The sequence below is a fragment of the Micromonospora sp. NPDC005237 genome (genome assembly GCF_040607775.1).
In the GTDB taxonomy this organism is placed as follows: Bacteria; Actinomycetota; Actinomycetes; order Mycobacteriales; family Micromonosporaceae; genus Micromonospora.
Genome location: NZ_JBEXHJ010000003.1, coordinates 114,044 through 228,871, shown reverse-complemented (window position 1 = coordinate 228,871; position 114,828 = coordinate 114,044). Strand labels below are relative to the sequence as shown.

At 72.0% G+C, this 114,828-nt stretch carries 102 protein-coding genes, 1 tRNA gene and 1 pseudogene (2 of these 104 only partly in view); 66 read left to right on the top strand and 38 right to left on the bottom strand.

The features are described from left to right. Positions 1-1,678, top strand: partial view of an AAA family ATPase gene (locus ABZT87_RS09915; protein WP_355134863.1) — the 3' portion only. Its footprint begins 65 nt before the window's first position; 1,678 of the gene's 1,743 nt are visible here — the last part of the coding sequence; its start codon lies beyond the left edge, outside the window; it ends in the stop codon at positions 1,676-1,678. 56 nt (positions 1,679-1,734) lie between these two features. Continuing rightward, the gene (locus ABZT87_RS09910) at positions 1,735-2,574 is read left to right on the top strand and encodes a DUF2567 domain-containing protein (RefSeq protein WP_355134861.1); all 840 of its coding nucleotides are present in this window, start codon (positions 1,735-1,737) and stop codon (positions 2,572-2,574) included. Here ABZT87_RS09910 and ABZT87_RS09905 read toward each other — a convergent pair. Beyond that, the gene (locus tag ABZT87_RS09905; protein ID WP_354856147.1) at positions 2,489-3,193 is read right to left on the bottom strand and encodes an LON peptidase substrate-binding domain-containing protein; all 705 of its coding nucleotides are present in this window, start codon (positions 3,191-3,193) and stop codon (positions 2,489-2,491) included. The genes ABZT87_RS09910 and ABZT87_RS09905 overlap by 86 nt on opposite strands. Positions 3,194-3,299: 106 nt before the next feature. Here ABZT87_RS09905 and hisD point away from each other — a divergent pair, with 106 nt between their 5' ends. The 12 genes from hisD to hisF all read left to right on the top strand — a co-directional run bounded on the left by hisD (position 3,300) and on the right by hisF (position 11,501). Then, positions 3,300-4,622: a histidinol dehydrogenase gene (hisD, locus tag ABZT87_RS09900; RefSeq protein WP_355134859.1), complete on the top strand. Its 1,323-nt coding sequence runs from the start codon at positions 3,300-3,302 to the stop codon at positions 4,620-4,622. Then, positions 4,619-5,707 (top strand): histidinol-phosphate transaminase, encoded by a 1,089-nt coding sequence (locus tag ABZT87_RS09895; RefSeq protein ID WP_355134857.1) that lies wholly within the window; start codon positions 4,619-4,621, stop codon positions 5,705-5,707. The genes hisD and ABZT87_RS09895 overlap by 4 nt, the downstream gene beginning before the upstream one ends. Before the next feature lie 37 nt (positions 5,708-5,744). Beyond that, positions 5,745-6,356: an imidazoleglycerol-phosphate dehydratase HisB gene (gene hisB / locus ABZT87_RS09890; protein ID WP_203175963.1), complete on the top strand. Its 612-nt coding sequence runs from the start codon at positions 5,745-5,747 to the stop codon at positions 6,354-6,356. Next, entirely contained in the window at positions 6,356-6,529 is a 174-nt protein-coding gene (locus ABZT87_RS09885) for a hypothetical protein (protein WP_354856150.1), read from the top strand. Before hisB ends, ABZT87_RS09885 begins: the two co-directional genes overlap by 1 nt. Next, positions 6,526-7,161: an imidazole glycerol phosphate synthase subunit HisH gene (gene hisH / locus ABZT87_RS09880; protein WP_354856151.1), complete on the top strand. Its 636-nt coding sequence runs from the start codon at positions 6,526-6,528 to the stop codon at positions 7,159-7,161. The genes ABZT87_RS09885 and hisH overlap by 4 nt, the downstream gene beginning before the upstream one ends. A gap of 39 nt (positions 7,162-7,200) precedes the next feature. Further along, positions 7,201-7,524, top strand: coding sequence for a hypothetical protein (locus ABZT87_RS09875; protein WP_354856152.1), 324 nt, complete (start codon positions 7,201-7,203; stop codon positions 7,522-7,524). A 14-nt stretch (positions 7,525-7,538) separates the two neighbouring features. Beyond that, positions 7,539-8,264 (top strand): bifunctional 1-(5-phosphoribosyl)-5-((5-phosphoribosylamino)methylideneamino)imidazole-4-carboxamide isomerase/phosphoribosylanthranilate isomerase PriA, encoded by a 726-nt coding sequence (gene priA, locus ABZT87_RS09870; RefSeq protein WP_234588027.1) that lies wholly within the window; start codon positions 7,539-7,541, stop codon positions 8,262-8,264. Next, a complete protein-coding gene (locus ABZT87_RS09865; protein ID WP_354856154.1) occupies positions 8,261-8,650 on the top strand; it encodes a RidA family protein in 390 nt (129 codons plus the stop codon). The genes priA and ABZT87_RS09865 overlap by 4 nt, the downstream gene beginning before the upstream one ends. Positions 8,651-8,728: 78 nt before the next feature. Then, entirely contained in the window at positions 8,729-9,175 is a 447-nt protein-coding gene (locus tag ABZT87_RS09860; RefSeq protein ID WP_355067215.1) for a MarR family transcriptional regulator, read from the top strand. A 5-nt stretch (positions 9,176-9,180) separates the two neighbouring features. Next, complete coding sequence (locus tag ABZT87_RS09855; RefSeq protein ID WP_355134855.1) at positions 9,181-9,612, top strand: organic hydroperoxide resistance protein; 432 nt, start codon at positions 9,181-9,183, stop codon at positions 9,610-9,612. A gap of 46 nt (positions 9,613-9,658) precedes the next feature. Next, on the top strand, positions 9,659-10,657 hold the full coding sequence (locus ABZT87_RS09850; protein ID WP_355134851.1) for an NADP-dependent oxidoreductase: 999 nt from the start codon (positions 9,659-9,661) through the stop codon (positions 10,655-10,657). A gap of 76 nt (positions 10,658-10,733) precedes the next feature. After that, positions 10,734-11,501, top strand: coding sequence for an imidazole glycerol phosphate synthase subunit HisF (gene hisF / locus ABZT87_RS09845; RefSeq protein WP_355134849.1), 768 nt, complete (start codon positions 10,734-10,736; stop codon positions 11,499-11,501). 184 nt (positions 11,502-11,685) lie between these two features. Here hisF and ABZT87_RS09840 read toward each other — a convergent pair whose 3' ends face one another. Continuing rightward, a complete protein-coding gene (locus tag ABZT87_RS09840; RefSeq protein WP_355067213.1) occupies positions 11,686-11,934 on the bottom strand; it encodes a hypothetical protein in 249 nt (82 codons plus the stop codon). A 175-nt stretch (positions 11,935-12,109) separates the two neighbouring features. Between ABZT87_RS09840 and ABZT87_RS09835 the strand changes: the two genes are divergently transcribed. Both ABZT87_RS09835 and ABZT87_RS09830 read left to right on the top strand, forming a co-directional pair. Beyond that, entirely contained in the window at positions 12,110-13,327 is a 1,218-nt protein-coding gene (locus ABZT87_RS09835; RefSeq protein ID WP_355134847.1) for a helix-turn-helix transcriptional regulator, read from the top strand. Between the two features lie 11 nt (positions 13,328-13,338). After that, on the top strand, positions 13,339-13,881 hold the full coding sequence (locus ABZT87_RS09830; protein ID WP_355134845.1) for a GNAT family N-acetyltransferase: 543 nt from the start codon (positions 13,339-13,341) through the stop codon (positions 13,879-13,881). Between the two features lie 101 nt (positions 13,882-13,982). Here the strand turns inward: ABZT87_RS09830 and ABZT87_RS09825 are convergent, their stop codons facing one another. After that, complete coding sequence (locus tag ABZT87_RS09825) at positions 13,983-14,444, bottom strand: hypothetical protein (protein WP_354856162.1); 462 nt, start codon at positions 14,442-14,444, stop codon at positions 13,983-13,985. A 101-nt stretch (positions 14,445-14,545) separates the two neighbouring features. Then, a complete protein-coding gene (locus ABZT87_RS09820; protein ID WP_355134843.1) occupies positions 14,546-15,229 on the bottom strand; it encodes a hypothetical protein in 684 nt (227 codons plus the stop codon). A 59-nt stretch (positions 15,230-15,288) separates the two neighbouring features. Here ABZT87_RS09820 and ABZT87_RS09815 point away from each other — a divergent pair, with 59 nt between their 5' ends. Continuing rightward, entirely contained in the window at positions 15,289-16,746 is a 1,458-nt protein-coding gene (locus ABZT87_RS09815) for a PLP-dependent aminotransferase family protein (protein ID WP_355134841.1), read from the top strand. A gap of 74 nt (positions 16,747-16,820) precedes the next feature. Here the strand turns inward: ABZT87_RS09815 and ABZT87_RS09810 are convergent, their stop codons facing one another. From ABZT87_RS09810 to ABZT87_RS09800, 3 genes are all read right to left on the bottom strand, one after another. After that, positions 16,821-18,647, bottom strand: coding sequence for a long-chain fatty acid--CoA ligase (locus tag ABZT87_RS09810; protein WP_354856165.1), 1,827 nt, complete (start codon positions 18,645-18,647; stop codon positions 16,821-16,823). A 139-nt stretch (positions 18,648-18,786) separates the two neighbouring features. After that, the gene (locus ABZT87_RS09805; RefSeq protein WP_355134839.1) at positions 18,787-19,737 is read right to left on the bottom strand and encodes a terpene synthase; all 951 of its coding nucleotides are present in this window, start codon (positions 19,735-19,737) and stop codon (positions 18,787-18,789) included. Between the two features lie 127 nt (positions 19,738-19,864). Beyond that, positions 19,865-20,494: a TIGR03085 family metal-binding protein gene (locus ABZT87_RS09800; protein WP_355134837.1), complete on the bottom strand. Its 630-nt coding sequence runs from the start codon at positions 20,492-20,494 to the stop codon at positions 19,865-19,867. 170 nt (positions 20,495-20,664) lie between these two features. Here ABZT87_RS09800 and ABZT87_RS09795 point away from each other — a divergent pair, with 170 nt between their 5' ends. From ABZT87_RS09795 to ABZT87_RS09785, 3 genes are all read left to right on the top strand, one after another. After that, the gene (locus tag ABZT87_RS09795) at positions 20,665-22,548 is read left to right on the top strand and encodes an ABC transporter ATP-binding protein (RefSeq protein ID WP_355134835.1); all 1,884 of its coding nucleotides are present in this window, start codon (positions 20,665-20,667) and stop codon (positions 22,546-22,548) included. A 67-nt stretch (positions 22,549-22,615) separates the two neighbouring features. Further along, positions 22,616-24,391: an ABC transporter ATP-binding protein gene (locus ABZT87_RS09790; protein ID WP_355135386.1), complete on the top strand. Its 1,776-nt coding sequence runs from the start codon at positions 22,616-22,618 to the stop codon at positions 24,389-24,391. A gap of 84 nt (positions 24,392-24,475) precedes the next feature. Next, the gene (locus tag ABZT87_RS09785) at positions 24,476-25,225 is read left to right on the top strand and encodes a DUF2470 domain-containing protein (RefSeq protein ID WP_355134833.1); all 750 of its coding nucleotides are present in this window, start codon (positions 24,476-24,478) and stop codon (positions 25,223-25,225) included. An 8-nt stretch (positions 25,226-25,233) separates the two neighbouring features. Here the strand turns inward: ABZT87_RS09785 and ABZT87_RS09780 are convergent, their stop codons facing one another. From ABZT87_RS09780 to ABZT87_RS09770, 3 genes are all read right to left on the bottom strand, one after another. Next, positions 25,234-25,830, bottom strand: a complete 597-nt coding sequence (locus ABZT87_RS09780; RefSeq protein ID WP_354856170.1) for a TetR family transcriptional regulator — start codon at positions 25,828-25,830, stop codon at positions 25,234-25,236. Positions 25,831-25,913: 83 nt separating this feature from the next. Further along, positions 25,914-26,669, bottom strand: a complete 756-nt coding sequence (locus ABZT87_RS09775) for an ABC transporter permease (protein ID WP_355134831.1) — start codon at positions 26,667-26,669, stop codon at positions 25,914-25,916. Beyond that, positions 26,666-27,406, bottom strand: coding sequence for an ABC transporter ATP-binding protein (locus ABZT87_RS09770; protein WP_355134829.1), 741 nt, complete (start codon positions 27,404-27,406; stop codon positions 26,666-26,668). Before ABZT87_RS09770 ends, ABZT87_RS09775 begins: the two co-directional genes overlap by 4 nt. A gap of 192 nt (positions 27,407-27,598) precedes the next feature. On the opposite strand from ABZT87_RS09770, the pseudogene ABZT87_RS09765 reads away from it, so the two are divergent. The 4 genes and pseudogenes from ABZT87_RS09765 to ABZT87_RS09750 all read left to right on the top strand — a co-directional run. After that, positions 27,599-28,285, top strand: a pseudogene (locus ABZT87_RS09765) (phosphoribosyl-AMP cyclohydrolase); the annotation flags it as partial. 180 nt (positions 28,286-28,465) lie between these two features. Continuing rightward, positions 28,466-28,894, top strand: coding sequence for a phosphoribosyl-AMP cyclohydrolase (gene hisI / locus ABZT87_RS09760; protein ID WP_355135384.1), 429 nt, complete (start codon positions 28,466-28,468; stop codon positions 28,892-28,894). Continuing rightward, positions 28,891-30,444: an anthranilate synthase component I gene (locus ABZT87_RS09755; protein WP_355067207.1), complete on the top strand. Its 1,554-nt coding sequence runs from the start codon at positions 28,891-28,893 to the stop codon at positions 30,442-30,444. The genes hisI and ABZT87_RS09755 overlap by 4 nt, the downstream gene beginning before the upstream one ends. Before the next feature lie 55 nt (positions 30,445-30,499). Continuing rightward, positions 30,500-31,075, top strand: coding sequence for a Trp biosynthesis-associated membrane protein (locus tag ABZT87_RS09750; protein WP_355134827.1), 576 nt, complete (start codon positions 30,500-30,502; stop codon positions 31,073-31,075). Here the strand turns inward: ABZT87_RS09750 and ABZT87_RS09745 are convergent, their stop codons facing one another. Continuing rightward, positions 31,076-31,345, bottom strand: a complete 270-nt coding sequence (locus ABZT87_RS09745) for a hypothetical protein (protein WP_355134825.1) — start codon at positions 31,343-31,345, stop codon at positions 31,076-31,078. It abuts the gene before it with no gap. A 487-nt stretch (positions 31,346-31,832) separates the two neighbouring features. Between ABZT87_RS09745 and trpC the strand changes: the two genes are divergently transcribed. Genes trpC through trpA form a run of 3 tightly spaced genes read left to right on the top strand, consistent with a single transcriptional unit; the run spans position 31,833 to position 34,717 of the window. Continuing rightward, complete coding sequence (gene trpC / locus ABZT87_RS09740) at positions 31,833-32,636, top strand: indole-3-glycerol phosphate synthase TrpC (protein WP_039906616.1); 804 nt, start codon at positions 31,833-31,835, stop codon at positions 32,634-32,636. Positions 32,637-32,673: 37 nt separating this feature from the next. Then, entirely contained in the window at positions 32,674-33,912 is a 1,239-nt protein-coding gene (gene trpB, locus ABZT87_RS09735) for a tryptophan synthase subunit beta (protein WP_355067205.1), read from the top strand. Position 33,913: 1 nt separating this feature from the next. Then, positions 33,914-34,717: a tryptophan synthase subunit alpha gene (trpA, locus tag ABZT87_RS09730; protein WP_354856177.1), complete on the top strand. Its 804-nt coding sequence runs from the start codon at positions 33,914-33,916 to the stop codon at positions 34,715-34,717. A 293-nt stretch (positions 34,718-35,010) separates the two neighbouring features. Here the strand turns inward: trpA and ABZT87_RS09725 are convergent, their stop codons facing one another. Further along, on the bottom strand, positions 35,011-35,619 hold the full coding sequence (locus tag ABZT87_RS09725) for an NUDIX hydrolase (protein ID WP_355134823.1): 609 nt from the start codon (positions 35,617-35,619) through the stop codon (positions 35,011-35,013). A gap of 101 nt (positions 35,620-35,720) precedes the next feature. Here ABZT87_RS09725 and lgt point away from each other — a divergent pair, with 101 nt between their 5' ends. Next, on the top strand, positions 35,721-36,911 hold the full coding sequence (gene lgt / locus ABZT87_RS09720; RefSeq protein WP_355134821.1) for a prolipoprotein diacylglyceryl transferase: 1,191 nt from the start codon (positions 35,721-35,723) through the stop codon (positions 36,909-36,911). 15 nt (positions 36,912-36,926) lie between these two features. Beyond that, positions 36,927-38,114 carry an FAD-dependent monooxygenase gene (locus ABZT87_RS09715; RefSeq protein ID WP_234587996.1) on the top strand — a complete coding sequence of 396 codons (1,188 nt, stop codon included), beginning with the start codon at positions 36,927-36,929 and terminating at the stop codon, positions 38,112-38,114. Positions 38,115-38,163: 49 nt separating this feature from the next. Here ABZT87_RS09715 and ABZT87_RS09710 read toward each other — a convergent pair whose 3' ends face one another. Then, on the bottom strand, positions 38,164-39,000 hold the full coding sequence (locus ABZT87_RS09710) for a GNAT family N-acetyltransferase (RefSeq protein WP_355135382.1): 837 nt from the start codon (positions 38,998-39,000) through the stop codon (positions 38,164-38,166). A 174-nt stretch (positions 39,001-39,174) separates the two neighbouring features. Between ABZT87_RS09710 and gltB the strand changes: the two genes are divergently transcribed. From gltB to ABZT87_RS09695, 3 genes are all read left to right on the top strand, one after another. Continuing rightward, positions 39,175-43,866, top strand: coding sequence for a glutamate synthase large subunit (gene gltB / locus ABZT87_RS09705; protein WP_355135380.1), 4,692 nt, complete (start codon positions 39,175-39,177; stop codon positions 43,864-43,866). Continuing rightward, a complete protein-coding gene (locus tag ABZT87_RS09700) occupies positions 43,859-45,394 on the top strand; it encodes a glutamate synthase subunit beta (protein ID WP_355134819.1) in 1,536 nt (511 codons plus the stop codon). The genes gltB and ABZT87_RS09700 overlap by 8 nt, the downstream gene beginning before the upstream one ends. Positions 45,395-45,530: 136 nt before the next feature. Further along, a complete protein-coding gene (locus tag ABZT87_RS09695) occupies positions 45,531-46,070 on the top strand; it encodes a hypothetical protein (protein WP_354863216.1) in 540 nt (179 codons plus the stop codon). A 266-nt stretch (positions 46,071-46,336) separates the two neighbouring features. Here the strand turns inward: ABZT87_RS09695 and ABZT87_RS09690 are convergent, their stop codons facing one another. Continuing rightward, complete coding sequence (locus ABZT87_RS09690; protein WP_355134817.1) at positions 46,337-47,869, bottom strand: M1 family metallopeptidase; 1,533 nt, start codon at positions 47,867-47,869, stop codon at positions 46,337-46,339. A 190-nt stretch (positions 47,870-48,059) separates the two neighbouring features. On the opposite strand from ABZT87_RS09690, the gene ABZT87_RS09685 reads away from it, so the two are divergent. From ABZT87_RS09685 to ABZT87_RS09655, 7 genes are all read left to right on the top strand, one after another. Beyond that, positions 48,060-50,639 carry an FtsK/SpoIIIE domain-containing protein gene (locus ABZT87_RS09685; RefSeq protein ID WP_355134815.1) on the top strand — a complete coding sequence of 860 codons (2,580 nt, stop codon included), beginning with the start codon at positions 48,060-48,062 and terminating at the stop codon, positions 50,637-50,639. A 2-nt stretch (positions 50,640-50,641) separates the two neighbouring features. Further along, a complete protein-coding gene (locus ABZT87_RS09680; RefSeq protein ID WP_355134813.1) occupies positions 50,642-51,589 on the top strand; it encodes a hypothetical protein in 948 nt (315 codons plus the stop codon). A 266-nt stretch (positions 51,590-51,855) separates the two neighbouring features. Beyond that, positions 51,856-53,034: a radical SAM protein gene (locus tag ABZT87_RS09675; RefSeq protein ID WP_355134811.1), complete on the top strand. Its 1,179-nt coding sequence runs from the start codon at positions 51,856-51,858 to the stop codon at positions 53,032-53,034. Positions 53,035-53,038: 4 nt separating this feature from the next. Further along, positions 53,039-53,290, top strand: a complete 252-nt coding sequence (locus ABZT87_RS09670) for a phosphopantetheine-binding protein (protein WP_354861041.1) — start codon at positions 53,039-53,041, stop codon at positions 53,288-53,290. A 1-nt stretch (position 53,291) separates the two neighbouring features. After that, positions 53,292-54,563, top strand: a complete 1,272-nt coding sequence (locus ABZT87_RS09665) for a hypothetical protein (protein ID WP_355134809.1) — start codon at positions 53,292-53,294, stop codon at positions 54,561-54,563. A gap of 21 nt (positions 54,564-54,584) precedes the next feature. Next, positions 54,585-55,670: a hypothetical protein gene (locus ABZT87_RS09660; protein WP_355134807.1), complete on the top strand. Its 1,086-nt coding sequence runs from the start codon at positions 54,585-54,587 to the stop codon at positions 55,668-55,670. Beyond that, positions 55,667-56,578, top strand: coding sequence for an NAD-dependent epimerase/dehydratase family protein (locus ABZT87_RS09655; protein WP_355134805.1), 912 nt, complete (start codon positions 55,667-55,669; stop codon positions 56,576-56,578). Before ABZT87_RS09660 ends, ABZT87_RS09655 begins: the two co-directional genes overlap by 4 nt. Before the next feature lie 33 nt (positions 56,579-56,611). Here the strand turns inward: ABZT87_RS09655 and ABZT87_RS09650 are convergent, their stop codons facing one another. Continuing rightward, complete coding sequence (locus tag ABZT87_RS09650; RefSeq protein WP_355134803.1) at positions 56,612-57,898, bottom strand: MFS transporter; 1,287 nt, start codon at positions 57,896-57,898, stop codon at positions 56,612-56,614. Continuing rightward, on the bottom strand, positions 57,895-59,160 hold the full coding sequence (locus tag ABZT87_RS09645) for a condensation domain-containing protein (protein ID WP_355134801.1): 1,266 nt from the start codon (positions 59,158-59,160) through the stop codon (positions 57,895-57,897). Before ABZT87_RS09645 ends, ABZT87_RS09650 begins: the two co-directional genes overlap by 4 nt. Before the next feature lie 604 nt (positions 59,161-59,764). On the opposite strand from ABZT87_RS09645, the gene ABZT87_RS09640 reads away from it, so the two are divergent. Next, entirely contained in the window at positions 59,765-61,048 is a 1,284-nt protein-coding gene (locus ABZT87_RS09640; RefSeq protein WP_355134799.1) for an FAD-dependent monooxygenase, read from the top strand. On the opposite strand, the gene ABZT87_RS09635 is transcribed toward ABZT87_RS09640, so the two are convergent. From ABZT87_RS09635 to ABZT87_RS09620, 4 genes are all read right to left on the bottom strand, one after another. Next, positions 60,936-61,985, bottom strand: coding sequence for an aminoglycoside phosphotransferase family protein (locus ABZT87_RS09635; protein WP_355134797.1), 1,050 nt, complete (start codon positions 61,983-61,985; stop codon positions 60,936-60,938). The genes ABZT87_RS09640 and ABZT87_RS09635 overlap by 113 nt on opposite strands. 126 nt (positions 61,986-62,111) lie before the next feature. Next, a complete protein-coding gene (locus ABZT87_RS09630) occupies positions 62,112-62,582 on the bottom strand; it encodes a hypothetical protein (protein ID WP_355134795.1) in 471 nt (156 codons plus the stop codon). Then, positions 62,579-63,355 (bottom strand): hypothetical protein, encoded by a 777-nt coding sequence (locus tag ABZT87_RS09625; protein WP_355134793.1) that lies wholly within the window; start codon positions 63,353-63,355, stop codon positions 62,579-62,581. The genes ABZT87_RS09630 and ABZT87_RS09625 overlap by 4 nt, the downstream gene beginning before the upstream one ends. A 16-nt stretch (positions 63,356-63,371) precedes the next feature. After that, positions 63,372-63,593, bottom strand: a complete 222-nt coding sequence (locus tag ABZT87_RS09620; protein ID WP_355134791.1) for a hypothetical protein — start codon at positions 63,591-63,593, stop codon at positions 63,372-63,374. A 303-nt stretch (positions 63,594-63,896) separates the two neighbouring features. Here ABZT87_RS09620 and ABZT87_RS09615 point away from each other — a divergent pair, with 303 nt between their 5' ends. The 3 genes from ABZT87_RS09615 (at position 63,897) to ABZT87_RS09605 (ending at position 65,336) form a co-directional block, all read left to right on the top strand. Further along, complete coding sequence (locus ABZT87_RS09615; protein ID WP_354861024.1) at positions 63,897-64,115, top strand: winged helix-turn-helix domain-containing protein; 219 nt, start codon at positions 63,897-63,899, stop codon at positions 64,113-64,115. A 201-nt stretch (positions 64,116-64,316) separates the two neighbouring features. Next, positions 64,317-64,580 carry a DUF6244 family protein gene (locus tag ABZT87_RS09610; RefSeq protein WP_354861022.1) on the top strand — a complete coding sequence of 88 codons (264 nt, stop codon included), beginning with the start codon at positions 64,317-64,319 and terminating at the stop codon, positions 64,578-64,580. Positions 64,581-64,886: 306 nt separating this feature from the next. After that, complete coding sequence (locus ABZT87_RS09605) at positions 64,887-65,336, top strand: hypothetical protein (protein WP_355134789.1); 450 nt, start codon at positions 64,887-64,889, stop codon at positions 65,334-65,336. Between the two features lie 106 nt (positions 65,337-65,442). Here the strand turns inward: ABZT87_RS09605 and ABZT87_RS09600 are convergent, their stop codons facing one another. Then, on the bottom strand, positions 65,443-66,024 hold the full coding sequence (locus ABZT87_RS09600) for a Fic family protein (RefSeq protein WP_355134787.1): 582 nt from the start codon (positions 66,022-66,024) through the stop codon (positions 65,443-65,445). Next, positions 66,017-66,607 carry a type II toxin-antitoxin system antitoxin SocA domain-containing protein gene (locus tag ABZT87_RS09595; protein ID WP_355134785.1) on the bottom strand — a complete coding sequence of 197 codons (591 nt, stop codon included), beginning with the start codon at positions 66,605-66,607 and terminating at the stop codon, positions 66,017-66,019. The genes ABZT87_RS09600 and ABZT87_RS09595 overlap by 8 nt, the downstream gene beginning before the upstream one ends. 242 nt (positions 66,608-66,849) lie before the next feature. On the opposite strand from ABZT87_RS09595, the gene ABZT87_RS09590 reads away from it, so the two are divergent. From ABZT87_RS09590 to ABZT87_RS09575, 4 genes are read left to right on the top strand one after another with little or no spacing between them, the layout of a single operon-like run. Further along, on the top strand, positions 66,850-70,341 hold the full coding sequence (locus tag ABZT87_RS09590; protein ID WP_355134783.1) for a DEAD/DEAH box helicase family protein: 3,492 nt from the start codon (positions 66,850-66,852) through the stop codon (positions 70,339-70,341). Further along, positions 70,338-71,741: a restriction endonuclease subunit S gene (locus tag ABZT87_RS09585; protein WP_355134781.1), complete on the top strand. Its 1,404-nt coding sequence runs from the start codon at positions 70,338-70,340 to the stop codon at positions 71,739-71,741. The genes ABZT87_RS09590 and ABZT87_RS09585 overlap by 4 nt, the downstream gene beginning before the upstream one ends. Further along, positions 71,738-73,237, top strand: coding sequence for a class I SAM-dependent DNA methyltransferase (locus tag ABZT87_RS09580; protein ID WP_355134779.1), 1,500 nt, complete (start codon positions 71,738-71,740; stop codon positions 73,235-73,237). The genes ABZT87_RS09585 and ABZT87_RS09580 overlap by 4 nt, the downstream gene beginning before the upstream one ends. A gap of 41 nt (positions 73,238-73,278) precedes the next feature. Beyond that, entirely contained in the window at positions 73,279-75,507 is a 2,229-nt protein-coding gene (locus ABZT87_RS09575) for a DUF262 domain-containing protein (RefSeq protein ID WP_355134777.1), read from the top strand. Between the two features lie 183 nt (positions 75,508-75,690). Here ABZT87_RS09575 and ABZT87_RS09570 read toward each other — a convergent pair whose 3' ends face one another. From ABZT87_RS09570 to ABZT87_RS09550, 5 genes are all read right to left on the bottom strand, one after another. Then, positions 75,691-76,098 carry a hypothetical protein gene (locus tag ABZT87_RS09570; RefSeq protein WP_355134775.1) on the bottom strand — a complete coding sequence of 136 codons (408 nt, stop codon included), beginning with the start codon at positions 76,096-76,098 and terminating at the stop codon, positions 75,691-75,693. A 67-nt stretch (positions 76,099-76,165) separates the two neighbouring features. Further along, positions 76,166-76,633: a nitroreductase family deazaflavin-dependent oxidoreductase gene (locus ABZT87_RS09565; protein WP_355134773.1), complete on the bottom strand. Its 468-nt coding sequence runs from the start codon at positions 76,631-76,633 to the stop codon at positions 76,166-76,168. A 112-nt stretch (positions 76,634-76,745) separates the two neighbouring features. Continuing rightward, positions 76,746-77,597: a hypothetical protein gene (locus tag ABZT87_RS09560; RefSeq protein ID WP_355134771.1), complete on the bottom strand. Its 852-nt coding sequence runs from the start codon at positions 77,595-77,597 to the stop codon at positions 76,746-76,748. Between the two features lie 81 nt (positions 77,598-77,678). Next, positions 77,679-78,656, bottom strand: coding sequence for an SEC-C domain-containing protein (locus ABZT87_RS09555; protein ID WP_355134769.1), 978 nt, complete (start codon positions 78,654-78,656; stop codon positions 77,679-77,681). 109 nt (positions 78,657-78,765) lie between these two features. After that, entirely contained in the window at positions 78,766-80,232 is a 1,467-nt protein-coding gene (locus ABZT87_RS09550; protein WP_355134767.1) for an MFS transporter, read from the bottom strand. Between the two features lie 216 nt (positions 80,233-80,448). Between ABZT87_RS09550 and ABZT87_RS09545 the strand changes: the two genes are divergently transcribed. Next, the gene (locus tag ABZT87_RS09545) at positions 80,449-81,024 is read left to right on the top strand and encodes a helix-turn-helix domain-containing protein (RefSeq protein WP_355134766.1); all 576 of its coding nucleotides are present in this window, start codon (positions 80,449-80,451) and stop codon (positions 81,022-81,024) included. Between the two features lie 115 nt (positions 81,025-81,139). On the opposite strand, the gene ABZT87_RS09540 is transcribed toward ABZT87_RS09545, so the two are convergent. Continuing rightward, positions 81,140-81,331: a hypothetical protein gene (locus tag ABZT87_RS09540; RefSeq protein ID WP_355134764.1), complete on the bottom strand. Its 192-nt coding sequence runs from the start codon at positions 81,329-81,331 to the stop codon at positions 81,140-81,142. Between the two features lie 268 nt (positions 81,332-81,599). On the opposite strand from ABZT87_RS09540, the gene ABZT87_RS09535 reads away from it, so the two are divergent. After that, positions 81,600-82,445 (top strand): alpha/beta fold hydrolase, encoded by an 846-nt coding sequence (locus ABZT87_RS09535; RefSeq protein ID WP_355134762.1) that lies wholly within the window; start codon positions 81,600-81,602, stop codon positions 82,443-82,445. Between the two features lie 73 nt (positions 82,446-82,518). Here the strand turns inward: ABZT87_RS09535 and ABZT87_RS09530 are convergent, their stop codons facing one another. Continuing rightward, positions 82,519-83,391, bottom strand: coding sequence for an aldo/keto reductase (locus ABZT87_RS09530; protein ID WP_354862534.1), 873 nt, complete (start codon positions 83,389-83,391; stop codon positions 82,519-82,521). Positions 83,392-83,604: 213 nt separating this feature from the next. On the opposite strand from ABZT87_RS09530, the gene ABZT87_RS09525 reads away from it, so the two are divergent. Then, on the top strand, positions 83,605-87,735 hold the full coding sequence (locus ABZT87_RS09525) for a CHAT domain-containing protein (RefSeq protein WP_355134760.1): 4,131 nt from the start codon (positions 83,605-83,607) through the stop codon (positions 87,733-87,735). 179 nt (positions 87,736-87,914) lie between these two features. Here ABZT87_RS09525 and ABZT87_RS09520 read toward each other — a convergent pair whose 3' ends face one another. Both ABZT87_RS09520 and ABZT87_RS09515 read right to left on the bottom strand, forming a co-directional pair. After that, a complete protein-coding gene (locus ABZT87_RS09520; protein ID WP_354862530.1) occupies positions 87,915-88,427 on the bottom strand; it encodes a hypothetical protein in 513 nt (170 codons plus the stop codon). Beyond that, complete coding sequence (locus ABZT87_RS09515; RefSeq protein WP_355068174.1) at positions 88,424-88,738, bottom strand: hypothetical protein; 315 nt, start codon at positions 88,736-88,738, stop codon at positions 88,424-88,426. The genes ABZT87_RS09520 and ABZT87_RS09515 overlap by 4 nt, the downstream gene beginning before the upstream one ends. 297 nt (positions 88,739-89,035) lie before the next feature. Here ABZT87_RS09515 and ABZT87_RS09510 point away from each other — a divergent pair, with 297 nt between their 5' ends. From ABZT87_RS09510 to ABZT87_RS09495, 4 genes are all read left to right on the top strand, one after another. Then, positions 89,036-89,401, top strand: a complete 366-nt coding sequence (locus ABZT87_RS09510) for a YciI family protein (RefSeq protein ID WP_355134758.1) — start codon at positions 89,036-89,038, stop codon at positions 89,399-89,401. A 131-nt stretch (positions 89,402-89,532) separates the two neighbouring features. Further along, positions 89,533-90,915, top strand: coding sequence for an FAD-binding protein (locus tag ABZT87_RS09505; RefSeq protein ID WP_355134756.1), 1,383 nt, complete (start codon positions 89,533-89,535; stop codon positions 90,913-90,915). Positions 90,916-91,114: 199 nt separating this feature from the next. After that, positions 91,115-92,563 carry a pyruvate kinase gene (gene pyk, locus ABZT87_RS09500; protein WP_354862523.1) on the top strand — a complete coding sequence of 483 codons (1,449 nt, stop codon included), beginning with the start codon at positions 91,115-91,117 and terminating at the stop codon, positions 92,561-92,563. Then, complete coding sequence (locus tag ABZT87_RS09495) at positions 92,560-93,444, top strand: acyl-CoA thioesterase II (protein ID WP_354862521.1); 885 nt, start codon at positions 92,560-92,562, stop codon at positions 93,442-93,444. The genes pyk and ABZT87_RS09495 overlap by 4 nt, the downstream gene beginning before the upstream one ends. A gap of 90 nt (positions 93,445-93,534) precedes the next feature. On the opposite strand, the gene ABZT87_RS09490 is transcribed toward ABZT87_RS09495, so the two are convergent. Further along, positions 93,535-94,197, bottom strand: a complete 663-nt coding sequence (locus ABZT87_RS09490; protein WP_354863371.1) for a YceI family protein — start codon at positions 94,195-94,197, stop codon at positions 93,535-93,537. A 234-nt stretch (positions 94,198-94,431) separates the two neighbouring features. On the opposite strand from ABZT87_RS09490, the gene ABZT87_RS09485 reads away from it, so the two are divergent. Both ABZT87_RS09485 and ABZT87_RS09480 read left to right on the top strand, forming a co-directional pair. Further along, positions 94,432-94,896 carry an Rrf2 family transcriptional regulator gene (locus ABZT87_RS09485; protein ID WP_007462839.1) on the top strand — a complete coding sequence of 155 codons (465 nt, stop codon included), beginning with the start codon at positions 94,432-94,434 and terminating at the stop codon, positions 94,894-94,896. Between the two features lie 463 nt (positions 94,897-95,359). After that, on the top strand, positions 95,360-96,367 hold the full coding sequence (locus ABZT87_RS09480) for a sulfite exporter TauE/SafE family protein (RefSeq protein WP_355068180.1): 1,008 nt from the start codon (positions 95,360-95,362) through the stop codon (positions 96,365-96,367). 15 nt (positions 96,368-96,382) lie between these two features. Here ABZT87_RS09480 and ABZT87_RS09475 read toward each other — a convergent pair whose 3' ends face one another. Further along, a complete protein-coding gene (locus ABZT87_RS09475; protein WP_355134754.1) occupies positions 96,383-97,822 on the bottom strand; it encodes a pyridoxal-dependent decarboxylase in 1,440 nt (479 codons plus the stop codon). A gap of 250 nt (positions 97,823-98,072) precedes the next feature. Between ABZT87_RS09475 and ABZT87_RS09470 the strand changes: the two genes are divergently transcribed. Next, complete coding sequence (locus tag ABZT87_RS09470) at positions 98,073-100,358, top strand: cellulose binding domain-containing protein (protein WP_355134752.1); 2,286 nt, start codon at positions 98,073-98,075, stop codon at positions 100,356-100,358. A 199-nt stretch (positions 100,359-100,557) separates the two neighbouring features. Here the strand turns inward: ABZT87_RS09470 and ABZT87_RS09465 are convergent, their stop codons facing one another. Beyond that, positions 100,558-101,580: an LLM class flavin-dependent oxidoreductase gene (locus tag ABZT87_RS09465; protein WP_355134750.1), complete on the bottom strand. Its 1,023-nt coding sequence runs from the start codon at positions 101,578-101,580 to the stop codon at positions 100,558-100,560. 33 nt (positions 101,581-101,613) lie between these two features. Beyond that, a complete protein-coding gene (locus tag ABZT87_RS09460) occupies positions 101,614-102,093 on the bottom strand; it encodes an Lrp/AsnC family transcriptional regulator (protein ID WP_354861434.1) in 480 nt (159 codons plus the stop codon). An 83-nt stretch (positions 102,094-102,176) separates the two neighbouring features. Between ABZT87_RS09460 and ABZT87_RS09455 the strand changes: the two genes are divergently transcribed. Continuing rightward, positions 102,177-103,355 carry an aminotransferase class I/II-fold pyridoxal phosphate-dependent enzyme gene (locus ABZT87_RS09455; RefSeq protein WP_355134748.1) on the top strand — a complete coding sequence of 393 codons (1,179 nt, stop codon included), beginning with the start codon at positions 102,177-102,179 and terminating at the stop codon, positions 103,353-103,355. Here ABZT87_RS09455 and ABZT87_RS09450 read toward each other — a convergent pair whose 3' ends face one another. The 3 genes from ABZT87_RS09450 to ABZT87_RS09440 form a co-directional block, all read right to left on the bottom strand. Continuing rightward, complete coding sequence (locus ABZT87_RS09450; protein ID WP_355134746.1) at positions 103,356-104,006, bottom strand: NAD-dependent epimerase/dehydratase family protein; 651 nt, start codon at positions 104,004-104,006, stop codon at positions 103,356-103,358. A gap of 76 nt (positions 104,007-104,082) precedes the next feature. Beyond that, on the bottom strand, positions 104,083-104,748 hold the full coding sequence (locus tag ABZT87_RS09445; RefSeq protein WP_355134744.1) for a transcriptional regulator: 666 nt from the start codon (positions 104,746-104,748) through the stop codon (positions 104,083-104,085). 117 nt (positions 104,749-104,865) lie between these two features. Beyond that, a tRNA-Leu gene (locus ABZT87_RS09440) sits at positions 104,866-104,942 on the bottom strand. A 105-nt stretch (positions 104,943-105,047) separates the two neighbouring features. Between ABZT87_RS09440 and ABZT87_RS09435 the strand changes: the two genes are divergently transcribed. The 8 genes from ABZT87_RS09435 to polA all read left to right on the top strand — a co-directional run. Beyond that, on the top strand, positions 105,048-105,671 hold the full coding sequence (locus tag ABZT87_RS09435; RefSeq protein ID WP_234584542.1) for a response regulator: 624 nt from the start codon (positions 105,048-105,050) through the stop codon (positions 105,669-105,671). 57 nt (positions 105,672-105,728) lie between these two features. Continuing rightward, positions 105,729-106,916 carry a hypothetical protein gene (locus ABZT87_RS09430; protein WP_355134742.1) on the top strand — a complete coding sequence of 396 codons (1,188 nt, stop codon included), beginning with the start codon at positions 105,729-105,731 and terminating at the stop codon, positions 106,914-106,916. A gap of 366 nt (positions 106,917-107,282) precedes the next feature. Further along, positions 107,283-108,434: a branched-chain amino acid ABC transporter substrate-binding protein gene (locus ABZT87_RS09425; RefSeq protein WP_355134740.1), complete on the top strand. Its 1,152-nt coding sequence runs from the start codon at positions 107,283-107,285 to the stop codon at positions 108,432-108,434. 66 nt (positions 108,435-108,500) lie between these two features. Next, positions 108,501-109,484, top strand: coding sequence for a branched-chain amino acid ABC transporter permease (locus ABZT87_RS09420; RefSeq protein WP_355134738.1), 984 nt, complete (start codon positions 108,501-108,503; stop codon positions 109,482-109,484). Continuing rightward, entirely contained in the window at positions 109,481-110,638 is a 1,158-nt protein-coding gene (locus ABZT87_RS09415; protein WP_355134736.1) for a branched-chain amino acid ABC transporter permease, read from the top strand. The genes ABZT87_RS09420 and ABZT87_RS09415 overlap by 4 nt, the downstream gene beginning before the upstream one ends. 28 nt (positions 110,639-110,666) lie before the next feature. Continuing rightward, positions 110,667-111,572: an ABC transporter ATP-binding protein gene (locus ABZT87_RS09410; protein ID WP_355135378.1), complete on the top strand. Its 906-nt coding sequence runs from the start codon at positions 110,667-110,669 to the stop codon at positions 111,570-111,572. Then, entirely contained in the window at positions 111,559-112,272 is a 714-nt protein-coding gene (locus ABZT87_RS09405) for an ABC transporter ATP-binding protein (protein ID WP_354861450.1), read from the top strand. Before ABZT87_RS09410 ends, ABZT87_RS09405 begins: the two co-directional genes overlap by 14 nt. Before the next feature lie 135 nt (positions 112,273-112,407). Beyond that, positions 112,408-114,828, top strand: partial view of a DNA polymerase I gene (gene polA, locus ABZT87_RS09400; RefSeq protein WP_355134734.1) — the 5' portion only. It continues 279 nt past the right edge of the window; only the first 2,421 of its 2,700 coding nucleotides appear in the window; the start codon lies at positions 112,408-112,410; its stop codon lies beyond the right edge, outside the window.

Here is a 114,828-nt window from a genome sequence, read left to right as displayed (position 1 = left end):
GGACCGCGCCCGGCTGGGCGGTCGGGCCGCTGAGCAGCCCGAGCCCGAGCGCCGGGCCGACGAGGCGCCGCCGGACCCACTGCCGCGGCGCGCGGCCCCCAACGGCTACGCGGGGCGGGCATCGGCCATCGGGCATCCGGCCGATCTGTCGTACGGCCAGGAGCCCGGTTACCGGGCCGAGGCGACCTACCGGGTCGATCCCGCCTACCGGGCCGAGCCGGGGTACCGGGCCGAGCCGGACTATCGGGCGGAGCCCGCGTACCGGGCCGAGCCGGACTATCGGGCGGAGCCCGCGTACCGGGCCGAGCCGGACTATCGGGCGGAGCCCGCGTACCGGGCCGAGCCGGACTACCGTGCCGAGCCTGCGTACCGGGCGGAGCCGGACTATCGGGCGGAGCCCGCGTACCGGGCCGAGCCGGACTACCGCGCCGAGCCGACGTACCGGGCTGACCCCGGTTACCGGGCCGAGCCGACGTACCGTGCCGACCCGGGCTACCGGGCCGAGCCGACGTACCGCGCCGACCCGGGCTACCAGGCCGAGCCCGAGCCGCCGCCGCGCCGGGCCGAGCCCGAGTCGCGCTACGCCCTCCTGGACAACGGCTACCGGCCGGGCAACCCGGCGGGGGAGTCCCGCTACGCGCTGCTGGAAACCGGTTACCAGCCGGAGACCGGCTATCCGAGCGCCGCGCCGCCGGTGACCCCGCCGGTCCCGGCGGTCGCGCCACCACCGGTCGCGCCGCCGCCCGCCCCACCGGTCGCGCCGCCGGTCACTCCGCCGCCCGCCGCGCCGGTCACCCCGCCGCCGGGCTCGGCCATCGCCGAGCGCGGCTACCCCGCCCGAATCGAGTGGCGGCCGCAGGGCGTCGACCAGGAGCTGGAACGCGCCACCGGCGTGCTCCGCCGCGATCTGGGCACACCCCGCGTGTTCGCGTTCGCCAACCCCAAGGGCGGGGTGCACAAGACCACCGCAACGGTGCTCGCCGCCGCCACCATCGGCAGCGTCCGGGGGCGGGGCGTGCTGGCCTGGGACGACAACGAGCTGCGCGGCACCCTGGGGCTACGCGCCGGCAGCGCCCGCCACGCGCGCACCATCCGGCACCTGATCGGTGACCTGGCCCAGATCGAGATCCTGGAGGGCGCGACCCTGCTGGAGCGGCTGGACGACTACCTGCGGCACGCCTCCGACGGCTCGTACGACGTGCTGGCCGGCGAGGAGAGCCCGCGCTTCGCCCAGCGGCTCGACCAGTTCACCGTCAAGCGGGTGCTCGAGCTGCTGCGGCGTACGCATGACGTGGTCTGCGTGGACACCGGCAACAACGTGGAGAGCGCCAACTGGCGCACCGTGATGCAGGCCGCCGACCAACTGGTGGTGACCACCGTGCCCCGTGAGGACGCGGCGTTCAGCGCCGACTGGATGCTCGACCTGCTGCACGAGGAGGGCATGGGCGAGCTGGCCGACAACGCGGTCACCCTCATCTCCTGCCCCACCCCTGGCCGCTCGCCCCTGCAGGACGACCTGGAGCGGCACTTCGCCACGCGTACCCGCGCGGTGGCCGTCGTGCCGTACGACCCGGCGTTGGAGACCGGCTCGTCGATCGAGTACCACCAGCTCCAGCCGGAGACCCGGCAGGCGTGGCTGCGCGCCGCCGCGGCCATGGCGGAGCCGTTCGCCCGGTGAGCGGGTTCGCCGCCACCGGCGCCCCGGCCCGTCTCGGGGCCTGAGAGGATCATCGGGTGAGCCCGGACAACCCCGACCCTGAGCGGCACGTCGACGACGCCGACCGGCCCGCCGCACCCCCACCGTCGGGTGCGGCGCCCACGGGAAGCGAGTCGGCCGTGCCGCCACCAGCCGTGCCGCCGCCCGGGTTCGGCCCCGGTGAGGGTCCCGCCTCGACGGCGTACCGGAGCGAGCTGGAGCTGACCCTCGACGAGCCGCGCCGGCCGCTGCGGACGGTGGCGACGGTGCTCGGCGTCGTGCTCGCCCTGGCCGTGCTGGGCGGGGGGCTCGGGCTGCTCTGGGCCGTGCTCGCGCCGGACACCCCGGTGCTCAAGACCGCCGAGGGCGCGATCTACGCCGAGCCCCAGCCGGAGCAGCCGATCGCCGCGGACGGCTGGTTCAGCCTGCTCGGGCTGGCCTTCGGGGTGCTCGCGGCGCTGGCCCTGTGGTTCCTGCTGCGCCGGCAGCGCGGCCCGGTCGGGCTGCTCGGCGTGGTGCTGGGCACGCTGGCCGCCGCCCCGGTGGCCTGGCAGGTGGGGCGTCGGGTCGGGCTGGCGACCTTCGACCGGCTGCTGGACACCGCCCCGGCCGGGCAGGCGTTCACCAAACCCGCCGACCTGCGCGCCGGCGGAATCGACTGGCTCTTCGGCGTGTTGCCGGTGCCGCACGGCAATTTGCTGCTGCCCGCGTTCGGCGCCGCCGTCACGTACACCCTGCTGGCCGGTTGGTCGCGCTGGCCGGGCCTGCGGCCGGAGCCGGACCCGACGGCCCTCAGTTGGGTGTCGGCGGGGACGCCAGCTCCGACAGCGGCACCGGAACCGCCCGCACCTGGCGCAGCAGAGCCGCCTCGCGGTTGAGCAGTCGCAGCTCGGCGCGGAGCCGGGCGGCGGTGTCGTCGATCGCGAGCAGCCGTTGCCGGTCGTCGACGGTCAGCGCGGCGGTGGCCGCCACCAGGTGGGAGAGCACCGTCGGATCCTCCGGCAGCTGCTCGGAGATCTCCTCCGGGTCGGGGCGGATCAGCCCCAGGTACTGCCGGAACACGGCGATCACCCGGGCGGCCAGCAGGTCGGCCACCTCGTCCGGCCCGGTGGCCTCGGGCAGCCATTCCACGGCAGCCGTCAGGTAGGGCGCGGACGTGTCGTCGACGTCGGCGATCCGGAAGCGACGGCGGCCGACCGTGACGATGTCGAAGCCGCCGTCGGCCAGCTCGGTGACCTGGCGCAGCTCGGCGGTACAGCCCACCTCGTGCAGGGTGACGTCGCCGACACCGGTGCTCGCGCGGGTGCCGGGCCCGGCGGGCGCGACCTCCCAGCCGGCCTGGATGGCCACCACCCCGAACTCGCGGGACGCGCCCTCGGGCAGGTCGACAAGGTGCCGGACCAGGGCCCGGTAGCGCTCCTCGAAGATGTGCAGCGGCAGCACCAACCCGGGAAAGAGCACCGTTGCGAGCGGGAACACCGGCAGCCGTGCGGTCACGTGGTCGAGCCTAACCAATCGCGTCCGCGGCGGCGTGGCCCGGCTCACCGTCCCGCCGAGCGGGCGACTGGGGTGAGCTCCGGGCGGGCCGCCTAGACTCGCAAGGGTGCTGAATCGGATCGACCTGCGCGACGGTCTCGTGGACCCGCGCCGCCTGCTGCCCCGTGCCCAGCTCGACGTGTCGGTGGCCGTCGAGCGGATCAAGCCGCTCGTCGAGGCGGTCCGGGAGCATGGGTACCCGGCGATCCGCGAGGCCAGTGAGCGGTTCGACGGCATCTCACCGGAGGTGCTGCGGGTGCCGGTGGAGGCGATCGCCGAGGCCGAGGGTGTGCTCGACCCGGCCGTGCGTGCCGCGCTGCTGGAGTCGATCGCCCGGGCCCGCAGGGTGCACGACGACCAGCGGCGCACCGACCACACGACCCGGGTGGTTTCCGGCGGCACGGTCACCGAGCGGTGGCTGCCCGTCGACCGGGTGGGCCTCTACGTCCCCGGCGGCCTGGCGATGTACCCGTCGACAGTGGTGATGAACGTGGTGCCGGCCCAGGCGGCCGGAGTGCGCTCCCTGGTGGTGGTCAGCCCGCCGCAGAAGGACAACGGCGGCCTGCCCGACCCCCGGGTGCTTGCCGCGTGCGCGCTGCTCGGCGTCGACGAGGTCTACGCCGTGGGCGGCGCCCAGGCGGTGGCGATGCTGGCGTACGGGTCCGCCGTCGACCCGGCGGGCGCGCTGCGGTGCGAGCCGGTCGACCTGGTCACCGGCCCGGGCAACATCTGGGTGACCGCCGCCAAGCGGCTGCTGCGGGGTGTCGTCGGCATCGACGCCGAGGCCGGCCCGACCGAGATCGCGATCCTGGCCGACGACAGCGCCGACCCGGCGCACGTCGCCGCCGACCTGATCAGTCAGGCCGAGCACGACCCGCTCGCGGCGAGCGTGCTGGTCACCCCGTCGGTGGCGCTCGTCGAGGCGGTCGAGCGGGAGCTGGCCCGGCAGGTGCCCGCCACCAAGCACGCCGAGCGGGTGACCACGGCGCTGACCGGCGAGCAGAGCGGCGTGGTCCTGGTCGACGACCTTGAGGCGGGGCTGCGGGTGGTCGACGCGTACGCGGCCGAGCACCTGGAGATCCAGACGGTCGACGCCCGGGAGTGGGCGCTGCGGGTGCGCAACGCCGGAGCGATCTTCGTGGGCGCCTGGTCGCCGGTGTCGCTCGGCGACTACTGCGCCGGCTCCAACCACGTGCTGCCCACCGGCGGCTGCGCCCGGCACTCGTCCGGGCTGTCGGTGCAGTCGTTCCTGCGCGGCGTGCACCTGATCGAGTACACCGAGGCCGCGCTGCGCGAGGTGGCCCCACACGTGGTCACCCTGGCCAACGTGGAGGACCTGCCGGCGCACGGCCAGGCCGTGCAGGCCCGCTTCCCGGGAGGGGTGGCGTGACCTCGCTCGATGATCTGCCGATCCGCGACGACCTGCGCGGGCTGTCGCCGTACGGGGCGCCGCAGCTCGACGTGGCGGTGCGGCTCAACACCAACGAGAACTCCTACCCGGTGCCGGAGCCGGTCGTCGACGCGATCGGCAAGGCGCTCGCGGCCGAGTTGCGCGACCTGAACCGCTATCCGGACCGGGACGCGGTGGCGCTGCGCGCCGACCTGGCCGAATATCTCGGGCACGGCCTGACCGTCGAGCACGTCTGGGCGGCCAACGGCTCGAACGAGATCCAGCAGCAGTTGTTGCAGGCGTTCGGTGGGCCGGGGCGCACCGCGATGGGTTTCGTGCCGGCGTACTCGATGCACCCGCTGCTGGCCCTCGGCACCGGCACCCGGTGGGTGCCCGCCGAGCGCGGCGTCGACTTCGGGCTGACGGCCGACGAGGCGGTGGCCCAGGTCCGCGAGCACCGGCCCGACGTGGTCTTCCTCTGCTCGCCGAACAACCCCACCGGCACCGCGCTGGACCCGGCGGTGGTCGCCGCGGTGCTCGACGTCGCGCCCGGCATGGTGGTCGTCGACGAGGCGTACGCCGAGTTCGCCCGGCCGGGCACGGTCAGCGCCCTCGCGGTGCTGCCCGGGCACCCGCGGCTCGTGGTCACCCGCACGATGAGCAAGGCGTTCGGCTTCGCCGGTGGCCGGCTGGGCTACCTGGCCGCCGACCCGGCGGTGGTGCGGGCGGTGCAGCTGGTCCGTCTGCCGTACCACCTGTCCGCGCTGACCCAGGCCGCCGCCCGCGCGGCGCTTGCCCACCGCGACGCCCTGCTGGGTACGGTGAGCGCGATCATGGTCCAGCGGGACCGGATCGTCGCGACGCTGCGCGAACGCGGCCTGCGGGTGGCCGACAGCGACGCCAACTTCGTGCTGTTCGAGTCCGGCGGCGACCAGGCCGCCGCCTGGCAGGCCCTGCTGGCGCAGGGTGTGCTGGTCCGCGACGTCGGCCTGCCCGGCTGGCTGCGGGTGACCGCCGGCACCCCCGCCGAGACCGACGCCTTCCTAGCTGCAATGGAGACTGTGCGATGGGAGCGCGAGGAGTGAGCTTGCGAGCCCCGCAGTCGCGACCGAAAGGTATGCAATGAGCCGGACCGCCCGGGTGGAGCGGATCACCAAGGAGACCAAGGTCCTCGTCGAGATCGACCTCGACGGCACCGGCGCCGCCGAGATCAGCACCGGCGTGGGCTTCTACGACCACATGCTGAACCAGATCGCCCGCCACGGCGGCTACGACCTGACCGTGCGCACCGTGGGCGACCTGGAGATCGACGCCCACCACACGATGGAGGACACCGCGCTCGCGCTGGGCGCCGCGTTCGACCAGGCGCTGGGCGACAAGGCCGGCATCCGGCGGTACGGCTCGGCGACCGTCCCGATGGACGAGGTGCTGGTCCGGGCCGCGGTGGACCTGTCCGGCCGGCCGTACGTGGTGCACGACGAGCCGGTGCTGGCCCCGTACATCGGGCCGGTGTATCCGACCAGCATGACCCGGCACATCTGGGAGTCGTTCGGCCAGGCGGCCCGGATCACCCTGCACGTCGACGTGCTGCGGGCAGCCCGTCCGGGTGGGCACCCGGACGCGCACCACGTGGTGGAGGCCCAGTTCAAGGCGGTCTCCCGGGCGCTGCGCGAGGCCACCGCGATCGACCCGCGGGCGGCGGGCGCGATCCCGAGCACGAAGGGGGCGCTCTAATGGGGGCCGCGTTGCCGACGTTGCTGCTGATCCTGGCCGGGGTGCTGGTGGGCGGCGCGTGGTCGCTGCACCGGCAGGGCGCGCCGAGGGGCGCCGTGGTGATCACCGCGCTGCTCGCGCTGCTCGCCACGGCCGCCGGGGTGCTCCGACTGATCCCGGAGTCGGGGTCGTGACCGCCGACGTGGTGGTGCTCGACTACGGCTCGGGCAACCTGCGCTCGGCGGAGCGGGCGCTGGCCGCGGCGGGCGCGTCCGTCCGGGTGACCGACGACCTCGCCGCGGCGGCCGCCGCGGACGGTCTGGTGGTGCCGGGTGTGGGCGCCTACGCGGCGTGCATGGCGGGTATCGAGGCGCTCGGCGCCGGGCCGGTGATCGCGGAGCGGGTGGCCGCGGGCCGCCCGGTGCTCGGCATCTGCGTGGGCATGCAGGTGCTCTTCGAGCACGGCGAGGAGCACGGGGTGGTGACGAAGGGCCTCGGGCTGCTGCCCGGCGGGGTGACCCGGTTGGCCGCGCACCGCCTGCCGCACATGGGCTGGAACACGGTCCGCGCGCCCCGCGGGTCGGTGCTGTTCGCCGGGTTGCCGACGCAGAGCCGGTTCTACTTCGTGCACTCGTACGCGATGGGTGACCCGGCGGCGTTGGCGGCCGCGGGGGCCGTGGTGACCACGGCCCACCACGACACCGACTTCGTGGCCGCGGTGGAGCGTGGGCCGCTGTCGGCGGCGCAGTTCCACCCGGAGAAGTCCGCCGACACCGGTGCCGCGTTGCTGCGCAACTGGCTCGCCACCCTGCCCGCCGGTGACTGAGCGCCGGCACCGCCCGGCGTCCGGCGGGCGGGCGTCGCGGTGAGCCGGGAGCGGGCTCGTCGGCGGGCCGAACGTGAGGCTGACCTGGCGCGGGAGCGGGCGGCCCGGCAGCGCCGGGTGGCGCGTCGGCAGCGCCGCCGCGCGGTCGTCCGCCGGTTGACGCCGCAGTTGCGCCGGGGCCGCACGGGCCGGCTGGCTCGGCACACGCGGGGTGAGCGGGCGGCGATCGTGCTGCTCACCGGGGCGGCGATGATTCTGATCTGGACGTTCGTCGACGATCTGGCGTTGCGTGTCGCGCTGATCGTGCTGTTGCTGCTCGTACTCCCGGCGATCGTGGTGATCGCTCTGGACCGTCGTACCTGATCGAGGAGAAGACGTTGAGTCTCACCCTGTTACCCGCCGTGGATGTCGCCGACGGCCGGGCTGTCCGGCTCGTGCAGGGCGCCGCCGGCAGCGAGAGCGTCTACGGCGACCCGTTGGACGCGGCGCTGGCGTGGCAGCGCGACGGCGCGGAGTGGATCCACCTGGTCGACCTGGACGCGGCGTTCGGCCGGGGCACCAACGCGCACCTGCTCGCCGAGGTGGTGCGGCAGTTGGACGTGCAGGTGGAGTTGTCCGGCGGCATCCGTGACGACGAGTCGCTGCGCGCGGCGCTGGGCACCGGGGCGAGCCGGGTGAACATCGGCACCGCCGCGCTGGAGGACCCGGTGTGGTGCGACCGGGTCGTCGGGGAGTACGGCGACCGGGTCGCCATCGGGCTGGACGTACGCGGTCAGACCCTGTCCGCGCGGGGTTGGACCCGTGACGGCGGTGACCTGTACGAGGTGCTGGAGCGCCTGGACAAGGCGGGCGCCACGCGGTACGTGGTCACCGACATCACCAAGGACGGCACCATGCGCGGCCCGAACCTGGATCTGCTGCGCGAGGTGTGCGCGCGTACCGACCGGCCGGTGATCGCCTCGGGTGGCGTGTCCACCCTGGACGACCTGCGGGCGCTGGCCACGCTGGAGCCGCTGGGCGTGGAGGGCGTGATCGCCGGCAAGGCGCTGTACGCGGGCGCGTTCACGGTGGCCGAGGCGCTGCGCACGTTGGCCGAGGCGTGACGGTCACCCGGCTGGGCTCGGGAGGGCCGTGGGAGCAGAGCTACGGCTATTCCCGGGTGGTCCGGGCCGGTGACCTGGCCTGGACGGCTGGCTGTACGGCCACGGTCGACGGTCGGGTGGCGCACGTCGGGGACGCCGCCGCGCAGACGGCGCAGGCGTTGCGGATCGGGTTGGCGGCGCTCGCCGAGGTGGGCGTGCAGCCGGGTGACGTCGTCCGGACCCGGATGTACGTGACCGACCGGCTGCACGCCGACGAGGTGGGCCGGGCGCACAACGCGGTCTTCGGGGCGGTCCGCCCGGTGGCGACGCTGGTGGTGGTGGCGGGTCTGCTCGACCCGGAGCATCTGGTCGAGGTGGAGTTGGAGGCGTACGTCGGCGACCGCTGAGTTGCCGGTGGCCCTCGTCACGGCCGCACTCCGGCCCGATAGGTTGTGCACAACTTAATTGCGGGCTACGGTTCACGGGTGACCGATGATCTGGTGCTGCGCCGGCAGGTGTGCTTCGCGCTCTACGCCGCGTCGCGCGCCCTCACCGACGTGTACCGGCCGATCCTCGACGAGTTCGGGCTCACCTATCCGCAGTACCTGGTGCTGCTGGTGCTCTGGGAACGCCCCGACGACGCGCCGACGGTGTCCGAGCTGGGCGCCGAGCTGCGGCTGGACTCCGGCACGCTCTCCCCGCTGCTCAAGCGGCTGGAGGGGGCGGGCCTGGTGGTGCGGCGGCGGTCGGCGCGCGACGAGCGGCGGGTCGAGGTGGGCCTCACCGAGCAGGGCCGGGCGCTGCGGGAGCAGCTCTGCGACGTCCCGCTGCGGATCGCGCAGGCCACCGGGCTGGGCATCGCCGAGCTTGTCGCGCTGCGCGACACCCTCACCCGGGTCACCGACACCATCCACCGACAGAAGGAGCAGTGACTCTCATGCAGGTTCTCTACACCGCGTCCGCGACCGCCACCGGCGATGGCCGGGACGGCCACGTCGAGACCTCCGACGGCACCCTCGCGTTCGACCTGGCGGTGCCGAAGGAGATGGGTGGCGCGGGTGGCGCCGCCAACCCCGAGCAGCTCTTCGCCGCCGGCTACGCGGCCTGCTTCCACAGCGCCCTGCGCGTGGTGGCCCGCCGCGCCAAGGCCGACGTGACCGGCTCCGTGGTCGCCGCCGAGGTCGGCATCGGCCCGAACGGCAGCGGTGGCTTCGGGCTCACCGTGCGGCTCGTCGTCGACCTGCCCGCCGTCGCCCGCGACGCCGCCGAGCAGCTCGTCGAGCAGGCCCACCAGGTCTGCCCGTACTCCAACGCGACCCGTGGCAACATCGAGGTCGCGTTGACTGTCCGCGAGACCCTGGCCGCCTGATTTCGCGGACCCGGACCCCACCCGCGGACGAGAGGACGACCACCCGATGACCAGCAACCGTGAGATCCACCTGGCCAGCCGCCCTGAGGGCTGGCCCACCGAGGACACCTTCCGGCTCGTCGAGACCGACGTCCCGAGGCCCGGACCGGGCCAGATCGTGGTCCGCAACCAGTTCATGTCCGTCGACCCGTACATGCGGGGACGGATGAACGACGTCAAGTCGTACGTGCCGCCGTTCGCCCTCGACGCCCCGCTCGACGGGGCCGCGATCGGCGAGGTGGTGGCCAGCGAGTCGGCCGACATCGCCGTCGGGGCGACCGTCCTGCACGGGCTCGGCTGGCGGGAGTACGCGCTGCTCGACGCCACCGCCGCGCGCCCGGTCGACCCGAGCGTCGCCCCGGCCAGCGCGTACCTGAGCGTGCTCGGCATGACCGGCCTGACCGCGTACGCCGGTCTGCTGGAGGTCGCCGCGATGAAGCCCGGCGAGACGGTCTTCGTCTCGGCCGCGGCCGGCTCGGTCGGCAGCCTGGTGGGCCAGATCGCCAAGCTCAAGGGCGCCGGCCGGGTCATCGGCAGCGCCGGCTCGGCCGCCAAGGTCGAGCGGCTGCGGGCGCTGGGCTTCGACGCCGCGTTCGACTACCACGACGGGCCGGTCCGCGACTCGCTGCGGGCGGCCGCCCCGGACGGCGTCGACGTCTACTTCGACAACGTCGGCGGAGACCACCTGGAGGCGGCGATCTCGGCCATGAACCTGCACGGCCGGGCCGCCATCTGCGGCATGATCGCCCAGTACAACGACACTGAGCCGCCCGCCGCGCCCCGCAACCTGTCGCTGGTCATCGGCAAGCGGCTGACGCTGCGCGGCTTCCTGGTCCGCGACCACAACCACCTGCGGGACGCGTTCGTCCGCGACGTCGCGGGCTGGCTGCGCGAGGGCAAACTCTCCTACGACGAGACGGTCGTCGACGGCATCGAGAACGCCCCGGCGGCGTTCCTCGGCCTGCTGCGCGGCGAGAACCTGGGCAAGATGCTCGTCCGGGTGTGAGCACCCGCACGTGGCGCACGGCGGTCGGCCCGGTCGGGTCGGCCGTCGTGCCATGCGCGGAGGATAGGCTGGCGGCATGACGGTGGCGGTGCGCGTGATCCCCTGTCTCGACGTGGACGCCGGGCGCGTGGTCAAGGGGGTCAACTTCCTCGACCTGCGGGACGCCGGCGACCCGGTGGAGTTGGCCGCCGCGTACGACCGGGCCGGCGCCGACGAGCTGACCTTCCTCGACGTCACCGCGTCGTCCAGCGACCGGGGCACCATGCTCGACGTGGTGCGCCGCACCGCCGAGTCGGTCTTCATCCCACTGACGGTCGGGGGTGGGGTCCGGCAGGTCGGCGACGTCGACACGCTGCTGCGCGCGGGCGCGGACAAGGTCGGTGTGAACACCGCCGCCATCGCGCGGCCGGAGCTGATCGCCGAGATCGCCGACCGGTTCGGCCGGCAGGTGCTCGTGCTCTCCCTCGACGTACGCCGTGCCCCGGCCGGGGTGACGCCCAGCGGGTTCGAGGTCACCACCCACGGTGGCCGGCGCGGCACCGGCCTCGACGCGGTGCGCTGGGCGCGGCAGGTGGCCGAGCTGGGCGCGGGGGAGATCCTGCTCAACTCGATGGACGCCGACGGCACCAAGGCGGGCTTCGACCTGGAGCTGATCGGCGCGGTGCGGGCCGTGGTGGACGTGCCGGTCGTGGCCAGCGGTGGGGCCGGCGAGGTGGCGCACTTCCCGCCGGCGATCGGGGCCGGCGCCGACGCGGTCCTCGCCGCCAGCGTCTTCCACTTCGGCGAGCTGACGGTGGGCGAGGTCAAGGACGCCCTGCGCCGCAGCGGGCACCCCGTGCGCTAGCCACGCCGGGCCGTCGTCCGCGCCGCGCCCAGGTGGTACGCGTCGTGCGCGATCAGATTCGCGAACGCTCCCGCCCATACCCAGCACCGGGCGCGGGTGCCGCAGATCGGGCATCGCCCGTGTCGCTGCTCATGCTCGGCCAGAACCCGCCACCATCTGGCCAGTTGCTCCGGGCTTGGCGCACTCACCGGGCTCCATCCAGGTTCGCGCGGATCGCAGCGACCGACACCTGCGCCTCGAAGCACCACCCGCCGGCGCAGTCCGGTACGGGGCCAGCACACGTGTGCCCCCGCATCCGCACCAGTCCGCCGACCGGCTGCTGGTCCACGACCACCGCCCACACCAGTTCGTCGCGGTTGGTCGGGTTCGGGCTGATCTCCCACGCCAGCAGGTGCAGCAGGGTGCCCGCAGGCACCTGAAGGCTGTCGGTCATGCTCGGCTCCGAGGGCAAAGGGTGGACATCACCGGGAACGGCAGCCACAGTTCCCGTCGATCCCGCCGGAAGCTGCTGTGCCAGATGGGCTGACACGTCGAGCGTGGCCGATAAGCTGGGCCTACGGCAGGCGTGAGCGGTGTGCACACGCTCCTGCACACGCTGGGGGTCGGGAATGGACACCTTCGGGCAGCTACTCAGACGGCATCGCGAGAGCGCCGGGCTGTCCCTGCGGCAGCTCGGTTCGCTCACCCACTTCCAGTACAGCCACATCGCCCAGGTGGAGCGTGGTGGACGCCGTGCCACCGATGCGCTGGCCACGGCCTGCGATCGGGCCTTGGGCGCTGACGGCGCGCTCGTCGAGGCGTACCGGACCGACCGTGCCGGCGCCACCGACATGCACAGACGCACCATGCTGCGCGCCATGACCGCCTTGGCTGCCGCCCCCGCCGTCGCGCCCCTGGCCGGGTTGGAAGCCCTCCGCCACGGCCTCGGCGACGCGGTGACGCCCGACCACGACGAGTGGGAGCAGATCGTGGCCGACTACGGCCACAGCTACTACCGGCAGGCCCGTCCCGCGCTGATGGCCCAACTGGGTGCCGACCTGACCGTGCTGCAACACCAACTCGCCGCCGACACTGGTACGCGCCGGCCTGGTCTTCTGCGAGCTGCCTCCCGCCTGTCCGTCATCGTCGCGTTGAGCCTTGTCGCGTCGGGGCAGACCGTGCTAGGTCGCCGCTGGTGGCGGACCGCCCATCGGGTTGCCGACGAATCCGGGGACACCGACACCCGGGTGTTGGTGCGGGCGTGGAATGTGGTGAACGGCTGCTACGACGGACGCCAACCGTCGGCGGTCGTCGCCCTGTCGGACGAGGCACTGCCTCTACTGGGGCGGCGGGCTACGTCGGCGGCGTGCGGGTTGCTCGCCGGCCGGTCCCAAGCCCTGTCGTTGGCCGGGCGGCATGCGGAGGCGGTGGCGACGGTGCGGCAACTCGCCGACCTTGCCCAGCAGCTACCAGCCGCGATCGTGGACGACGTGGAGTCGTTGTGGGGGTGGCCGGAGCATCGGCTTCACCACACCGAATCGTGGGTGTACACGCACGGTGGCCGTCTGGTCGACGCGGAGGCCGCGCAGGAGCGGGCCCTCGACCTGTACCCGGCGTCGCAGGCGCGGTTACGTGCGCAGGTGCAACTGCATCAGGCTGCCCGGCTGATCCGGGGCGGGCATGTTCCCGACGGGTTGCGGTACGCCGCCGACACCCTCGACGCGCTGCCGGTCGAGCTGCACAACCACCTGCTGCGGTCGGTGGCCGCCCAGGTCACGGCTGCCGTACCCACAGTGGAGCGGTCGCGGCCCGCGTTCGCAGATCTCGCCGACCGGGTTCGGGCCTAGGCTCATCCGCTATGCCGGTGACGTACACCGTGCACACCGCCGAGTCGGCCGCGGCCGTGTTTCCGGCGCTGGCCCGCCTGTACGCGGTCGTCTACGCCGAGCCGCCCTACGCCGAGGGGCCGGAGCAGGTTGCCGCGTTCGCCGACGGGTTGCCCGACGAGTCGCGACGCCCAGGATTCACCCTCGTGGTCGCCGAGGAGGTGGGTGTGCTGGTGGGTGCGGCGTACGGGTGGACGATGCCCGCCGGCCGTTGGTGGATGCGCGCCGACACCAAGCCTTTCGCCGACCTCCGGACCGCCGACAAGTTCGCGGTGATGGAGTGGGTCGTGCATCCCGACCGGCGCGGTGCGGGCATCGGTTCGGAGCTCATCCGCCGGCTCCTCGACGGGCGGCCCGAACGGTGGGCGACCCTGGCGTCCAACCCGGCCGCACCCGCCCGTGCCATCTACCAGCGCGCGGGTTGGCAGCAGGTCGGCGGATCGGCGATGCCCGACGGCACACCCATGCACCTGCTCGTCCTGCCGTTGCCCGCTGCGCCGGTCCGGCGTCGCTGACCCCCGGCCCGGGTCCATCGGCGCGACGTTTCGCCCGCTTGGCAATCTTGGACAGTTTCCGTTAGCAGGTAACGGAAACTGTCCAAGATCTGCAATGGGTGTCAGTGGCCGCCGGAGTGGCCCTCGGGTGACCGGCGGGGGGTGGGGATCGACCGGACCGCGTACTCCTGCACGGCCGCCGCGTGCTCGGCCTCGTCCAGGATCCAGTCGGCGCGGCCCGGCGCGTGCCGGCGGCTCAGCACGCCCTGCACGGTGTCCACCATCGTCGCTACCCCGGCGCGCGGCCGGGTGCGCCAGAGCTGCTCACCCTCCGTGGTGATGCGGAACCAGCCGTCGGCGACGGTGACCAGACCCGCGCCGACCAGCCGCTGCACCGCGGCCTCCACCTCGTGCCGCTGCGGAATCGCCTGGTTGAGGTGATCGGCGGTGGACAGCACGTCGGTCAGGCGTACGCCCTCCGGCCGACGACTCGTCGCGGACCGTCGGTGCCGCCCGGCCCCGCTCGCGATCACCAACGACACGAAGATCCAGGCGTCGCTCCAGCGCCAACCGTTCTCCCCCATGCAGAGATGATGACGGCGAGCGCCGCGGAAGGGAACACCCACCCTCCAACGAGCCCGTTTCGACCATCGTGCGTGCCGGCCCGTGGACGGTCGGTGAGCGCTCAGGCGGCCGGGGCGGGAGCGGCGCCCGGCGGGTCGCCCGCGGTGGCGCCCTGCGGGTCGCCGGCGGTCGCGTCCAGCGCGGGCACCGCGACGAGCGGGATGAAGAACTGCGCCAGTGGGCCGATGGCCAGCGCGTACGCGATGGTGCCCACGCCGACCGTGCCGCCGAGCAGCCAGCCCAGCGCGAGCACGGTGACCTCGATGACCGTGCGCACCAGGCGGATCGAGCGCCCGGGTCGGCGGGCGACGAAGCCGGTCATCAGCCCGTCGCGTGGACCCGGACCCAACTGGGCGCCGAGGTAGAGCGCGGTGGCCGCGCCGTTGGCGACGATCCCGGTGATCAGCAGAGCGATGCGGGCGCCGAGGGGGCCGCCGGTGGGCAGCAGGGCCAGGGTGGCGTCCACCACCAGGCCAATCACCACCACGTTGCTGACCGTGCCGAGGCCGGGCCGCTGGCGCAGCGGGATCCACAGCAGCAGCACCAGGGCGCCGACGCCGATGGTGACCGTGCCGAAGGAGAGCCCGGTCCGCTCGGACAACCCCTGGTGGAAGACGTCCCACGGGTCGAGGCCCAGGTCGGAGCGGATCATCAGGGCCATGCTGACCCCGTAGAGGACGAGCCCTGCGTAGAGCTGGGTGAGCCGTCGCACCGGCCGCTGCCGCAGATTGCCAATCAGTGCCATGCATGCCACCCTAGGTGCCAATCCTCCCGGAGGAAGAGGCCAATATCCGAGGAGTGGCCATGACAGCTCAGGTGCGAGGCGCCCAATTGGCCCGGTTGCTGGGGCAGTGGCACGCCCTGCCGGGCCGTCGTCGGAGTCCCGACTACGCCGCCCTGGCCGGCGCGGTGCGCGGCCTGCTCGCCGACGCCCGGCTCCCGCTGGGCGTGCGCCTCCCGGCGGAACGGGAGCTGGCCGAGGCGCTGCGGATCAGCCGCACCACGGTCACCGCCGCGTACCGGGAGCTGCGCGAGACCGGGCATCTGGCCAGCCGCCGGGGCGCCGGCAGCTGGACGATGCTTCCCGGCAACCACCGGGTCGCCAGCACCGGGCTGTGGACCCCGCTGGACGACCGGGAGATGATCGACCTCGGCGTCGCCGCGTTGGCGGCCCCGCCGCAGCTGCTCGCCGCCGCGCGGGCCGCCGCCGAGGATCTGCCCCGCTACCTGGGCGGGGCCGGCTACCACCCGACCGGGATCGGCGAGCTGCGCGCCGCGGTGGCCGCCGGCTACACCGCGCGGGGGTTGCCCACCTCGGCCGACCAGATCATGGTCACCAGTGGCACCCAGCACGCCCTGGACCTGGTGCTGCGCCTCGCCCTGGCGCCCGGCGGGAGCGTGCTCGTCGAATCCCCGACCTACCCCAACGCGCTCGCCGCGCTGGCCAGCCGGCGGGCCCGGATCACGACACACGGGCTGTCCTCCGACGCCGGTGGCTGGGAGCCCGACCTGCTGCTGGGCAGCCTGCGGCAGACCCGGCCCAAGCTGGCGTACCTGATTCCGGAGTTCCAGAACCCCACCGGGCACCTGATGCCGTCCGCGTTGCGCGAGCAGGTGGTCGCCGCCGCCCACGCCGTCGGCACCGACCTGATCGTCGACGAGTCCTTCGTGGACCTGCCGCTGGACGACACCGAGCTGCCCCCGCCCACGGCCACATTCGACCGGCACTCCCGGGTGGTGAGCATCGGAGGAATGAGCAAGCCGTACTGGGGTGGCCTGCGCATCGGCTGGGTACGCGCCTCCGCGCCACAGGTGCAGCGGCTGGCCGCCGTCCGGGTCGGTGTGGACATGTCCAGCCCGGTGCTCGACCAGTTGGTCGCGGTGCACCTGCTCAACGACGCGGCGGCCATCGTCGCCGCCCGCCGGGCCCAGCTCACCGCCCAGCGCGACGCGTTGCTGGCCGCGCTGGCGCACCGACTTCCGGACTGGCGGGTGACCGTGCCGCGCGGCGGCGTGACCCTCTGGGCCGAACTGGACGGCCCGGTCTCCAGCGCGCTCGCCCGCGCCGCCGAGGAGGTCGGCGTCCGGCTCGCGCCCGGCCCCCGGTTCGGTCTGGACGGCACCCTGGAACGCTTCCTGCGGCTGCCGTTCACCCTGCCGGCCGCCGACCTGGTGGAGGCCGTGGAGCGGATCGCCACGGTCCGCTACGACCTGGACCGGACCGGCCGGCAGCGATGGCGGGAGCCGTCCGTCATCGCCTGAGCCCGGCCGGCCCCCCGGTCGACGCGCCGGTGGCCCCACACCCGAGCGGGTGCGAGTCCACCGGCGGACCGTTTCTACAGCTCGGCGAGGGTGCCCGCGTACATCTTGTCGATCTCGGCGGCGAAGTTGCTCTCCACGCCACGTCGCTTGATCTTCAACGACGGGGTGATCTCGCCGTCCTCGATCGTCAGGTCGCGCGGCAGGATCGCCACCTTCTTGATCGTCTCCCAGCGGTTGAGCTTGGCGTTGAGCTGGGCGACGTACTCCTCGACCATCGCCTGCGCCTCCGGCGAGGCGACGATCTCGGCATAGTCGCGGCCCTCCAGCGGGCCGCCGGCCACCCAGCCCCGGATCGCGTCCGGGTCCAGCGTGACGAGCATCGTGCAGAAGTTGCGGGCCTGACCGACCACGACCGCCTGCGAGGTGTACGGGCAGATCGCCTTGAACATCCCCTCGATGTGCGACGGCGCGATGTACTTGCCGCCCGAGGTCTTGACCAGGTCCTTCTTGCGGTCGGTGATCCGCAGGTAGCCCTGCTCGTCCAGGCTGCCGATGTCACCGGTGCGGAAGAAGCCGTCCTCGGTGAACGCGGCAGCGGTCTCCTCCGGCAGGTTGTGGTAGCCGCGCATCACGGGCCGGCCACGGACCAGGATCTCGCCATCGGTGTCGATCCGGCACTCCAGGTCGCCCATCGCCTGCCCGACAGTGCCGATCCGCAGCCCGGAGGGCGGGTTCACGAAGTTGCCGGCGCTGGTCTCGGTGAGGCCGTAGCCCTCGGAGATCGGCAGGTTGGCGGCGGCGAAGAAGGTGGCGATCTCGGGGCTCAGCGGAGCGGCGCCGGAGACCAGCACCCGCATCCGGCCGCCCAGGCGGGCCTGGAGCTTGCTGAACACCAGCTTCTCGGCCAGCCCGTAGCGCAGCTTCAACCCGGCCGGCACCGGCTTGCCGGCCTGCTCCAGAGCGACCTTCTCCTTGCCGACCTGGACACCCCAGGCGAAGATCTTCGCCTTCGCGCCGCCGGCGCCCTGCGCGGTGGTCACCGCCCGGTTGTAGACCTTCTCGAAGACCCGGGGAGCGCCGCACATCAGGGTCGGCCGGATCACCGCGAGCAGGTCGACCAGCTTGTCCACCCGCCCGTCGACGTAGGTGGGCAGACCGACGTGGATCGCGCCGCAGAGCAACGTCTTGCCGAACGAGTGGGCCAGCGGCAGCCACAGGTACTGCAGGTCGTCGTCGCGCAGCAGCCCGACCTCGGCCTGCGCCACGGCCTCCCAGCACCAGCCGCCGTGCAGCAGCTCGACACCCTTGGGCTGGCCCGTGGTGCCGGAGGTGTAGATCAGCGTGGCCAGGTGGTCCGGGCCGATGCCGGCCACCAGCATGTCGATCAGATCGGGCTCGGCGGCCAGCGCGCGGGTGCCCTGCTCCTCCAGGTCGGCCAGGGTGAGCTGGGGAACCGCGGCGTTCGGGTCCGGGGTGCCGTCGAAGAGCACCACGTGGGTCAGCGCCGGCAGGGCCGCTCCGGCGATCTTGGCGGCCTGCGTCGGGTTCTCCGCGAAGAGCACCCGCGAGGCGGAGTCAGCGATGATGAATGTCGCGTCCGCCGGCTCGGTGGTCGGGTAGACGGTGGTGGTCGCCCCGCCGGCGCACATGATGCCGAGGTCGGCGACCACCCAGTCGAGCCGGGTGTTGGCGAGGATGGCGACAGGATTCTCCTGGCCGACGCCGAGCGCGTGCAGGCCGGCGGCGACGGCCTTGGCGCGTTGGCCGACCTGCTCCCAGGTCAGCCAGTCGGGGCCCGAGTCGTCGGGGGTCGGGGACGCGAACGCGTGGCGGTCGGGGGTGGCCGCCACACGCTTGAGGAACATGTCCGGGATGGAACGGTACGGTACATCGAGAGCCATCGCTGTAGCCGCCTTCGGGGGTGGTGGCGTGACGGTCGTCACGTCATAGTGGTTACCGAAGAGTATTGCCTGGCACCGGGCATCGGCTAGTGCTGGTGATCGGCTGGCTGCCCGGGCCCGCCGGCCGACACGCCCCGGATCAGGCGTAGCGGGCAGCCACTAGTGACCAGTCGTAGGTCGCCTGGACCCAGTTGCGCCGCGCGGCCAGCGGTGAGCGCAACGCCTCGACACCGCTGGCCAGCAGCCTCTCCTCCGCCGTCAGGTACGCCGCCAACCCCCGGTTGAAACGGTCGGCGGCCGTCCGCAACGCGTCCGCCTCGGCCAGGCCGCCCTCCTGGGCGATGACCGTCACCAGGTTGTGCGCGTCCGGGTCGGCCCGGCTCTCCTTGCCGTACGAGAAGAGGTCGTTGCACCAGCAGACCAGGTCCACCGCCAGCAGGTCCAGGGCGGCGAGCGCCGGTTCGGCACGCCGGGTCGGGCCGGGTGGCTGTTCCGACGCCAGGTCGGTCAGGGTGAGACAGGGGTGCACGCCGCCGATGTGCCGACGCAGTTGGACGTACTCCGTCAACCCCGGCACCCGCCGGCGTTCCCGGTTGGCGGCCTCCCAGAGCAGCGCCAGCAGATACTGGCGCACCTGGCTGACGAACCGCAGCAGCATCGGCGCCCGACCCTCGGCCCGGGTCCGGCGGCACAGATCGTGCAGCGCGGCACCCAGCGGGCCGGCGTTTGGCGGCAGTGGCGCGAGCGGGTCGCCGCACCGGTCCAGCACGTCGAGCAGCGCGGCGATGACCGGCGCCAGCCGGCCCGGGTCGGCCCCGAGGCCGTCCTCGTCGCAGGCGTCGTCCATGACGAAGAGCCAGGAGATCAGGTCGGCGAGGAGCCGCAGCCCCTGCGCCGGTCCTTCCGGGCAGGCCCGGCCGGCCAGGCCGGCGGCGTCCGCCAGTTGTAGTCGATGAACCTGATGACCGGAATTGACCAAACCGAGAGCGCGCGCCCACTCGACGCTCTCGCTGGCTACCCGATCCGTGGACTTGTGGCGCCCCGCCGTGAAGGAGGGTTCCCGTAGCGCCGAGATCGCGAAGCTCCGCATCGTGTGCCCCCACATCGTGCCGCCCCGGCGCGGAACGGCGCGGTGAAGCGTACGGGAGGAGGTATCGGCGCGCATCGCTAGGACTGCGGCAGTTGTCCGGCGCCTATGACCGATTAGGCGCAGAAAGTCACATGCCCAGGCTGGTGTTGCGGAGCTGCCGCGCGGACGTCGCCGAACCGTCCAGTTGAACCCGGGCCACCCGCTGCCGGCCGGAGAGGAACAGGGTCAACTCGGCCGGGGCGCCCACCAGTCGCAGCCGCTCGCCACCACGGCCGACGGAGACCTCGCCGTGACCGGGCGCCTGCACGTAGAGGTCCGCCGGGAAGCGGCGCAGCGTCAGCCGGGCGAGCGGGGCGACCCGCTTCCACAGGGTGGCCTGCAAACCGCGGGACAGCTCGCGCGGCTGCCACCCCGGGACGGCCCGCCGCACGTCCTCGTGGTGGATGAAGAACTCCACCGTGTTGACCAGCTCGTCGGTCAGCGGGTTGCTGATCGGGCTCCACACCGGCGGCCGGCGCACCTGCGCCACCAGCTCGGGGTAGGGCCCGGCGGCGAGCCGTCGGCGGACCCGTTCGGCGTGCCCCCGCAGCGGCGCCAGCAGGATCCCGCCGGCCGCGTCCGGACGGCGCTCGCGCAACACCAGGTGCGCGGCGAGGTCACGGGTCGCCCAGCCCTCGTTGATCGTCGGCGCGTCGGGCCCGAGGGCCAGGAAAAGATCGGCCAGCGCCTCGCGCTCGGCTCGGGCGTACCGCGACATGGCCCGATCGTAGGCCCGCGGACGCGCCACCGCGCGCCGGCGGACGCCCGGCCGCACCCCGAGCCCGTACGTCCGGTACGTGACGGTCGACATATCCCGTCCGGGTCGGCGGTGCCGGCCTGCAGCGGTAAGGATGAGGGAGATAATTGTGGCTTACGGCGGGGGAGAGCGTGGCGAGCAGGACAAGTCGGGACGTGCTCGGCAGGGGGCTGGGGGTTCTGCGGCAGGCGATCCGGGAGCAGCCGCGGATCTTCGCGGTTGCCGTGATCGGCAGTGTGCTGTTCGGCTCGATGGTCATCGTCAGCGCGTACGTGGTGGGCGCGGTGGTCGGTGACGTGGTGGTGCCGGCCATCGCGCGGGGCGAGGTGGGCGTCGGCACCCTGGCGCTGGCGGCGGTCGCCCTGTTCGGGATCAGCGTGCTGCGGGTGGTGGGCATCTTCGGCCGCCGGCTCGGCGCGGGCTACATGCAGTACCGGCTCCAGGCCGCCTACCGCCGCCGGGTCACCCGCCGCTACCTGGACCTGCCGCTGTCGTGGCACCACCGCAACGCCACCGGCACGCTGCTCTCCAACGCCAACTCCGACGTGGAGGCGGCCTGGTATCCGATCGCTCCGCTGCCCTTCGCGGTGGGCACGCTGGTGATGCTGGTCGGCGCGATCATCTCGCTGTTCGCCACCGACTGGGCCCTCGCCCTGGTCGGCCTCGCGGTCTTTCCCGCGCTGTTCGCGCTCAACGTGGTCTACTCGCGCCGGATGGCGCCCCGGCAGGCCCGGGCGCAGCGGTTGCGCGCCGAGGTCAGTGGCATCGCGCACGAGAGCTTCGACGGCGCGTTGGTGGTCAAGACGATGGGCCGCGAGGCGCAGGAGACGGCCCGGTTCGCCGGTCGCGCCGGCGAACTGCGCGACGCGTTGATCGCGGTCGGCCGGCTGCGGGGCGTCTTCGACCCGCTGCTGGAGACGCTGCCCAGCCTCGGCACCCTCGCGGTGCTGGTGGTCGGGGCGTTCCGCCTGCGCGAGGGCGCGATCAGCGTCACCGAGCTGGTCAGCGTCGCGTTCCTCTTCACCGTGCTGGCCTTCCCGGTGCGGGCCATCGGCTGGGTGCTGGCCGAGCTGCCGCGCAGCGTCGCCGGCTGGGACCGGGTGCGCCGGGTGCTCGACGCCACCGGCGAGATGCCGTACGGGCAGCACGTGCTCGACCCGGCCACCCCGGGGCCGGCCACGCTCACGTTCACCGACGTGCACTTCTCCTACCCGCCGGCCGAGGCGCACCAGCCCGGCGCGCAGGTGCTCGGCGAGGTCGGCTTCACCGTGCCGGCCGGCCGCACGGTCGCGCTGGTCGGGCCGACCGGCGCCGGCAAGTCCACCATCGCCTCGCTGGCCGTACGCCTGGTCGACCCGGACTCCGGCGTCGTCGAGCTGGACGGCGTGAATGTGCGCGACCTGACCGCCGCGTCGCTGGCCGGCACGGTCGCGCTGGTCGCGCAGGTGCCGTTCGTCTTCGACGACACCGTGCGGGCCAACGTCGCCCTGGACCGGGCGGGCATCGACGACGAGGACGTCTGGGCGGCGCTGCGCCTGGCCGAGGCGGACGGGTTCGTCGCCGCGCTGCCGGAGGGCCTGGACACGATGGTCGGCGAGCGGGGCACCTCGCTCTCCGGCGGCCAGCGGCAGCGGCTCACGCTGGCCCGCGCGCTGGCCGGGCGGCCACGCCTGCTGGTGCTCGACGACGCGACGAGCGCCGTGGATCCCCGTGTGGAGGCGGCCATCCTCGCCGGTCTGCGGGCGTCGGCGGGCGAGCCGGGAGTGCCGGCCGCGTCGATCCTGGTGGTGGCGTACCGCCGGGCGACCATCGCCCTCGCCGACGAGGTCGTCTACGTGGAGCAGGGCCGGGTGGTCGCCCGGGGCACGCACACCGAGCTGCTGGCCACCGTCGGAGGGTACGTGGACCTGGTCACCGCGTACGAGCAGGCGGAGGTCGACCGCGCGCAGGAGCGCGCGTACGACGACGAGGTGGCGCAGCTGCCGTCGGGCCTGGAGATCGAGGTGGACCGGTGAGCGCGAGGAGTGCAGCGCAGCGGAGCCCCGCAGTCGCGAACGAAAGGCAAGACCGGTGAGTACGACGGTGACGAATGACGAGCGGGACGCGCGGACGGAGACGACCTGGCAGACCCTGCGGCGGGGGTTGGCGCTCTCCCCGGAGCTGCGGACCGGCCTGGCCGCCACGCTGGGCCTGGCCCTGGTCTACATGGTGGGCCGGGTGGCCGTTCCGGTCGCGGTGCAGCAGGGCATCGACCGCGGCATCGTCGGCGGTCTGAACCTCGACGTGGTCTGGTCGGTGGTGGCGGTCACCGCGGCGATCCTCGTGGTCACCACGGCCTGCGGCTATCTGATGATGCGCCGGCTGTTCACGGTCAGCGAGACGGCGTTGGCGAATGTGCGGACGCGGGCGTTCCGGCACGTGCACGACCTGTCGATGTTGCACCAGCAGTCGGAGCGGCGTGGGTCGCTGGTCTCGCGGGTGACCAGCGACGTCGACCAGATCACCCAGTTCCTCCAGTGGGGTGGGGTGATCCTGCTGGTCAACCTGGGTCAGCTGGTGGTGACGACGGCCGTCATGCTGGCGTACTCCTGGCAGCTGACCCTGGTGGTGCTGGTGGCGTTCCTGCCGGCGGTGCTCGTCATCCGACAGTTGCAGCGTCGCCTCGGCGCGGCGTACGCGACGGTGCGTCAGCGCACCGGCACGCTGCTGGGCGCGGTCGGCGAGAGCGTCGTGGGCGCGCCGGTGATCCGGGCGTACGGCATCGCGGGGCGCACGGCCCGGCGGTTGGACGACGCCATCGACAATCAGCGCCTGGCGCAGCAGCGGGCGATCCGGATCAGCATCGTGGGCAGTTCGGTCGGCGAGCTCGCGGCCGGGTTGGCGCTGGCGGGCGTGGTGGTGCTCGGGGTGACGTTGGGGGTGGACGGCACGCTGTCGATCGGCCAGCTGACCGCCTTCCTCTTCCTGGTGACGCTGTTCATCCAGCCGGTGCAGATCGCCACCGAGGTGCTCAACGAGGCGCAGAACGCGATCGCGGGCTGGCGGCGGGTGCTGGACGTACTCGACGTGGCCCCGGATGTGGCGGACCCGGGGGAGCAGGGACGGGACCTGCCGGCTGGTCCGTTGGACATCCGGTTCGCCGGGGTGGGGTTCGCCTATCCGGGTGGCCCGCCGGTGCTGCACGACATCGACCTGGAGATCCCGGCGAAGAGCCGGGTGGCGGTGGTCGGCGAGACGGGCAGCGGCAAGACGACCTTCGCGAAGCTGCTCACCCGCCTGATGGACCCGTCGGCGGGAGCGGTGCTGCTGTCCGGGGTGCCGCTGGCGCAGGTGCGGTTCGACTCGCTGCGTTCCCGGGTGGTGATGGTGCCGCAGGACGGCTTCCTCTTCGACGCGACGGTGGGGGACAACGTCCGGTTCGCCCGGCCGGAGCTGACCGACGAGCAGCTCGGCGCCGCGTTCACGGAGTTGGGCCTGGCGGACTGGTTGGATGGTCTGCCCGCCGGCCTGGACACGCCCGTCGGGGAGCGTGGCGAGGCGTTGAGCGTCGGGGAGCGGCAGCTTGTCGCGCTGGCCCGGGCGTACGTGGCCGATCCGGACCTGCTGGTGCTGGACGAGGCGACCAGCGCGGTGGACCCGGCTACCGAGGTGCGGCTGCAACGCACCCTGGACGCCGTCACGCGGGGTCGCACGACGCTCGCCATCGCGCACCGGCTCTCCACCGCGCAGGCTGCCGACGAGGTGATCGTGGTGGACCGGGGTCGCATCGTGCAGCGCGGCCCGCACGATGAGCTGGTGCACGATGCCGACTCGGTCTACGGCCTGCTGTACGCCTCCTGGTTGGAGCAGACCCGGTAACGAAGTGCCAGGCTGCTGGACGCCGTGGAACGGGTGCTCTACGCTCCGGGTTAGGTAAGCCTAACCTCTTAAGGAGGTCGCGCCATGCGGCCCAGCCCCGCCGAGATCGTTCGTACCCTCGTCGCCGGTCGGCTGCCCGGTCTCGTCCACCTGGCCCGCCGGCCGGGCCCGCACCACGCCCGGCACGTGACCGATCCCGACGGCCGGGTGCTGCTGCTGGTGCCGGTGGCCAGCCACCTGGGCGCCGCGTTGCAGCCGGTGGCCGGGGGCGCCGACGTCGCAGTGGTTCTGGACGTCCTCGACCTGCCGCCCGCGGCCGGCGCTCCCGGGCTGGGGCGGGCCTGGGTCTCCGGCTGGGCCGCCGAACTGCGCGACGAGGAGGCACGCCGCGCGGCGCTCGACTTCGCCGCGGTCGAGCCGACCGGCGACCTGCTCGACGTGGGCGTCCGGTTCCGGCTGTTCCGCTTCGAGGTGGCCGAGGTGCGCTGGGAGCGGGCCGGCGTCGTGCACCGGATCGACCCGGGGGAGTACGCCGAGGCCGAGCCGGACCCGGTGCACCCGTTCGAGGCGCTGCTGCTGGCCGACCTCGCCGAGCGCGACGCCGACCAGGTGACCGACTACCTGCGCCGGCAGCTCGGGTTGACCGAGCAGACCCCGGACGGGCCGCCGCGCGTGGTGCGCATCGACCGTTACGGCCTGGTGGTCGCCCTCGGGCGCCCCGGCGCGCGGCGGCGCGTTCGGCTGGCGTTCCCGTGCCCGCTGGCCGAGCCCGACGAGCTGAGCCGCCTCCTGCCGCCGCTGCGTCGCCCGGCCAACGCCCGCCCGCCCCGCTGAATGGCGGTCTAGGTCGGCAACTGCCCGGTGAGGTAGCGCTGAATGGTCGGGCCGATCATGGCGACCAGCGTCTCCCGGTCCGCCGAGGCGACCGGCTCCAGCCGTACCACGTGCCGCATCATGGCCAGCCCGATCAGCTGGGTGGCGACCAGCGAACCGCGCAACGGCAGCTGGGCCGGATCGACGTCGAGCTGGTCGAGGACCCGACGCAGCACCTGCGTGGTGATGAACTCGCGCAGCAGGCGGGCCGTCCACTCGTTGCTCACAGCGGAACGCATCAGCGCCACACCCGCACTGCCGGCCGGGGAGTCCCAGATGCCGAGGAACGCCCGCACCAGTCGCTCGCCGATGCCGTTCCGGTCGCCGGCGAGCACCGTCGGTAGCACCTCGCCGGGATCGACCGGGAACTGCATCGCGGCCAGGAAGAGCTGGTCCTTGCTGCCGAAGTAGTGGTGCACCAGCGCCGGGTCCACCCCGGCGGTGGCGGCGATGCCGCGGATCGAGGCGGCGTCGAAGCCGCGCTCGGCGAACGCCGCCCGCGCCGCGTCGAGGATCGCCTCCCGGGTGTCCGGGTTGCCGGGTCGCCGGCCGGTCCGCCGCGTCATCGCCGCCCTTCGTTCGTCCGCTGACGCCGCCGGTCGCCCGACGGCTGGCGGCAACCCGCGGGGCGCGGGTCGCCGCCGGTCGGTCAGCCGGTGCGCCGGCGCAGGGTCGCCGCCGCGAGCACCAGCGCCAGCACCACCGCGCCGAGCACCACGCCCACGTCCAGCCACATCGTGCCGGTCGGCTCGGCGTTGGCGCCGACCTCCTGCAACGCCTCGATGGCGTACGACAGGGGGAAGGCGTCACTGAGCGCCTGGAGCCAGCCGGCCATCTGGTCGCGGGCCACGAACAGCCCACAGAGCAGCAGTTGGGGGACCACCACGACCGGCAGAAACTGTACTGCCTGGAACTCGGTGCGGGCGAAGGCGCTGCACAGCAGCCCGAGGGCGACACCGAGCACCGCGTCGAGCACCGCGATCCCGATCACCAGGCCGCTGCTTCCGACGGTCCGGAGATCGAAGATCCAGTACGCCACACCGGCGGCGACCGCGGCCTGTACGGCGGCGGCCAGCCCGAACGCGATGCCGTACCCGAAGAGCAGGTCGAGCTTGCCCAGCGGGGTGGTGAGCAGCCGTTCCAGGGTGCCGGAGGTGCGTTCCCGCAGCATCGCGATGCTGGTGACGAGGAACATGATCACGAAGGGGAAGATGCCCAGCATCACCAGGGCGATCCGGTCGAACGTCGACGGCTGCCCCGGCGGGGTCGGCTGGTCGACGTACATGAAGTAGACCAGGGTGAGCAGGACGGCCGGCACCAGCACGAGCAGCGCGATGGTGCGCCGGTCATGCCGGAGCTGACGCAGGATGCGGCCGGTGGTGGCCGCCAGGATCCGCGGGTTCACGATGCCTCCCGTCCGGCCGGCGCGTCCGTGACGCCGGCCTTGATCAGTCGCAGGAACGCCTCGTCGAGGTCGTCCACGCCGGCGGCGGCGCGGATCGCGGCCGGGCTGTCGTCGGCGATCAGCCGCCCCTGGCGGATCAGCAGCAGCCGGTCGCAGCGGGCCGCCTCGTCCATCACGTGACTGGACACCAGCAGGGTGGTGCCGGCGGCGGCCATGGCGTGGAACCGGGCCCACAGGTCGGCCCGCAGCACCGGGTCCTGACCGACGGTCGGCTCGTCGAGGATGACCAGCTCCGGGTCGCCGACCAGGGCGCAGGCCAGCGAGGCGCGGCTGCGCTGACCACCGGAGAGGGTGGCGACCAGTTGACCGGCCGCCTCGGCCAGACCGACCGCGCTGACCGCCTCGTCGGCCTCGGCACGACCACGGCCGTACAGGGCCGCGAAGTACCGGGCGTTCTCCCGGACGGTCAGGTCGGCGTAGACGCTCGGCGCCTGGGTGAGGTAGCCCACCCGGTTGCGCAGCTCCGGGGCGCCCGCCGGCTGGCCCAGCACGGTGACCGTCCCCGCGCTGACCAGCTGCACGCCGACCACCGCCCGCATGAACGTGGTCTTGCCGCTGCCGCTGGGGCCCAGCAGGCCGGTGACGGCGCCGCGCGGAACGGCGCAGCTGATGCCGTCCAGCACCCGCCGTCCGCCCCGGTCGACCACCAGGTCGCGGACGGTTATCGCGTCGTCCATCACGCACCTCCGAAAAACTCATCGTCTGTTGAACTCAACGCTAGATGAGATAACTCCGTCCGCGCAACAGCCCGCTTTCCCGACACCGCCCGCCGTCGCGCCCAGCATCACAACGGGCAGTAGGCTTCGGACCGGACAGCAGGTCCGGCAACGGGCATTGCCTACTGATCGGGCGTACGGCACGATGACGCCGTGGGTCACGCTCCGTTACCGCACAGCGGATTTCTTGAGGACTGGGCCGCGCGGTTGCGGGACGCCGCTGAGCGGCCGGTCGTCGGCATCCTGCTGCGCGGCAGTCACGCCCGACGGGCCGCCACCGCGCACAGCGACGTCGACCTCGACGTGCTGGTCGGCGGCTCCCCGTACGCCGCCCGCCGCGCGTACCTGGCCGAGACCGCCGGCCGGGTCACCCACGTCTCGGTGGCCGCCCGCGACGTCCGCTCCTGGGTGCACCGGCTCGGCGAACCGGCCGACTGGGCGTTCGGGCTGCCGGTCACCGCGCCGGCCCGGCTGCTCTGGGCCGACCCGCACTGGCGGCCCCGGATCGACCTGCCGGTGCTCTGCCAGCCCGCCGAGCCACCCCGGCTGGAGGAGCTGATCGCCATGCTCGGCAAGGCCGCCGCCGCCCGGGCCGCCGCCGACCGCCTCGGGGTCCGGCTCGCCGTGGCGGACCTCGCCCGGCTCTGCCCGTCGGTGCTGCGCCCGGCGAACCCGTCGGTACGGGTGTCCTCCCGGCGGGCGGCGTTCGCGGCGGCCCTGGAGCTGCCGGTCGCCCCCGCCGGCTACCGGGACGACATGCTGCTCTGCCTCGGGCTGCGTCCGGGCGGCACCGGGCAGCTCTGGGCCGCCGCCGTACGGCTGGTCGCCGGGATCCTGCCGTTGATCCGCCCGTACGCCGGGGAGATCGCCGACACGGCCGGCGCCGACCTGGCCGACGCCCTGGTCGACGGCCGGCTGGACCGCTACGTGGCCCAGCTCGCCCGGCCCGTGGGCCACCTGCCGAACCCTCGGCGGGAGTCGTCGGCGGTGCCCGCGCCGCGTGCAGGACAATGGGTAACTGTGCCCGTACCTGACGCGCCGGTGACCGGCGTCCCCAGCGATCCGAGCGGCCCGGCGGCGTCGACGCCGGCCCGTCCGTCCCGGCTCGACCCGGCCATCGCGGCCCGGCTGCGCCGCACCGCCGACGGTCTGGTCGCCGCCGTGGTGCGCGCCCACGACTCCGGCGAGGTGCTGATGGTCGCCTGGATGGACGACGAGGCGCTGCACCGCACCCTCACCACCGGCCGGGCCACCTACTGGTCGCGCAGCCGCCGGGAGTACTGGGTCAAGGGCGCCACCTCCGGCCACCACCAGTACGTGCGCTCCGTCGCGCTGGACTGCGACGGCGACGCGCTGCTGGTCAGCGTCGACCAGGTCGGCGCGGCCTGCCACACCGGGCACCGGACCTGCTTCTTCACCGAGCTGCCGGTGACGGGGGCCGGCACATGACCGACGGCGCGGTGAGCCCCGACCTGGCCACCTTCACCGACGTGGCTGCCCGCTGGCGCGTGGTGCCGGTCACCCGACGCCTGCTGGCCGACGCAGAGACCCCGGTGGGTGTCTACCGCAAGCTCGCCGGTGGGCCCGGCACGTTCCTGCTCGAGTCGGCCGAGCAGGGCGTCGGCTCGGCGGGCATGGCCTGGTCGCGGTACTCGTTCATCGGCGTGCGCAGCAGCGCGACCCTCATCGAGCGGGACGGGGTGGCGACCTGGCTCGGCCAGCCGCCCGCCGGGCTGCCCACCGACGGCGACCCGGTGCGCGTGCTGCGGGACACCGTCGTGGCGCTCGCCGGCCCGCTCGGGGACCCGTCCGACGGTCTGCCCCCGCTGACCGGGGGCATGGTCGGCTACCTCGGCTACGACCTCGTCCGCCGCTTCGAGCGGCTGCCCGAGCTGACCGAGAACGACCTGGGCGTGCCGGAGCTGGGCATGATGCTCGCCACCGACCTGGTGGTCCTCGACCACTACGACGGCTCGGCGATCCTGGTCGCCAACGCGGTGCTGCCGCCGCTGGACACCCCGGGCCGCGACGCGCAGGTCACCGCCGCGTACCACCACGCGGTGGGCCGCCTCGACGCGATGACCACGGCGCTGTCCCGACCCATCCCACCGATGATCTCCACGGTCGAGCGTCCACCGGCCGACGAGGTTCTCTGTCGTACGCCCGAGGGTGGCTACCTGAAGGCGGTGGAGGCCGCCAAGGAGGCGATCCGGGCGGGCGAGTGCTTCCAGATCGTGCTGTCCCAGCGCTTCGAGCGGGCGACGCACGCCGATCCGCTGGACGTCTACCGGGTGCTGCGCACCAGCAACCCCAGCCCGTACATGTACCTGCTGCGCTTCGACGGGTTCGACATTGTCGGCTCGTCGCCGGAGGCGCACCTGAAGGTCACCGCCGGTGCGGACGGGCGGCGCCGGGCGCTGCTGCATCCGATCGCGGGCACCCGGCCACGCGGTGCCACCGCGACGGCGGACGCCGGGCTCGCCGCCGAGCTGCTCGCCGACCCCAAGGAGCGCGCCGAGCACGTGATGCTCGTCGACCTGGGCCGCAACGACCTGGGCCGGGTCTGCGAGCCGGGCAGCGTCCAGGTGCCCGAGTTCGCGACCATCGAGCGGTACAGCCACGTGATGCACATCGTCTCCACCGTGACCGGCACTCTGCGTGACGACTGTTCCGCGTTCGACGCGCTCGCCGCGACCTTCCCGGCCGGGACGCTCTCCGGGGCGCCCAAGGTGCGGGCCATGGAGATCATCGAGGAGTTGGAGCCGGTCCGCCGCGGTCTCTACGGCGGCACGGTCGGCTACTTCGGCTTCGGTGGTGACCTGGACATGGCGATCGCCATCCGGACCGCGCTGATCCGTGCCGGCCGCGCCTACGTGCAGGCCGGCGCGGGGGTGGTCGCCGACTCGGATCCGGCCGCCGAGGAGCAGGAGACCCGCGACAAGGCCGCCGCCGTGCTGGCCGCGATCGCCGCGGCGGAAACGCTGAGGGCGGCCCGGTGAGCGCGAGGAGTGCAGCGCAGCGGAGCCCCGCAGTCGCGAACGAAAGGTCAGCCCGGTGAGCCCGGTGAGCGTGGGGGGTCGGCGTCAGTTGACGTACGCCATGCTGCTCTGCCTGGCGGGCGCGGGCCTGGCGCTGTGGGCGGCGACCCGGGGCTGGTCGGTCGAGGTGACCGCGCGGCCGGCGCCGCTGCCGCCGGTGCGCGAGGCCCGCAGCGGGGCCGCCCTGCTGCCGTGGCTGCCGGCGCTGGCGCTGGTCACGCTGGCCGGCGGTGGTGCGGTGCTGGCCACCCGGGGTTGGGTGCGGCGGCTGCTGGGCGTGCTGCTGGGCGTTCTGGGCCTGGCGGTGGCGGCCGGTGGTGGTTACGGGTTGGTCGCCGATCTCGACGGCGTGGTGAGCCGGCAGTGGCCGGCGCTGTGCCTGCTCGGCGGTCTGCTCGCCGCCGTGGGCGGCGGGTGGACGGCGCTGCGGGGCGGCGTGTGGCCGGCGATGGGCGCCCGGTACGAGCGGCCGACGCGAACCGTCACGGAGAGTGCGCCCACGACGGGCGCCCCACCGGGCCGGATGGCCGGGCGGCGGACCACCGAGGCGTGGGACGCGTTGGACCGGGGCGAGGACCCGACGGCCGGCTGATCAGCCGACCGGCTGACGCTCCCGCTGCGGGCGGGCGGAGACGGCGCGGGCGGCGGTCAGTTCGGCCACCAGGCGGTCCAGTTCGGCGCGTCGGTTGGCGCGGGCCCGGTCGGCGCAGACCGCCTCCCAGGCGTTGCCGCGCGCCGTGCGCATCCGGCCCTCGCCGACGACGGCCCGCTCCAGGGTGTGCACCACGCCGACGGCGAGTGACGCCACGGTCCGGGAGATGGTGGTCAGTCCGATGCTCGGGTTCGACTCGGCAATGCTCATTGGTCACCCCGCACGAGGAGTTGGCGACGGTCGGGCAGGCGCGTCATCGAGTCTGCCCGAGGACGATGCTGGCCGGCTGACGTTTCGCCGGGGTGACCGCCCGGTCAACTGTCCCGCCATGCCCGCGATCTGGCACCGGCCGTTCGGCCTTGAGCTTGCTCACAGCATCGACCGGTGTCGTTGTTGTCGGGCGGCGAGCCGGAAGCGGTGGCATGATCGATGGGTCGGCCCGGTTCGACCGGGGCCGCCGGGCCCCCGTCGCATGACGGCGGTCGATACCGGAGGTGGCGCTGCGTGACATCCCGTTCACGGCAAGTCGGCCATTATGCCGCAGCCCTTTTCGTGAGCAGCGCCATACCCCCGGCTCCCGGCGTCGGTCGGCTGCCCCTAGCATCGGCCCATGACACCCGGAGAGGGGAGTCCGTTGGTGACTGCTGAGCATGCGCACGCGGAGGGGGACGAGGCCGGTCAGGCAGCGTCCGTAAGCGTGCTCGACGAGATTCTGGCTGGCGTGCGCGAGGACGTCGCCCGACGCCAGGAACAGGTTCCGTTGGAACGGATCCGTGAGCTGGCCGCGGCGGCGCCGCCGCCGCTGGACGCCTACGCTGCGTTGCGTAAGCCCGGCGTGGCGGTCATCGCCGAGGTCAAGCGCTCCTCGCCGTCGAAGGGCCGGCTGGCCGAGATCGCCGATCCGGCCGATCTCGCCGTCGACTACGCGGCGGGCGGGGCGCGGGCGATCAGCGTGCTGACCGAGGGGCGCTGGTTCGGCGGGTCGCTGGACGACCTGGCCGCCGTCCGGGCCGCGGTCACCGTCCCCGTGCTGCGCAAGGACTTCGTGGTCTCCAGCTACCAGGTGCACGAGGCGCGCGCGCACGGCGCCGACCTGGTCCTGCTGATCGTGGCCGCCCTTGAGCAGAACGTGCTGATGGGCCTGCTGGAGCGGATCGAGTCGCTGGGCATGACCGCGCTGGTCGAGGTCCACGACGAGGAGGAGGCCGACCGGGCCCTGGAGGCCGGTGCCCAGGTGATCGGGGTCAACGCCCGTGACCTGCGTACCCTTCAGGTGGATCGGTCGGTGTTCGAGCGGATCGCGCCGGGCCTGCCGAGCAGCGTCGTCAAGATCGCCGAGTCCGGCGTCCGCGGACCGCACGACCTGATCCGGTACGCCTCCGCGGGCGCGGACGCGGTTCTCGTCGGCGAGGGCCTGGTCACCCAGAAGAGCCCACGCGAGGCGGTGGCCGAACTGGTCAACGCCGGCAACCACCCGGCGACGCCCCGGCCGGTGCGCTGACCCGCGCCGGTGTGACGCCCCACCGAGAGGATTTCCGATGAGCGCCGATGCGCTGGCCCCGGCGGCCGGCTCGCAGCCCGACTCCGCCGGCCACTTCGGCCGCTTCGGCGGTCGGTTCGTGCCCGAGGCCCTGGTGGCCGCGCTGGACGAGCTCGACGGGGCGTGGCGTACGGCGATCGCGGACGAGTCGTTCCGGGCCGAGTTCGGGGCGCTGCTGCGCGACTACGCGGGCACGCCGTCGCTGCTCTACGAGGCCCGGCGGTTCTCCGCGAAGGTCGGCGCGCGGGTGCTGCTCAAGCGTGAGGACCTCAACCACACCGGCGCCCACAAGGTCCGCAACGTGCTCGGCCAGGCACTGCTCACCAAGCGCATGGGCAAGACCCGGGTGATCGCCGAGACCGGGGCGGGCCAGCACGGCGTCGCCACCGCGACCGCCGCCGCCCTGTTCGACCTGGAGTGCGTGGTCTACATGGGCGAGGTCGACACCGAGCGGCAGGCGCTCAACGTGGCCCGGATGCGGATGCTCGGCGCCACCGTCGTCCCGGTCACCACCGGCTCGCGCACGCTCAAGGACGCGATGAACGAGGCGATGCGCGACTGGGTGGCGAACGTTGACGAGACCCACTACCTGATCGGCACCGCCGCCGGGCCGCACCCGTTCCCGGCGATGGTCCGTGACTTCGTCCGGGGCATCGGTGACGAGGCCCGCCAGCAGTGCCTCGACCTGACCGGCGCGCTGCCGGACGCCGTCACCGCCTGCGTCGGCGGCGGCTCCAACGCGCTGGGCATCTTCCACGCCTTCGTTCCCGACGAGGACGTGCGGCTCTACGGCTTCGAGGCCGGCGGCGACGGGGTGACCACCAGTCGGCACGCCGCGAGCATCACCGGCGGGTCGGCGGGCGTGCTGCACGGCGCCCGCACGTACGTGCTGCAGGACGCCGACGGGCAGACGCTGGAGTCGCACTCGATCTCCGCGGGCCTGGACTACCCGGGCGTCGGGCCCGAGCACGCCTGGCTGCACGACACCGGCCGGGCCAGCTACCTGCCGGTCACCGACGCCGAGGCGATGGCCGCGTTCGAGCTGCTCTGCCGCACCGAGGGGATCATCCCGGCGATCGAGAGCGCGCACGCCCTCGCCGGCACCGTCACGCTGGCTCCGAAGCTGGCCGCCGAGCTGGGCCGGGAGCCCACCATCGTGGTCAACCTCTCCGGCCGGGGCGACAAGGACGTGCACACCGCCGGGGACTACTTCGGCATCCTCGACAAGGAGCACTGAGATGAGCCGCATCGGGGTGGCCTTCGACAAGGCCCGGGCCGACGGGCGGGCCGTGCTGGTCGGCTGTATGCCGGCCGGGTTCCCGACCGTCGAGGGCAGCATCGCGGCCATGACGGCGATGGTCGAGGCCGGCGTCGACGTCATCGAGGTGGAGATTCCGTACTCGGATCCGGTGATGGACGGCCCGGTCATCCAGAAGGCCAGTGACATCGCGCTGGCCGGCGGCGTCCGGACCTCCGACACGCTGCGCATCATCGAGGCGGTCGCGGCGACCGGCGCGCCAGTCGTCACGATGACCTACTGGAACCCCATCGAGCGGTACGGCGTGGACGTGTTCGCCCGCGACCTCGCCGCCGCCGGCGGCACCGGCCTGATCACGCCGGACCTCATCCCCGACGAGGCTGCCGAGTGGCTGGCCGCCTCGGACGCGCACGGCCTGGACCGCACCTTCCTGGTGTCGCCGTCGTCCACCGACGCCCGGGTGGCGATGACCGTGGACAACTGCCGGGGCTTCGTCTACGCCACCGCCGTGATGGGGGTGACCGGCGCTCGGGCGCGGACGTCCGACGCCGCCCCCACGTTGGTCTCGCGGGTTCGCGCGGTCACCGACCTGCCGGTCGGTGTCGGCCTGGGCGTGGGCACCGGAGCGCAGGCCAGCACCGTCGCCGGGTACGCCGACGGGGTGATCGTCGGCAGCGCGCTCGTCCGCTGCGTGCTCGACGCCTCCTCGGAGGCCGAGGGGCTGGCCGCGCTGCGCACCCTCAGCGCCGAACTCGCCGAGGGCGTCCGCAACCCCGCGCGCTGACCTCGGCCCCCGGGCCCGGACGCCGGCCCTTCGGGCCGCTGGGCGCTGCACCGCTGGTCCCGTTCGGCTGGCCGGTGGTTTCGTTCGGCCGGCCGGTGCGACGGACGGCATGAGCGCCGGGCCTGCCTTTCGCTGAACAGCCGTATACCTGTGAGTCATTCTTATGACTCACAGGTATACGGCTCTGCGGCGCGTGTGCTCCCCGTGGCGCAGGCATCAACGACCCGCGACCCCCGCTGGCCCGGGCCGGGGCGAGCGCGGCGTCAGGCAGTGGGATTACCGGCAGTGCGGAGTCAGGGCAGAAGGGACGGGTCCACTGCCGGCTCGCCGCGTTGCTCCGGCGGCTGACCGGCCCCCGATCGCTCATCGCGATCCGCGATCGGCCCGGCCGGCGCGGCAGGTTGGCCCTCCCCCGTGGGGCGGCCCGGCGGCGTGGGGGTGACGGTGTCGAGCGCCCAGGAGACGCGGCGCAGGACGCCGGAGCGGCCGGCGAGCCCGTCGGTGACGGCCGCCCGGGTGAGCGGGGTGACGGCCTCGGGTAGCACCCCGGGGGCGTGCCAGGACGGCCGGCAGCCCGGCGGTGGGTCGGCGCTCGGCCGGGCCTCGACGACACGCGCGCGGAACACGTGCACCAGGATGTCCGGCAGCGGGCCGGCCCGCCCGGCTCGCGTGTGCGTCGTCGGGCCGTCGACGTGGTAGACGCCCACCAGGTCGACCAGGTCGATCTCCCAGCCGGTCTCGGCACGGATGTCGCGCAGCGCCGCCCGCACCGGGCTCTCCGCCGGGCGCAGCCGGCCGCCGGGCAACGCGTACCGGCGCTGGCCCCGGCCCTGGCGGCAGAGCAGCACCCGGCCGGCGGCGTCGGTGACGACCGCGGCGACCGCCCAGGTGAGCGCGCTCATGGACAAAGAGCGTACGGCGGCGCAAACCAGAAGTCATCGGGATCCGCGCACGGCGGCCCGGGGTGCCGCTGCGGGGGTGCGCAGCGGTAGCGTGTGCACCCGTGACCATCGCCTCGCTGTCCCCCCAGGCGGCCCTGCCCAGTCCCAGCACCGCGGTATGGCAGCTCGGGCCGGTCCCGATCCGGGCGTACGCGCTGTGCATCATCGCCGGCATCGTGCTGGCCTGCTGGGTGACCGAACGCCGTCTGCGTCAGCGCGGCGTCGCGCCCGGCGCGGTGCTCGACATCGCCGTCTGGGCCGTGCCGACCGGCATCATCGGTGCCCGGATCTACCACGTGATCACCTCTCCGGAGAAGTACTTCGGCGCCGGTGGCGAGCCGATGAAGGCGTTCGCCATCTGGGAGGGCGGTCTCGGCATCTGGGGCGCCGTCGCCGGTGGGGCGATCGGCGTGTGGATCGCCGCCCGCCAGCTGGGCATCCCGTTCAGCGTGGTGGCCGACGCGCTCGCGCCCGGGCTGCCGCTGGCCCAGGCCGTCGGGCGGCTCGGCAACTGGTTCAACAACGAGCTGTTCGGTGGCCGCACGACGCTGCCGTGGGGCCTGGAGATCCACCGGATGGACCCGGACAACCCGGGGCACGCGCTGCGGGACGACGCCGGGCAGCCGATCCTCGAACCCGGCCTCTACCACCCGACGTTCCTCTACGAGGCGCTGTGGAACCTGGGCGTGGTCGCGCTGGTCCTCATCCTGGACCGGCGGTTGCGGCTCGGGCGGGGCCGGGCGTTCGCGCTGTACGTGATGGGCTACACCGCCGGCCGGTTCTGGATCGAGCTGATGCGCACCGACGAGGCGAACCAGATCTTCGGCGTACGGCTCAACGTCTGGACGGCCGCCCTGGTCTTCCTCGGCGCGTTGATCTACTTCGTGCGGGTCCGCGGCCCCCGGGAGTACCTGATCCCGATCGGCCCGGCCGCCACCCCCACGCCGCCCACCACGTCCGGCCTGTCCCAGGTCGACGTCTCCGAAGGCCAGACCGGCGCGCGCGCCGCCGCCCCGGAGGGCTACCGGGTGGTCAGCGAGGAGCAGTACGACACCTGGCGGAACACCGGCGTGGCGCCGCCGGAGGCGGCCGACGACGTACGCCCCGAGGGCGCCGAGCCGCTCGACGACGAGGCGACCGACGGCGAGGCAGCCAGCGCCCGCGCCGACGGGCCGGCGGATGACCCGCGCGAGGCGCGCGACGAGGACCGGGCCGATGCCGCCGGCGTACGCCCCGCCGACCGGGACAGCTGAGCGGGGGCGGCACCGATGCGAAGCGCGGTGGTGGTCGGCGCCGGGGTCGGAGGCCTCGCGGTCGCCGGCGCGCTGGCCCGGTCCGGTTGGCAGGTCACCCTGCTGGACCGCGCCGAGCGGGTCCGCCCCGAGCCGACCGCCGTGGTGCTCTGGCCCAACGGCGTCCGCGCGTTGCAGGCCCTCGGCCTCGGTGCCGGTCTGGCCGCCATCGCCACCCCGCTGCCCGACGGTGGGGTCCGCCGCCCGGACGGGCACTGGCTGGTGCAACCCCGGCCGACGCCGGCCGACCGGATGCCGGTGGTGGTGCACCGGGAGGATCTGCACGACGCGTTGATCGCCGGCCTCGGTGACCGGGTCGAGCTGCGTACCGGGGTGACCGTGCGCCACGTTCGCGTCGAGCCGGGCGAACGCCCGGGTGTGAGCGACGGACGGCACACCATCGAGGCCGACCTGGTGGTCGCCGCGGACGGCACGGACAGCGTCATCCGTCGCCAACTGGCCCCCGAGTCCGGCGTGGTCAGCTCCGGCTGCGCGGCCTGGCGGGCTGTCATCCCCTGGTACCGGGCGCCCCGGCTGCCCGCCGACCAGCCGATCGCCGGCGAGGTTCTCGGCGCGGGCTACCGGTTCGTGGCCGCCTCGCTGGGCGAGCGTGGCTCCTCGGGCGGTTCCAGTCGGGGTGGCATCTACTGGGTGGCCACCGCCGCCGGCGCTCCCCGCCCCGAGCCGCCGGAGACCCAGCTCGCCCTCCTGCGCCGCTGGTATGCCGGCTGGCCGGCGCCGATCGCCGCGCTGCTCGACGCCACCGACCCGAGCGACCTGGTGCAGCAGGAGGTCCGTGAGCTGCGCCCGTTGCCCCGCGCCTACGGCTTCGGAGTCGGGCCGGGCGGGGTGGTGCTGCTCGGCGACGCGGCGCACGCCATGCCGCCGCACCTCGGCCAGGGCGCCTGCCTCGCCTTCGAGGACGCCGCGACGCTCGCCTCGCTGCTGCGCGAGGCCCGCCTGCCTGACGCCGTGCAGACGTACGACCGGGTGCGCCGTCCCCGGGCGGCGACAGTGGTCCGCCAGACCCGGCGCATGTCGGCGGTGCTCCAGACCCGGGGCCGGTTGGCGCTGCGCGCCCGCGACGCCGCGCTCGGCACCATCAACTCGCGGCTGCTCTCCAGCGCCGCCGCCTCCGCGGCCCAGTGGCGTCCGCCGGCCTGACCGTCCGCGTTGCTCTGCGAAACCGCGTGGCTCTGGGAAACCGCGCGGTTCAGGGGATCAGGGCGGCGGGTTCGGCGATGCAGGCGGTGCCGATGCGGCGGAAGCCGACCCGCAGGTAGACCCGTGCGATCTCCTCGCTGCCCGCGGAGAGGAAGACGAGGTCGGTGCCGGCGGCGAGCAGTTCGCGGGCGAGGGTGGCGGTCAGCGCGGCGCCCATACCGCGACGGCGCGCGGCCGGCAGGGTGGCTACCCCGGCGATCTCCGCGACGTCGTCCACCCGCATCGCCATGCCGCTGGCCAGCGCGCCCTCGGTCGGCGTCCCGGCCAGCGCGGAGATCCGCCGGCCGTCGGCGATCCGGGCCCGCTCCTCATCCAGCGCGGCGAGCTCCAACTCGGTGACCGCCGCGTCGCGCTCGGCCGGCCCGGCCGGGCCGGTCGCGGTGCCGGCGGCGCCGAACGCCACGGCCGCCACCGCCCGCCGGGCGGCCACGTCGGCGGCGAAGTCGGGCGAGTCCGCCGCCAGCACCCGCACCGGTACGTCGGACAGCGTCGCCGGGTCGGGCAGCGCGGTCTCGTCGAGGACCATCAGCGGGGCCTCCAGCACGTTCAGCCCCGCCGAGCGGGCCACCGCCAGCAGCTCCGGGGTCGTCTCGTGCACCCACTCGAAGGCCTCCGGAAGGCCCAGCTCCCGCTGGCGCTCCCGCACCGAGCTCACGTCGGCCAGGGACGGCGCCTCGGTGGCGCCGATCCGGGGCCGGGCGTAGAACGGCCAACCGGCACCCTCGCGGACGAACAGCACCAACCCGCCGTGCTCCTCGGCGCCGGCGACGTCGCGGGGCACGGCGTCGTAGAAGCGTTCCAACCGGTCGAAGATGTCCTTGTGCACCGAATCCACCGCGCGAGACTACACGTCCCAGACTCTGGACGGTGTGATCAATCTTGAGTGGCCTTGTGCCCCCAGCCCTAACGTAGACTCAACAGACCCACGGGCCGACGTCGTCCCCACCATGATCCAACCTGAGTGACGACAGGAGGCCCGGTGGCTCAGCCGTACGCGGACATGACACAGCCGCACCCGCACAGCCCGCAGGCGTCCCCGACGCCCGGCCCCCATCCGCCCGCCCAGGGCCTCTACGACCCGGCGCAGGAGCACGACGCCTGCGGGGTGGCCTTCGTGGCGGACATGCACGGCCGACGGTCCCACGCGGTCGTCGCCAACGGGCTCGGTGCGCTCTGCCGCCTGGACCACCGGGGTGCCCGGGGCGCGGAGCCCAACACCGGCGACGGCGCGGGCATCATGATCCAGGTCCCGGACGCGTTCCTGCGCGCGGTCGCCGACGTCACGCTGCCACCGGCCGGCGAGTACGCCACGGGCCTGGTGTTCCTGCCCGACGACGACGCTGCCGAGGCCCGTGCCCGCCGGGTGGTCGAGAAGTACGCGCTGGTCGAGGGCGCGGACCTGCTCGGCTGGCGGGACGTGCCGATCGAGCCGCAGGGGCTCGGCGACACCGCCCTGGCGGCCATGCCCCGGGTGCGGCAGGTCTTCGTGGCCGCCCACCGCCTCACCGACTCGCCCGCCGGGCCGGCCGGTTCCGCCCTGAGCGGCATCGACCTGGACCGGGTGGCCTTCTGCCTGCGCAAGCAGGCCGAGCGGGAGACCGCCGAGCGGGGCGTGCCGGCGTACTTCCCGTCGCTGTCCAGCCGCACCATGGTCTACAAGGGCATGCTGACGCCCGACCAGCTGCCGGCGTTCTACCCCGACCTGCGTGACGAGCGGGTGGAGAGCGCGATCGCGCTGGTGCACTCCCGCTTCTCCACCAACACCTTCCCGTCCTGGCCGCTGGCGCACCCGTACCGGTTCATCGCCCACAACGGCGAGATCAACACGATCCGGGGCAACCGCAACTGGATGCAGGCCCGCGAGGCGCTCCTGCGCTCGCCGAACGTGCCGGGCAACATCCGGCGGGTCTTCCCGGTCTGCACCCCCGCCGCCTCCGACTCGGCGAACTTCGACGAGGTTCTGGAGCTGCTGCACCTGGCCGGGCGAAGCCTGCCGCACGCGGTCCTCATGATGATCCCCGAGGCCTGGGAGAACGACCCCGGGATGGATCCGGCCAAGCGTGCCTTCTACCGCTTTCACGCCAGCCTCATGGAGCCGTGGGACGGTCCGGCGTCGGTGGCCTTCACCGACGGCGAGATCGTCGGCGCGGTGCTGGACCGCAACGGGCTGCGCCCGGGGCGCTGGTGGCAGACCGACGACGGCCTCGTGGTGCTCGGCTCCGAGGCGGGCGTGCTCGACCTCGACCCCGCCCACGTGGTCGCGAAGGGGCGACTCCAGCCGGGCCGGATGTTCCTGGTCGACACCGTGGCCGGGCGGATCGTGCACGACGACGAGATCAAGTCCGAGTTGGCCGCCGCGCAGCCGTACGGCGAGTGGCTGCACGCCGGGCTGATCGAGCTGGACGACCTGCCGCCCCGTGAGCACACCGTCTACACCCACGACTCGGTGCGCCGCCGCCAGCAGACCTTCGGCTACACCGAGGAGGAGCTGAAGGTCCTGCTCGCGCCGATGGCCCGTACCGGCGCCGAGCCGCTGGGCTCGATGGGCACGGACACCCCGATCTCGCCGCTGTCCACCCGGCCGCGGCTGCTCTACGACTACTTCCACCAGCTCTTCGCCCAGGTCACCAACCCGCCGCTGGACGCCATCCGCGAGGAACTGGTGACCAGCCTGGCGTCGACGATCGGGCCGGAGGGCAACCTGCTCGACCCGGGCGCGGCGAGCTGCCGGCAGATCGTGCTGCCGCACCCGATCATCGACAACGACGAGCTGGCGAAGATCCTCTCCATCGACGAGGACGGCGACCTGCCCGGCTTCAAGGCGGTGCGGGTCTCCGGGCTGTACCGCATCCGCGAGGGCGCCGCCGGGATCAAGGCGCGACTGATCGAGATCTGCCGGCACGTCTCCGAGGCCATCGAGGACGGCGTCCGCATCCTGGTGCTCTCCGACCGGGACTCCAACGCCGATCTCGCGCCGATCCCGTCGCTGCTGCTCACCGCCGCCGTGCACCAGCACCTGGTGCGGGAGCAGACGCGCACCCAGGCGGCGTTGATCGTGGAGTCCGGCGACTGCCGGGAGGTGCACCACGCGGCGGTCCTGATCGGGTACGGCGCGGCGGCGGTCAACCCGTACCTGGCGTTCGAGTCCGTGGAGGACATGATCACCACGGGCACGCTGGCCGGCGTGCAGCCCGCGGCCGCGGTGCGCAACTACGCCAAGGCGCTCGGCAAGGGCGTCCTCAAGATCATGTCGAAGATGGGTATCTCGACGGTCTCGTCGTACTGCGGTGCGCAGGTCTTCGAGGCGGTCGGGCTGGACACCCGGCTGGTCGACCGCTACTTCCGGGGCACCCCGAGCCGGATCGGCGGCGTCGGGCTGGCCGGTGTGCACGCCGAGGTGGCCGCCCGGCACGCGCTGGCCTGGCCGCCGGCCGGCACCGTCGGCTCCGACCGGCTGGAGGTCGGCGGCGAGTACCAGTGGCGCCGCGAGGGTGAGCTGCACCTGTTCAACCCGGAGACGGTCTTCCTGCTCCAGCACGCCACCCGCAGCCGGCAGTACGACGTCTTCCGCCAGTACACGGCCAAGGTCGACGCGCTGGCCGCGCAGGCCGGCTCGCTGCGCGGGCTGTTCACCCTGCGCACCGGGGTCCGCCCGGCGGTGCCGATCGAGGAGGTCGAGCCGGCCACCGAGATCGTCAAGCGGTTCGCCACCGGCGCCATGTCGTACGGCTCGATCTCGGCCGAGGCGCACGAGACGCTCGCCATCGCGATGAACCGCCTCGGCGGCAAGTCCAACACCGGCGAGGGCGGCGAGGACGTCGATCGGCTGCACGACCCGCTGCGGCGCTCCTCGGTCAAGCAGATCGCCAGCGGCCGGTTCGGTGTCACCAGCGAATACCTGGTCAACGCCGACGACCTGCAGATCAAGATGGCCCAGGGCGCGAAGCCCGGCGAGGGCGGCCAGCTGCCCGGCAACAAGGTCTGGCCGTGGATCGCCCGGACCCGGCACGCCACTCCCGGCGTCGGCCTGATCTCGCCGCCGCCGCACCACGACATCTACTCCATCGAGGACCTGGCCCAGCTCGTGCACGACCTGAAGTGCGTCAACCCGGCCGCCCGGGTGCACGTCAAGCTGGTCAGCGAGGTGGGTGTGGGCACTGTCGCCGCCGGTGTGGCCAAGCTCAAGGCCGACGTCATCCTGATCTCCGGCCACGACGGCGGCACGGGCGCGTCCCCGATGAACTCGCTCAAGCACGCCGGCACCCCGTGGGAGTTGGGGCTGGCCGAGGCGCAGCAGACGCTGCTGCTCAACAAGCTGCGCGACCGGGTCACCGTGCAGGTCGACGGCCAGCTCAAGACCGGCCGGGACGTGCTGATCGCGGCGCTGCTCGGCGCGGAGGAGTTCGGCTTCGCGACCGCGCCGCTGATCGTCTCGGGCTGCGTGATGATGCGGGTCTGTCACCTGGACACCTGCCCGGTCGGCATCGCCACCCAGAACCCGGTGCTGCGCGAGCGGTACACGGGCACGCCGGAGTTCGTGGAGAACTTCTTCCGGTTCCTCGCCGAGGAGGTTCGGGGGTACCTGGCCGAGCTGGGCTTCCGGTCCATCGAGGAGGCCATCGGGCAGACCGAACTGCTCGACGTGGCCCCGGCGGTGTCGCACTGGAAGGCCCACGGGCTCGACCTGGCACCCGTCCTGCACCTGCCGGAACTGCCCGCCGGCGCTGCCCGCCGCGGGGTGCGCGCCCAGGACCACGGCCTGGAGCACGCTCTGGACAACGAGCTGATCGCGCTCGCCCGGCCGGCGCTGTCCGAGGGTGCGCCGGTCCGCGTCGAGGTCGCGGTGCGCAACGAGCACCGCAGCGTCGGCGCGATGCTCGGCGGCGAGGTGACCCGCCGCTTCGGCGGGGGCGGCCTTCCGGACGACACCGTCGAGTTCGTGCTGCACGGCACCGCCGGGCAGTCGTTCGGCGCGTTCCTGCCGCGCGGGGTGACGCTGCGTCTGCACGGCGACGCCAACGACTACGTGGGCAAGGGCCTCTCCGGGGGCCGGCTCATCGTCCGTCCGGACGCCGCCGCGCCGTTCCTCGACCCCGACGCCGAGCCGGGGCAGCGCGCGGAGGATCAGATCATCGCCGGCAACACCATCCTGTACGGGGCCACGTCGGGCGAGGTCTTCCTGCGCGGCCGGGTGGGGGAGCGGTTCGCGGTCCGCAACTCCGGCGCGGTCGCCGTCGTAGAGGGCGTCGGCGACCACGGCTGCGAGTACATGACCGGCGGCACGGTGGTGGTGCTCGGCGCGACCGGCCGCAACTTCGCCGCCGGCATGTCCGGCGGGACGGCGTTCGTGCACCTGTTGGACACCGCGCGGGTCAACACGGAACTGGTCGACCTGGCGCCGCTGGGCGAGCAGGAGCAGACGCTGCTGCACGAACTGGTGCAGCGACACGTGGCCGAGACCGGGTCGGCGGTCGCCGAGGAGCTGCTCAAGCGCTGGCCGGAGGCGGTGTCCGAGTTCACCGCGGTGGTACCCCGCGACTACCGCCGGGTGCTGGAGATCATGCGGGCCGCCGAAGCAGCCGGCCGCGACGTCGACGACGCGGTCATGACAGAACTGACCGCGCCCGCTGTGCCGGCGATGCCGGTGCCGCCCGCCCCGCGGGTGGCTGCCCAGGAGGTGGCACGTGCCTGACCCGAACGGTTTCCTGCGCTACGACCGGCGGCTGCCGGCCCGCCGCCCGGTGCCGGTGCGGATCAGCGACTGGCGGGAGGTGTACCCGCCGGCCGGCGAGGAACTCATCCGCGAGCAGGCCACGCGATGCATGGACTGCGGCATCCCGTTCTGCCACGACGGCTGCCCGCTGGGCAATCGCATCCCGGACTGGAACGACCTGGTCCGCACCGGCAACTGGGACGCCGCCGTGGAGTCGTTGCACGCCACCAACAACTTCCCGGAGTTCACCGGCCGGCTCTGCCCGGCGCCCTGCGAGGCGGCCTGCGTGCTGGGTATCGCCGGCGGCCAGCCGGTCACCATCAAGCAGGTCGAGGTGGAGATCGCCGACGCGGCCGCGGCGCGCGGGTTCATCCCGCGCCCGGTGCCGGCGCCGTCGGGCCGGTCGGTCGCCGTGGTCGGTTCCGGGCCCGCCGGCCTGGCCGCCGCCCAGCAACTGGCCCGCGCCGGTCACGCCGTGACGGTGTACGAGCGCGACGACGCGATCGGCGGCCTCCTCCGGTACGGCATCCCCGACTTCAAGTTGGAGAAGCGGCACATCGACGCCCGGTTGGCGCAGCTCGCCGCCGAGGGGGTGCGCTTCCGCACCGGCGTGAACGTCGGCGTCGACGTCACCGCCGAGCAGTTGCGCGCCGAGCACGACGCGGTGCTGCTGGCCTGCGGGGCCTTGCAGGGCCGGGACACCCCGGAGACCCCGGGGCGGGCGCTGCGGGGCGTACACCAGGCGATGGCGCACCTGGTCGCGGCGAATCGCGCGGTCGCCACGGCGGCCGGCGGCGGGCCTGGCGTGGCGGTCACCGGCGAGGGTCGGGCGGCCCGCGCGGTGCTGCCGGACGGCACCCCGATCGACGCGGCCGGCAAGCACGTGGTGATCATCGGTGGCGGTGACACCGCGGCCGACTGCCTCGGCGTCGCCCACCGGCAGGGCGCCGCAGGCGTACACCAGCTCGACCTGTACCCGCAGCCGCCGCACGAGCGCGACGAGGCCCGGGACCCGTGGCCGACCTGGCCGTGGATCCTGCGCAGCTACCCGGCGCACGAGGAGGGTGGCGAGCGGGTCTTCGCCGTGGCCGTGCAGGAGTTCGTGGACGACGGCGCCGGTCAGGTGCGCGCGGTGCGGATCGCCGAGGTGACCGTCGAGAAGCGCGACGGCCGGCGGATGGTCACCGTCGTCCCGGGCTCCGAGCGGGAGCTGCCGGCGGACCTGGTGCTGTTGGCGATCGGTTTCGAGGGCACCGAGCAGCAGCCGCTGCTGGAGCAGTTCGGGGTGACCCGCAACCCGCGGGGAGCGATCGACGCCCGCGACGACTGGCAGACCGCAGCCGACGGCGTGTTCGTCGCCGGTGACATGCACCGGGGCGCCTCGCTGATCGTGTGGGCCATCGCCGAGGGGCGCGCGGCGGCCGCCGCGATCCACGGTTACCTGGGTGGTGCCGGTGCCCTGCCGGCGCCGGTCGGCCCGGCCGCGCAGCCGCTCGCCGTTCGCTGACTCGCCGTTCGCTGAGGAGTTCCCGGAGCCGTCCGGCCGGCGTGACAGGTACCTGGCACGCCGGCCGGGCGCCGGTGAGACAGCGGTCACCGCTGGCGGGACGAACCGGCGCCAAGATCATCGTTACGCTGCGGTCATGGACATCGAGGAGCGGTTGCGGCGTACGCGTCGGTGGCTGTGGATCGTGCTGATCGGCCTCTTCCTGAGCGGTGCCACCGCTTTCCCGCTGGAGATCGAGGTGCGCTGGCTGCTGCGCGCGCTGGACCCGCTCGCCGGCCAGATGCCGGCGCTGGTCGACTGGATCGAGCGGGTCCACACCGGACTCGTGACGGCGGGGCAGGACTACCCGTTCCTGCTCTACGGCACCGACTGGCTGGCCTTCGCCCACCTGGTGCTGGCAGTGGCGTTCTGGGGGCCGCTGCGTGACCCGGTGCGCAACGTCTGGGTGGTGCAGGTCGGCATGATCGCCTGCGCGGGGATCGTTCCGCTGGCGCTGATCTGCGGCCCGATCCGGGACATCCCGTGGTTCTGGACACTCATCGACCTGTCCTTCGCGGTCGGGGCGTTCCCGCCGCTGTGGTTCGCCTACCGGCACATCCGCGCCGTCGAGGCGAGCACGGCCGAGGCGGCCGGGTCCCCGGCGACCGTGGGCCGTCCGGTGGCGCCGGCGTCCTGAGCCGCCCGCCTGAATCCGGCCGCTGGCGACGACTCCGACCCGGAGGTCAGCCTCCCTCGCGCGTCCTTTGCTCTGCTTCACTCCACGCAACACCGCCCGTCCGATAGTCGGACAACCGGTGTTGCGTCCGTTGAAGCAGAGCAAAGGACGCGTGGGGGAGGGGCGACGGGGGACGCTGCGTCAGGTGAGATCGCTCCGGCGGGACCAGCGGGAAACGCCGCAAGGCCCGCCGCCTGGGCGACGGGCCTTGCGGGTGACGACTGCCGCTAGTGCGACAGCAGCTCGTGGGACTCGCGGATTTTGGTCCACGACTTGGGCTCGGCCGGCGGCGCGGCCTTGCGGGCGGCGCTGGCCACGTCGGGCCGGCCCGCGGTGAACAGCCAGGTGGTGAACAGCTCGTCCAGGTCCAGACCGGAGATGCGCTCAGCCAGGGCCTGGAACTCTTCGATGGTGCCGTTGCCGTACCGGTGTTCGGCCGTCCACGCCGGCAGGATCGCGAAGAACGCGTCGTCGCCGACGGCCAGGCGGAGCTGGTGCAGGGTCATCGCGCCCCGGTCGTAGACCGCGTTGTCGAAGACCCGGTCCGCGCCCGGGTCACCGGGCAGCACCTGCCAGAACTCGTCGTCGGCCGGGTAGCTGGCGTAGGTGAAGTCGAAGACCTCCTGCGCGGTGCCCTCGTCCTGCTCCTCGGACCAGAGCCACTCGGCGTACGAGGCGAAGCCCTCGTTGAGCCAGATGTTGCGCCACTCGGCCACCGAGACCGAGTCACCGAACCACTGGTGGGCGTTCTCGTGGGCCACCACGTACGTGTTGGCGCCGCGACGCCAGAAACCCGGGCCGTACACCGGGCGGGTCTGCGTCTCCAGGGCGAAGCCGATGCCGTCCACCGGCCCGGCCACGCCACCTCGCGCCTCGAACGGGTACGGGCCGAAGATCCCGCTCTCCCAGTCGACGATCTCGCCGGTCCGCTCGATGCTGGCCCGCGCGGCCGGCCCGAGCGCCCCCAGCGAGGTGCTGTACGCGTTGATCACCGGCTGACCGCCCGGCGTGGTGTCGGTGACGATGTCGTACTGACCGATCGCCATGAAGGCCAGGTAGGTGGCGGTGGGGGAGGTGGTCCGCCAGATCCACCGGGTGCGGTTGCCGGCCTCGGCCGCTGGCGGACGGGGCTGCACGCCGTTGCTGATCACCTCGACGCCGGTGGGCACCGAGACGGAGATGTCGAAGGTGGCCTTGTCCAGCGGGTGGTCGTTGCTCGGGAACCACCACCACGCCGACTCGGGCTCGTTGACCGCGAGCGCCCCGTCGTCGGTGCGCGTCCAACCGGTGTAGCCGCCGACCAGGGTCTCCGACGGGATGCCGTCGTAGCGCACCACGATGGTGAGCTGCTGGCCCCGGGTGATCGTGCGGGTTGGCGTGACCACCAGCTCGTGCGTGCCCGCCCTGGCGGTGCCGGCCTCCCAGCCGTTGACCCGCACCGACTCGACGTCGAGCAGGAAGTCCAGGTTGAACGCCGAGAGGTCCTGTGTCGCGGTGGCGAGGATGGTGGTGGTGCCGGTGAGCCGGTCGGTGGCCGGGTCGTAGCGGAGCCGGACGTCGTAGTGCGAGACGTCGTAGCCGCCGTTGCCGTAGTCGGGGTAGTAGGTGTCGCCCAGGCCGGGAGCGCCGGGTTGCGGCGCGACCGAGACGACGGGCCGGCCCCAGCCCGTCGGGGCGGCCGGGGCGGGTGCGCCGGTGAGCATGGTGCCGGCGGTGGTGAGGGTCAGGGCGGCGGTGGCCGCCGTGAGGACTCGTCGCACGAGGTGGACTCCCTCCATCGGGTGTACGCACCGCCAACCTAATCGACAACTGTGAACGTCGCTGGCCCGGCGCGCTGTGGGCGTGTCACGGCGTCGGCCGCCGCGAAAGCGCGGGTCGCTACTGTCCCGGTGTCACCGCTGTCCGTTAGGGTTTCGGCGAACCGGACGGCCGTGGCGTGGGAGGCAGAGCGTGGGCAGGCTCGCGTCGGCGTACGGGCAGGCGGTCACCGCCCACCGGGCGGCCCGCGTACACCTGGATGCCGCCCGGGGCGTGCTCGGCGCGGCGCCTGCTCCGCCGCCGCAGGCGGGCGGGGGCGACCTCGTGGCCCGACTCGCGCGCCTCGGCGGCGCGCTGGCCACCCCCACCCCCGGCGCCACCGCGCTGACCGACGCACCGGCCGCGGTGCGCATCGGCGAGGCGTCCACTCCGGACGGCGGCTTCCCGGTCCTGCTGCCGCTCGGCGGCGGCCACCACCTGGCACTGGACACCGACGCCCGGGACGGGCGCGTCGCCGCGCTGCTGCGGGCGCTGGTGCTGCGGCTGGTCGCGACCGCGCCACCCGGTCGGGTCCGGGTCACCGGCATCGACACCGCCGCGCTGGGCGCCACCTTCGGCCCGCTGCGCCCGCTGCTCGACGCCGGCGTGCTCGACCCGCCGGCCACCAGCGAATCCGAGGTGGCCGCCCTGCTGACCGCCGCCGAACGGCACGCCCGCGCCGCCCAGCACGCCGATCCCTCCACCCGGCAGTTGCTGCTGGTGGTCGCCACCGCCGCCCCGCCGCCGCGCGAGCTGGCCCGGCTCGCCGCGCTCACCCACGCCGGCCCGGCCGCCGCCGTCTGCGTGCTCCTCGCCGGCCATCCGTCCCGGCTGCCCGGCGAGACCGCACCGCCGCTGGGCAGCACCACCGCCCTCCGGATCAGCGAGGGGTACGCGCACGTCGGCGACCCGCCCGGCGTCCCGTTCAGCGTCGACGGCAGCGGTCTCGCCGCCCCGGTGCTGCTCGACGGCGACCCGCCGCCGGCCTCGGTCCGCGCGCTCGCCGAGCACCTCGGCGCCGCCGCCCGCCGCGCCGAGGCGCTGCCCTTCGCCGCGCTGCTGCCCGAGCGGCGCTGGGCCGAGTCCGCGGCCAACGGGCTGCGCACCGTCGTCGGCCGGGCCGGCCCCGCGCCGCTGACGGTCGCCTTCGACACTCCGCTGACCGTCGCCTTCGACACCGCGCTGACGGTCGCCTTCGACGACGCCACCCCGCACTGGCTGGTCGGCGGGCGCACCGGCGCCGGCAAGACCGTCTTCCTCCTCGACGTCCTCTACGGGCTGGCCGCGCGCTACTCGCCGGCCGAGTTGCAGCTCTACCTGCTCGACTTCAAGGAGGGCGTCAGCTTCACCGAGTTCGTGCCCACCGGGCGTGATCCGTCCTGGCTGCCGCACGCCCGGGCCGTCGGCATCGAATCCGACCGCGAGTACGGCCTCGCCGTGCTGCGCGAGCTGCGCCGGGAGGCACAGCGCCGGGCCACCGCGCTGAAGCGGCACGGCGTCACCAAGCTCGCCGACCTGCCACGGGACAATCCGCTGCCGCGCATCGTGGCCGTCATCGACGAGTTCCACGTGCTGCTCGCCGGCAACGACGCGCTGGCCCGCGAATCCGTGGACCTGCTGGAGGAGTTGGCCCGCAAGGGCCGCTCCTACGGCATCCACCTGGTGCTGGCCAGTCAGAGCATGACCGGCATCGAGGCCCTCTACGGTCGGGCCGAGGCGATCTTCGGGCAGTTCGCGCTGCGCGTGGCGCTGCCCGGCGGCGGCGGTGTCCTCGACCAGCTCAACGACGCCGCCGCGGCCCTGCCGATCGGCTCCGCCGTGGTCAACACCGCCGCCGGCGCGGTCGGCGCCGACACCGTGCTGCGCTTCCCCGACGCGCACGCCGCCGCGGCCGACCTCGCCGCGCTGCGCCACGAGCTGTGGCAGGCCCGTCCGCCGGGCTCGCGGGCCCCGGCGGTCTTCAAGGGGTACGAGGCGGCGCGCGTCGAGGACGATCCCACCTTCGCCGGGCTGCGCCCCGGTGGCCGACGCCCCATGGCGCTGGTCGGCCGGACGGTCGACGTGCACGGCACCACGGCGCTGTTCCTGATGGACTCCACCCCCGGCCGGCACCTCGCCGTGGTGGGCACCGCACCGGCCGGCGCGGACGTGCTGCGCGCCGCCGCGCTGAGCCTGGCCCGTCAACACACCCCCGGCGACGCCCGGTTCCAGTTGGCCTCCCTGGTCACCGCCGCCGACCCGATCGCGGCCGAGACCGAGGCCGCGCTGCGGGCCGCCGGTCACCCGGTGCACCGCCTCGACGCGGCCGGGCTGCGCGACCGGATCGCCACGCTGGCCGCCGAGCCGGCCGGCCGCGAATACCTGGTGGTGTTCGGGATGGACGCCGCCGCTCCGGTCCTCGGTGCGGCCGACCCGGTCACGTTCCGCTCCGGCCTGGACGACCTGCGTACGCTGCTGCGCCACGGCCCCGCCCAGGGCGTGCACCTGCTCGGCTGGTGGCGCGGCCTGCGGCGGCTCTCCGACGACCTCGGCGGCACCCAGAACCGCGACGACGTCGCCTGCCTCGTCGCGCTCAACGTGCCCGGCGCCGAGCTGGCCCTGCACCTCGGGGTGCACGACCTGGCCTACACGCCGCGCGCCGACCGGGCGCTGCTGGTCGACCGGCACGACCAGCGCACCAGGCTGATCGTGCCGTTCGCCCGCGACGGGCACGAGCCGCACGGGGAGCGTTGACAGTGTCCTTCGAGGAGTACGCGGCGCTGGCCCGACAGCTCGCCGAGCACCGCCGCGCCGGCGAGCGGGACGCCGCAGCCGAGTCCGAGCGCCGCCGTGACCTGCATGCCGCCGCCGACTACCTGCACCAGCGGCTGACCGCCCAGGGCCACCGCCTCGACCAGCTCGGCCGCGCGATCGGCATCGGCCAGCCACCGGCCGGCCCGACCGCCGCACCGGGCAACGACGCGCCGGGAACGAGTACGGGCGTCCCGCCCCGCCCGCCAGCAACCGGGACGGCCACCACCTGGTCCGGCTCGCCGCCGCCGACCGGCCCGGCCGGTGACCCCGCCACCTGGCCCGGTCCGCCGGCGGGGTCCGGCTCGCCCATCGTCAGCGGATCGGGGGACGGCGGGTCCGCCGGCGCAGCCGGCGTGCCGGGGCGGGCGGGTGTCGGAGCGTACCCCGAGCTGCCGGTCGTGCAGTCGCCGCTGGCGCTGCCGACTGCGGTGAGCCCGGCGGGCGCCGGGGTGCCGGCGCAGCGGGCGGCGGCGGTCGACCCGGTGGTGGAGCTGGAGCTGGCCCGGCGGATGGCCGACGAGGCCGACCGGCACGGGCAGCAGGCCGAGCTGCTTGCCCAACGGCCGGCGCTGCTGCCGACGTGGTCGCCGCTGGCGCGGGCGGTCGCCGTCTACGCCGCGTGCGGGGCGGCGGCGGGGGTGCTCATGCTGACCCTCGTGCTCGCCTCCGGGGTCGGCCTGGTCGACGGCTTCACCCTCGGCGCGTGGATCTGTGCGGGGCTGCCGGCGCTGGCGTTCTTCGGCGGGTACCTGGTGCTGGGCCGATGGGGGAGACCCGCCATGGTCGCCGGCACCCCACCCCGGTACCTGCCGCTCGGGTTCCTGATCTGCTTCCTGCTGGTGCCGCTGGGCTACTGCGCCTACCTGCTGCTGTTCCGCGCCCTGCGCTGAGGCGCATCCGAGTGGCCGAAAGGCGGAGCACGCGGGGTTTACGACGAAGACCTCATGTGTCAGTGTGGTGAACGACCCGTGGCGGGGGGTGAGCAGGACACTCACATCCACGTCGGACTGCCGCCGCCGGTTCCTTGTGTGATACCGGGGGTTCGTGCGCATGTAGGGATGCGAACGGCCCCCGATCCAATCACGAATCTGGCGAAGCGATGTCCCCTGCCCCGCGCAGGAGTGACCGTTTCGTGGCAGACGAGCGGGGAGCCTGCATGTCCTACCCACGTACCAACAAGGTCTTCACGTCCGGGGAACTGCACGATCTGCGCCGGACGGTGGCGATCCGGTCGGCGACGCGCCGTAACCTGGCGGCGGATCCCCTCTACGCCACCGCGTTGCCGCAGGAGGTCAGCATGCAGCTGACCTACCGGTGCAATCTGCGGTGCCACCACTGCTTCCAGTGGAACGAGCAGGGGTTCTTCCACAACTACGACAGCCAGCGCAGGCGTTCCGAACTCGACCTCGACGTCGTCCGGGACGTGCTGGAGACGACCGCGCCCGAGCAGGCGAAGGTCTTTCTGTGGGGCGGTGAGCCCCTGATGCACTCCCGGTTCGGAGAGATCGCCAAGCTGCTGGGCGCCGTGCCGCGAGTCGTCAACATGTGCACCAACGGCCTGTTGATGGAGCGCAACGCCGAACACCTGCTGGCCATCGGGCCACGACTCAACCTGCTGGTCAGCCTGGACGGCTTCGAGCCGGAGCACGAGGCGTTGCGGGGCAAGGGATCGTTCCGGCGCACCCTGCGCAACGTCGAGGCGATGCTCGACCTCCAACGGCGCGGCGAGTACCAGGGCGAGTTGTCCGTCGCGTGCATGGTCAGCGAGGACATGGTCGGCCGCATGTACGAGTTCACCGAGTGGGCCGAGCAGACCGGCTTCAACTCGGTCTACTGGCTGCTGCCCTGGTACATCAGCCCGGAGACGGCGTCGGCGATGGACCGGCTCTACGAGGAGTCGTTCTCGTGGCTCAACCCGCCGGAGCCGGGCGACAAGCCGACGTGGCACTCGTACACCTATGCGCTGCCCGAGCAGTACCTGCCGGTGCTGAAGGAGTCGATGGCGCGGCTGGCGAGCCGGGTGTGGGATCTGCGGGTGCGCTACCAGCCGCAGGTCGAGGCGGATGAGATCGACGACTTCATCCGCGGCACGTCCCGTCCCGCCCAGCGGCGCAGCCGCTGCCTGGCGGTGTCCAACCGGATCGAGATCCACGCCGACGGCCGGGTCAGCTCGTGCAAGTTCTTCCCCGAGTTCGTCATCGGCGACCTGAGCGAGCAGTCCATGCAGGACATCTGGCAGAGCGAGCGGTTCACCCGGGTCCGCGGCATCCTGCGCGACAGCGGCCTCATGCCGGTGTGCTCGAAGTGCATCCTTCTCTACCTGAGCGGGGAGTGAACGCATGGCAGAGGTGGTCACCCGCATGGCGGTCCTGCTCGCGCGGGTTCTGGAGGATCCGGCGCTGGCCCAGGAGGTGACGGCGGACACGAATCTGCTGCTCGACCTCGGAATCGACTCGCTGCACATGATCACGTTCCTGCTCGCCGTCGAGGAGGAGTTCGACGTCGAGATCGACTTCGAGTCGCTGGACAGCATCCACCTGGAGTCGGTGAAGGCGTTCTGCCATTTCGCCCTCGACGGCGATGGCCGGTGAGGTGAGCGGGACCGTTCACTTCGGCTCGTTCGACGCGGAGGCGGCGTGGCGGCCGGAGGATCTCGCCGGGCTGCCCGCCGGCCCGGCGGCAGGTGGCAGCCGGGGACGTCGCGGCATGGACGAGCTGCTGGCGGTCGGGTGCGCTCCGGGCGATCTGCTGCTCACCGCCGAGCCGATGGACGAGGCCCTGGTCGAGGCGCTGGCGGTCGCCGGCATCGCACCACGGGTCGCGGCCGTGCCGGGTCACCAGGACGCCACCGTGGAGGAGCGGCTGGCGTCGGCTGGTGGCACGTCCCTGCCGGGGATGTCCGGGTGGGCCGCGGCGTTCTACGCCGTCCGGCCGGACACCTCCGTGGCGGTGCGCCGACTCGGCCTGCGTGCCACGGTCCCCGCCGTCGAGGTCGTCGCCCGCGTCAACTCCAAGGTCTGGTCGAACGACCTGGTTCGGGACGCCGGCCTGCCCGGCGGTGCCGTCCTGGCCACCACGCCCCGGCAGGTGCGGCGGCTGGTGCAGGACGCGCCGCACGACGTCGTGCTCAAGGATCCGTACGGGGTCGCCGGCCGGGGCGCCCTGCGGGTCGGCAACCCTCGGGTGCTGGACACGGTCGTCCGGCACCTGGAGCGGCAGGTCGCGCGCGGGGCTCGGGTGGAGCTGCTGGTGCAACCCCTCTTCGCGGAGGCGTCCAGCTTCTCCACCCACCTTGAGGTCGACCCGAGCGGCGCGGTGCGGTGGCGGGGCGTACAGCACGTCGACAACGCCGAGTTCGCCTACCGCGGCTCCGGTCCGCTCCCCGCGGATCAGCACGCGAGCCTCGACACCACCGCGCACCGGGAGGTGATCGCGCGGGTCGGGACGGCGCTCGCGGCCGAGGGCTACACCGGGCCGGTCTGCGTCGACGGACTGCGGCTGGGCGACGGCACGGTCGTACCGGTGCTGGAGATCAACGCCCGACGATCGATGGGCCTGCTGAACCTGCACCTCGACCGGCGGGCCCGGACGGTCGGCCTGCGCTCCTGGTTGCGCTGCCGCACGACGCCGGTGCGGCCCGGCGACACGGTGGCCAGGCTGGTGTCCGCGTTGGACGAGGCAAAGCTGCTGTTTCGCGGCGACGAGCCGGGGGTGCTGCCGCTGGCCTCGGGGACGCTCACCCCGCCCCGTGGGCGGCTCTTTCTCGCCGTGTTCGCCCCGGACGACGCGGCCCGGGTCGCCCTCGAAGCGCAGGTGGGCGACCTGCTCGTCGCGACGGCCGGCGCCCCGAGTCTCGTCACCTGACTCCCGACGATCGGAGCATCGATGGCCACTGTGCTGCTGACGTCGGGCGCCACGCTCGGCACCCACGTACCGGCCCTCATCCTGGCGGGTCGGTTGCGGGCCCTCGGGATCGAGGTGCGCGTGGAGGTGTTCGAGCGGCTGCTGCGACCCGACGAACTCGACCGGCTGAGGGCCGCCAAGCTGGCCTTCAGAGGGAACTTCAAGCTCGCGGTGGCCGCCCAGCGCATGGTGCGTGATCAGATGCCGGCGCTCGACGACGCTGCGGTCGATCAACTGCTGCACCGGTGGCGGGCCGCGGACGTGGACCAGGTGGTGATCTTCTCCGGCTTCTGGGTGCCCGTCGTCGAACGGTACGAGGCGCTCGCGTCCCGAACGCCTCGGGTGGACATCTGTCACCTCGATGCCGCGCCGACCGCCTCCTTCAACCTCTTCCGGGCCCGCACGGAGCGCTTTCGTCACGTGTGGATGTTCGACGCCGAGCGGGGCACCGCGCCGACGAGCATCCGCGTCGGCGACGAGGGCCCGGTGCCGTGGCAGCGGCGGGAGCCCCGCCTGCTGGCGCACGGCGGCGGCTGGGGGCTGGGCACCTACCGGGACCGCGCGGCGGATCTCGCCCGGGCGGGGCTGCTGGTCGACGTGGTGACCCACGACCCGGCCGACGTGTCCGAGCTGCCCCCCGGCTGCCGGGCTTTCATGATCGACCCGGAGTGGGAGGCCTGGCAGGACGACGGCTTCCCACCGTTCGGCGAGATCCTTCCGGACGGCACGGTGCGGTACCGACGGGGTGCGGCGTACCACGACTCGTTCGACCTCGCCCGACACCGCGTCGCCATGCTCTGCAAGACCGGCGGGGGCACTTTGATCGACTCGCTCTGGTCGGCCACGCCGATCGTGCTGCTGGCGCCCTTCGGCGCGCACGAGCAGGTCAACGCCGACCTGTGGCGTCGGCTGGGCTACGGCGTCACCGAGCAGGAGTGGCGCGACAGCGGATACTCCCTCGACCTGCTGGAGACCCTGCACCGCAACCTGCTGGCCGCCCGTGAGGGGACCGCCGACTACGCCGCCGACCTGGCGACCCGCGCCGTGCAGACCGAGGTCCCGGGGTGAGCGCCGTCCCCGCCCCGGTCACGGTGGTCGTCGGGTCGGACGGTTTCATCGGCGCCAGTCTGTGCCGTGCGCTCGAACGCCGCCGCCTGCCTCCGCACCGGGTGACCCGACCCCGCAACGCCGTCGAGGAACACCGCTACGCCGACACGATCAGGGGGGCGGACCTGGTCTTCTGGGCCGCCGGCACGGTCACGCCGAAGAGGGCCGTCAGCCAGCCCGAACTCGTCGAGCTGGACCAGCGTGCCCTCGCCGCCGCACTGGAGGCGTGCAAGCTGGGCGCCCGCCGTCCCACCTTCGTCCTGCTGGGATCCGGCGGGACGGCGTACCGGCCGGATGTGCCGCCACCGGTGGACGAGACCGGCCCACTCGGCCCCGACAGCGTCTACGGCCGGGCGAAGCTGGCCCAGGAGCAGGCCCTGCGCGAGGCCGCCGACCACCTCCGGCCGGTCGTGCTGCGGCCGTCCAACGTGTACGGGCCCGGCCAGCGCGCCGAGGGCGGGCTCGGCGTGGTGTCGCACTGGCTGGAGGCCGCGGCCACGCGCCGGCCGTTGCAGGTGTTCGGCGACCCGGTCACCCGCCGCGACTACGTCTACATCGACGACGTCGTGGCCGCCCTGCTGGCAGTGTGGGACCGTCACCTGGACCGCGACACCCGCGAGGCGCTCGACGGCGCCGTCCTCAACGTCGGCGCCGGCCATCCCACCTCCCTCGCCGAGCTGCTGGAGGTGGTGAGGGCGACCGTCGGTCGGCCGTTGACCATCCGGTACGCGGACCGTCGGGCCTTCGACCGGCGCGACATCTGGCTCGACGTCCGACGCGCGTCGGCGATGCTGGACTGGCACCCCGTCACCGACCTGCCCACCGGGGTGGCGCGTACGTGGGCGGCGCTGGCCGGCCCGAACCGCTGAGGTCCGCGCGCCTCGCCGGCGGCTCTCTGCCCGTCAGGACTGGCTGGCCGGCTCGGGGACGGGCGTGAAGTCACGCATTCTCCGCAGCGGCGAGAAGTAGACCCACAGCCCGGAGGCCCAGACGCCGAGGGCGGCGATCACCAGGGTCTCGCGGACGCCGAGCCAGGTGCCCAGCACACCACCGAGAACCGCGCCGATCGGCAGGGCGCCCCACACGATCCAGCGGACCCCGGCGGTGAGGCGGCCGAGCAGTTCCGGCGGGCACATCTGCTGCCGGTAGCTGATCTGGGCCGCGTTGTAGATCGCGCAGAGTGCGGCGAAGCCGGTCATGCCGACGGTGTAGAACGCGACCCGCCAGCCGGGCTCGGCCAGCGGCACCAGCAGCATCGTCCAGCCGAGCCCGAGCAGGGAGACCCAGATGATGCGGGCGGTGCCGATCCGTCGAGCCAGCCTGCCGGAGGCGAGTCCGCCGGCGATGCCGCCGGCCGTGCCCAGCGCCAGTTGCACGGCCACCTCGGCCGGCGTCAGCTTGAGGACCCGGACCAGGTAGATGACCGAGAGGGCGTAGATCACCTGACTGAACACGTTCAGGGTGCCGCTGGCCGCGACGATCTTCCGCAGCACCGGATGCCGGAAGGCGAAGGCCAGGCCGGCGGAGATCTCCTCCCGCAGCCGCGGCCGGGGGCCCTGCGGTACGGCCACCTCCGGCTCCCTGCGCCGGATCAGCAGCAGCGAGACGGCGCTGACCGCGAACGAGGCGGCGTCGATGAGGACCGTCCGCGCCGCGCCGAAGACCGCGACCAGTCCTCCGCCGAGCCCGATACCCGCCACCTGGGCGACCGAGTACGTGGTGCTGAGTTTGCCGTTCGCGTCCAGCAGCTGGTCGGAGCGCACCACAGTCGGCAGGTAGCACTGGTAGGCCACCTCGAAGAAGACGGAGCAGACGCTGCACAGGGCCGCCACCAGCCACAACTGCGCCATGGTGAGCTCACCGGCGAAGAACGCCAGCGGAATGGTGCCCATCGCGAGGGCCCGCAGCAGGTTGCAGAACACCATCAGCCGCCGCTTGCGCATCCGGTCGACGATCACCCCGGCCGGCAACGCGACGAGCAGGTACGCCGCCATCCCGGCGGCCTGGAGCAGGCTCACCGAGAACGTGGACGCGTTCAGCACGGACACCGCGATGAGCGGGACGGCGAGGGTGGACACCGCGGAACCGGTCTCGCTGAGGGTCTGGCCGGTCCACAGCGTCATGAAGTCCCGGTGACGCCACAGGCTCGGCGTGACCGCAGGGGTGGTGGGCGGCGCGGTCGTGGTCATCCGGCGGCCTCCGCGCTCGCGCCGACCAGCTCCAGCAGGTCGTCGCGCATGGCGACGAGCAGAGCGTCGAGTTCCGCGCGGCGGTAGCCCTCGCGGATCACCCGCACGGTCAGCCGGACCGTCGTGTCGGCGTTGGCCATCAGATAGAAGCCGGGCCCGGTCGAGCGGATCGGCACGTGCCACTCGATCCGCGATTCCTGGATCGTCTCCGGCGGCTGCACCACCATCGGGGGCAGCAGGAAGGTGAAGTGGTACCCCGGGTCGAGCGGGCCGCCCTCCCGTTCGGCGTCCTCGCGAATCCGCGCCACCGTGTCCGGGTCGTAGACCCCGTGCTTGAGGGCCCGCATGTTCCGTACGTACAGGGCGCGCGCGGTGTGCGCGAACGGTTCGTCCGGTTCCGGTGCGGCCAGCAGGGGGACCCACTGGTTCATCGACGTGACGAGCGACGTGACCGCCGGGTCGAACCGGTTGGACGACATGGGGTAGAGCAGGACCGGGGTGCCGGTGGTGCCCGTCGCGATGATCGCCCGGCAGTACGCGGTGAGCAGCACCCCTGCCACGGTCACGCCGATGCCGCGCGCCGCCTGGCGGAGGATGGGCTCGGGGATGCCGGTGTGCATCGTCGCCCGGAGCACCGGCCCCGGCGCGGGCGGGGTCCGCCGGGGTGCCCCCGCCAGCACCTTGCGCCAGTACGACTCCGCGGCGAGCAGTCTGGCGTCCATCTCGCCGGACCGTTGCCGCGTCGCGAGGTCGGCCGGCTGCGGCGCCGGTGGCAGCGCCTCCCCGGCCAGCAGGGCGTAGAAGTCCCGCTCCATGGTGTTGATGCCCGCGCCGTCGGCCGCCATGTGGTGGATGACGACCAACAGTTCACGGGGGCGGCCGTCGCTCTCGGTCAGCCACACCCGCCACGGCAGGTCGGTGGTGAGCGTGAACGGCCGCTGGATCTCCTCGGTCTCGATCCGGGACATCCCCGTCTCGCCGTCGGGCTGTCGTACCGCCTCGACCACGTCGGCGGGGGAATCCACCGCGACGCGCTGGCGCGGATCTCCCGGGTCCTCGACGTCGAACGTCGTGCGCAGCGAGGCGTGCCGCATGCCGAGTGCTCCGACCGCGCGCCAGACGTCCGCCGCGGTCACATTTTCCGGCAACGACCAGGAAAAGCAGAGGTTGCCCTCCCACCACTTCTCCGGATGCATTTTTTCGATGTCCCGCCAGACCGATAGTTGGCCGAGGGTCATCGGGTAGGTCGTCTCCGGGGTCACACCTGTTCCTTCCCGAGCGGGAACGGTTGCGCTGCCGATGAGCGTGTGCCGCGACGCGACACACGCTCATCGGGACGAAAGATAATTGGTTGCGTCAGCCGGCCGAGTTGTTCTTCATCACGACACCTCCCGAAGAATACGGTTGTCGGAAGTGAGGCCGCGGCCCTGCGCCGTGCTTAGGGGTGCATGACGCGCCACCGTCGGATGACGGGTGGAATCACCGTGCAGCAGTCCGACCAGCGATCGACCGAGCTGGTGCGACAATTGCCCAGGCCCTACTTCGGATGCTCTTCGCGGCAGTACCGCAGCACCCGACAGCGACCATGGACGACGGCCGTCCTATTCGGAGCATTCGCTGGCGGAGAGACTTCCAGTGATGGCCATGGAGCCGCGCACAGGCGAATGCAGTGAAAGACCGACTCCCCCGGATACGTGGCCCCGCCTCGGTTAGCAGGACCCCCACAGCATTCCGGCCGTCTATGCCGGTGTCAACCCTCACATTGATGGATCTTGCTGTCTTGACCACGGTGGCCGCCGTGATTACGGTCGGGGCGGCGGACGTGCCCACAGCACCCGCCACACGGGGGCACAAAATGGGTACGACGTGTCCTTTCGGGCCACCGATGACGGCTGGCTCGACATGATCAATCCCGCGCACGCCGTCATCGTCGGGGCGGGAATCGCCGGAACGGCAGTCGGTCTCTTCCTGCGCCGGATCGGCTGGCGCGTGACGGTTCTTGAGGCCCGGCCGCCGCGCGAGCGGCCGCTCGGGTCGCACCTGAGCCTGGCCGACAACGGCCGTACCGTGCTGCGCGACCTGGGCCTGCTCGCCGCGGTCGACGCCGCCGGCACGCCGACTGACCGCATCTCCTTTTACGACCACCGGGGACGGGAGATCGGCAGCAACAACCAGGTGAGCACGCTGATCCGCCGGGACCGGCTCGGCGAGGTGCTGCGCGAGGCGGCCCGTGGCGCCGGCGTCCGTATCGTCGAGGGTGAGCGGGTCGTCGGGCTGCGCGATGACGGGCACGACCGGGTCGTCGCCACCCTCGCCGACGGATCCAGTCACAGCGGTGACCTCTTGATCGGCGCCGACGGGGTGCACTCGTACACGCGTCGGACGATGTTCCCCGAGCATCCGCCCGCCCGGTTCACCGGAGCCCTCGACGGCGGCGGCTCGGCCCCGCGGGTCGACGGGATCGCACCGGACGGAGTGCTGCGGCTGACGTTCGGCGCCAACGCGTTCTTCGGCTACCAGGCGTTGCCGGACGGCGAGGTGGTCTGGTTCCAGAGCCTGCTCACGGGCGAGGTGGAGGTGGTGGCGGGGCCACGGGCTGATCCGATGGACCGGTGGCGGCAGCGGCTCGTCGAGCTGCACGGCTCAGACCACCCGCCGATCCCCGCCATCATCGACGCCAGCACCGGCCCGATCATCCGGTGGCCGGTGCACGACCTCGTCCCGCCGGCGCGGTGGAGCCGCGGTCGGATGTGCCTGGTCGGCGACGCGGCGCACGCGATGCCGCCGCACGACGGGCAGAGCAGCTCCATGGCGCTCGAAGACGCCCTGGTCCTGGCCCGGTGTCTCGCCTCGGCAGAAGACGTCGGTGACGCCTTCGTGCGCTTCCAACAGCTGCGTGAGCCACGGGTGGCGACGGTCGCCGGGCTCGCTCGCCGTACCGGCAGCCTGAAGTTTCCGACCGGCGCCCGCGAGCGGCGGGCGCGCGACGCCGTGCTGACGATGTTCATGAGGGCCGGCGTGGCCGCCTCCGAGGACGTCAGCCGGTACCGCCTGCGATGGCCGACGGACTCGCACGCCGCAGCTCGGTCAGCTCCTGATCAAGCAGGTCGGCCAGCCGCTCGAACCGGTCCGGGCGATTCTCCCGGGTGATTCCCCGGCCGGGCATCTCGACAGTCATCAACAGGTACAGGTGCAGGCGGTAGAGGCTGAGCCGCCGCAGGGTGGACTCGTCGAAGACCACCGGATCGGCCGCGGCGGCGCGGTAGCCCCGCAGGAACGGGTGGTCGGGGTCGTCCTCCACCCGGCGATACAGCAGGGGTGACACGAGGTCCAGCAGCGGATCGCCGAACAGGAACCGCTCGCCGTCCACGATCCCGCGCAGGCGCAGGGTGCCCGCAGGCCCGGGTTCGGCGAGCACGTTGCCGTCCCAGCCGTCGAAGTGCAGCAGCGCCGGCCGGCGTACCTGGTCCAGGGCCCAGGCGTACCGCTCGGGCAACTCCCGGATCCGCGCCGGCGAGGTGGGAAGTCGTACGTCCCAGTCCGCCGCGTCGGCGAGCAGGTCGTCGAGCATGGCGGCGAAGGCCGTACGCCACGTCGCGCCACTCGCCCGGCCGCCGCCGTACCCGTAGTGGTCGCCGGTCACCCGGTGCAGCGCGGCGATCGCGACGCCGAAGTCGTAGCGGGCCGGGGTGTCGTCGAGGTGCTGCTCGCCCTCCGACCATTCCCGCAGCGACCGTCCGGGCAGCAGGCCGGTGACCAGCCACTCGCCGAGTTCCGGATCGTCGCCGTGGTGCAGCAGCGGCGGCACCGGCACCTGCGGCGCACGCGCGGCCACGAGGCGGAAATACCGGGCTTCGGCGGCGGCGAGCCCCCGCTCGTAGCGCAGCAGCGGCGCGTCGGGTGGTGGCGCCACCTTCAACACGACCTCGCGCCCGTCGTCGAGCGCCACCCGCCACACCGTCGCGAAGCCGCCGCCCAGGATCGGCCCGCAGTCCACGACCCGGCGGTCCGCGCCGAACGACGCCGCGACGAAGCGTTGCACCTGATCGTGGTCCAGTGGCCGCTGGGTGCGGCTGAGCCCTTCCACCCCGTGGTCCCTTCCTCCCCGCCGTGACGCCCGCCAGCGTGCCAGAGTCGTCGGGGAATTGTCGTCCTGGGCTTGGTCTTGGTCCGCCGGCCGACGATCCTGCGGAAGGTCCCCGGTGGTGGCGTCCTAGTGAGTCTCCTGCTGGTCCCGTGCGCCGGCCTGGTGCTCGTTCCCGCCCGGTGCGGCGTTGTCCGCGGCGTGCGCCGCCGCCGCGAGGACGTCGTCCCGTTCCCGGTCGGTGCAGCCCTCGTCCTCCAACAGGCCGAGCAGCAGCACCGTCCGGGCGACGATGGCCGGCGCGTCGTCGGGCACCGGAGGGCGTTCACCGAGCGCCGCCCACACCAACGCCTCGGCCAGCGCCGGCTCGACGTCCATTCCGGTGACGTCGTAGCGTTCCCGCGCGGATGCCACGAACCGGATCACCGGCGCCCGGTCCTGCCCCGCGACGAACCGCCGCCGCACCGCCACCAGCAGCGCTCCGGCGAGCAGGTCCGCGTACCGCCGCCAGTCCGCCTCGGTGAACCGGCGCAGTCGCCGTTCGTGCCCGCGCAGCCGTCCCGCCAGAAGGCCACGCAGCGCTGCGTGCGGGTCGTTCACCACTGTCGCCCCCTGATCATCGTGAGTGGGTTCTTCCGTCGGCGTCGCCTGGTCACCAGGCCGCTCGCCACCCGGCAGCCGCGTGCGATCTCGCTGGTGCTGGTGCTGGTGCTGGTGCTGGTGCTGGTGGTGCTTCTTGGCGCGGTGGGTGCGGGGGTGGCCGCCTCGCCGGTCAACGCCGCCACCGAGCGGTCGATGCGGCAGCCGCCGATCGCCAGCCGGGTGACGACCAGGTCCAACCGGGTGATGGCCGCCGCGAAGTGCCGGGCCGCGACCGCGTCCGCCACGATGTGGGTACGCCGCAGCCGGTCCTCGGCCGCCGCCAACCGCCACCGGGTACGGGCGGCCAGCGCGGCGGCCCGGTCAGCGTCGACCCGAGCCGCGCGCAGCCCGGCGAGCAGCTCACCTGCTGTCGCGGTCACCGGCGATGCTCGATCGGCAGCCAGGCCGGCGTAGACCAGACCGAGCGCCCGCCAACACTCGGTGACCGCGTCCTGCCAGGGCAGCCTCCGGCCGGGTGGCCCCGCACCGTGCAGGTGCGCACCGGCCCGGTCGGCGGCGGCGATCGTGGCCAGCCAGGCGTCGCGCAGATCGTCCACCGGGCCGCCAAAGTGCGCCAGCCGGGCCCGCGCGGCCCGCTGCTCGTCGCACGGGCCAGGCCGTCCGCAGCTCCGGCAGATCCCGGTGTACGCCTCTGTCACGTGCTCGGCGACCCGCATCCTCGCCTCGATGACCTGCTGATTGGCGTGCGTGTGCAGATCATCCGCGTTCATCGGTGGCCTCGGCAGCTCACTGCTCCGCCTCGGCGGTGGCCTTGACCAGGCGGGCGAAGAGCACGTCGGTGCACGGGTAGTCCCTGCCGCAGCCGCAGACCCACCGGCGAACCACGCGCGGTGGATGGGCGAAGAGGGTGTCGTCGGCATCCTCGACGTCCTGCTCGGACACGAGACGCTCAGCTGGCGGATGTCCGGAGGGTGGGTCGGTGGGCTGGTCGTCGGGTCGATCGGGCATCGGGTGCTCCCGTCCGGTCGTCTCCTTGCTGGTCAGGGCGTTTGCTCAGGGCGGCACGTGCCGCCGGCGGCGATGCGGTGGGGGCGGCGTGCGGGCACGCCCCGGCACGCCCGGCCGGACGGGGGGACCGACCGACCGGGCGCTTCCTGCGCGGTGGGGAAAGAACCAACTCCGGGTTTGCAGACCTGGGAGCCGGTTGTTTGGAGCTTTACACAACTAGTCACGGATAGCAAGCACGACAACACGTTACTTGTCATGGGTAGTTGGGCGTGATCGAATGGCGGGGCAGACCTGGGAGTCCATATGCCCGTCAAACCGAAGTGGGAACAGCTCGCGGATCACATCCGGGGCCAGATCGAGTCGGGAGAACTCGCGCCGGGGGACCAGTTACCGTCCACGGTGCAGCTCAAGACTCAGCACGGCGTCTCGACGACCGTGGTTCGGCAAGCCATCCTGGTGCTTCAGACCCAGGGCTGGGTGCAGGGCGTTCACGGCCTCGGCGTGTTTGTCGCCGATCGCTGACCGTTGGACGCCGCGGTTTCGGTGAGCCCGACCAGATCTTGGACACTTTCCGTTAGCTGAGAACGGAAAGTGTCCAAGATCTAGAGGTTTCGACCGTTGGGCGATCGAGTGGTCGCGCTTAGTGCGCGGATCTCGTACGCTCCCTTGTGGTCTCCGCCGGTGCGGTGGTGGAGGCGATGGTCGACCAGGGGGAGGATGCGCGTGAGCGCAGCGCAGATCATCGCGAAGTTGGCGGCGGCGTCGCAGAAGCTCGATGAGGCAAAGGCCAAGACCGCAGCGGCAGCGCAGGACGCGGCCGAGGCGCGAACCCTTGTCGCCGGTGCGCTGGAAGGTGTTGCCGCCGGGCCGCTGGTCGGCATGATCGACGCGTACCGCCAGGCCCTGGCGCAGGCGTCTCAGGGCGGCGAGCCGGCCAAGCAGCACGTCCAGGAGACGATCGCCAAGGTCCGCGCACTGGGAAACTGACCACGGGTGGTGGTAGCACAACCCACCAACCACCCGCAGCCGTCAGACCGGTCATTAGGGCTGCGGTACCTCGGCGGCTCAACAGTTCATATCGGAACCAGGCTGCGCCGCCTGCCCCGCCCCGACAGCGTCTCAGCAGCGAGTCGATAGGGTGGTGGACCTCCGCCACGGCCGCTGCCTACGCGAGTTTCCAGGAGTTCTTGCCGACGACCATCAAGGCGGTAGCCGGTACTCTGCTGGCTACTGCTGCGGCAGCCGGGTCTTTTAAAGCGTGGAGAGCGAAGCACCGAGACGGAGGGCCGAGCCGTGAGGATCGATGACGAGGTCGAGGTTCTGGTCAGAGCTGTCCTGGATGCCGCTGTGCACCGCGATGCCGACAGATTCGACAGCGCCCTTGACGCCCTCGGCAGCAGCCCGGAGCGGTTGACCAAGGCTGTCGAACTGACGCTCGCGGTAAACGCCGCTGTCCTGTTCGAGGTCCATGACGGCCCACCATCGCACCAGCAAGTAAACGCACTGGCACGCGACATCAGTCATCAGGAACAGTGGGCCGAGGTCTCCGTACAGGACGTTCATGCCCTCCTGATCGCTGTGACGGCGGGCAAACCGGTACCCGTCCTAACCAACGCGGCGGGAGCGACCGCCGTGTTCGTCGTTGCGGCCAATCTCCTCGCTACTGCCTCCCAGCCGGACCAGGGGGAGTGGTGGTTCAACTACCTGGACAAGGTGGAAGCGGCGATTGAGGCGGCGGGGTGACCGGACGTACCTGGTCCGGCTAGCCGGGATGCGGTGGGCCTGCTGTAGGGCTTCGCCAAGCCATGCCGGTGGGCTCCGACCATCCCACATCGCACGTCGAGGAACATCAGCTCAATCGGCGGACGACTGGACGCAGGACCGCGACGAGGCGCCCGGTGTCGGTCGTGGCCAGGTGTACACGGCACGCTTCGATGTTGTCGGCTTCGTTGAGTTCCGACCAGTCGAGGAGAAAGCCCGCAGCGGCGGCAAGTTGCCGAAGAAAGGAACGGATGGTCCGGCCGTTGCCCTCGCGAAACGGGTGACACACGTTCAGCTCGCCGTAGTAGTGCGCGAGCATCTCGACGAACACTTCGTGCTTGAGGCCGAGGAGGAAGCCATTCGCAGTCAATCCACCAAGGACCGCGCTGACCTGGTCGTCGATGAAGCGCCAGTGACAGAAGCGCGCTCCCGGCTTGCTGATGTCGACGGTTCTGGTCTGTCCGGCCCACTCGTAGAGATCTCCGAAGAGTTGCCGGTGGAACGTCTGAAGGTGGTCGAGGCCGTAGTTGCCGGGAATGATCATGCGCGATGCCTGAACCTCCCGGATCGAGGTCAGGCGAAACTCCGCCTCCCGGAGGAGGTCCGGGTCGGTGATGCCCAGCTTGTTCTTGAGGCAGTCGGTCCCCGGCCAGCAGTACGGATCAGTCACCCTTGAGGCGGGCAATCTCTTCGGAGATCAGGTCGTCCGCGCTGATCACCCCTGCTGCCACATCGCGAAGCTTGTCCTGCCAGTTCTGATCGAACTCAGCGCCTTCCAGGGCAGCGTTCGCGGTTGCGAGACCGACGGCAGTTTCCGAGTCTGCGATCTGCCGGGCGTAGTAGGTACGCATGAGGTCGGTGCTGATCTTCGCCGACGAGTTGGCCGACTCGGGAAGCCCACCCCGCGCAGCCCGCCAGGGAAGCTCGTTGTGTGTCATAACGGACAGCTGGCTCGCCGAGAACTTTCCGTACTGATCTGTGACCCACCGGACGGTTCTTCGTTCGTCGGGGGTCAGGTGGGAGGCTTGCCCGTGCGGCCAGTCAGACACGGTGAGCTGCCGACGGTGGTGCCGGTAGAGGGGCGGCACCACCGGCCCTTCCCGCCAAGCTTCGATCGGCTCGGGGAACAGCAAGGTGCCTTCACGTGCCAGATGCCACCCCTGGCAGTAGTAGACCAGCTTCTCCAGCTTCATGGCGGTAACGCTGCCGAGGTTGGCGAGCACTGTGGCAGCGACATCGTGCGCGGTAGCCATATGCTAACCACCTCCCACCTCAGCTTGCTCCCGACGCTAGCTACTGACGGTGATTCCGTCGGCGCTGAACTGTTGTGTCGAGCCCGATTCCGATCCTATAGGTCCGGGCGACACCTTCGTAGAACACAGGTTCTGCCAGAAGATGCTGTCGGATAGGTGTCACCGCGCGTGGCGGGGGCTGTGCAGACCGGTGATCTTCCCTATCCTGGCGTGTTCACCGCAGGCTAGCCACGTGGAGTGTCGTGGATCCTCGACAGGTACGACGTCTCGCAGAGCAGTCCGCCAACTTCGGGTTCCTCAAGGAGCATCCGCTTCTGGTTTGGTACGGCGCGGGCGCTGAGCTGCTCGTCTATGTCGACGCCCAGGCCGCGATGTTCAAGATCCGTGCCTTCGGTGACGAGTTGGCCAAGGACCTCGTTCGCCGCACCGGTGCGAAGCCGCAGAAGAACGACTTCTATCACCGGGTCCAAGCGCTGTATGGCGACGGCACGCTGGTCGCGGAGACCTACCACGCGTTCGACCGCCTTCGTGACCAGGGCAACAAGGCCGTACACGATCATCTGGGTGAGGTACGTGCGGCGCTCGACATGCTGCGCACCTGCTTCGAGCTGGGCGTCTGGTTCCACCGGGCGTTGACCGGCGACAGGACTCCGCTCGGGTTCGTGCCGCCTTCTCCGCCGCCCCGCCAGGTGTCGCAGGGCATCGCGGACGGGCTCCAGGCGGAGATTCAGCGCTACAAGGACGAACTGGCCCAGACCAAGCTCCTGCTGGAGGGCAAGGCGTCGCTGGCGCAGGCCCAGGCCGATGCGATGGTCGCTGCGGATCGTGCCGTTCGTGACGCCGATGCCCGTCGTGACAAGGCTGCGGCCCTGGTGGCGAGCTTGGCACCGTCCGCCGAAGCCGAGCAGGCGGCGCTCGACAGCAAGGGAACGCCGAAGGTCTCGGCCGCTCGCCGAGAGGAGTTCATCGCCCGCGCGCGTCGTGCCTCACACGAACCGCTCAACGAGATGCAGACCCGGGTCGAGATCGACCAGCAGTTGGGCGCGGCCGGTTGGATCGTCCAGGACGAGAGCCAGATCAATCTGTACGCGGGCACCGGCGTCGCGGTCCGCGAGGTGACCCTGGCAACCGGCCGGGCCGATTACCTGCTCTACGTCAACCAGCGGCTGGTTGGGGTGATCGAGGCCAAGCGGGAGGGGACCGCGCCGCGCGGCGTGGAGGCACAGCTCGACCGCTACCTCAACGGGCTCACTCCCGCGCAGAAACTCGCCGCGTGGCATCGGGACGACCCGCTTCCCTTCGGCTACGTCGCCACGGGCACCGAGACGGCTTTCGTCAACCGGCTCGACCCGTTCCCGCGTACCCGTGAGGTCTTTGCCTTTCACCGGCCCGAGACGTTCGCGCGGTGGATGCGGGAGGCCGACGACGACCCGGCGGCACCGACGTTGCGCGCGCGGCTGCGTCGGATGCCGGCGCTGGACCGCCTCGGTCTGCGGCCCGCCCAGGTGGACGCCATCGACGGTTTGGAGCGTTCGCTCGCCGAGGATCGGCCGCGCTCGCTGATCCAGATGGCGACGGGTGCCGGCAAGACGTTCACCGCGGTCACCAGCAGCTACCGGCTGCTCAAGCACGCTCGCGCCACTCGGATCCTGTTCCTCGTCGACCGGAACAACCTCGGCAAGCAGACCCTGCGGGAGTACGCGGGCTATCAGACCCCGGACGACGGACGGAAGTTCACCGAGCTGCACAACGTGGACCGGCTGTCCGGCGCCGGCATGCTCGACTCCTCCGCCGTGGTCATCTCCACCATCCAGCGGCTCTACGGCGCGCTGCGCGGCGACGAGCTGCCGGACCCCGACCTCGACGACCGGGCGTACGACGACTACGAGCGGGACGAACCGGCCGAGGTTGTGTACAACCGACAGCTCCCGCCGGAGACGTTCGACCTGATCGTGGTCGATGAGTGCCACCGCTCGATCTACGGCAAGTGGCGGGGCGTCATCGAGTACTTCGACGCCTTCGTGGTCGGGCTGACCGCGACGCCGGTCAAGCAGACGTTGGGCTTCTTTCAGCAGAACCTGGTCTCCGAGTACACCTACGAGCAGGCGGTCGCCGACGGCGTGAACGTCAGCTTCGACGTGTACCGCATCAAGACCGAGATCACCGAGAAGGGCGCAGACATCGAGGCCGGCACCGTCGTACCGCTGCGCGACCGCCGCACCCGGGCCGAGCGCTACCAGGAGTTGGAAGACGACTTTACGTACGGCGGCAGTCAGGTCGGCCGGTCGGTCATCTCCAAGGGGCAGCTCAAGCTGGTGCTGGAGACCTTCCGGGAGAAGCTGTTCACGGAGATCTTCCCTGGGCGGACGACCGTGCCCAAGACGCTGATCTTCGCGCGGGACGACAACCACGCCGAGGAGATCGTGCAGATGGTCCGGGTGGTCTTCGGGCGGGGCAACGACTTCGCCGCAAAGATCACGTACGCCTCTCGCAGGGGCGGCGACAACCCCGACACCCTCATCCAGGCGTTCCGCAACAGCCCAGAGTTGCGCATCGCGGTGACCGTCGACATGATCGCCACCGGCACCGACGTACGCCCGCTCGAGTGCGTCTTCTTCCTCCGGCCGGTGCGCAGCGCCACCTACTTCGAGCAGATGAAGGGCCGTGGCGCCCGCACCATCGACGCCGCCGAATTCCAGGCCGTCACCCCGGACGCCGAGGTGAAGGACCGGTTCGTGATCGTGGACGCGGTGGGCGTCACCGAAGTCGACCTGGACGAGGCGGTGCCGCTGCAACGACACACCGAACGGCAGATCTCCCTGCGCGACCTGCTCAAGAAAGCCGGCACCCTGACCGCCGACTCAGACGAGGTAGCCACCCTGGCCGCCCGGCTGGCAAGGCTGGAGCAGCAGTTGACCGACGACGAGCGCGCGGAACTGGCCGACCTCGCCGACCAGCCGCTCACCGGCATCGTGCGGGGCCTGGTCGACGCGGTCGCCCCCGAGCAGCTCAATCCAGCCAAGGAAGCCGGGCCGGACGCCGTACGCGACCTGCTGGCCGACGCGCTGCGCCCGCTTGCCGCGAACCCGGCGCTGCGCGAGCGCATCCTGGAAATCCGCCGCGCGCATGACATCACCATCGACGAGGTGAACGCCGACAAGCTGATCTCGGCGGCCGGCGTGCCGCCCGAGGAACGCGCCCAGGTCACCGTGAAGAGCTGGCACGACTACCTGGAGCAGCACCGCGACGAGATCACCGCGTTGCAGGTCTTCTACGAGGGGCGGGGGAGAGTCGGGTACGACCAGCTCAAGGAACTGGCCGCGCGGATCGCCCGGCCGCCGCAGGCGTGGACGCCCGAGTCGCTGTGGAAGTCGTACGTGCTGCTCGGCCGCACCGCCGAGACGTCGGGCAGTAGGGGAGTGACGGATCTTGTCAGCCTCATCCGATATGAGTTGGGGCTCGATCAGGAGCTGCGCCCGTACCGCAGCCTCGTCGAGGAGCGCTTCCGTGGGTGGCTGCTCCGGCAGGAGCAGGCGGGCGCTACGTTCACTGCCGATCAGACGTGGTGGCTGGAGAGGATCAAGGACGTGATAGCGGTCAGCGTGGAGATCACCCCGGATGACCTGGAGGGCGCGCCGTTCAGCGAGCGGGGCGGGATCGACGGGTTCGCTGGCGCCTTGGGTAAGCGCGCTGAGCCGCTGCTCAATGAACTGAACCAGGAGCTCTCCGCGTGACCGACTTACCGGCGGGATGGGCCTGGGCCGATCTCGCCGAGGTTGCAGACATCCAAGGCGGAATTCAGAAGCAGGCTAAACGGCGTCCGGTGCTGAACAAGTACCCGTTCCTACGGGTGGCCAATGTACATAGGGGCAAGCTCGACCTTGCTGATGTGCACGAGGTTGAGTTGTTCGATGGTGAGCTAGAGCGGTTCGAGTTGCGGCGCGGGGACCTGCTTGTCGTCGAGGGGAACGGCAGCCCTGATCAGATTGGTCGGGCGGCAACCTGGGACGGCAGCATCGATAATTGCGTGCATCAGAATCACTTGATCCGTGTCCGTCCGACAGTTGTGCTTCTGCACGACTTTCTCGAGCTGGTCTGGAACTCGCCTCTTGTGGCGCGCCACCTTCGTGAAGTCGCGGGCTCCACAAGTGGGCTCTACACCCTGAGCACCGGAAAGCTGAAGTCGGTACGACTACCACTGCCGCCGCTCGCCGAACAACGCCGCATCGTCGCCGCCCTCGACGGCCACCTCTCGCGTCTGGAGGTGGCTGCGGCGTTGGCGCGAACGGCGAGCCGTCGACTCAGACAGCTTAAGAAGAGAGTCCTGATCGAATCGGTGCCTATGCAGGGGCGCGACGGCTGGCTGAGTTGCTCGGTGGGGGAAGCCGGATCGGTGGACCTCGGCCGACAGCGGCATCCCGACTGGCACCGGGGGCCAAACATGCGGCCCTACCTCCGCGTCGCGAACGTCTTCGAGGATCGGATCGACACCACTGACGTGATGGAGATGGACTTCCCCCCGCCGGTATTCGAGAAGTTCCAGCTTCGGGACGGGGACATCCTCCTTAACGAGGGTCAGAGTCCTGAATTGTTGGGCCGGCCAGCCATGTACCGTGGAACGCCTGCGGAGGTCGCATTCACCAACAGTCTGCTGCGTTTTCGAGTGGGGGAGGGCATCGACCCGGAATGGGCGTTGCTCGTCTTCCGTCGTCACATGCACGCGGGCCGATTTTCACAAGAGGTTCGGATCACTACGAATATTGCGCACCTTTCCGCTGGTCGCTTCAAAGCGATCGAGTTCCCGGTCCCCCCGCTCGTCGAGCAGAGGTCGATGGTCGATCAGGCAAAGGTAGCGCTAGCGGGGGTTGATCGTCTTGCAGCAGCGGTTGACCAGGCTGAACGCCACGCGTCCGCCCTGCGCGCGTCACTGTTGTTGGAGGCGTTCTCGGGGCGGCTGGTCCCGCAGGACCCCACTGACGAGCCCGCATTCGAGTTGTTGGCGCGTATCCGGGCTGGACGGGTAGCCGCTCCGCCGAAGCAGAGCAGGCGCTCTCGGCGGAGCCAAAAAGAGCTGGCGGCTCCGCCAACCAGGGTGATCGGCGACGTCTACGAGCAGGGGGCGCTGCCGCTGTGAGCACTGTGGATTCGCGCCGGCTGGTGCAAAAGCTGTGGAACTACTGCGACGTGCTGCGCGACGACGGCGTCTCGACCATCGACTACGTCGAGCAGTTGACCTTCCTGCTTTTCCTCAAGATGGCTGACGAACGGGCCAACCGGCAGATCCGCCCCGAGCAGATCGTGCCCGACGAGTTGAGCTGGCAGACGCTGCTCGACGCCGAGGGGGACGCCCTCGAGGTGCAGTACCGGCACATCCTCACCGGCCTGGCCCGAGAGGGCGGCACGCTCGGCACGATCTTCCGAAAAGCGCAGAACAAGATCCAGGATCCGGCGAAGCTCAAGCGGCTGATCGTCGACCTGATCGACAAGGAGCAGTGGTCGCAGGCGGGGGTCGACGTCAAGGGTGACGCCTACGAGGAGTTGCTGGCCAAGGGCGCCGAGGATGCAAAGTCGGGTGCGGGGCAGTACTTCACCCCGCGTGCGCTGACCGCCGCCATGGTCGACTGCATGCAGCCCACGCCCGACGACACCATCACCGATCCGGCCTGCGGGACCGGCGGCTTCCTGCTCGCCGCGTTCGACTTCATCCAACGGCACCACGGCAGTGACTTGACCCCGGACCAGCGGCGGCGACTCGCTAACGGCGCGATCACCGGCACCGAGTTGGTCGACGGCACCGCCCGCCTGGCGGCAATGAACATGCTGCTGCACGGCATCGGTACCCCCAGCGGTGACTCCCTGATCGCGATCAGGGACGCGCTCGGAAAGGAGCCCGACCGCCGCTACAGCCTGGTCCTCGCGAACCCGCCGTTCGGCCGCAGCTCGTCGATCCGGATGGTCGGCGAGGATGGCCGCTCCACCCGCGAGGAGAGGGAGATCGAGCGGAACGACTTCTGGGCCACCACCGCGAACAAGCAGCTCAACTTCGTCCAGCACATCGCCTCTTTGCTGGAGATCGACGGTCGGGCCGCGGTCGTCCTGCCGGACAACGTGCTGTTCGAGGGTGGTGCGGGAGAGACCATCCGTCGCAGGCTGCTCAAGCAGTACGACCTGCACACGATGCTGCGCCTGCCCACCGGCATCTTCTACGCCGGCGGGGTGAAGGCCAACGTGCTCTTCTTCGAGCGCAAGCGCGCCCGCGAAGACCCGTGGACCCAAAAGCTCTGGGTGTACGACTTCCGCACCAACCAGCACTTCACGCTGAAGCAGAACCCGCTGCGTCGTGAACATCTCGAGGATTTCGTCGACTGCTACCTGCCCGGCAAGGATCGCGTCGAGCGGGTCGAGACCGAGCGGTTCCGGGCCTTCTCCTACGAGGAGTTGATCGCCCGCGACAAGGTGAACCTCGACATCACCTGGCTTAAGGACGCGTCCCTGGAGGACGCCGATGCTCTGCTGCCGCCAGAAGTCATCGCGCAGGAGATCGTCGAGGACCTGGAGGCGGCGCTGCGTGAGTTTGCGGCGATAGCCGATGCGCTCAGTGCCTCCCGCACGAACCCGAACGACAACTGACTGTCCACACTGTAGCGGCCTGACTTGGTGGAGGTGGTGGAGTGCCCGAGGCGCCGATCCGAGGTGACGGCTTCACGATTCAACAGCTCTTCGGTCAATTTCAGTTCCGGCTCGACCCGTACCAGCGTGAGTACAGTTGGGGTCGCAAGGACGTCAAGGCGCTCATTGACGATCTGACCCGCCACTTCGCGGAGGACTGGATGCCCGGTCACCACCGGCGCGAGGTCCGCCACTACCGGCCGTACTTCCTTGGGCCGTTCGTTTATTACCGGGATGACGATCTCGCCGCGCTTGTCGATGGTCAGCAACGGATTACTACGCTGCATCTGTTGCTCTTGCATCTACGGCGGCTAGCGATCGAGGCCGGCCGGAGCGAGTATGACAACGACATCGCCGCTCTAGAGCCCTTGATCGCCGGGACATCTTACGGGGAACGCGCGTATGCGATTCGGTCCGATGAGCGAGTGCCGGTGTTGGAGGCGATCTTCGAGGACAAGCCGTTCGAGGTTCAGCCAGGGGCGAGCCCGTCGGTCGTCAACCTGTACGAGCGTAGTCAGGAACTCAACGATCTCCTACCGGAGTCGATCCGGGACGAGGCTCTCCCTCTCTTCATCCACTGGTTGCTGAATCGCGTGTGCCTGGTCGGGATCAACGCTGTTGAGCGCCGGCAGGGTTGGGAAATCTTCGAGACGATGAATGATCGAGGGGTGCAGCTCGGCCCGGCTGACCTGCTGAAGAGCTTCCTCCTGCGGAACGCTCGCAATCGCGACAATCTTCCTCGCCTCGGTGATGCCTGGACAAGAGTCCTGACGAGAATTGACAACCGCGCCCCACAGGCGGCGGCGAAGTTCATCCAAGCTCTCCTCACTGGTAGATACGCCCAGAGTGCCGATGAGGTTGCAGACATCGCCGTCTCTTTTCACGGGTGGGTGCAGGAAAACGCGGCACGCCGTATGAATCTGAGGCATGCGCCGGACTTCGCCCGTTTCATCGAGCACGACTTGGTGCAGCTTTCGCGGCGTTATGCGGCGCTGAATGCGGCGACAAAGGTCTTGGAGCCAGGACTGGAGCCCGTTTTCTACAATGCTAGTAACGAGATCGACCAGATGCCGTTCTTGCTGGCTGCGATCGATCCCGACGATACTGACGCTCAATTCCGGGAGAAAGCGTTCCTGGTCGCCTCATATCTCGACCTGGTGTTTGTCCGGCTTGCGGTGAATAACCGCATCAGTAAGCCTCAGGATTTGAGCGACGAGGTCATGCCGGTAATTTTGGATCTACGCACCTGTGGTGACATTGATCGAATATCCAAATCCCTCGGGCAGCGGATAGCTCAGCTGGATGTTGACTTCACTGGAGTCAAGCGCTATGGACTTCGGCCGGACAATCGGGCGCAGGTCAGGTATGTACTTGCCCGGCTTACCGCCTTCGTGGAAGTAGGATGTGGTCGGCCCAATGAGATGGTTCGCTACGTCGACTCGGATGAGCCGTTCGAGATCGAACACATCTGGGCCAACAAGTTCGAGCGGCACCAGCCTGAGGTTAAAACCGAGTCCGCGTTCCGGGTCCAGCGGAACCGCCTCGGGGCGCTGCTATTGCTGCGAAAGTCTCACAACGCCAGCTACCAGGCTGCGCCCTACGAGCAGAAGGTGGAGTGGTACCGCGGTCAGAACCATTTGGCCGCTTCACTCCACAAGATGACCCGAGAGCGCAACAGGCCATTTACCGAGGGTGTCGTCAAGAAATACCAGCTGGAGAAACTCTTCCATCCAGTTTCCCGCTTCGACGTGTCGGCCATCGACATGCGGCAGCATCTATACGAGCGACTGTGCGAGATCATCTGGGACCCGAAGCGGCTCGGCTACATCCTGCCGCCTGTTGGCATCTCCACCTCGTCCGAGAAACCCGACGTCACTGTCTCGGTTCCCAGCCAACGCGTCCCGACCGCCGTGGCCAGACGGACTCGCGCCTACTTTGGTGGCATCACGGTGGCTCGGCTGGTGGCCGTTGGCGCTCTCACCGCAGGCGAGGAGATGGTCCTGACCTATAAGCGGGCCGATTATAAGGCGCGCATCAGCGCGACTGGCCAGATCGAGTTGGACAGCGGGGAGCTCTTCGAGTCGCCCTCGCCGGCCGGCGCGACGGTCACCGGTAAAGCGGCCATCAACGGATGGAGCGCGTGGAAGGTTCGTCGAGCGAACAAGTTGATCCCGCTGTTCGACGTGCGGGCGGATGCGCTATCTCGCGGCCTGCTTGAAGGAACGTCATAGGTGTCGGTTGTCGTCGCGCCGGAGGTGCTGATCGTGGCTGCCAAACGCGCCGTCACAAGGGCTGGCCCGGTCTGGTCGCCGGGGTGATGGCTGTCCTGATGCCGAAGCGAGTTTGTTGACGAGGCATACGGCAAGAGCGGGTGAGCCGTCGGCCATCCTTGGCCGCGCGCATGCGGGTAATGCTCAACGGGTAACACTGACCGTGTCGCTGAACTGCAGGAAGTCGCAGTATTCCTGCTCGCACAACTCGGAGGATCCACTGGCCAGCGCCACGCCCCGGTTGAAGGCGAAGCCGCCGCCTTCGGCGTACACCCGTCCGGTCACTGCCTGCGGTTGGCCGGTGCAGCTGACGGGCGCCCAGCCCGATCCGTAGGCCACCCGGTTGCCCGAGCGCTGGCGCAGGATCAGTTCCGCGCCGCCGGAGAGGCCAGCGTCGCAGGTCACGGTGAGGGTGAGGTCCACGGCGACGCCTTTCGCGACCAGGGTCGCGGACGTGACCTCGACGGTGCTCGCCGCGCTCGCCGGCGACGGCGTCAACAGGGCGAACAGGAACAATCCGAGCAGCGCGATGGTGGTGGTGAGGCGGCGCACGGCGGCTCTCCTATCGGAGTAGGTGCTTGGCTGCGGTCACCGTAGCCCTCGCCAGCGCTCACGGGCATCAATCGATCGCAGAGTCTTCCGGGGACGTCCGCTCGATGACGATGACCGGGATCTCCCGGTCGGTGTCCTTCTGGTAGCGGGCGTACGTCGGGAAGACCTTCGTCATCACCGGCCACAGCCGGGCCCGCTCCTCGGCGGTCGCCGTCCGGGCGCGACCCGCGAACCGTTCCGCGCCGACCTGGACCTCGACCGTCGGGTCGGCGCTCAGGTTCAGGTACCAGGCGGGGTGCGTGGCAGCACCGCCGTTGGACGCCACCACCAGGTGGTCGTCCCCGTCGCGGCCATAGATCAACGCGGTGCGGCGGAGTGTGCCCGAGCGGCGTCCCCGCGTGGTGAGCAGCAGCGCGGGGTAGCCCTGGAAGGTGCCGCCGTCGGCGCCGTCGGTCTCCACGTACCGCCGAATGTGCTTGGCCACCCATCCGACCGGGCTGTCCTCAACCGTCTCGTGGCGCTCCGTCTCGGTCATGGGCCACCTCCGACTGGAGCCTAGCGGCGTTGCGGGCCCCGCGTGGGCCGGCCACATCCGCTCCCACCGGTGCGTCATCACCGCCCACTTCGAGGATCTGGCAAAGCAGTCGTCACGAGGCCAGCAGGTCGAACAGGCCACCGATGACGAAGAGCACGGCCGCCACCCATCGGAGAAGTCTCAGTGGTCGGGTCTGGTCGAGCAGTCTTCCGTAGCCGGACAGCAGAGCGCCCCAGACGCGGTAGCCCGCCGCCGCGGTCAGGAGCTGCATTCCGGGGAGGACGGCGACGACGAAGGCGAGCAGGCTCACCACCAGGAGGCCCACGAATACCCACTGTCCCTCCCGGCCCCGGCTGATGCTGCTCAGAGCACCGATGCCGCCGATCGCCGCGGCGAGAAAAATGAGCAGGGGGGAGATGCTCCTCCGGGATGCTTCCACGTCTCGGATCAGGTCTCTCTCCTCGGCGGGCAGTTGCTCGGCGATGAGATTGTTGATCTGACGCACGGCATACTCGAACTGCTGCGTGCAGACGGAGAGACCATGCTGGTGCGGGCAGGTGTGCTTCGTGGGCAGAGCCCCGATCACCGCGCTGTGAAAGTCGCGGTAACGGCCGAGTTCGAGCCGAAGCCCCGGTGGAACGGCCACCGGAGGCTGGGTGACCAGAGAACGCCCGTACCGGTGGGCCACCCGCACGATGCCGACGATAACGTCCTCCTGAATCCCTACGAGTCGACCGACCTGGCGCTTGTGCCGCATCCGGCCCAACAGCCTGTGTGCGCGCTCAATGGTCTGCCGGCCCCGCGCTCGCAGATTGTCGGGGTCGGCCAGGTCCAGGACGACGGTGAGGCCGGCGAGGTAGAGCAGCGACTTGCCGAGGCGTCCCCAGAAGACCATGGTCAGGCCGATGAGTTCCAGGTTCTCCGTGGGCCTGCCCGCGAGCCACGCGCCGACGACGTCGTCCACACCCCACATACGCGAACTCCGACCCCCGTCGACCCGGACAGACAGGTCGATGGTCGCAGGCGGTGGAAAGCGACGGAAGAATCAGCTTCGCGAGCGCGGCAGGCAGCATTTCTTGTACTTCGCGCCCGACCCGCACCAGCAGGCGTCGTTGCGGCCGGGCGGCCAGGACGTCAGACCCACCTCGTCGAGGCTGTCGGCGTACTCGTCAAGGGTTTCCTCGTCGATGGGGTCGTTGCCGGCGAACGCCGCCAGGCCCTCGACGGCGCCGGCGACCACGCCCAGGTCCGCGCCGCCCAGCCCGGCGGCGTCGGCGAGCGCGCGTTCGATCTGGGTACGGTGCTCGTCCCACGTCTTCGGGTAGCTGTCGACAAGCGCGGGCCAGCGAATCAGCAACGCGTTGAACTCGGCCTCCGGCCAGTACAGCAGCGTCGCAGGGCCATCGTCGAGAGCGTCGAGGGCGTGGGTGCTCGCGGCGCGCAGCCGGTCGGCGAGGTTGTCGTACTCGTCGTGCGGGAGGCCCACCTCCTCGCGCAGGTGGTGCCGCCGCTGGGCCAGCCCGCAGATCATGGCCGCGGCCTCGTCCTGCGCGTCCTCGGACTCGTGCTGCTGGGTCCGGGTGCGTTCCAGGATCGTGTCGAGCGCCCCGGTCAGCCATTCCAGCGCCAGGTCGGTGTGGCCGGATTCGGCCAGCTCGTCGACCAGGTAGGTCGCGTTGGGGTTGGTCTCCAGCAGCGGACGCAGCTCGGTCAGCTCGGCCATGCCCTCGTCCGAGCGGCCGAGGCGCAGCAGCAGACCGCCGCGCACCGCTCGGGCGTACGCGTCCTCGTCGGGCTGTTCGGCGATGGCGCGGGTGGCCAGGGCGAGGGCATCGGCCAGGTCACCGGCCTGCTCCAGGATGTCGGCGGCGACGAGCAGCGCGTACCCGATGTCGTCGGGGTCGGCGAGGCGTCCCTCGTCGACGGCGCTCACCAGCTCGGCGACCAGCGCGGCCGGGTCCGGGCTCTTGACGCCCAGGGCGCCGATCTCTTCGATGCGGTCGGCGGTCAGCAATTCGGACATGGGCGCATCCTGAAGACGACGAACGGTGGATGGGGGAGCGGCCAGCGTACTCCCGAGCAGGCCGGAGCCCGGGCGGCGAACCGCCCGGGCTCCGACTTGCCAGCGAACCTCAGCGGGTCGCGGGCATGGTGGCGAACTCGCCGGCTAGCTCGGACTCGACGATCGTCGCGGTGGACGGCCGGCGACCGGCCGACGCCCGCCGGGCGGACGGGACGGCCAGGGCCGCGAGCGCGGCGGCGAGGGCGATCGCGGTGAGGACGAGAAACCCCGTCGTGAAACCGGCCTCCCGGGGCAGGCCGTTGGCCTGCGGGTGGGCGGTGATCACGCCGCTGACCATGGCCGCGCCGATCGCGCCGCCGATGGTACGGATGTTGGCGTTCATGCCGGTCGCCACGCCGGTCTGGCTGGCGGGCACGCTGCCGACGATCAGGTTGGCCATCGACGCGAACGCCAGGCCGATGCCGAGACCGACCAGCCCACCGGCGATGGCGACCTCCCAGCGGGTGTCGTGCGCGGCGGCCAGCATCGCGGAGGCGGCCACGTTGAACGCGGCGCCGGTGGCGAGCTGTGCCTTGGCGCTGAACACGGCCTGGAGCCGGCCGGCGACGAGACCGGCGACGAACATCGCGACGAGCATCGGCAGCATGAGCAGGCCAGCCTGGCTGATGCTGGCGCCGAAGCCGTAGCCGGCGGCGGTCGGGGTCTGCACGAACTGGGGAAGGAACGCGTACACGGAGAACATCGACGCGCCGTAGAGCAGGGCGACCAGGTTGGTGGTCCAGACGCCGGGCAGGCGCATCATCCGCATGTCGATCAGCGGGTTGGTCGAGCGCACCTCGGCGACGAGCCAGCCGATGAGCAGCACCACGGCGAGCACCAGCAGGCCGAGCACCCGGGTGGAGGTCCAGCCCCAGGCCGCGCCCTGGCTGATCGGCAGGAGCAGCGCGATCAGCCAGCCGGAGAGCAGCAGGGTGGCACGCCAGTCGATCCGACCGGGGGTTCGCACCGGCGACTCGGGCACGAACAGGTGCGCGGCGACGGCGGTCAGCCCGACCACGACCATCGGGATCCAGAACAGCCAGTGGTAGTCCAGCGCGGCCACGATCGGGCCGGCGAGCACGACGCCGAGGCCACCGCCCGCAGCGACGATCGCCGAGATGGAGGCGACGGCGCTTCCGACCCGCGCGGCGGGGAACTCGTCGCGGATGATGCCGAACGACAGCGGGAAGACCGCGCCGCCGATGCCCTGCACGACCCGGGCGACGATGAGGACGCCGATGTTCGGCGCGATGGCGGCCACCAGGCAGCCGAGGGCGAGGGCGGCGAGCGAGACGACAAGCATCCGCTCCTTGCCGACCATGTCGCCGACCCGTCCGAGGATCGGCGTGAAGATCGACGCGGAGAGCAGGTAGGCGGTCAGGACCCAGGTCACGGTGTTCTGCGAGGTGTGCAGGTCCTGCTGGATGGTCGGCAGCACCGGGGTGATCAACGACTGGAGCATCGCGAAGAATCCGGCGCCGGCCGCGAGCACGGTGAAGGTGAGCCGACGCGAGCTGCGTCGGGATGTCACTGACACGAGAGAAAACTCCTGATGCGGTACGGAAGGAGGTTTGTCGCCCGTCGTCGGAGGCGGGCAGGTCTGTCGGGTCCGGGCGATCGGGTGGCCAGGCGGATCGGGCGGGTCCCGGGGTAAGCTAAGCGGAGGCTGCCCTCCGGCATTTCCGGAGGGGTGCCTCCACTAAGCTAGCGGAGGGGTGCCTCCGGATGCAACCAAGGTGAGGTGACGCACGTCATGACCAGCGCGGGGCAGATGCCCGAGGTCTTCGCGCAGCGGCCCAAGCGGGCCGACGCGCGGCGCAACTACGACGCCCTGGTCACCGCGGCGCGCGAGGCGTTCGCCGAGAACGGCGCGGCCGCCTCCCTGGAGGACGTGGCCCGCCGGGCGGGGGTGGGCATCGGCACCCTCTACCGCAACTTCCCGACCCGCCGGCACCTGTTCGAGGCCGTCTACGTCGAGGAGGTCCGTGCGCTGAGCAGCTCCGCCGCCGACCTGGCCGAGCTGCCTCCGTGGGACGCCCTGGTCGCGTGGCTGCACCGCTTCGTCGCGTACGTCGCCACGAAGCGCGCGCTCGCCGAGCAGTTGCTGCACGACTCGGAGATCTTCGCCAGCTGCCGGACGGAGATCTACGCCGCCGGCGAGCCGTTGATGCGCCGCGCCCAGGCCGCCGGCGTGGTGCGCGACGACGTCGGTTTCGACGATGTGGTGCGCCTGATCAGCGGTCTCACGATGGCCCAGTTCCCCGCACCCGAGCAGCGTGACCGGGTGCTCGGCGTGGCCCTGGACGGGTTGCGCGCGACCGTCCGCTGAGGACCCGTCAGCGCGACCGTCCGCTGAGACCGCGTCAGCGCGACCGTCCGCTGAGACCGCGTCAGCGCGACCGTGCGCTGAGACCGCGTCAGCGCGACCGTGCGCTCAGCGCGCGTCAGCGGTCGACGAGCAGCGGCCACTCGTCGTCGAGCCGTTTGACCACCATGCCCGCCGGCCACCGGCCCGCGCTGTCGTTGCCGAGCAGCTCGACGGCCCGGGTGTAGAGCTCGGTCCGGCGGCGTTCGGCCGCGTCGCGTTCGGCCGCGCCGGACTGCTGGTCCTGATGGCGCTGCGCGGCCTCGGCCACCGACTCGGCGTGCGCCTGCCACCGGTCCCGGTGTGCCTGGTCGCGGGCGGCGACCCTCGCGCGGGGCGGGGTACGCGCACAGCGGCGGGTGTCCGCTGTGGAGCGGCACCGAATTGCCGGTTTGCGCCGTCGGTGGAACAACGGGTTACCGGCGCGTAACAAGTCATTGACGTTTCTGAATTGTGACGTGCATCATCGTCGCACGGTCGACCGGACACCCCCACCCACCTGCCCGGTTCGCCGGGTGCCTCCCCCCGGAGGTGCAGCCATGCTGCTCCGAAAGACCGTCCTCGTCGTGTCCCTGGCCACCGCCGCGCTGCTGGCGTCCGCCGGCGCCGCGACCGCTGCCACCCCCACCGCCCCGGCTGCTACCGCCCCAGCTGCCACCGCCCCAGCTGCCACCGCCCCGGCTTCCACCGCCCCGGCTTCCACCGCCGCCTTCGCTGCCGCTGCCGCGGCCAACCCGGTCATCGTGGTCGGCGGGCTCAGCGGCGTCGCCGTGGCGTACGAGCCCATCGCCGCCCGGCTGCGCGCCGACGGCTACCGCACCTTCATCTACCAGCTGCCCGGGCTGGGCCTCGGTGACATCCCCGCCTCGGCTCGCGCGTTCGCCGGCTACGTGGAGCAGGTGCGCGCCAGCACCGGCGCGGCGACCGTCGACCTCGTCGCCCACTCCGAGGGCGGCCTGGTCAGCCGCTACTACCTCAAGAGCCTGGGCGGCACCGCCAGCGTCGGCCGGTACGTCAGTCTGGGCACACCCCAGTACGGCACCTACGTCGCCAACATCGTGGCGTTTCTCGGCCTCGGCAGCTGCGCCGGCATCGTGGCCTGCCAACAGATGACCATCGGCTCCGCATTTCTCGCCGACCTGAACGCCGGGGACGACACCCCGGGATCGGTGCGCTACACCACCGTCCGCACACTGCAGGACGAGCTGGTCCGTCCGACCGGCAACGCCGCCGTCAACGACGGGGCGACGAACGTCCTCATCCAGGCGTACTGCCCGCTGCGGGTGGTCGGGCACCTCGGCCTGGTGCTCGACGGGACCGCGTACACCATCGTGCGCGGCGCCCTGACCGACGGCCCGGTGCGACCCAACTGCCTCGCGCTCTGAGAGCCGTGCGGGTGGTCCCGGCCGGGACCACCCGCACGGCCTCGCTCAACTCGCCTCGCTCAACTCGCCTCGCTCAGCTCGCCTTGGTCAGCGCCTCGAACTCGTCGTCGGTGAGCCGCACGTCGGCCGCGGCCACGTTCTCCTCCAGGTGCGCCACCGAGGACGTGCCGGGGATCGGCAGCATCACCGGCGAGCGGCGCAGCAGCCAGGCCAGCGCGAGCTGCGCGGGCGTCGCGCCGTGCTCGGTGGAGATCGCGTCCAGCGGGCCGCCCGGCCGGGCCAGCTCGCCGGTGGCGATCGGGAACCACGGGATGAACGCGAGGTCGTTGCGCTCGCAGTACTCCAGGACGTCCTCGGCGCTGCGGTTGGCGAGGTTGTAGAGGTTCTGCACCGAGGCGATCGTGGTGATCGCGCGGGCCTGCTCGATCTGCTCGACGCTCACCTCGGACAGCCCGATGTGGCGGATCTTGCCCTCCTGCTGCAACAGGGCCAGCTCACCCAACTGGTCGGCCAGCGGCACCTGCGGGTCGATCCGGTGCAGCTGGTAGAGCGGGATGCTGTCCAGACCCAGGTGACGCAGGCTCAGCTCACACTGCTGACGCAGGTACTCCGGCCGGCCCACCGGACGCCAGTCGCCCGGGCCGGAGCGGGTCAGCCCGGCCTTTGTCGCGATGACCAGGTCGTCGGCGTACGGGTGCAGAGCCTCGCGGATCAGCAGCTCGGACACGAACGGGCCGTACGAGTCGGCGGTGTCGATGAACGTCACGCCCAGCTCGACCGCCCGGCGCAGCACCCGCAGCGCCTCGGCCGGGTCCTTCGGATCACCCCACACACCCGGCCCGGTGATCTGCATCGCCCCGTAACCGAGCCGGTTGACCGTGACGTCGCCCCCGATCCGGTACGTACCGGACGCCTTCGCGGGCTGCTTGCTGATGTCGGTGGCCATACGCGCATCCCCAATCGTCTTCGTCGCGGCAGGCAAGACAGACAACCCACCACCTCGTGATCATCCCCCGGGAGCCGGCCATCATGCCGCCGCTCGCCCGATTGTGTGCGCCGACACGGCAGCATGCGATCACTGTCGTCCTGCCGCTAGCGCCCGTCCTGTCCGGTCTGCTACGCCTGATCCGAGTCGGTGCGGCCGGCCGGGGGAGGCGCGATGTGGCGACGGTTCAGACCCGACCCGGTCGGTCGGCTGCGGGAGCGGCTGGACCGCTTCGACACCACCCGCGACCACCGGGCGGTCCTCGACTCCGGCGCGATCCGCGACGCCGAGGCCGTCGTCGACCTGGTGACCGCGACGCCCACGGACGGGCCGCTGCCCGAGCGGGTCGCCGAGGGTGTGTTCCTCCTGGCCTGCCTGCACTGGTACCGATACCAACTGCTGCCCCCGGGCGAGGACGCCGACGACCTCGGCCAGGCGCTCGGGCTCACCCAGTTCCTGCTGCGCTTCGCCCCGCAGCGGGTGTCGCCGGCAATGCTGGCCCTGCTGCACGCGCACCGACCGCCAAGCGGCGGCGGCCCACACGCCGACGCGCCGCCGACCCGGTCCGGCCCGCGGTCGGCCGGGTCGGGTGCCGACGCCGCCGGCGCCCGCTACGTCGAGGCCGTCATGCTGATGGCCGCCGCGGAGACCAGCCGCGACTACCGAGCGGCCGACCGGGCCGAATCGCTGCTGCGCCAGGCCCTCGACGGTACGCCGGCCGGTGCGCCGGAGCGGCTGCACTACCTGTCCGCCCTCGGCAGGGTCCACCGTGACCAGTTCCAGCACCTCGGCCGACGAAGGGCCCTCCCGGCGGCCGTGACGGCGCACCGGGAGAGCCTGGAGGCCACCGGCCTCGGGGACCCGGAACGTCCCGTGCGGCTGTTCAACCTCGGCAACGTCCTGGGCGACACGTACGAGGTCGACCGCGACCCGGCTGCGCTGGACGAGTCGATCACGGTGCTGCGCGACGCGGTCCGGGCCGCCGCGACGGGCACGCCGGTGCGCACGATGGCGCGGATGAACCTCGGCCAGCGGCTGCGCGACCGGTGGCGGCTGCACCGGCGCCCGGGTGACCTCGACGAGGCGATCGACGCCTTCGCCGCGGCTCGGGGCAGTGCCGATCCCCGGGTCGCCGCGCTGCACGGCGCGGCGCTCGCCGAGCGGTTCCTGCGCGACCGGACGCCCGCCGACCGGGACTCCGCGATCGAGGCGTACCGGTCGGCGCTGACCGGGTTCGGCGGGCTCGACCCGGAGCTGGCCGGCACCGCGCAGGTCGGGCTCGCCACCCTGCTCGCGGACCGGCACCAGGCCGCCGCCGATCCGGTCGACCTCGACGCGGCGATCGACGCGTACCGGGCCGCCGCCGGTTCCGGAGCGACACCCGGCGGGACGGATCGCGAGGAGCTGCGCCACGCCACGGCCGGTCTGCTGGCGACACGGTACGAGTTGCGGCGGCGGGCCGACGACGTCACCGAGGCGGTACGGGTGCTGCGCGCCGGCGTGGCCGCCGCCCGGGACCCCGGCCAACGAGCGCGTCGGCTCGCCGACCTCGGCTACGCGCTCGCGCTCGGCCACGCCGACCTCGGCGGGGTGAGCGCGCTGCGCGCCGCACGGGACGCGCTGACCGAGGCGGAACGCCTGCTTCCCCGTACCGACCCGCTGCGTCACCACGTGCTCAACAACCTCGGCAACACCCTGCGCGAACTCTCCGACCTGGCCGGAGAGCCGGCGCTGCTGGAGCCGGCCGCGGTCGCGCTGCGCTCGGCCGTGGCCGCCGCCGGGCCGGACGCCGCGTCTCTGCCCCGGTACCGCTCGAACCTGGGCCTGGTGCTGCAGGCGCTGTTCGCCTCGACCCAGGACCTGGCGACCCTGACCGAGGCGATCCAGGTGCTGGCGCAGGTGATCGACACGACGCTACCCGGGCACCCGGACCGGTTGCCGGCGCTGACCAACTACGGGGCCGCCCTGAACCGCCGGGTCGAACTCTTCCTCGACGGCGCGCTGCCCGCCGGTGGCGAGCCGGCCGACCAGGTCGCGGCCGGCGTCGCCCGGGACTCCGACGCCGCGGTGGCCGCCCTGCGCGAGGCCGCCCAGCTGGCCGAACAGGAGGCCACCCCCAGCGAGTACGCCCAGACGCTCGGCACCCACGCGCTGGCCCACCTGCTGCGGCACCGCCTGCACGGCGACCTGCCGGCGCTCGACACGGCGATTCGACTGCTCCGGCGACTGAGCGAGCGACAGTCGCTCGGCGCGGACCGCTACCGGATCCTCACCAACCTCGCCAACGCCCTGCTGCTGCGCTACCGCGCCGGTCACGCCGACGCCACCGCGATGCTGGCCGCGTACCGGGCAGCGGTCGACGAGCTGACCCCCGAGCATCCGGCCCGCACCATGTGTCTGAGCAATCTCGCCACCGCCCTGGAGGCGGTGGCCGATGCCGCCACCTCCGATCCCGGCTCCGCCGCGACGGCGACCGCCGGTGTGGGCGGCTCCGCCGCGCTCGCCGAGTCGGCGGCCGCGCTGCGCGCCGCCGCCGACGTCGAGTCCGCCCCGTCGCTGTTGCGGGCGGTGGCCGCCAGCAGGTACGCGGCGCACGTCGCCCAGGCCGGCGACCTTCCGGCCGCGCTCGACGGGTACGCCACCGCGATCGAGCTGATCGATCTGGTGGCCTGGCACGGCATGGACCCCGACGACCAGACCCGCCTGCTCGGGCGTTTCCCCGGGCTGGCCAGCGACGCCGCGGCGGTCGCCGTCGCCCTCGACAACCCGGAGCGCGCGGTCGAGCTGCTGGAGTACGGCCGCGGGGTCCTGCTCACCCGCGCCCACGACGCGGGCGCCGACCTGGCCGCGCTGCGCGCGCAGGCCCCCCGGCTGGCCGCCCGCCTCGCCGAACTCCAGGACGCCCTCGACGACTTCCCCGCGCCGGCCGGGGCAGCATCGGCGGCGGGGCTGACAGCGACCGCCGGACCGACCCCGGAGCAGCGGTACGACCTCGCCACCCGCCGTCGCCAGCTGCTGACCGAGATCCGCGACCGGCCCGGCTTCGCCGACTTCCTCCGTCCACCGCCCTTCGACGAGCTGGCCCGGGCCGCCGCCGACGGTCCGGTGGTGCTGGTCAACGTGGCTGCCCGGCGCTGCGACGCGCTGGTCGTCGCCGAGGGCCGGGTCAGCGTGGTGCCGCTGCCGGAGTTGACCCTGGACGAGCTGGTCGTCCGGACGGCGAGCTTCCTGGCCGCGATCGCGCTGCTCACCGGGCCGGCGGCGCCGGACGTCCCGCAGCCGCAGGTGCAGCGTCGTCGATCGGCGGCCCGCGCCGAGGTCGCCCAGACACTGGACTGGCTGTGGCGGGTCGTCGCCGCACCCGTACTCGACCGGCCTCTCCCCACCCCGCCGTCGGCGGACGCCGAACCGTCCGCCGTGCCGTCGGCGGACGCCGAACCGTCCGCCGTGCCGTCGGCGGACGCCGAACCGTCCACCCCGCCGTCGGCGGACGCCGAACCGCCCGCCGTGCCGTGGTCCGGCGTGGGCGGGTCGGTGGGGGAGTGGCCTCGGTTGTGGTGGTGTCCCACCGGGGTGCTCACCCTGCTGCCGCTGCACGCGGCCGGTCCGATCGAGGGTGGCGACGGGGTGCTGGACCGGGTGGTCCCGTCGTACACGGCGTCGCTGCGGGCGCTGGCGCACGCGCGCCGGGGCGTCCCGGCCCGGCCCGAACCGGTCGACTCGGCGGTGTTCGTCGGTATGCCCCAGACGCCCGGCCTCGCCGACCTGTCCGGCGTCGCGCGGGAGGAGAAGATCGTCCGTCAGCACGTGCCGCAGGTCCGCTCACTGCTCGGCTCGGTGGCCACCCCGGCGGCCGTGCTCGCCGCCCTGCCCGACCAGCCGGTCGCCCACCTGTCCTGTCACGGCACGCAGGACCTGCGCGCCCCGGCCTGGGGTCGTCTGGAGCTGGCCGGCGGCGCGCTGCACGTCCGGGACCTGTGGCGGCCGGCCGGCAACCCGGCGGCGCTGGCGGTGCTCTCGGCCTGCGAGACGGTACGCGGCGGGGCGGCCCTGCCCGACGAGGCGCTCACGCTCGGTACGGCCTTTCAACTGGTCGGCTTCCGGCACGTCATCGGCGCGCTGTGGTCCATCTCGGACACGCTGACCGTGCGGCTCTGCAAGGACCTCTACGACGGATTGTCAGTGCCCGGAGGGATCGCGCCGGACCGCGCGGCCGTGGCCCTGCACGCGGCGGTCCGCCACCTCCGCGAGGACCTGCCGGATCACCCGGACACCTGGGCCGGCTACGCCCACCTCGGCCCCTGACGGCCGCCCGACCTGCTCGACGCGTCCGCGCAGGCGCACGCCGCGCTCGGCGAGCGGGCTCGGGGCGACGCGCGGGCAGGGTGGCGACTGCGGATGCCGTGCCGCTGACCGCCGAAGCGCTGCCCGCCGACCCATCCGCCGCCGGACCGCCAGGCCCGGGGCGCTGGGCACACCGCGCGCTAGCGAGTCGACGCCGGGGAGCTGTTGGCCGGGGAGCTGACGGCCGGGGAGGCGGGGCGGGCGGGGGCGTACCAGGTCACGCCGACGGCCGCGACAAGCAACGCGGTGCAGAGCAGCACCAGCCCCACTCCGGTCCGCAGGGACCGGACCGCCGCCAGGGCCTCCAGGTGGTCGCCGAGCGGGGCCGGCGGCAGAGCCGCCACCGGGGTCACCCTCAACCGGCCGTGCGCCGCGCGGAGCAGCGCGAGCGCCCCGGCCACGCCCGCGGCCAGCGCGGCGAGCAGCAGGACCCCGACCAGCGCGCCCCAGCCCGCCGCGAGCGTGGTCACGTCGGTGCGACCCCGGATCAGGCTGAACCCGACCAGCGCCACCAGCAGGCCACCCAGTCCGTTGCGCCAGGCCACCGCCGCCGCGCGGACGCGCTCCAGCTCGCCGCGCAGCAGGCCGGCCAGCTGCTGCGCGCGGTGCAGGTCGGCGACGGTCGCGGGCGGCCCCGGGCGAAGCCGGATCACGCCTCGACCTCCAGCCACAGCGTCCAGTACGCCCCACAGCCGCGCATCCCGGCGGGACGCCCCGGGTGCTCGGCCTCGCACTCGCACAGCAGCGTCCGGTAACCGGGATCCGGGGCCCCGGCGTCCTTGCGGTACACCTCGTCGACGAGCGTCGTGGTGCTCGGGTGGCCGCACCGGGGGCACCGCCCACTGAGCACCACCGCGAACTCGAATTCCTGCGGCCGGAAGCCCGCCGCGGCCTGCGTGGCGTACGCCTCGTCGGTCACCTCGGCGTACGACAGTGGGCTCGACACTGGCTCGTCGTCGCGCATCCCGACCTCCCACCACCGACACCCGGACCGTCCACCGTAGTCGGTGTCGGCACCCGCGCCGACCGACGTGCCGGGTCGCCGCCGGCCGGGGATTCCGGCAGGCGGGGCGGCGGACTGCCGCCCGGCCACGCCACCACCGACCGTGGCCGTGGCACCGTCGACCCGTGGACTGACCGGGGGCAGTTGCGCGGAGCGACCGGTACCGCCGTCGTCGGCGTGCGACGCTGGGCGCGTGCCGGTGACGCCGGCTCGGGCGGCCGGGCCGGTGCGTGCCGGCGCGACGGCGGAGGGAGCACCATGGCGGGAGTGCCGCAGGTCGACTTCGCGCTCGACACGTACGAGTGCATCGTGATCTATGCCGGCGCGGCCGGACGGGCCCTGCCCCCGGAGACCGTGCAGCGGTTGCAGGCCGAGCACACCGAGCACATGCAGGCGTTGCAGCGCAGCGGAATCATCCTGGTCGCGGGCTCGGTGGACGGCCCGGCCCGTACGCCGGAGCCGCCGATCGGCTTCGGGCTGGCCCGCACCGGCAGCGTCGACGACGTGCGCAGCGTGCTGGAGGCCGACCCCGCGGTGCAGGCCGGCCTCTACCGGGTGGACGTGTTGACCTTCCTCTGCCCGGCCGGCTCGTTGGAGTTTCCGCTGGTCAAGGCCCAGAGCTGACGGTCGGTCCAGCGACAGGTGTCGTGATGGTGACGGCGTTGCGGCGTCCGCCGGTGCTACGGTCGCGCGCACCGAGGATCGCGGTCGGGGCGCACCCGGCGTCATCGGCCGGGCCCGGTCGAGGAGACGCCATGAGCTCCGCCGCCACCCCCGATGTCGCGTCCGCCGCCGCGCGGCTGCGTGCCCTGCTCGGTGGCCGCCTCCACGAGCCGGGCGAACCCGGGTTCGACACCGCCACCCGCCTGTGGAACGCCGCCGTCGACCGTACGCCCGCCCTGGTCGCCCACTGCCTGGACGCCGACGAGGTGGCCGCGGCGATCCGTGTCGCCGCCCGGTGTCACCTGCCGGTGTCGGTCCGCTCCGGCGGGCACGACTGGGCCGGCCGGGCATTGCGCGACGGTGGCCTGGTTCTCGACCTGACCGGCCTGCGTACCGTCCGGGTCGATCCGGACCGGGGCACGGTGACGGTGGCCGGCGGTGCCAGCGCCGCCGACCTGCTCGCCGCCGCCGCCCCGTACGACCTGGTGGTGCCCACGGGTGTGGTCCGCGACGTGGGCATGGCCGGGCTGACCCTGGCCGGCGGGTACGGCCCGCTCTGCGGGCGGTTCGGCCTGGCCCTGGACAACCTGCTCGGCGCGGAGGTCGTCCTCGCCGACGGTCGTCGGGTCACCGCCGACCCACGCCACGACGCGGAGTTGTACTGGGCGCTGCGCGGCGGCGGTGGCAACGTCGGCGTGGTCACCGAGCTGCGGTACCGGGCGCACCGGCTGCCCGCCGTGCTCGCTGGCATGATCATGTTCGCGCTGGCCGAGGCGCCGGTCGTGCTGCGCGGCTACGCGGCGCTGCTCGCCGACGCCCCGGACGAGTTGACCGTCATGGCCGGGTTCCTGCCCGGCCCGGCCGGCGAACCGGTGGTCTTCGTGTGCCCCTTCTACAGCGGCCCGGACCTGGACGCCGGCCGCCCGTGGCTGGACCGGCTGCGGGCGCTGGGCACCCCGCTGGTCGACCAGGTCGACCCGCTGCCGTACGCGGACGCGTTGCGGATGTTCGACGGCGGGATGGTCGACGGAAACCACTACCTGCTGCGTACCCGCTGGCTGCCACCGCTCGCCGACGGCGCGGTGGACGCGCTGGTCGACGCCGCCCGGCAGGTCACTTCGCCGTTCTCCGCGCTGGCCCTGCACCACTTCCACGGCGCGGCCACCCGGGTCCGGCTCGGCGACACGGCGTTCGGTCTGCGCGCCGAGCACCTGCTGACCGAGATCATCGCGGTGTGGGCGCCCGGCGGGGAGGCCGCACCGCACCTCGCGTGGGCCGAGCAGACGTCGGCGGCGCTCGCCCCGCTCGCCCTGCCCGGGGGCTATCCGAACCTGCTCGCCCCGACCGAGACCGAACGGGTCCGGCTGGCGTACGGCGCGAACTGGTCGCGTCTGCGCCGGGCCAAGCGGCACTACGACCCTCGTGACCTGCTCACCGCCGTGCCCACGCTGCCCCCGTCGGAGCACCCGGAGTGAGCGTGCGCCGGGAGCGCCCCGACACCGCCCGCCGCGACAGGCGTACGATTCCCGGCGCGCGGTCGCCGTTGCCCGTCGCCACAACGTTCCCGGTGCGGCTCCGCCCGCCGGTCCGACGCGCACCGCGCGTTGTTGGACACCTGTTCCGCTGCCTGCAAGGGGTCGGCCCCGAGTCCGACCTGAAGGAGAGACTAGCCTGATGGGCGTGACACGCCGCGCGAAGATCGTCTGCACTCTTGGTCCCGCCACCTCGTCCCCGGAGCGCATCCGGGGCCTCGTCGAGGCCGGTATGAACGTGGCGAGGCTCAACTTCAGCCACGGCAGCCACGCCGACCACGAGGCGGTCTACCGACTGGTCCGGGAGGCGTCCGAGGCGTCCGGCAAGCCGGTAGCCGTCCTCGCTGACCTGCAGGGGCCCAAGATCCGGCTGGGCCGGTTCGCCGACGGCCCGCACGAGTGGCGCACCGGCGACTCCGTCGTGATCACCGGTGACGACATCCTCGGCAGCAAGGAGCGGGTCTCCTGCACCTACCGCAAGCTGCCGCAGGAGGTGAAGCCCGGTGACCGCCTGCTGATCGACGACGGTCGGGTCGCCGTGGAGGTCACCGACGTCACCGGCAACGACATCCGCTGCCTGGTCACCGAGGGCGGCCCGGTCTCCAACAACAAGGGCGTGTCGCTGCCCAACGTGGCGGTCAGCGTGCCCGCCATGTCGGACAAGGACGCCGAGGACCTGCGCTTCTCCCTGGGGCTCGGCGTCGACCTGGTCGCGCTGTCCTTCGTGCGCTCGGCCGAGGACATCAAGCTCGTCCACAACATCATGGCCGAGGAGGGCGTGTTCCGGCCGGTGCTGGCCAAGGTCGAGAAGCCGGAGGCCGTGGATCACCTGGAGGCCATCGTGCTGGCCTTCGACGGCGTCATGGTCGCCCGTGGCGACCTCGGCGTGGAGATGCCGCTGGACGAGGTCCCGCTGGTGCAGAAGCGGGCCGTGCAGCTGTGCCGGGAGAACGCCAAGCCGGTCATCGTGGCCACCCAGATGCTCGACTCCATGATCGAGAATTCCCGCCCCACCCGGGCGGAGGCCTCCGACGTGGCCAACGCGGTGCTCGACGGCGCGGACGCGGTGATGCTCTCCGGCGAGACCAGCGTCGGCAAGTATCCGGTGCTCACCGTCAGCACCATGGCCAAGATCGTGACGACCACCGAGGCCGGCTCGATCGGCGTGCCGCGGTTGCAGCACGACCCGCGTACCCACGGCGGCGCGCTCACCGTGGCCGCCTCGTCGATCGCCCGGGCCATCAACGCCAAGGCGCTGGTCGCCTTCTCGCAGACCGGCGACACCGTCCGGCGGCTCTCCCGCCTGCACTGCGACCTGCCGCTGCTGGCGTTCACCCCGGTCCCCGAGGTGCGTGACCAGCTCGCCCTGACCTGGGGCGTGGAGACCTTCCTCATGCCGTTCGTGCAGCACACCGACGACATGTTCCGCCAGGTCGACCAGGCGCTGCTCGGCCTCGACCGGGCCAACCCGGGTGACTACGTGGTGATCGTGGCGGGCAGCCCGCCCGGCACCCCCGGCTCGACCAACACTCTGCGCGTCCACCAGCTCGGCTCGCTGGTCGACGCGGCGTCGGCGCGGGCGCTGCAGTGAGCGACGGTCGGGTCGCGGTCGGCCAGGCAGCGGTCGACCAGCTGCTGGAAGTGCTGGACCTCGACCCGACCGGGGAGATGACCTTCCGGGGGATGAGCCCCCCGGTCGGCCCACAACGGGTGTACGGCGGCCAGGTTGCCGGTCAGGCGCTGGTCGCCGCCGGCCGCACGGTGGACCCGGAGCGGTTCGTGCACTCGCTGCACGGCTACTTCGTCCGCCCCGGCGACCCGGTCGAGCCGATCGAGTACCAGGTGGAGAACATCCGCGACGGCCGGTCCTTCTCGGTGCGCCGGGCGGTCGCCCTCCAGCACGACAAGCCGATCTTCTTCATGTCGGCGTCGTTCCAGCGGGCCGAGGAGGGGTTGGACCACCAGGCCCCCGCGCCGCCGGACGTACCTGCCCCGCAGGACGTGCCGACGATGTCCGACCGGCTCTCCCGCTACCCGGAGCGTCTGGGCATCTGGGGGCAGATCCCCCGCCCGATCGACGTGCGCTACGTGGGGGAGCCCGGCTGGGTCCGCCCCGGCGACCGGCCGGCCGACCCGCACCAGCGGGTCTGGATGCGCATCGACGGCAAGCTGCCCGACGACCCGCTGCTGCACGCGTGCGCGCTCACGTACGCCTCGGACCTCACCCTGCTCGACTCGGTGCTCTCCGTGCACGGTGAGGTGTGGGGGCCGGGCGGTGTGGTCGGCGCGAGCCTGGACCACGCGCTGTGGTTCCACCGGCCGTTCCGCGCCGACGAGTGGTTCCTCTACGACTGCTGGAGCCCGTCGGCGTCCGGCGCGCGAGGGCTGGCCACCGGCCGGATGTTCACCACCGACGGCCGGCAGATCGCCAGCGCCGTGCAGGAGGGTCTGCTGCGCCGCGTCGGCGCCTGATCCGTCGGCGCCTGATTCGTCGGCGCCTGATTCGTCGGCGCCTGATTCGTCGGCCCTGGGCCGTCGGCCCCCCTCGGGCCGTCGGCCCGGTCACGCCGCGTGGATGGCCTCGCCGGCGATTTCGATCTGCACGGTCTTCCCGACCAGAACGCCGCCGCTCTCCAGCGCGACATTCCAGAGCAGGCCGTAGTCCTCCCGGTTGATCTCGGCTGTCGCGCTGAATCCGAAGATGTTCTGCCCGTACGGATCACGACGGGCGCCGCCGAAATTCACCTGAAGGTCCACCGCGCGAGTGATCCCCTTTACCGTCAACTCGCCGGTGAGCACAAATCGATTGGGCTCGGACTGCGGCGGGGGATTGTGACTTCTGCCTCGTCCGCCGAATCGGTGGTTTCGCAGGCGTGCCCAGTGGAAAATCGGGTCCTCGTCGCTCTGCCAGTTAATGCCCGTGCTTCGATATTCGAGCGTGGGATAACGCTCCACGTCGAGGAAGTCGGCGCTTTTCAGGTGGGTGTCCCGGTCGACGCTCCCGGTGGAGATGCTCGCCGCCGCGATGGTGGCGGTCACGCTGGAGCGCAGCGGATCCTCCGCCAGGAAGATCTCCGCGCTCGCCTCGGCGAACTCGCCGCGGACCGGGCTCACCATCATGTGGCGGGACAGGAAACCGATCCGCTTGTGCGCCTGATCGAGGCGATAGGTGCCGGCGATCGGGATGGTCATGCCATCCCAGGTGCGTGTGGCGACATCGGTCATCGTGTTGCCTTCCCCCCGGGTGGAACCGGGTGTTTATCAATGTCCTGCCGAGCCCCCGTAACCGGTCCGGCAGTAATACCGCCCGCCCAGCATAAGGACGCGCCGAATCAGCATTCCGGGCCCCACCGGCTAGTGGATCACGGCGTCCGACGTTATTGGCTAATCGTCGATGCGTGACCGATCGGCCGAGGGTCGCCGACCCGGCCGGATGACCTGCGGGCTAACCTTGCCGGCATGCGTCTCTCCGCCCGGGTCGACTACGCCCTCCGCGCGGCCGCCGAGCTCGCCGCGACGGCCAGTGGCCCCGGGCGGGGCCGGCCGGTCACCGCCGACCAGATCGCGCGTGCGCAGGAGATCCCGCCGAAGTTCCTGGAGAGCATCCTGCTGCAACTGCGTCGGGGTGGCATCGTGCACGCCCAGCGCGGCCCGGAGGGCGGCTACTGGTTGGCCCGCCCGGCCGAGGAGATCTCTCTCGCGGAGGTGATCCGGGTGATCGACGGGCCGCTCGCGCACGTCCGGGGGCAGCGCCCCGAACAGCTCGGCTACCACGGCCCGGCCCGTGCCCTGCAGGAGGTCTGGATCGCGCTGCGCGCCAGCGAGCGGGAGATCCTCGAACTGGTCAGCGTCGCCGACGTGGCCGCGGGCACGTTGCCGGCCCGCGTCACCGAGCTGGCCGCCGACCCGCGCGCCTGGATCTGAGTTGGCAGCGGGCACTCTGCCGGCCCGCGTCACCGAGCTGGTCGCCGGCGCGCGCGCCTGGATCTGAGTTGGCAGCCGGCGCGTTGCCGGCCCGCGTCACCGAGCTGGTCGCCGGCGCGCGCGCCTGGATCTGAGCGCCGGCCGATGCCCGGCCTGATACCCGCTGCGACGCCGCGGCGCGGCTTCCGCGAGATCTTGGACAGTTTCCGTCCGCGCCGAACGGAAACTGTCCAAGATCTTGCCGTGGTGGAGGAGCGTGCGCGGTCGCGACGCCCCGCGCAGGCGCGTCCGGGCGGTTGGTCTGCGGGAATGCGTCGCATTGCCGGGGTACGGCGCGTGGCGGTCCGGCCCGGCCGCGCCTCGCGGTGGCGTCCCACCCCCCGGTCGAGGGCTTGACCCGGGCTGCCCCGTGCCGCATTGTCGACCAAGTCGATAGGAAATACCGAAAAGTCAGGGGGCGCTCGTGCGCAAGCTGCTGGTCCTCGCTCTGGTCGGGCTCGTCGCGCAGTTGATCGATGGTTCGCTCGGTATGGCGTACGGGTTGACCTCGTCCACGTTGCTGCTGGTCGTCGGGGTCGCTCCCGCTGCCGCATCGGCGTCGGTGCACCTGGCCGAGATCGGCACCACGCTCGCGGCCGGGGTCGCACACTGGCGGTTCGGCAACGTCGACTGGCGGGTGGTGACCCGCATCGCCCTGCCGGGCGCGATCGGCGCGTTCGCCGGGGCCACCCTGCTCAGCTCGATCTCCACCGAGTCGGCCGCGCCGTGGATGGCCGCCATCCTCTTCACTTTGGGTGCGTACCTGCTGCTGCGCTTCGCCCGACCGCTGCGTACCGGCCGGGTCGGCGGACGGCTGCGCGGACGCTTCCTCGGCCCCCTGGGCCTGGTCGCCGGCTTCGTCGACGCGACCGGCGGTGGCGGGTGGGGCCCGGTCGCCACCCCGGCGCTGCTGGTCTCCGGTCGGATGGAGCCCCGCAAGGTGATCGGCTCGGTCGACACCGCCGAGTTCGTCGTGGCCGGCGCCGCTAGCGTCGGTTTCCTGATCGGGCTGGGCACGGAGGGGTTCCTTCTCCCCACCGTCGTGGCCCTGCTGATCGGCGGGCTCATCGCCGCCCCGCTGGCCGCCTGGCTGGTGCGCATCGTGCCCGCCCAACTGCTGGGCGCGGCGGTCGGTGGCGTGATCGTGCTGACCAACGCCCGCACCCTGATCCGGTCCGCCGAGCTGGACGGCCCGCTCCGCCCCACCCTGTACGCCCTGCTGGCCGCCGCTTGGCTGACCGCGCTGATCTTCGCCGTGCGGGCCCTGCGCCGCGCCCGCCGCGCCCGCGCCACCGTCGCCGCCGCCCCGACCGTCACTCCCGCCGCCCCGAGCGTCGCTCCCGCCGTCGCTCCCGCCGCCCCGGCCGTCGCTCCCGCCGCCGACGTGGTGCCGGCGGATCTGGCCACAACGGGTACGCCCAGCCCGCGCTGACCGGCGGGGCGCGGGTCAGTGGGTGGGGAGGTCGTCGGCCGCGCCGGCGAGCAACGTCCACGCCTCGTCGACGTGTGCCTCGGTGGTCTGCGGTGCGCCGACGGCCAGCCGCAGCGTGTAGCGGCCGGCCACGCGGGTGTGGGTCAGGTGTGCCCGCCCGGTGCCGTTGACCCGGGCCAGCAGCTCGGCGTTGGTGTCGTCGTCGGCGCGCAGCCGGAAGCAGACCAGCGAGAACGGGTGCGCCGCGGCCAGCTCGAACCGGTCGTCCGCGCGGACCCGGTCGGCGAACCGGGCGGCCAGCGCCACGCCGGAGCGGATGTGCGCACGCAGCCCCTCGGCGCCGTACCAGCGCAGCACGAACCACAGCTTCAGGGCCCGGAAGCGGCGGCCCAGGGGCACCTGCCAGTCCCGGTAGTCGATCACCGCCCCGGATTCGGAGGCGGCGTTGCGCAGGAACTCCGGGAGCACGGTCAGCGCTTCGATCAGTTCGGCGCGGTCGGCCACCCAGAACGCGTCGCAGTCGAAGCCGGTGAGCAGCCACTTGTGCGGGTCGAAACAGTAGGAGTCCGCGTACTCCAGGCCGGCGTGCGACCAGCGCAGCTCGGGGCAGACGGCGGCGGCGCCCGCGTACGCCGCGTCCACGTGCAGCCAGATCCCGTACTCGGCGCAGATCGCCCCGATCTCGGGCAGCGGATCGACGGCGGTGGTGGAGGTGGTGCCGATGGTGGCGACCACGATGGCGGGTACGTCCCCGGCGGCCAGGTCCGCCTCGATCGCGGCCCGCAGCGCGTCGGGGCGCAGCGCCTGGGTGTCCGGGTCCACGTCGATCGACCGGATCCCGTCGCCGCCCAACCCGGCGATCCGTGCGGCCTTCTCGATCGAGGAGTGCCCGTGCACGGAGGTGTACGCGCGATAGCGCCTGTCGATTCCGGTGACGCGCCAGCGACCCGCGCTGGCGCGGTGCAGCGCGGCGAGGGTGGCCACCAGGGTCGCCGAGGAGGCCGAGTCCTGGATGACGCCGCCACCGGCGCCGGTCGACCGGAAGCGTTGCGGCAGGTCGAGCAGCTGGGCCAGCCAGTCCATCATGACCGTCTCCAGCTCGGTGCAGGCCGGGCTGCTGGCCCACAGCATGCCCTGCACGCCGAGGCCCGAACTGACCAGGTCGCCGAGCAGACTCGGGCCGGAGGTGTTCGCGGGGAAGTAGCCGAAGAAGCTCGGGTGCTGCCAGTGGGTCAGCCCCGGTAGGACGATCGCGTCCAGATCGGCGAGGACCGCCTCGACCGGCTCGCCGCCGGTGGTGGGCGGCGCGCTCGGCAGGGCCTTGGCCACCGTCCCGGGTGGGTCGGCCGGGGCGACCGGCCGCTGGTGCAGCGTCGTCCAGTAGTCGGCGATCCAGTCGACGACGGCGTGGCCGGCGCGGCGGAACTCGTCCGGGTCCATGTGCGGGGCGCTCACCCGTACGAGTTGATCAGGCATCCCACCGCGGGGCAAGAGCACACGGTTCACGGTGGGGTGTGACATCCGTCGATATTGCGGAGCGGAAAGCGCTTGCCTTACGATGCGGCTGAGCCGGATCCGCGAGTTCCAGGGCGTTTCACCCCGACCAGATCGCCGTTCGTCGCCGCGGCGGCGGGCCGTTCACCGTGCTTCCCGGGCAGGGCAGGTGGACCACAGCGGTCATCACCGGATCCTCCGGAGGCAGTTCATGCACCCGTCCAGACAACGGCTGATCGTGCTGGCCGCGTCGACGGCCGCCGCCGTCGTGGCCGGCGCCGTCGGCACGGTCGTCGCCTCGGCCGCCGCCGTCGGCTGTCGCGTCGACTACCAGGTCACCAACCAGTGGCAGGGCGGCTTCGGCGCCAACGTCACCATCACCAACCTCGGCGAGGAGGTCAACGGCTGGGCCCTCACCTGGTCGTACGCCGCCGGCCAGCAGGTCACCCAGGCGTGGAACGCCACCGTCACCCAGTCCGGCGCCCAGGTGACCGCGCGCAACGTCGACTACAACGGCGCCCTCGCCACCAACGGCACCGCCTCGTTCGGGTTCAACGCCTCGTGGACGAGCAGCAACCCGGTGCCGGCCAGCTTCGCGCTCAACGGCGTCACCTGCACCGGGGCGCCGGCCACCGACGGCCCGACCACCCCGCCACCGACCACCCCGCCACCGACCACCCCGCCACCGACCACCCCGCCACCGACGACGCCGCCACCCACCACGCCGCCACCCACCACGCCTCCGGCCGGGGCGAAGCAGATGGAGAACCTGGACCGAGGGTTGATCAGCGTCCGCTCCGGCAGCGGCAACCTGGTCTCCTGGCGGCTGCTCGGCACCGAGACCTCCGGCGTGGCGTTCAACCTCTACCGCGGCTCGACCAGGGTCAACGCCAGCCCGATCACCGGCGCCACCAGCTACCTCGACAACGGCGCGGCGGCCGGGTCGGCGTACACCGTGCGGGCCGTGGTGGGCGGCGCCGAGCAGGCGGCGTCCGCGCCCGCCCTGCAGTTCGCCAACGGATACCTGGACGTGCCGTTGCAGGTGCCGGCCGGCGGGACCACCCCCAGCGGGGAGAGCTACACCTACAGCGCCAACGACGCCTCCGTCGGCGACCTCAACGGCGACGGCACCTACGAGATCGTGCTCAAGTGGGATCCGTCGAATGCCAAGGACAACTCCCAGTCCGGCTACACCGGCAACGTCTACGTCGACGCGTACACCCTGACCGGCACCCGGTTGTGGCGGATCGACCTGGGCCGCAACATCCGCGCCGGCGCCCACTACACCCAGTTCCAGGTGTACGACTACGACGGTGACGGCCGCGCCGAGGTGGCCATGAAGACCGCCGACGGCACCCGCTCCGGCACCGGTCAGCTCATCGGCTCGTCGTCGGCGGACTACCGCAACTCCAGCGGCTACGTGCTCTCCGGCCCGGAGTACCTGACCATGTTCAACGGTCAGACCGGCGCGATCGCATCCACCGTGAACTACGACCCGCCGCGCGGCACCGTGTCGTCCTGGGGCGACTCGTACGGCAACCGGGTGGACCGGTTCCTCGCCGGCACCGCCTACCTGGACGGGCAGCGTCCCTCGCTGATCATGGCCCGGGGCTACTACACCCGGGCGGTCATCGCGGCCTGGGACTTCCGTAACGGCACGCTGACCAAGCGCTGGACGTTCGACTCGAACGCCTCCGGCAACGGCGCCGCCGCCGGTCAGGGCAACCACCAGCTCTCCGTGGCCGACGTCGACGCCGACGGCCGCCAGGAGATCGTCTACGGCGCCGCCACGATCGACGACAACGGTCGGTTGCTCTACTCGACGGGCAACGGGCACGGCGACGCCCTGCACGTCGGGGACCTCGACCCGGGCCGCGCCGGCCTGGAGGTGTTCAAGGTCGACGAGGACGCGAGCAAGCCCAGCTCCTGGTTCGCGGACGCCCGTACCGGTCAGATCCTGTGGTCCACGCCGGCTTCCGGCGACAACGGCCGGGGTGTCTCCGCGGACATCTGGGCGGGCAGCCCCGGCGCGGAGTCGTGGTCGGCGGCCGTGTCCGGCCTGGCCAACACGCGCGGGCAGAACATCGGGCGCAAGCCGTCGTCGACGAACTTCCTCGCCTGGTGGGACGGCGACCCGGTCCGGGAGCTGCTGGACGGTACGAAGATCGACAAGTACGGCACCAGCGGCGAGACCCGGCTGCTCACCGGCGATCAGGTGGCGTCCAACAACGGCACCAAGTCCACGCCGGCGCTCTCCGGCGACATCCTCGGCGACTGGCGCGAGGAGGTGATCTGGCGAACCACCGACAGCCGGGCGCTGCGCATCTACAGCACGCCCACTCCGACCAGCACCCGGATCCACACCCTGATGCACGATCCGCAGTACCGCGTGGCGATCGCGTGGCAGAACACCGCCTACAACCAGCCGCCACACCCGGGGTTCTTCATCGGCGACGGAATGGCCAGCCCACCCACCCCGAACATCTACCTACGCTGATCTGACCCTGGCGGTCCTGATCGGGTTCGCCTAGGGTGGCAGGCACCGGGCCGCAGCCGCGGAATCCGCACAGCTCCGGCCCGGTGCTCCACACCGCGGCATTCCCGACCCGTCCCGACCGGGAATGCCGTACCACCACCGGCACCAACATTAGGCACCGTCCGGGTCGCGGGGGTGACGCTGACGTGAAGATCGTGTTTCACGCGTCCCGGCGCAGACCCCCCGCCACCTGCTCGGCGATCAACTCGTACGACCGCACCCGGTCGGCGACGTCGTAGACCAGGGTGGTCAGCATCAGCTCGTCCGCGCCGGTGCGCTCCTGCAACTCGGTCAGCTGCCGGCGCACCGTCTCCGGCGAGCCCAGCGCCTGACCGTCACGCCGCTGCAGCACGAACTCGCGCTCGATCTCGGTGTACGGGTACGCCGCCGCCTCGTCGGGCGTCGACAGCGGCTCCGGTCGGCCGGAGCGCAGCTTCAGAAACGACAGCGCGCTCGGCCCGGCCAGCCACTCGGCCCGCTCGTCGGTCTCGGCGCAGACCGCGTTGACGGCCACCATCGCGTACGGCTTGTCCAGCCACTGCGACGGCCGGAAGTTCTGCCGGTACAGCGCCAGCGCCGGCAGCGTGTTCGCCGAGCTGAAGTGGTGCGCGAAGGAGAACGGCAGACCCAGCAGGCCGGCCAGCTGGGCGCTGAAGCCGCTGGAGCCGAGCAGCCAGACGGCCGGCTGCTCACCCCGGCCCGGGGTGGCGATGATCTGCCCCGGCTTCTCCCCGCTGAAGTAGTTCATCAGGTCCGCCAGCTCACGCGGGAAACCCTCCGCCGACAGGCCCTCCATGGTGCGCCGCAACGCCAGCGCGGTCACCTGGTCGGTGCCCGGGGCCCGCCCGATGCCCAGGTCGATCCGACCGGGGTGCAGCGCCTCCAGGGTGCCGAACTGCTCGGCCACCACCAGCGGCGCGTGGTTGGGCAGCATCACCCCGCCCGAGCCGAGGCGGATCGTCGACGTGTTCGCCGCCAGGTGCGCCAGCAGGACCGCCGGCGCGGAGCTGGCGATCGCCGGCATGTTGTGGTGCTCGGCCACCCAGAACCGGTGGTAGCCCAGCTCCTCGGTGCGTCGGGCCAGCTCGGTGGTGGCCTGCAGGGCCGCTCCGGCGGTGGTCCCGCGAGCGACCGGGGCAAGATCAAGAACAGACAACGGTACGGTGATCACACGCAGTGCCAACTCCCTGGCCTGCCCATTCATTCCGGCTGCCGCTCACCCCACCCCGCGGGCCTGCTCGAAGATCAGGCTGGTCTGCGTGTGCTGCACCACCGGATCGACCGCGAGATGATCCAGCACGAAGTCCCGCAGCGCGTCACCCGACGCCGCCCGCACGTGCAGCACGTAATCCTCCGCGCCGGCCACGTGGAACACCGACACCACCCCGGGCAGGCGCACCGACCGGGCCCGGAACGCGTCCACCGCCGCCCGCTCGTGCGCGGTCAACCGCACCGACACCAACGCCTGCAACGGCAGACCCAGCGCGGCCGGATCCACCTCCGCGTGGAAACCCCGGATCGCCCCGCGCTCGCGCAACGCCCGCGTCCGCGTCAGGCACGTCGACGGCGCCACCCCCACCCGCTCGGCGAGCGCGTTGTTCGGCAACCGGCCGTCCGCCGCCAACTCGGCGAGGATCGCGCGGTCCACCTCGTCCAGGGCCGGATACGGCCGCACTTCGTTCGGCTCAGGGGGCATCCGAGCATCCTCCGCCGAATATTCCGACGAAGCCAGCCCTCATTCCAGAATTATTCACCAAACCATTGCCCTCTCGGCACCGGATGTTCGACGCTACCGCCATGACGACGGTGGACACCCGGGCCGTACACGCCGGCCGCGACGACCTGCGCACGCTCGGCGTGCACGTGCCACCGATCGACCTCTCCACCACCAACCCACTGCCCTCGGTCGACGACGGCGGCAACGCCTACGAACAACTCGCCACCGGCGGCACCCTCCCCGCCGACGGCAGCGCCGTCTACCAGCGGCTCTGGAACCCCACCGTCGCCCGCTTCGAAACGGCCCTCGCCGAACTGGAGGGCACCGCCCAGGCCGTCGCCTTCGCCAGCGGCATGGCCGCCCTCACCGCCACCCTGCTCGCCGCCACGCGCGACGGCCACCGCCACATCGTCGCCGTCCGACCCCTCTACGGCGGCACCGACCACGTCCTCGCCACCGGCCTGCTCGGCACCACCGTCACCTGGGCCCACCCCGACCAGGTCGCCGCCGCCATCCGCCCCGACACCGCGCTGGTCGTCATCGAGACGCCCGCCAACCCCACCCTCGACCTCGTCGACATCGCCGCCCTCGCCACCGCCGCCGGCGACGTACCCCTGCTCGTCGACAACACCGTCGCCACCCCCGTGCTCCAACAACCCGCTCGGCACGGCGCCACCCTCGTCCTGCACAGCGCCACCAAGAGCATCGGCGGGCACGGCGACGTCCTCGCCGGCGTCGTCGCCTGCGACGCCGACTGGGCCGTCCGACTGCGCCAGGTCCGCGCCGTCACCGGCGCGATCCTGCACCCCCTCGGCGGCTACCTCCTGCACCGCGGCCTGCAGACCCTGCCGCTGCGGGTCCGCGCCCAACAGGCCACCGCCGAGAAACTCGCCGGCTGGCTCGTCGACCACCACGCCGTACACCGGGTGCACCACCCCTCGGTGTACGACCCGGCGGCGCTGGTCGGCCGGCAGATGGCCGGCCCCGGCAGCCTGCTCGCCTTCGAGGTACGCGGCGGCGCGCCCGCCGCCGCCACCGTCGCCGCCGCCTGCCGACTGATCACCCACGCCGTGTCCCTCGGCGGCGTGGACACCCTCATCCAGCACCCCGCCTCGCTCACCCACCGGCCCGTCGAGGGCGACGCGAAGCCCGACGGCGCGCTGCTGCGCCTCTCCGTCGGCCTGGAAGACCCCGACGACCTGCGCGCCGACCTCGCCCAGGCGCTCGACACGATCGCCTGATCAGCGCAGCTCGCGGTTGCCCAACACCCGGGTCGGCGCGCCCTCCCGGGCCACGCGCAGCATCGCCCGACCGATCCCGTCCGTCGTGGTGACCTGGTTGGGGAAGAGGCGCCGCAGCACCGGGAACAGCGGACGGGTGACCGCGTACCCCAACCGGTACCACCGCGTCTTCGACACCGCCCCGTGCGTCGGCTGGATGAAACCCGGTCGCGCCGCGTACCCGTTGGGCAGCAGGTCGATGATCGCGTTCTCGGCACGGCCCTTGACCCGCGCCCACATCACCCGACCCCGCTCCGACGAATCGGTCCCCACACCCGAGACGTAGACGAACGTGACCCGCGGACTCACCTCGGCCAACACCCGCGCCGCAGCGAGGGGGTAGTCGTAGCTGATCCCGGTGTACGTCGCCTCGTCTAGACCCAGCGACGAGACGCCCAGGCAGTAGAAGCAGGCGTCGACGCCGGTCAGCTCCGCGCGTACCGCCTCCAGGTCACCCACGTCGGGGACCGTCAGCTCCCGCAGCTTCGGATCCTGCCTACCGGTCGGCCTCCGGCCGACGGTGAGCACCTCCCGCACGTCCTCGGCGAGCAGACACTCCCGCAGCACGCCCTGACCGACCATCCCGGTCGCACCGAAAATGACCACCCGCATCAGTTGCCACCCCTGTCTTCGCCTGACGGCACTCGTATCCCGGCCAGGCTCCCACGCACGGGCACACTGGCCGCAGTCAGGACTTGGGGCCGACGTGCCGGTCCAGCGCGGCGACAGCGTCGCGCCGCGCCACCGAGAGCGAGTTGCGCCGGTTCATCCGCCAGGCGATGCCGAGCAGGTCGAGGCCCCACTGGCAGAGCCCCATGATGTCGGTCGACTCGTTGATGAACATGTAGCGCGGGTAGACGTACTCCTTGCCCCGCACGGTCACCCGGTTGGCGAATCGGCAGCCGTCGGAGTGGAACAGTCCGCGCAGGAAGTCGCCCGGGTGGGCGGCGACGAGATCGCGCTGCCAGTCGGCCAGGACGATCGGTCGCTCGTGCTTCTTGCCGGGGCCGTGCTGGGGGAGCAGACACGGCCAGTGCTTGCCGCTGCTCTCGACCGATACGCAGCCCTGCTTGGGGATCCTCTGCACCCGCGACGCCAGCACGGTCAGCATGGCCGATTCGCACGCGTTGATGAGGTTCGGATAGCTCGCCGTACAGGCGATCCGAAGCACCGGCACCTTCGGCGAGACGGCTAGATGACCGTCGCCCAGGTAGAGGCCGAGCAGGTAGGCGTAGGCGGCTGGGTCGGTCGGAATGCCGACACCTGGCCGGCAACGGAAGCACCGAAGCTCCGTGCCGACCTTCGCCCGCTCGGGTCGATCGACGCACCAGTGCCAGACTGTGGAGTAGGGCACCGAGAGTGAGCGAGCTACCGAGTGGATGTTCTGCCCGCGTGCGCGGAGAGCGCGAGCCTTTATGCGCAGTTCAGATGGGTGCACAACCCGATTTTGGTACGGCTGTGCGACAAGTTTTGGTGCCCCCGGTGGGATTCGAACCCACACTGTCGGAGGTTTGAGCTCCGCTTCTCTGCCAGTTGGAATACGGGGACGCTTGGCCGAATGCTCTGGTGGCCTCCGATAGGTTACCTACTACGCTGAGGGCGGTGACACCCGGCTGGGCGGGTGTCGGGTTCGAACTGGTGGGGGTAGGGCTGGTGGCTGAGATGCCGACGGATGCCGAGCGTAGGCGCGTACTGATCGCCGAGGACGAGGCGCTGATCCGGCTGGACCTCGCCGAGATGCTTGTCGAAGAGGGCTACGAGGTGGTGGGGGAGGCCGGCGACGGCGAGACCGCCGTGCGCCTCGCCGAGGAGTTGAAGCCCGACCTCGTCATCCTCGACATCAAGATGCCGATCATGGATGGGCTGGCCGCCGCCGAGCGGATCGCCGGCGCCCGGATCGCCCCGGTGATCATCCTGACCGCGTTCAGCCAGCGGGACCTGGTGGAGCGGGCGCGGGCGGCGGGCGCGATGGCGTACCTGGTGAAGCCCTTCCAGAAGAGTGACCTGGTCCCGGCGGTGGAGATCGCGCTCTCGCGCTACTCGGAGGTCGCGGCCCTGGAGGCGGAGGTCGCGAGCCTGACCGACCGCCTGGAGATCCGCAAGACGGTCGAGCGCGCCAAGGGCGCGCTGATGACGACGTACGGGATGACCGAGCCGCAGGCGTTCAAGTGGATCCAGCGCACGGCGATGGACCACCGGATGACCATGAAGGAGGTCGCCGAGCGGATCCTCGCGGAGACCGCCGGCGGCGAGGTGGCGCAGCAGCCGACCGTCTGAGTGGGTCTGCCCTGCTCGGGGTCACCGCGCGCGGCGGGTGCTGGTTAGCATCGACGGGTGTCCGTCCGACGGGTGATCGCGGTGTTCGGCCTGTTCGCGCTGCTGCTCGCCGGCTGTGACGGGCCGACCGCGCCGACCGGTGGGCGGCCGTCCGCTGCCGCCGCGCCCGCGCTGCGGCCGGCGTGGCAGGCGTTGACGCTGCCGGCGCCGCCGGGTGGCGCGGGCCGCCTGTTGGTACGCGACGTGGCGGCGTGCGCGGGCCGGTGGTTCCTGGTCGGCGGCGTCGCGGACGCCGCTGGCGGCACGCGCCCGGCGGTCTGGACCAGCGTGGACGGTACGGCGTGGACGGTCCTGCCGGTGCGGGCGGATTCGTTCTACGGCAAGCAGAACGTGCTGTCGTCGGTGGCGTGCCGCGACGGCCGGGCGGCGGTGATCGGCGCGAAGGTCGGCGGGGCGCACGGCTATCCGCGGGTGAGCACGTGGCGGCAGGTGGCCGACGGCGCGCTGGTCGAGGTGCAGGCGTCCTTCGAGACGTACGGCGGGCCGAAGGCGGTGAACGTGTCCCGCCTGGCGGCGGGTCCGTCGGGCTGGTTGATCGTGGGGAACCGTTCGGCGGGTGCGGCCTCGTGGGTGTCGTCACCGGAGGCGGCGGAGTTCGCGCTGGTGGAGGGCGCGCCGGGGCTGGCGAGTGACACCACGGGGGTGACCTGGGCGTTCGACGCCGCGGCGACGTCGTCGGGTTGGCTGGCCGTGGGTGGTCTGCTGCCGGCCGGCCGGATCGACCGGGACCCGGCGGTGTGGTCGTCGCCGGACGGGCGGTCGTGGCAGCGCACGGTGTTGCCGGGTGGCCCGGAGTACGAGGAGTTGCAGCGGGTGGCGCTGGCCGGTGGGGTGCCGGTGGCGGTCGGGCTGCGGGGTGCGACGTTCGGCGCGTGGCGTCAGGAGGCGGCGGGCTGGGTGGCGGCGGGGACGTTCGGGCGGCGGTCCACGGCGGGGGTGCCTCAGGTGGCGTCGCTGGTGGCCTCCGGTGATCGGCTGTTCGCCGCGGTGACGGACGGTGCGCGTTACTCGGTGTGGGTGTCGACCGATCGGGGTGGATCGTGGCGGGAGGCCGCGATGCCGCTCGATGTGGCGGCGGGTGCCGACCGGGACGTGGCGCTGGTCGCGGTGGGTGAGCGGTGGTGGCTGGCGGTGGACGACGGTTCGCGGTCCGGGCTGTGGTGGGCGGGCGGGGTGGGCGCCTGAGGGTGGGGCCTGGTGGTCCCGTGGCCGGGCGGCCGACTGTCCGGATTGTTTGCGCAGGTCAGATCGTCTTTTCGGTGGGCTCCGTCGGTCCGGTTGGGTGTGCGGCGCGCTCAGACCGGCCGTGGGCTTAAGGACCGATCGACGGATTCACCTGTTACGGGCATCGACAGGATTGCCCGCGTCTTCGTAACGGTTTCGCAGACCCCGCGTTCAGGCCTTCCGGGACGGTATGCGGTGTCGGTACGCTCCGCCATCACGAGCCGTTACGCAGGGGGCGTCCCTGCGGGGTGGGTGGATTTGCGGTCCGCGTGCTGTCGCCGTCACTACGGGTCAGCCGCGTCCGCATCTGGAGGAGGTCAGGAAGCCGTGAGGCGAAGCTATGTACGGGCGCTGGGCACTGTTGCGCTCGCCGCGACCCTGGTGGTCGCGGCTGGTTGCCAGGATTCCGGTGGCGGCGACGGTGGGACCGCGTCCGGTGACTGCGGTGGCAAGATCGCGATCTTCGGCGCGTTCACCGGTGACAACGCGGGTCTGGTGATCCCGTCGCTCAACGGCGCGAAGCTCGCCGTGAAGCAGTTCAACGAGGCGAACCCGAACTGCAAGGTCACCATGCAGGAGTTCGACACCCAGGGTGACCCGGCTGTGGCGACCCCGTTCGCGAACCAGATCGCGGGTGACAACTCGTTCCTCGGTGTCATCGGTGGTCACTTCTCCGGTGAGTCGGACGCCACCATGCCGATCTACCAGGCGGCTGGCCTGGCCATGATCAGCCCGTCGGCGACCCGGACGGACCTGACCCAGAAGGGCAACACGTCCTTCTACCGGGTGGTCGGCAACGACGGCACGCAGGCCGGCGCGGTGGCGAGCTACCTGAAGGCGCAGAACGCGGCGAAGGTCTTCATGATCGACGACGCCAGCGCGTACGGCGCCGGCATCACCGACGAGCTGGGCAAGCAGCTCGGCCCGCTGGTGGTCAACAAGGACAAGATCCAGGAGCGGCAGGCGCAGTTCGACGCCACCATCTCCAAGATCAAGTCGGCGCAGGCGGACTACGTCTTCTACGGCGGTTACACCCGTGAGGCCGCCCCGCTGGTGAAGCAGATGCGCGCTGCTGGTATCCAGGCCAAGTTCGTCGGCCCGGACGGTCTGTACGACCCGGCCTTCCCGAAGGGCGCCTCCGGCGGCGCCGAGGGCGCGATCATCACCTGCCCGTGCCTCCCGGCCGACAAGGCCGGCGGCACCTTCTCCGCCGACTACCAGAAGGAGTACGGCATCGCGCCGGGCTCCTACGGTGCTGAGGGCTTCGACGGCGCCAAGGTCTACCTGGACGCCTTCAAGGACGGCAAGAAGACCCGGGCGGACATCCTGGCGTACGTGAAGTCGTACGACAAGCAGGGTGTGTCGAAGTACATCAAGTTCGACTCCAAGGGCGACGTCGACCCGTCGAAGGTCGTCATCTGGGCCTACCAGATCAAGGGCGAGGCCATCGAGCCGCTGCAGGAGCTCAAGCTCAGCTGACGCCATGGCGATGGAGTGCGGCCGGGGTGTCTCACCCCGGCCGCACTCGATTCAAGGAGACCCCCGGTGCATTTCGATGAACTGATCGGTCATCTCGGCCAGCACACGGTCGATGGCCTTTCCAAGGGCGCCATCTACGCCCTGATCGCCCTTGGCTACACACTCGTCTATGGCGTCCTTCGCCTGATCAACTTCGCGCACTCCGAGGTCTTCATGGTCGGCACCTTCGCGGTGCTGATCCTGTGGAACCAGCTCGGTGTGGAAAATAACCCCCCTGTCGGCCAGGCGATCCTGTTCCTGGTGCTCGGCCTCATCGTCGCGGCGGTCGCCTCAGGCGGTACGGCTCTGGCGCTCGAACGAGTCGCGTACCGGCCGCTGCGGCGCAAGAACGCGCCGCCGCTGATCTTCCTGATCACCGCGATCGGTCTGTCGCTGGTGTTCGTGGAGCTCTTCGGGCAGGTGCTGCCCAAGCTGCTGGGTGGCGTACTGCCGGATGTGTTCGGCCGGCCCCGGCAGATCGTCGGTATGCCGACGATCATCAAGCAGGAGACCCTGGTCACCATCGGCAACACGGGGATCACCAACATCCAGGTGATCGTGTTCGTCGCGGCCGTGGTGATGATGGCGCTGCTGGACTGGTTCATCAACCGCACCCGGTACGGCCGGGGCGTGCGCGCGGTGGCGCAGAACCCGGAGACCGCCGCGCTGATGGGCGTCAACCAGGAACGCGTCATCATGCTGATCTTCGTGCTGGGCGGCATCATGGCCGGCGCGGCCGCGCTGCTGTGGAGCATGCGGTTCGGCTTCACCCAGAACAGCATCGGCTTCGTGCTCGGCCTGAAGGCGTTCACCGCCGCGGTCCTGGGCGGCATCGGTAACCTGCGCGGCGCGCTGCTGGGTGGCCTCTTCCTCGGCATCGTCGAGGTCTACGGCGCCACGCTCTTCGCGTCCAACTGGGAGGACGTCATCGCCTTCGTGGTGCTGATCGTGGTGCTGATGTTCCGGCCGACCGGTCTGTTGGGCGAGTCGCTCGGGAGGGCCCGCGCATGATCAACAAGATTCGCTCCGCAGATCAGCGGCGGGTGACGCTGCTGACCGGCATCGGCGACCGCTGGCGGGCGCTCACGAAGTGGCAGCAGGCCCTCGGGCTGGCCGCCTTCGTGGCGATCCTCTACTACCTGCCGCTCCTCGGCATTCCGGGCCTGACCTGGCTGCGGACCGACTCGATCGAGGGCGGCAACAACTGGGCGGGCGTGCTCTTCGTCTGCGCCATCTACGTGCTGGTCGCGATCGGCCTGAACGTGGTGGTCGGTCTCGCCGGCCTGCTCGACCTGGGCTACATCGGCTTCTTCGCCATCGGCGCGTACAGCGTGGCGTTGTTCGGTTCGGTGAACTCGCCGGTGGTGAAGTGGATCCAGCAGGAGTTCAACCTTCCGCCGACGTGGGCGGTGACCTGGGCGATCTGCCTGTTCATCGCGATCGTGCTGACCATGATCTCCGGGGTGCTGCTGGGCTGGCCGACGCTGCGGCTGCGCGGTGACTACCTGGCCATCGTGACGCTGGGCTTCGGCGAGATCATCCGGATCGTGGCCCGCAACGCCACCGGTCTGACCAACGGCCCGGTGGGCATCTCGGCCATCCCCGGTCCGGAGGGTGCGCCGTCGCCGGACAACAAGGTCTTCGGCCTGATCGACGCGAAGCCGTGGTACTGGTTGGCGATCACGTTCGTGCTGATCATGGTGTTCCTGGTCCGTCGGCTGGAGCACAGCCGGGTCGGCCGGGCGTGGCTGGCGGTCCGCGAGGACGAGGACGCCGCCGCGGTGATGGGTGTCTACCCGTTCAAGTTCAAGCTCTGGGCGTTCGCCATCGGCGCGGCGCTCGGCGGCCTGTCGGGCTTCCTCTTCGGCAGCCGGAACGCGTTCATCGACCCGACCCAGTTCAACGCGAACCTGTCCATCCTCTTCGTCGCGATGGTGGTGGTCGGTGGCTCCGGCAACATGATCGGCGTCTCGCTCGGCGCGGTGCTGCTGGCGTACCTGCCGGAGCGGTTCCGCGACTTCGCCGACTACCGGTGGCTGGTCTTCGGTCTGGCCATGGTGCTGGTGATGATCCTGCGTCCGCAGGGTCTGGTGCCCAGCCGGCGGCGTGCCCGCGAGTTGTCCGACCGCGCGGCGGAGGCAGAGGAGGTGCCCGCTCGTGTCTGACCAGTCCACCAGCGCCGTGACGCCGAAGATCCCGACCCAGCCGGGGCCTCGGCAGGTGCTTCTCGAAGTCGACGACGTCACGCTCCGCTTCGGCGGCGTGGTCGCCCTCGACAAGATCAATTTCCAGATCTACGAGGGCGAGATCCTCGGCCTCATCGGGCCGAATGGCGCCGGCAAGACCACCAGCTTCAACGTGATGACCGGGGTCTACAAGCCGACGTCGGGCGCGGTCCGGTTCCGGGGCCAGAAGGTGACCGGCCGCAAGCCGCACCAGATCAGCCAGCTGGGCATCTCCCGGACGTTCCAGAACATCCGTCTCTTCCCGGAGATGACGGCGCTGGAGAACGTCATGGTCGGCACGGACTCCCGGCACAAGACCAGTGTGCCGGGGGCGCTGTTCCGGCTCTACCGGGTGCGACCCAAGCCGGAGGAACTGCCCCAGGTCACCGCCGCGTCCGGGATCGTCCGGACCTGGCAGCAGGTGCGCCTGAAGGCCGCGAAGATCTTCGGCCTGTCCCGGCACATCCTGGAGGAGCGGGCGGCGGAGGCCAAGGCGCTCGAGTTGCTGCGCTTCGTCGGGATCGCCGACCGGGCCAACGACGAGGCGCGCAACCTGCCGTACGGCTACCAGCGCCGGTTGGAGATCGCCCGCGCGCTGGCCACCGAGCCGAAGCTGATCTGCCTGGACGAGCCGGCCGCCGGCTTCAACCCGGCGGAGAAGGAGGAGCTCCTCACCCTGATCCGCAAGATCCGTGACATGGGCCTGACCGTCCTGCTCATCGAGCACGACATGCGGCTGGTCATGGGTGTCACCGACCGGATCGTGGTGCTGGAGTTCGGCCGCAAGATCGCCGAGGGTGCGCCCGCGGAGGTCAGCCGCGATCCGAAGGTGATCGCCGCGTACCTGGGGGAGCCCGCCGATGACGCTGCTTGAGCTCGAGAACGTCGCCGTCGCGTACGGCCGGATCGAGGCGTTGCACGGGATCAGCCTCACCGTCAACGAGGGTGAGGTGGTGGCCCTGATCGGCGCGAACGGCGCCGGCAAGACCACCACGATGCGGGCCATCTCCGGGACCAGGTCGCTCAGCACCGGGAAGATCACGTTCAACGGTGAGGACATCAGCAAGCTCCGGGCCGACCTGCGGGTGGTGCGGGGGTTGTGTCAGTCGCCGGAGGGGCGGCAGATCTTCCCCGGCATGACGGTCATGGAGAACCTGGACATGGGGGCGTACACCCGGCGGGACTCCGCCGGCATCGCCGCCGACCTGGATCGGGTGCTGACCCTCTTCCCACGGCTGGCCGAGCGGCGCAAGCAGGCCGGCGGCACCCTCTCCGGCGGCGAGCAGCAGATGCTCGCGGTCGGTCGGGCGCTGATGAGCCGTCCGAAGTTGCTGCTGCTCGACGAGCCGTCGATGGGTCTGGCCCCGTTGGTGATCCGGCAGATCTTCGACATCATCACCGAGATCAACCAGCAGGGCACGACGATCCTGCTGGTGGAGCAGAACGCCCAGCAGGCGCTGTCGCGGGCACACCGCGGCTACGTGCTGGAGACCGGTCAGATCGTGAAGGAAGGGTCCGGTCAGGACCTGCTGCACGACCCGTCGGTCAAGGAGGCGTACCTCGGCGTGGCCTGAGCCACCGCATCCGGCGGCCGGTCGTCCCCTCGTGGGCGGCCGGCCGTCGGCGTGCGTGCCGTGGGTTGTGTTTTCGCGCCCGTGGCGCGGTGCCGCCACCCTGGGTTGTCGGTGCGACGGACTAGAGTCGCTGCCGTGACAGCTACGACGCCGCGCCTGCTCCTCGTCGACGGACATTCCCTGGCATACCGGGCGTTCTTCGCCCTGCCGGTGGAAAACTTCTCCACCACGACGGGTCAGCCGACCAACGCGGTGTACGGCTTCACCTCAATGCTGATCAACGTCCTGCGCGACGAGCAGCCCACCCACATCGTCGTCGCCTTCGACGTCTCCCGCCGGTCCTTCCGCACCGAGAAGTACGCGGAGTACAAGGCCGGCCGCAGCGAGACCCCGACCGACTTCAAGGGCCAGGTCAGCCTCGTGAAGGAGGTCCTGGCGGCGCTGCAGATCCCGGTGGTCGAGATGGAGGGCTACGAGGCCGACGACGTCATCGCGACGCTCGCCTGCCAGGCCCGCGACCAGGGGATGACGGTGCTGATCAGCACCGGCGACCGGGACGCCTTCCAGCTCGTCGGTGACCAGGTCACCGTGCTCTATCCCCGCAAGGGCGTCTCCGACCTGGCCCGGATGGACCCGGCGGCGATCGAGGCGAAGTACGGCGTCGGGCCCGAGCGCTACCGCGACCTCGCCGCCCTGGTCGGCGAGACCAGCGACAACCTCCCCGGCGTGCCGGGCGTCGGCCCGAAGACCGCCGCCAAGTGGATCACCATGTACGGCGGCGTGGAGGGCGTGATCGCCCGCGCCGACGAGATCAAGGGCAAGGCCGGCGACAGCCTGCGGGAACGGCTCGCCGACGTGATCCGCAACTACGAGATCAATCGCCTGGTCTCCGACCTGGAGCTGCCGCTGCGCCCGGAGGACACCCGCTGGGCCGGCTGGGACCGGGAGGCCGTGCACCAGGTCTTCGACACGCTGGAGTTCCGCATCCTGCGCGACCGCCTCTACCAGTATCTGGAGGCCGTCGAGCCGGAGGCCGAGTCGGGCTTCGACCTGACCGGTGAGGTGCTCACCGAGCCGGGTGGGCTCGCCGCCTGGCTGGGCACGCACGCCCCGACCGGCACCCCGGTCGGGCTCGCGGTCAAGCTCGACACCGGCCCCAACCGCCGGCACACCGCCTCGATCACCGGTCTGGCGCTGGCCAGCGCCGGGGGCGCGGCCGCCTGGGTGGACCCGACCGGGCTCGACGCCTCCGACGAGAGCGCCCTCGCCGCTTGGCTGGCCGACGCGCAGCGGCCCAAGGTGCTGCACGACAGCAAGCCGGCGGTGCTGGCCTGCGCCGCACACGGCTGGGAGCTGGCCGGCATCGTCCGCGACACCCAGATCGCCGCGTACCTGGCCCGTCCCGACCAGCGGTCCTACGACCTGACCGACCTGGCCCTGCGCTACCTGCACCGCGAGCTGCGGGTGGACGCGCCCGAGACCGGGCAGCTCACCCTCGACGGGCTGGGCGACGAGGGCGTGGCCGAGCAGAACCTCATGCTCCAGGCCCGCGCCACCCTCGACCTCGCCGACGCGATCGACGCCGAACTGTCCCGCGACGGTGAGCAGTCCGCGCGGCTGATGGCCGGGGTCGAGCTGCCGCTGATGCGGGTGCTCGCGGGCATGGAGCGCACCGGCATCGCCGCCGACAACGACTACCTGCACGAGTTGGAGGCGCACTTCGCCGGCGAGGTCAAGACCGCCGCGCAGGGCGCGTACGAGGCGGTGGGCCGAGAGTTCAACCTCGGCTCGCCCAAGCAGTTGCAGGAGATCCTCTTCACCGAGCTGGGCCTGCCGAAGACCAAGAAGATCAAGACGGGCTACACGACCGACGCTGACGCCCTGCAGTGGCTCTACGCGCAGCAGCCGCACCCGGTGCTGGCCCATTTGCTGCGCCACCGCGACGTCGCCAAGCTCAAGTCGACGGTGGACGGCCTGCTCAAGTCCGTCTCCGACGACGGTCGGATCCACACCACCTTCAACCAGACGGTGGCGGCCACCGGGCGCCTCTCCTCGACCGAGCCCAACCTGCAGAACATCCCGATCCGCACCGAGGAGGGCCGGCGCATCCGCCGGGCCTTCGTGGTGGGTGAGGGGTACGAGTGCCTGCTCACCGCCGACTACAGCCAGATCGAAATGCGGATCATGGCGCACCTCTCCTCGGACGACGCGCTGATCGAGGCGTTCAACTCCGGGGCCGACTTCCACGCCGCCACCGCCTCGTCGGTCTTCGGCGTGCCGGTCGACGAGGTCACTCCGGACCAGCGGCGCAAGATCAAGGCGATGAACTACGGCCTGGCGTACGGGCTCAGCGCGTTCGGCCTGTCCCAGCAGCTCAACATCAACACCGAAGAGGCGCGCGGCCTGATGGAGAACTACTTCGCCGGCTTCGGCGGAGTGCGCGACTACCTGCACCAGGTCGTCGCCCGGGCCCGTCAGGACGGCTACACCTCGACGATTCTGGGTCGCCGCCGCTACCTGCCCGATTTGGTGAGCGACAACCGGCAGCGCCGCGAC

Bases quoted from the DNA above. Each gene is read 5' to 3' on its own strand.
- hisF (WP_355134849.1), top strand. From the start codon at position 10,734: ATGACGGTGGCGGTGCGCGTGATCCCCTGTCTCGACGTGGACGCCGGG.
- ABZT87_RS09825 (WP_354856162.1), bottom strand. From the start codon at position 14,444: ATGGGGGAGAACGGTTGGCGCTGGAGCGACGCCTGGATCTTCGTGTCG.
- ABZT87_RS09535 (WP_355134762.1), top strand. From the start codon at position 81,600: ATGCTGCTCCGAAAGACCGTCCTCGTCGTGTCCCTGGCCACCGCCGCG.
- ABZT87_RS09530 (WP_354862534.1), bottom strand. From the start codon at position 83,391: ATGGCCACCGACATCAGCAAGCAGCCCGCGAAGGCGTCCGGTACGTAC.
- ABZT87_RS09625 (WP_355134793.1), bottom strand. From the start codon at position 63,355: ATGAACGCGGATGATCTGCACACGCACGCCAATCAGCAGGTCATCGAG.
- ABZT87_RS09485 (WP_007462839.1), top strand. From the start codon at position 94,432: ATGCGTCTCTCCGCCCGGGTCGACTACGCCCTCCGCGCGGCCGCCGAG.
- ABZT87_RS09855 (WP_355134855.1), top strand. From the start codon at position 9,181: ATGCAGGTTCTCTACACCGCGTCCGCGACCGCCACCGGCGATGGCCGG.
- ABZT87_RS09565 (WP_355134773.1), bottom strand. From the start codon at position 76,633: ATGACCGAGACGGAGCGCCACGAGACGGTTGAGGACAGCCCGGTCGGA.
- trpA (WP_354856177.1), top strand. From the start codon at position 33,914: ATGAGCCGCATCGGGGTGGCCTTCGACAAGGCCCGGGCCGACGGGCGG.
- trpB (WP_355067205.1), top strand. From the start codon at position 32,674: ATGAGCGCCGATGCGCTGGCCCCGGCGGCCGGCTCGCAGCCCGACTCC.
- ABZT87_RS09515 (WP_355068174.1), bottom strand. From the start codon at position 88,738: ATGCGCGACGACGAGCCAGTGTCGAGCCCACTGTCGTACGCCGAGGTG.
- ABZT87_RS09810 (WP_354856165.1), bottom strand. From the start codon at position 18,647: ATGGCTCTCGATGTACCGTACCGTTCCATCCCGGACATGTTCCTCAAG.
- ABZT87_RS09830 (WP_355134845.1), top strand. From the start codon at position 13,339: ATGCCGGTGACGTACACCGTGCACACCGCCGAGTCGGCCGCGGCCGTG.
- ABZT87_RS09695 (WP_354863216.1), top strand. From the start codon at position 45,531: ATGGACATCGAGGAGCGGTTGCGGCGTACGCGTCGGTGGCTGTGGATC.
- ABZT87_RS09470 (WP_355134752.1), top strand. From the start codon at position 98,073: ATGCACCCGTCCAGACAACGGCTGATCGTGCTGGCCGCGTCGACGGCC.
- ABZT87_RS09850 (WP_355134851.1), top strand. From the start codon at position 9,659: ATGACCAGCAACCGTGAGATCCACCTGGCCAGCCGCCCTGAGGGCTGG.
- ABZT87_RS09725 (WP_355134823.1), bottom strand. From the start codon at position 35,619: ATGAGCGCGCTCACCTGGGCGGTCGCCGCGGTCGTCACCGACGCCGCC.
- ABZT87_RS09415 (WP_355134736.1), top strand. From the start codon at position 109,481: ATGATCAACAAGATTCGCTCCGCAGATCAGCGGCGGGTGACGCTGCTG.
- ABZT87_RS09510 (WP_355134758.1), top strand. From the start codon at position 89,036: ATGGCGGGAGTGCCGCAGGTCGACTTCGCGCTCGACACGTACGAGTGC.
- ABZT87_RS09815 (WP_355134841.1), top strand. From the start codon at position 15,289: ATGACAGCTCAGGTGCGAGGCGCCCAATTGGCCCGGTTGCTGGGGCAG.
- ABZT87_RS09555 (WP_355134769.1), bottom strand. From the start codon at position 78,656: ATGTCCGAATTGCTGACCGCCGACCGCATCGAAGAGATCGGCGCCCTG.
- ABZT87_RS09835 (WP_355134847.1), top strand. From the start codon at position 12,110: ATGGACACCTTCGGGCAGCTACTCAGACGGCATCGCGAGAGCGCCGGG.
- ABZT87_RS09785 (WP_355134833.1), top strand. From the start codon at position 24,476: ATGCGGCCCAGCCCCGCCGAGATCGTTCGTACCCTCGTCGCCGGTCGG.
- ABZT87_RS09745 (WP_355134825.1), bottom strand. From the start codon at position 31,345: ATGAGCATTGCCGAGTCGAACCCGAGCATCGGACTGACCACCATCTCC.
- ABZT87_RS09755 (WP_355067207.1), top strand. From the start codon at position 28,891: ATGACCGACGGCGCGGTGAGCCCCGACCTGGCCACCTTCACCGACGTG.
- hisB (WP_203175963.1), top strand. From the start codon at position 5,745: ATGAGCCGGACCGCCCGGGTGGAGCGGATCACCAAGGAGACCAAGGTC.
- ABZT87_RS09820 (WP_355134843.1), bottom strand. From the start codon at position 15,229: ATGGCACTGATTGGCAATCTGCGGCAGCGGCCGGTGCGACGGCTCACC.
- gltB (WP_355135380.1), top strand. From the start codon at position 39,175: ATGACACAGCCGCACCCGCACAGCCCGCAGGCGTCCCCGACGCCCGGC.
- ABZT87_RS09620 (WP_355134791.1), bottom strand. From the start codon at position 63,593: ATGCCCGATCGACCCGACGACCAGCCCACCGACCCACCCTCCGGACAT.
- ABZT87_RS09715 (WP_234587996.1), top strand. From the start codon at position 36,927: ATGCGAAGCGCGGTGGTGGTCGGCGCCGGGGTCGGAGGCCTCGCGGTC.
- ABZT87_RS09805 (WP_355134839.1), bottom strand. From the start codon at position 19,737: ATGCGGAGCTTCGCGATCTCGGCGCTACGGGAACCCTCCTTCACGGCG.
- ABZT87_RS09455 (WP_355134748.1), top strand. From the start codon at position 102,177: ATGTTCGACGCTACCGCCATGACGACGGTGGACACCCGGGCCGTACAC.
- ABZT87_RS09675 (WP_355134811.1), top strand. From the start codon at position 51,856: ATGTCCTACCCACGTACCAACAAGGTCTTCACGTCCGGGGAACTGCAC.
- ABZT87_RS09780 (WP_354856170.1), bottom strand. From the start codon at position 25,830: ATGACGCGGCGGACCGGCCGGCGACCCGGCAACCCGGACACCCGGGAG.
- pyk (WP_354862523.1), top strand. From the start codon at position 91,115: ATGGGCGTGACACGCCGCGCGAAGATCGTCTGCACTCTTGGTCCCGCC.
- ABZT87_RS09405 (WP_354861450.1), top strand. From the start codon at position 111,559: ATGACGCTGCTTGAGCTCGAGAACGTCGCCGTCGCGTACGGCCGGATC.
- ABZT87_RS09615 (WP_354861024.1), top strand. From the start codon at position 63,897: ATGCCCGTCAAACCGAAGTGGGAACAGCTCGCGGATCACATCCGGGGC.
- ABZT87_RS09885 (WP_354856150.1), top strand. From the start codon at position 6,356: ATGGGGGCCGCGTTGCCGACGTTGCTGCTGATCCTGGCCGGGGTGCTG.
- ABZT87_RS09525 (WP_355134760.1), top strand. From the start codon at position 83,605: ATGTGGCGACGGTTCAGACCCGACCCGGTCGGTCGGCTGCGGGAGCGG.
- ABZT87_RS09670 (WP_354861041.1), top strand. From the start codon at position 53,039: ATGGCAGAGGTGGTCACCCGCATGGCGGTCCTGCTCGCGCGGGTTCTG.
- ABZT87_RS09460 (WP_354861434.1), bottom strand. From the start codon at position 102,093: ATGCCCCCTGAGCCGAACGAAGTGCGGCCGTATCCGGCCCTGGACGAG.
- ABZT87_RS09770 (WP_355134829.1), bottom strand. From the start codon at position 27,406: ATGGACGACGCGATAACCGTCCGCGACCTGGTGGTCGACCGGGGCGGA.
- ABZT87_RS09595 (WP_355134785.1), bottom strand. From the start codon at position 66,607: ATGGCTACCGCGCACGATGTCGCTGCCACAGTGCTCGCCAACCTCGGC.
- ABZT87_RS09660 (WP_355134807.1), top strand. From the start codon at position 54,585: ATGGCCACTGTGCTGCTGACGTCGGGCGCCACGCTCGGCACCCACGTA.
- ABZT87_RS09545 (WP_355134766.1), top strand. From the start codon at position 80,449: ATGACCAGCGCGGGGCAGATGCCCGAGGTCTTCGCGCAGCGGCCCAAG.
- ABZT87_RS09450 (WP_355134746.1), bottom strand. From the start codon at position 104,006: ATGCGGGTGGTCATTTTCGGTGCGACCGGGATGGTCGGTCAGGGCGTG.
- ABZT87_RS09505 (WP_355134756.1), top strand. From the start codon at position 89,533: ATGAGCTCCGCCGCCACCCCCGATGTCGCGTCCGCCGCCGCGCGGCTG.
- ABZT87_RS09650 (WP_355134803.1), bottom strand. From the start codon at position 57,898: ATGACCACGACCGCGCCGCCCACCACCCCTGCGGTCACGCCGAGCCTG.
- ABZT87_RS09490 (WP_354863371.1), bottom strand. From the start codon at position 94,197: ATGACCGATGTCGCCACACGCACCTGGGATGGCATGACCATCCCGATC.
- ABZT87_RS09800 (WP_355134837.1), bottom strand. From the start codon at position 20,494: ATGTCGCGGTACGCCCGAGCCGAGCGCGAGGCGCTGGCCGATCTTTTC.
- ABZT87_RS09840 (WP_355067213.1), bottom strand. From the start codon at position 11,934: ATGACCGACAGCCTTCAGGTGCCTGCGGGCACCCTGCTGCACCTGCTG.